Raw genomic sequence first — 115343 nt, forward strand, 5'->3', positions numbered from 1 at the left:
GACGACGAGCCGATCTTCACGGCAGCCGATTTCGCCGGTTGGGAGGACTCGGGTCCCATCGAGCCGGGTGATCTCGAGCCCGGTGATCTCGGGCCAGGGGACATCGAGCCCGACCGGATGGACCTCGCGTCGCTGCTGAGAGACGACGAGGAGACCGCGACCGATGCGCGGGACCGGGCTCCGCTGACCGCCGGCGACAGCGCGGCGGATCTGGCCGAACTCGCCGAGGTCGAGGCCGAACTCGACACCCGATGGCCCGAGACGAAGATCGAACCATCACTGACCCGGATCTCGGCGCTGATGGATCTGCTCGGGTCCCCGCAGCACGCCTATCCGGCGATTCATGTCGCAGGCACCAACGGCAAGACGTCGGTGACCCGGATGATCGACGCGCTGCTCATCGCCCTGCACCGGCGTACCGGGCGTATCACCAGCCCGCACCTGCAGCGCGTCACCGAGCGTATTGCGGTTGACGGACAACCGATCTCGGCTCGCACCTACATCGAGACCTACCGTGATCTGGAGCCGTACATCACGATGGTCGACGATTCGTCGACAGCCGTGGAGGGGCCACGGATGAGCAAGTTCGAGGTGCTCACCGCGATCGCGTATGCGCATTTCGCCGAGGCGCCCATCGATGTGGCCGTCGTCGAGACCGGAATGGGCGGCCGCTGGGATGCCACCAATGTCGTCGACGGCGTGGTCGCGGTGATCACGCCCATCGCCATGGATCACGCGGACTTCCTCGGTGATTCGCTGGCTGCGATCGCCGGGGAGAAGGCCGGAATCATCAAGCGTGCCGCAGAGGACCTGGTTCAGACCGACCCGGTCACCGTCATCGCCCCGCAGCAGCCCGAGGTGCTGGAGGTGCTGCTTCGCGAGACCGTCGAGAAGGGCACGATCGTGGCCCGGCAGAACTCGGAGTTCGCGGTACTCGAGGCAGCCACCGCCGTCGGGGGACAGATGCTGCGGATCCAAGGTCTCGGCGGGGTGTACGAGGAGGTGTTCCTGCCGCTCCACGGCGAACATCAGGCCGCCAACGCCGCGTTGGCGCTGGCGGCGGTCGAGGCGTTCTTCGGTGCCGGACCCGACCGGCAACTCGACATCGACGCCGTCCGTGCGGGTTTCGCGGCGGCGTCGAGCCCGGGACGGCTCGAGCGGGTGCGTAGCGCGCCGAGCGTGTTCGTCGACGCCGCGCACAATCCGCACGGTGCTCATGCTCTTGCCCATGCGCTGGCCGATCAGTTCGATTTCCGGCGTCTGGTCGGGGTGGTCGGTGTCCTCGGCGACAAGGACGCCGAGGGGGTACTCGCCGCGCTCGAGCCGATTCTCGATCAGATCGTGGTCACCAACAACGGGTCTCCGCGCGCACTCGATACCGAGGACCTCGCCGAGATCGCGCGGGAGGTGTTCGGGGAGGACCGGGTTCTGGTCGAACCGTTCTTGCCCGACGCGGTCGCCGCAGCGATCGGGCTCGCCGAGGAATCCGACGGCGAGCCGGTGTCCGGCGCGGGCGTGATCATCACCGGATCGGTGGTCACCGCCGGTGCCGGCCGAACCCTCTTCGGCAAGGAGCCCGCATGAGCGAACACCCTGGGTTCACCGCCCCGGCCACCGACCCGTGGCGCGGTCTGCGTGGAGTGATGGCCGGCACGCTGATCCTCGAGGTCATCGTCATGGTGCTGACCTTTCCGGTGGTGGCGAAGATCGGTCCGGGTCTGACCTGGGTGTCGGGCATCTATCTCGCGGTGGTGACCGTCTTGCTCATCCTGGCGAGCGGAATGCAGCGCCGGGCGCGTGCGCTCGAGCTCGACATCGGGTTGCAGGTGCTCGTGATCATCGGCGGGCTGTTCCACTGGTCGATCGCGATCGTCGGCCTGTTGTTCTTGTTCGTATGGCTCTACATCCGTTACGTCCGCAACGATGTCGCGCGCCGCATCCGCGAGGGACGCCTGGCCGGCCAGGAACCGATCGATCCGTCATAGTTCGCGCCGATTTGGCCGTAATGCCGGAATCGGTTGCTGTGCAGAGGCTTTCGCCCTTTGAATTGGGTATCGTCGGTGGCTTGTGTCAGTGATGAGAGGAAGAGTCGCCGGTGAGTGAGTTGACCTATCCGCAAGCCATCGTGATGGGTTTGCTGCAGGGCGTGACCGAATTGTTTCCGGTGTCGAGCCTGGGGCATTCGATCCTGGTTCCGGCGTGGCTTGGCGGCAGCTGGGAACAACTGGTAACCGAGTCCGACAGCGCCGGGCACACACCGTTTCTCGCCTTCGTCGTGGCGCTGCACGTGGCCACCGCTGTCGCGCTGGTCCTGTTCTACTGGCGGGACTGGGTCCACATCGTCGGCGGGTTCGTCTCGTCGGTGCGTCGACGGCGCATCGATGATGATTCCGCTCGGCTCGCATGGCTCATCATCGCGGCGACCATCCCGGTCGGGGTCGTCGGCCTCCTCGCCGAGAAACCGTTGCGTGTGGTGTTCGCCAATCCGCTCGCCGCGTCGATCTTCCTGTTCCTGAACGGGCTGGTGCTGGCCACCGCCGAGCTCTTGCGCCGCCGATCGGCCACCGGGCGGCACGCGCGGCGACGTCCCGACACAGACCGTCCGATGGCGGCGTTGGGAGTGGGGGAGGCGGTCGGCATCGGTGCGTGCCAGATCCTTGCGTTGCTGCCGGGGATCTCTCGATCGGGCGTCACGATCTCGGGTGGCCTGCTACGCCGATTGGCCCACGAGGACGCCGCGAAGTTCGCGTTCCTGCTCGCCACCCCGGTGATCCTCGCGGCCGGGTTGCTCAAGATTCCCGAGTTGTTCGGGCCGGCGGGACAGGGGATCGGTGGTCAGGTACTCGTCGGCTCGGTATGCGCTTTTGCCGCAGCATTCGCCGCCGTCGCGTTTCTGGCGCGCTGGTTTCACACCCGCACGCTGTATCCGTTCGTCGCGTACTGCGTCGTCGCCGGAGCGATCAGCATCGTCCACTTCGCCTGAACCATCGGTCTCGAGACCCACGTCGTCGTTCCCGTTCTGCCCGGGCTGTGCCGGTGTGGTCCGTTCAGCCGACGATCGGTGCGCAATCGTGACCTGAGCAGGTTGTTGTCGGCGGTGCCGGTCTTGCAGAATTACGCGAAGTCGCGCCGGGGCCGCGACGACGAATATGCCGGGGGCGAATGCGCGCTGTCGTCACACGTCGGTCGGGCCGGTGCGCTGACCGTACGGCGACCAACCGTCGCCGCTCCCACCGCACCACACCTGAAGGAGCCGCGTGATCATCGCCCGCGCCCGCGCCCGTGACCGCACCACCACCCCGACCCGGGCAGGGTTCATGGCCAGACGCGGGGCGCTTGCGCTCGTGGCGGCCGCGGCGGTCGGCACCGGCACCGTGGTGGGTGCGGCGCAATCGGCCGCGGTTGGAACGACTCCGCCGCCGCCCGACGCCCAGGCCGTCGTCGATCTGCCGGAGACCGGGTCGCCGATGCCGGTACCGACCGGTTCCTACGGCTACCTCGCCACCCACGATCTGACCAAACGCATGTCGACGATGAAGGTCGCCGACTCGATCGCGGCCTTGCCCGTGCCCGCCCAGTACCGCCCCGCCAACCTCGGACTCGCCAAGACGCTGGACCGGGCGGTGCAGGGAGCGCTCGCCGATCCGAAGGGCTGCGTGCAGATCATCGTGAACCCTCGATCGAGTTCTGGCGGACTGTTCGACTACGGGGTCTATGCGGTTTCGGGCCAGTACTGCTCATGAGTCCGGTGTCAGCGGTGGCCGCTACGCCGATAAGGTGTCCACGTGACTGAACGGACATTGGTACTGATCAAGCCCGATGGTGTCGCCCGAGCCCTGGTCGGCGACATCCTTGCCCGCATCGAACGCAAGGGTCTGACCCTGGTGGCACTGGAACTCAAGTCGGTGACCGACGAGCTGGCCCGGCTCCACTACGCCGAGCACGAGGGCAAACCCTTCTTCCCGGCATTGCTGGAATTCATCACCTCCGGCTCGCTCGTCGCGGCTGTCGTCGAGGGACCGCGCGCCGTCGCGGCGTGGCGGCAGATAGCCGGCGGCACCGACCCGGTGGAAAAGGCGGTACCCGGCACCATCCGCGGCGACTTCGCCTTGACCACGCAGAACAACCTCGTCCACGGCTCGGATTCTCCGGAATCGGCCGAACGCGAGATCGCCATCTGGTTCCCCGACATCGATTCCTGACATCCCGTCACCCGGCGGGTCGGCGCGCGTGGATGCACATGTGTGCCGGCGTCGACCCGCAGTGTGGGATACTTGGGGAGTTGTCGCGGACACACTTTGCCCGCGACGACACCGATGACGTTCGGAAATGGGTCGGACCAGCACGAAGTGCACCGGAATGCAGTACGCCCGGCATGAAGCACCTCGTGCCCGCCCGCCCAGCCGCTCTCCCCATCGCGGTGGTTCGCCGACGGTGACCCGCCGGCCACAGCCTCCGAGCCGATGGCGTGGAGGGTGGGCCGTAACCCATCACCCAGCAAGAGCGCCCTGCAGCTCCGATCGAGCCGAGGGGGCGCGCAGACCACACAACACCGGCCGAGGCCGGGACACACAGCAGAGACCCTCGCGTGGCCGCGTCGCAAGGACGCGCCCGGGGGTTCAAGGAGACACGAGTGACCGACAACGGGTCGCCGGATGACGCGAACGCAGCGTCTGATCCGGTGGAAGAATTTCCCAGCAAACTTCGTGTGCACGCACTCGCCCGAGTGCTCGGCCTGACCAGTCGTCAGGTACTCGCACACCTGGCCGAGTTGGGGTCGCACATGCGTAGCGCCCAATCGAGTGTTGAGCGCGAGTTGGCGCAGGCGGTGGCGCAGCGGGTTCGAGAGCATGGAAGCGAGTCGCTCGCTCCGCAGACGGCGAGCCCGGTAACCGATGTCCCGGTACCGGAAGCTTCCGTATCGAATAGCGCCGAGCAGCCCCGGGCCGGAGAGTCGGCACCGGTGGCCGCTGCCGCGCCCGAGGGCACGGACCGCCCGCGCGAGATCCAGGCCCCGGCCGAAGACGAGAAGGCCGGTGATCGGGGCCCCGACGAATCGGCGGCCGGAACCGCCGTGTTGTTCTCGGCGGCCGACGCCAGCAGCCATGCACCCGTTTCGGCAGTCGACGAGGTGGGGGCGGGACCGTTGTTCCTGCAGCCGAGTGCGCCGGCTTCCGCGCCGCAGCGCAGTGCGACCGGCTCCGGTGCCGCCGCGGACACCGCCGATGACGGGTCCAGCCGCGCCGCGGCAACGAGAGCCGGGTCGCATTCGAGTGCGCCCGCCGCCGGCAAGGATCGTCGGGCGGATATCGGCCGCGGTGACACCGACCCCGATGACACCGACTCCGATCACACCGACTCCGATCACACCGACTCGGATGACACCGATTTCGATGACACCGACTCCTCGGGTGAGGGTGGACGCAACCGACGCCGCCGGCGTGGACGTCGTGGACGGGGACGTGGGCGGGGCGACCGGCCCGAGTCCGACGACAACACCGACGATTCCGGGTCTGATTCATCTGGATCCAACTCTTCCGGGAACCGCACGAGCGATGTGGACTCGGACACCGGCACGACCTCCACGAGTGCGGACCCGACGGCATCGGTGCACACCGACGAAGCCGGCCCCGGCCCGAACTCCGAGAAGAAGTCGGGAAACCGGGCGGGTAAGAAGAACGCTGCCAAGAACAACGCAGGCAAAGACAACGCAGGCAAAGACAACGCAGGTAAAGACAACGCCGGTAAAGACAACGCCGGCAAGAACAAAGGAGCCGCCGACAAGGGCGGCGCGGCCAAGAGCGGCGACGACTCGGATGACGTCGCCGAGGATGCCGACCTCGAGACCACCGACGACGCCGACGACGCCGACATGCCCACGTCCAAGCGCCGCCGTCGACGTCGTCGTCGCAAGGGTGGTGGCGAGTCCGACGAGACATCGGTCGACGATCCGCCGAACACCGTCGTTCACGAACGCGAGCCCCGGAGCAAGCGGGTTCGCGACGAAGTCCAGGGGATCTCCGGATCGACCCGGCTCGAAGCCAAGCGGCAGCGCAGACGTGATGGCCGTGACGCCGGTCGTCGCCGGCCGCCGATCCTGAGCGAGTCGGAGTTCCTGGCCCGGCGCGAAGCGGTCGAGCGGGTCATGGTGGTGCGCGAGCGCAGTGCCAACAGTTCACTGCACAGCACCGACCACGCCGACGCCGCAGCGATCGAGGATTACACGCAGGTCGCGGTGCTCGAAGACGGTGTGCTCGTCGAACACTTCGTCACCACCGAGACCTCGTCGTCGATGGTGGGCAACATCTACCTCGGACGTGTGCAGAACGTGCTTCCGGGGATGGAGGCCGCCTTCGTCGACATCGGGCGTGGGCGCAATGGAGTCCTCTACGCCGGCGAGGTCAATTGGGACGCGGCAGGCCTCGACGGTGGCTCCCGCAAGATCGAGCAGGCCTTGTCGCCCGGCGACAACGTCGTCGTGCAGGTGAGCAAGGACCCGGTCGGGCACAAGGGAGCGCGCCTGACGACGCAGATCTCGCTCGCGGGCCGGTACCTGGTGTACGTACCGGGCGGGTCGTCGACGGGTATCAGCCGCAAACTGCCCGACGTGGAGCGCAAGCGACTCAAGCAGATCCTCGGCAAGCTCGTCCCCGATGACGCGGGCGTGATCATTCGGACCGCGTCGGAGGGTGTCAGCGCCGAGGAGCTGGCCGCCGACGTCGAGCGCCTCGAATCGAAATGGAAGTCGATCGAGTCGTCGGTAGCGGGCGCCCAGAAGAGCAATGGCTCACAGAAGGGTGGCGGATCGCAGAAGGGTGGCGGATCGCAGAAGGGCAGCGGATCGCAGAGCCCGCGGGCGTTGTATGAGGAGCCCGATCTGCTGGTGCGCGTGGTCCGCGACCTGTTCAACGAGGACTTCCGCAAACTCGTCATCGAGGGTGCCAAGTCGTGGAATCTGATCGAGGGATACGTCCGCTCGGTGGCCCCGGATCTGCTCGGGCGCGTGGAGAAGTTCGAGAGGGCACACGCCGATGCGCCGGATTCGTTCACGGTGTACCGGATCGACGAGCAGCTGGCCAAGGCTCTCGACCGGAAGGTGTGGTTGCCCTCGGGTGGCACCCTGATCATCGAGCACACCGAGGCGATGACGGTCGTCGACGTCAACACCGGCAAGTTCACCGGCGCCGGCGGCAATCTCGAGGAGACCGTCACCCGCAATAATCTCGAGGCGGCGGAGGAGATCGTGCGGCAGATGCGGCTGCGCGACATCGGCGGCATGATCATCGTCGACTTCATCGATATGGTTCTCGAGTCCAACCGCGACCTCGTCCTACGACGACTGACGGAGTCCCTGGCACGCGACCGCACCCGCCATCAGGTGTCCGAGGTGACGTCGCTCGGTCTGGTCCAGATGACTCGTAAGCGTTTGGGAACCGGTCTGCTGGAAGCGTTTTCGACGACGTGCACCGCCTGTGCGGGGCGCGGGGTGATCGTCCATTCGAGTCCGGTGGAAGTGCGTTCCGACGATGCCGCCCGCTCGGAGAACTCCGGCTCGAAGAAGGCGCGCCGCGGTAAGCGAAAGAACGAGCAGTCCGTCGAGCACCAGCAGGCCGCGCACAGTCCGGCCGAGCACCCGATGTTCCGGGCGATGGCTGCCCACGTCCACGAGGGCGATGAGCATCACGACCCCGCTCATCACGACCCCGCTCATCACGACGCAGCTCATCACGACGCCGCTCATCACGACGACCACGAGCGCGGCACCGCCGACCGCCCGGCCACTGATCGTGACACCACTGATCGTGACACCACTGATCGTGACACCACCGATCGTGACACCACCGATGTGGGCACCGCCGGACCGGCGACCGGGTCCGTGGACACCGCCGCGTCCACCGGAGTCGACGGGATCCCCGAGGCGGGAGACGCCGGCGCAGCAGAGGTCGGGACCGGGCTCGCGGGCACCGGAAACGGCGGGTCGGGCCCGGCTCCTCGTCGGGCGCGGCGCCGGGTGGCACGGCCTGCGGCGGCACCGGCCACGGCGTCCGCGGCTCCTGCCGTCCATGTCGCTCCCGAGTCCCCGCGCACACCGCTGACGACCTTCGGTCCGACGAGTGTCGAGTCGAGCGAGTCGGCGGTCGCGGTCCGTCGACGTCCGCGTCGGCGCGCTGCGGGCCGGCCGGCGGGACCGCCGGTAGACGAGTAGTCAGCGGCGCCATCCGGCGACCGCGACACGGCCCGGAACCGACGGTCGAGTCGAGTTTGACCTGACCGGACCGGCTCCCGTAACCTTGTTTGGTCGCCTCTGGCGGAGGGTTCGAGCTGTGCGGGGTCCCGATGGGATCCACGGCCGAGAGCTTCTCTGCGGCAGGTCTTCGGAGTGTTCCATGCAATCCCGGCGCGAGCAGGGTTTCGCACGGCCACACCGAATGCACACACCCACACACCCCGTGGACGCACATGCGTGGCACGGCCCGAGATGATGAACAAGAGGACAGCTTCGATGGCAACGTACGCGATCGTCAAGACCGGCGGTAAGCAGTACAAGGTCGCACAGGGCGACATTGTGAAGGTCGAGAAGATCGACAGCGCGCCGGGCACCACCGTGAATCTGCCGGTGGCGCTGGTCGTCGACGGTTCGAACCTCACCACCGACGCGGACAAGCTGGCGGGGATCTCGGTCACCGGCGAGGTGGTCGAGCATGTCAAGGGCCCGAAGATCCGCATCCACAAGTTCAAGAACAAGACCGGCTACCACAAGCGTCAGGGCCATCGTCAGAAGCTGACGCTCCTCAAGGTCACCGGCATCAAGTAAACGCAGTGGGGGCCGAGCCCCCATGAACCCCACACACTTTCAGGTAGCCAGGAGGATTGAGATGGCACACAAGAAGGGCGCGTCCAGCTCGCGCAACGGTCGCGATTCCAACGCCCAACGCCTCGGCGTCAAGCGTTTCGGTGGTCAGCAGGTGAGCGCCGGTGAGATCCTGATCCGCCAGCGCGGCACCAAATTCCATCCCGGCGTCAACGTCGGGCGCGGCGGCGACGACACCCTGTTCGCCCTCGCGGCGGGTGCCGTCGAGTTCGGTAGCAAGCGTGGTCGCAAGACCGTCAACATCGTTCCGGAGACCGCTCAGGCCTGACCGAGCGGTTCACGAGAACCACCAGAACACTGCGACAGGGCGGGCAGGGGCAGCAGGCACCCGGCCCGCCCTGTTGGTGTTCTACCTCCTTTCTTTCGGCGCCAGAGTCCGGCAGCGCCCGACTGGAAGGCCCTACACGAAGGACGTTGTCATGTCGCGGTTCGTCGACCGGGTGACCATTCACGTCGCCGCCGGTAACGGCGGCCACGGCTGTTCATCGGTTCACCGGGAGAAATTCAAGCCACTCGGCGGTCCCGACGGTGGCGATGGGGGCAACGGCGGTTCGGTACGTCTCGTCGTCGATCCGCAGGTGCACACCCTGCTCGACTTCCACTTCCGCCCGCACGCCAAGGCGGGCAACGGCAACCCGGGTCAGGGTGACAACCGCGACGGGGCGAATGGTCAGGATCTGGTGCTCGCCGTTCCCGATGGCACCGTGGTCCTCGACGGCGACGGCAGCATCCTCGCCGACCTCGTCGGCGAGGGCACGGCCTTCGAGGCCGCACAGGGTGGCCGCGGAGGATTGGGCAACGCCGCCCTGGCGTCACGTGCACGTAAGGCACCCGGTTTCGCGCTGCTCGGTGAAGAGGGCAGGCAGCGAGATCTGGTCCTGGAGCTGAAGTCGGTTGCCGACGTCGGCCTGGTGGGGTTCCCGTCGGCGGGCAAATCGTCGCTGGTGTCGGTGCTCTCGGCGGCCAAGCCCAAGATCGCCGACTATCCCTTCACCACGCTGCAGCCCAATCTGGGTGTGGTGCAGGCTCCCGGTGGCGTCTTCACGATTGCCGACGTACCCGGACTCATACCGGGCGCCTCGAGCGGACGTGGCCTGGGTCTGGAATTCCTGCGCCATCTCGAACGCTGCGCGGTGCTCGCGCACGTCGTCGATTGCGCCACTCTCGAACCCGGGCGTGACCCGGTGTCAGACATCGACGCGCTGGAGGCCGAACTCGCTGCCTACCGGCCCGCGCTGGCCGCCGACCACGGGCTCGGTGATCTCGCGGAGCGCCCGCGGGTGGTCATTCTCAACAAGATCGACGTCCCCGATGCAGCCGATCTCGCCGATCTCGTGGAACCTGAACTGGCGCAGCGTGGTTGGCCGGTGTTCCGGATCTCCGCCGTCACCCACGAGGGGCTGCGTGAGCTGACCAATGCGCTGCGGCGCATGGTCGACGACTATCACGAGGCTCATCCGAAGCCGAAGGCACGCCGAGCCGTCATCCGGCCCAAGGCCGTCGACGAGGCGCAGTTCGCGGTGTCACCCGATCCGGCCACGCCCGGCGGATTCATCGTCACCGGAACCCGTCCCGAGCGGTGGATCGCGCAGACCCAGTTCGACAATGATGAGGCGGTGGGCTACCTCGCCGACCGGCTCAACCGTCTCGGTGTCGAGGATGCGCTGGTGCGTCTCGGCGCCGAGCCCGGCGCCCCGGTGACCATCGGTGAGGTGAGCTTCGACTGGGAGCCGACCACGCCGATGGGTGATGACGTACCGATCACCGAGCGGGGCACCGACATCCGTCTGGAGCGGTCCGACCGGATGGGGGCTGCCGAGCGCAAGCAGGCGCGCCGGATGCGTCGTGGTCTGCCCGACGACGAGGCCGACCGGCAATGAGCGTTGTGCGCGAACGGATCGCACGTGCGCGCAGCATCGTCGTCAAGATCGGGTCGTCGGCGCTGACCGATCTCGGGACCGGCCTGGACATGGCGCGGCTCGATCGGCTCACCGATGTACTCGAAGCGCGGATGCGTGCCGGCTCCGACGTGACGGTGGTGTCCTCCGGTGCGATCGGCGCGGGTATCGCGCCGCTGGGCCTCAAGAAGCGCCCCACCGATCTGGCGACCAAGCAGGCCGCCGCCAGCGTCGGTCAATTGACGTTGGCCTACGCGTGGGGGACCAGCTTCGCCCGATACGGGCGCACCGTCGGCCAGGTGCTGCTCACCGCCGATGACATCTCCAACCGCGCCCACCACGCGAACGCGCAACGGACCCTGGATCGACTGCGATCCCTCGGCGCGGTCGGGATCGTGAACGAGAACGACACCGTCGCCACCAACGAGATCCGATTCGGCGACAACGACCGGCTCGCGGCCCTCGTCGCGCATCTCTCCGGCGCCGACGCGCTCGTGCTCCTGTCGGATGTGAACGGCCTTTACGACGGTGATCCGCGCAAGCCCGGCCCCGGCGGTCGGGTCGCGCAACTGATCTCTGAGGTCAACGGGCCCGAGGACCTCGATGGTGTGATCGCCGGTTCGGGTGGTGCGCTCGGCACCGGCGGGATGGCGTCCAAGCTGGCCGCGGCGCGGCTGGCGGCCGACGGCGGGGTTCCGGTACTGCTGGCCGCCGCCGCCGACGCCGCCCAGGCACTCGGGACCGCCTCGGTGGGAACGGTTTTCGCTCCCCGGCCCGACCGATTGTCGGCGCGGCGATTCTGGGTGCGCCATGCTGCCGACGCGCGCGGACAGATCGTCCTCGATGATGGGGCGGTGAATGCGGTCGGCGCCCGGCGGCGCTCGCTACTGGCCGCCGGAGTGATCGGGGTGCACGGCGGGTTCTCCGACGGTGACGTCGTCGAACTCGTCGATTCCACCGGCACGGTCCGCGCACGTGGCGTGTCGTCTTACGCCGCCGACGACGTGGCGCGGATGGTCGGGCGATCGACCTCGCAGCTGCCAGAACAGTTGCGGCGCCCGGTGATTCACGCCGACGATCTGGTGACCGTCTGAGCCAAGCGATCGGTGTCGCGCTCGCCGACCCCGGCCAGCGCGGGCAGTACGATGCCGCAGTAGTGATCGATCTTGAGGTCGGCAATCGCGTCGGCCCGGGTGGCGCCCCGGTTGAGCACCACCAGGGTCTTGCCGGTGCGTTGGGCGTGGCGCGCGAAGCGCAGACCGCTCATCACGGTCAGCGACGATCCCGCGACGAGTAGCGCGTCGCAGTCGTCGATGAGCGAGAATGCCTGCGCGACAAGCTCCTTGGGTGCGTTCTCGCCGAAGTACACGATGTCGGGTTTGAGGATCCCGCCGCATCGCGGGCAATCGGCGACCACGAAATCGTCGGTGTCGTCGAGCATCATGTCGGCGTCCGGGGCCACCTCGATCGCCCCGCGGCCCCGGACCCGTTGTGCGAAACCGGGGTTGAGCTCTTCCAGAGTCTCCGCGAGCCGGTGCCGCGACAGGGTGAAGCCGCACGCCACACAGCGCACCCGCCCGTAACAGCCGTGCAGTTCGATGACCCGCCGGCTACCCGCCTTGGTGTGCAGCATGTCGACGTTCTGGGTGATGATCCCCGCCAGACGTCCCTGTGCCTGCATCGTGGTGAGCGCGTGATGGGCGAGGTTGGGACGCGCGGCGTCCATGTGGCGCCAGCCGAGGTGATTTCGGGCCCAGTAGTGCCTGCGGAACTCTGGTGTGGACGCGAACATCTGGGCGGTCATCGGAGTGCGGACCGGCGCGCCGGGGCTCCGATAGTCGGGGATGCCGGAGTCGGTGGAGATGCCCGCCCCGGTGAGTGCGGTGATCCGCGCCCCGTCCAGAAGTGCCGAAAGCCGCTCGAGGAGGATGTCGAGATCCTCGTCGAGCGGCGTCGGTTCGGCCGGGACCCAGCCGATCTGTAAGCGGGTGCGCACCTGATCGAGGATATCGATTCGCGTGCGCGGGTGCGCCGCCTCAGGCGTTGGCGGTATCCGCGTGCTTGCCGCCTTGTTGCTCGGGCACGGTCACCAGTGGATACACCCCGTGCTCGTCGTGTACCTCGGTGCCCACGACCGGCGGGTTGAAGACACACAGCATCCGCATCTGCGTATCTGCGGTGACGGTGTGCCGCTCGTGACCGTTGAGCAGATACATGGTGCCGGGGGCCAAGGGATAGGTCTCGCCGGTTTCCCGGTCGAGAAGGGTGCCGGTGCCCTCCACGAGCCAGACGGCCTCGATGTGGTTGGCGTAATGGAACTCGTTGACGCTGCCGGCGTCGATCGTGGTCTCGTGGAAGGAGAACCCGACCCGGTCGCCGCCGAGCACGATTCGCTTGGACACCCAATTGCCCTTGGGGTCGGCGACGTCGCGGTCGGTTCCGGTGATCTCGTCTGTGGTGCGCACGATCATGCGAGCACCTCCTCGGTGGCGTCGGCGAGAATTCCCAGACCGCGGTCGAGATCCTCGGTGGAAATGGTCAGTGGCGGAAGCAGTTTGACGACCTCGTCGGAAGGCCCCGAGGTCTCGGCGAGCAATCCGGCGCCGAAGGCGGCGGCGCACACCTTGCCTGCGTCGGCGGCCTCGCCGAACACCAGTCCGCGGGCCATACCGCGTCCGCGGGTCGAGACACCGTCGTGCCGGGCGGCTAGCGTGCTGAGCACCTCGTCGATCTGACGGCCCTTCATGTGGACGTCGCGGGTGAGCGTGTCGTCGGACCAATAGTGCTCGATCGCCTTGGTGGCGGTCACGAAGGCGGGATTGTTGCCGCGGAAGGTGCCGTTGTGCTCGCCCGGTGACCACACGTCGAGGTCGCGACGGATGAGTACCAGGGCCAGCGGCAGTCCGTAGCCACTGATCGACTTCGAGAGGGTCACGATGTCGGGCTTGATGCCGGCTTCCTCGAAGGAGAAGAACTCGCCGGTGCGGCCGCATCCCATCTGCACGTCGTCGACGATGAGAAGGATGTCGCGGCGGCGGCACAGCTCCGATAGTGCGCGCAGCCACTCGGCCCGGGCGACATTCACCCCACCCTCGCCCTGCACGGTTTCCACGATCACCGCGGCGGGCAGATTCAGACCACTGCCGGAATCGTCGAGGACGCGCTCGAACCAGCTGAAGTCCTCGACGGAACCACCGAGGTAGTTGTCGAAGGGCATCGGCGTGGCATGCACGAGCGGGATGCCGGCACCGGCGCGCTTCATCGAGTTGCCGGTCACCGACAGCGAACCCAACGTCATGCCGTGAAAGGCGTTGGTGAAGCTCACGATCGATTCGCGACCGGTCACCTTGCGGGCCAGCTTCAGTGCCGACTCGACCGCGTTGGTGCCGGTGGGGCCGGGGAACTGGATCTTGTAGTCCAGGCCGCGCGGGGCCAGGATCTTCGAGGCGAATGCCTGGATGAATTCACCCTTGGCCACAGTGGACATGTCAAGACCATGGGTGATGCCGTCGGACTCGATGTAATCGAGCAGGGCGGACTTGAGCACCGGGTTGTTGTGCCCGTAGTTCAGGGCGCCGGCGCCGGCGAAGAAGTCGAGGTAGCGGGCACCGTCGGTGTTGGTCAGCCACGAACCGCGCGCCTGTCCGAACACCGTCGGCCACGTGCGGCAATAGCTGCGCACCTCGGACTCGTATTGCGTGAAGACCGAATCATCGATCGTGGTATCGAGCTTATTCATGGGCATTCCTCCAATATGGGAAATCGTCGGGTCGGCGATGACCGGTGCGAGTGTGTATCGCAGGTGACCGGCCGCATCATCCGACCGAGAGGGCGCCGCTGCCGGAAGACACCCCGGACAAGTCCTCCGGCGACACACGATGCGGTGCTCCGGTTGGGGCAACAATTGCACCCTGAGTGCGCCACGGCGCAGTCAGTGAACACCAAAAACGTTGCGCCCCTATGGTTCTGGAACTTCTGGCTCGAGGAGGTAGAGATCCTCGGGCTCGTGGGCGTCCGGGAAGTCGTCGGCCGCAAACAGGTCGCGGCGTTCGAACCCCAGTCCGCGCGCTGCGGCGACTGAGGCAAAAAGTCGTTGCGAGGCAACGTTGTCCGGGCTGATGGTGGTGTGCATCGCCACGGCACCGCGTCCGCTGACGCGATCGAAGAGACGATGAAGCATCGTCCCGGCGATCCGGTGGCCGCGATAGGTGTCGTCGACGGCCACCTGCCAGACCATCAGCGTCGACGGATCTGACGGGCGGCGGTAGCCCGTGACGAAGCCTACTGGCAGACCGTCGACTTCGGCGACGATCGAGGTGTCGGCGAAGTCGCGGCACCACAGCACGTACGCGTAACTCGAGTTGACGTCGAGAACTTGCGAGTCCCTGGCGATTTCCCAGAGGCGGGTACCGTCGGCGACCTTCGGCGCGCGGTAGTCGAGAACTAGTTGGGTTGATGTGGCCGAACTTGTGTGGGACGGGCTCATAACGCACTCGACGTTAACAACGTGTGTCGGCGAATTCACCCGCCTGCACAAATCGGACCTCGAATCTCCCACTTAACCCCAGTTCACCCGGCAGATGTGATGCGGGACACAAACGGTTGCGCACGGGCCTACGGCGTGCGGATCGCGGTGACGGGGAGGGCAGTATGGAGCGGTGACGCGGATCATCGCAGGTCGCTTCGGCGGTCGCAGACTCACAGTTCCCGACGAGGGCACCAGACCCACCTCCGACCGTGTGCGTGAGTCGGTCTTCAGCATGCTCGACGCGCGCATCGATCTGACGAGTACCCACGTGCTCGATCTTTATGCCGGGTCCGGCGCGCTCGGCCTCGAAGCGCTCTCGCGCGGGGCGTCGTCGGCGGTCTTCGTCGACAGCCGGGGGCGCGCGGCTCGCACGATCTCCGCGAATCTGACGGCCGTCGGGGCGGCCGCCTCGGGGCGTGTGATCACCTCGCCGGTGTCGGCATTCCTTGCCGGTGCCGCGCCCGGCCGATTCGACGTGGTGTTCTCCGACCCTCCGTATGCGCTCGCCGATGATGAGGTGGCCGCCGATCTGTCAGCGTTGGCCACCGGTGGTTGGCTCACCGACGACGGGCTGGTGGTCCTCGAGCGCGGACGCCGAGCCGTCCTCTCGTGGCCCCCGGGCTGGGAACTGGTCGTCGACAAATCCTATGGCGACACCACGGTGAAGGTCGCACGCCCCGGTGTCGCCGCGGACGAGTAGGTTCTGCAGAGCATGACCAGTGCGGTGATACCCGGTTCCTTCGATCCCTTCACACGCGGACACCGTTACGTCGTGGAGCGCGCGGCCCGGTGCTTCGACGAGTTGGTGGTCACCGTCGTGGTCAACCCCAACAAGCGTGGTCTCTTCTCCGTCGAGGAGCGACTCGAGCTCATCGCCGAGGACTGCGCCGATCTGCCCAACGTCCGCGTCGACCGGTGGCAGGGACTGCTCGTCGACTATCTGCGGAACAACTCGATCCATTCGATCGTCAAGGGGCTGCGTTCGGCGGTCGATTTCGACTACGAGTTGCCGATGGCGCAGATGAACCGGGAACTGGCCGACGTCGAGACCGTCTTCCTGTTGACCGATCCGCGATACGCGCACGTATCGAGTTCACTGGTCAAGGAGGTCGCCAAACTCGGCGGTGACGTGGCGCCGTTCCTTGCGCCCCACATCCTCCGGCGACTGGAGGCCAACCTTGCGGGCGAACGCACCATCTGAGCCGGCAGGTCACCGGCCGCGCGGTGACGCCTGCAGCGGACGAATCCGAGGCGCCTGCGCCGGGAAAAAATCTCCGAGAATGTGAACGCTGACCGGCGAGGGCCGCCTCACTATCGTGAGCTCGACGGTCATGAGCGTCAGCGACAAGCCCTGGCTTGCTGACCGGCAACCCTCGCATCGCGGTGGGGTGCCCCAGGTGACGACCGGATCGGGTTTCCCCCGATAAGCGCGATGGATTCGACGTGCCGGTTCCGCATCGAACCGCCGGTCGCCGTGGTCTCTCGACGCCTGATGCTATTGCGCGGGTGTCGGTGTGGTCTGCAGCGTCATCGTGCTGCCCCCGTTCCCGTACAGGAGAGTTCACACATGTCAGCCGCCCCATCGCCGTCGACGAAGGCCCGCGGTCATGCGCCGCCCGATCCGTCACCACCGTCGGCAGCCACCGAGGTGCCCGACGTCGCCAGGCCGGAACGTGTGGTGCCACTGTGGCATCCGGGCCGCTGGGTGCTGGCGGCGATCGTGCTTGTCGTCGTGGCACAGATCATCCATGGAGTGGCCACGAACTCCTTCTTTCAGTGGGATCGTTTCGGCTACTGGATCTTTCGTCCCGTGGTGATCGAGGGACTCGGCGTGACTCTCGAAGTCGCCGCCTACAGTGCGGTTCTGGGCCTCGGCGTCGGTATCGTGCTCGCGCTCATGCGACTGTCGAAGAACCCGGTCCTGGCGGCGGTGAGCTGGGCCTATGTCTGGTTCTTCCGATCGATTCCGCTGATCGTCCTGCTGCTCATCCTGTTCAACTTCGGGGCCCTTTATCAGAGCCTGAGTCTCGGAATCCCCTTCGGTCCAGGACTTTTCCACATATCCGAAGCCGACCTGGCCACACCTTTCATCATCGCGGTCGTCGGTATCACCGTGCACGAGGCGGCATTCGCCGCGGAGATCGTGCGGGGTGGGATCCTGTCGGTCGATCAGGGGCAACACGAGGCGGCCGCCGCGCTGGGCATCCCGCGCGGCTACCAATTCCTGCGGATCACGCTGCCCCAGGCGCTGCGCACGATCGTGCCGTCCTATGTGAATCTGCTGATCGGACTGATCAAGTCGACCTCGCTGGTCTACTACGTCTCGTTGCTCGATCTGTTCGGCGTGGTCTCGACCCAGAGCAGCACATACTCCGGTGACATCATTCCCCTGCTCATGGTGGCGACGGTCTGGTACGTCATCTTGACCAGCGTGGTATCGGTCGTCCAGTTCTACGTCGAACGCCACTTCGCGCGGGGGGCGGTGCGAACGTTGCCGCCGACTCCGCTGCAACGTGCCCGCACGGCCGTGGTGACAGTTCGCCGTGGCATCGCATTGCGGCCCTGGATGCGTGCGGTATGAGTGTGAAATCGAATACAGCTCAGGCTGTTTCCCCCTCCGACCGGGCTCGCGGCGCCGGTGTCGACATCGTCGACGCGCACCGTTGGTACGGGGACAATCACGTTCTCCAGGGCATCGACCTGAGTGTTCGTCCCGGCGAGGTGACGGTGGTCCTGGGCCCGTCGGGTTCCGGAAAGTCGACGCTGCTGCGGGCGATCAACCATCTCGACCGACTCGATGCCGGCCATGTCAGCGTCGGGGGAGAGCTGATCGGCGTGCGCCGGCTCAACGGGCACCTCAAGGAGCTGCCCGAACGGGCGATCCTGCGTCAACGGCGCAACATCGGCTACGTCTTCCAGTCGTTCAATTTGTTCTCCAATCTCACTGCCGCGGAGAACATCACCGCGGCGCTGGTGTCGACGCGCCGCGCCCGGCGTGCAGAAGCCGGCGACATCGCGCGTAAACTCCTTGAGCGAGTCGGACTTTCGGACAAGTTCGACGCATACCCGCGCCAGCTCTCCGGCGGACAACAGCAGCGAGTGGCGATTGCTCGGGCGCTCGCGCTCGATCCGCGGGTCCTGCTTTTCGACGAACCGACCTCGGCGCTCGATCCCGAACTCGTCGGTGAGGTGCTCGCGGTGATCGCCGACCTCACTGCCACCGGCACCACGATGATCATCGTCACCCACGAGATCGGATTTGCCCGTGAGGTCGCCGACACCGTCGTCTTCCTCGATGACGGCCTGATCGTCGAGCAGGGCACGCCGGAACAGGTACTCGACAGCCCATCGCACGCCCGGACAAAGGATTTCCTGACGCGGGTCCTCTGAATTCCGCGTCCGTCACACCTATGCCGACGGGTGCGGAGGACACAGTGTCCGCCCGGCCTCGTCGATCATCCCCTGCAGAAATGGAGTTACACCATGTCATCTTCTCGATCCCTCGTCGCCCGGCTCGGCGCCGTGGCCATCGGCGGAGTACTCACCGCAACACTGGTCACCGCCTGCTCGGGCGGGTCCAGTGATGCCGCCGACTCGTCGGGCACGCCGGGCAGCGTCGTCATCGGCGCTGTCTCCAACGGGGCGGCGCAGGAGACCACGCTCTCTGTGCCGCAGGTGGATTCGATTCGCAAGGCGCTGCCGGCGAAGGTGCGTGATTCCGGTCAGCTCACGATCGGCATCGGCGCCCTGCCCTCGGGGAATCCGCCGCTGGCGTTCATCGGTTCCGATCAGCACACGCTGACCGGCGTCGAACCCGATCTCGGGCGCGCCGTCGCGGCGGTACTCGGCCTCAAGCCGGTGGTCGGCAACTCCACGTGGGAAAATCTCTTCGTCGGCATCAGCAGCGGCCGCTCGGATGTGGGCTTCTCCAACATCACGGTGACCGAGGAGCGCAAGGACAAATACGACTTCGCCACGTACCGCAAGGACGAACTGGCCTTCGAGGTGCTCAAGTCGAACGCGTGGAACTTCGACGGAAACTACGAGAATCTTGCGGGTAAGACCGTGGCCGTCGGGTCGGGCACCAATCAGGAACGGATCCTGCTGAAGTGGCGCGACAAACTCGCTGCCGAGGGCAAGACGTTGAACGTGGTGTACTTCCCGGACGGCAACTCGTTCAATTTGGCGCTCGCCTCGGGCAAGATCGACGCGTATCTGGCGCCCAATCCGACCATCTCGTACCACGTCGTACAGACCGCCAACACCCCGAAGGCCACGCGGGTGGCCGGAACCTACTCGGGTGCCGGCTCCACCTTGCAGGGTCTCATCGCCGCGACGACCAAGAAGGGTAACGGACTGGTCGGGCCGCTGGCCGATGCGATCAATCACCTGATCTCCACCGGTGCCTACGCCAAATTGCTCGCGGCGTGGCATCTGTCGGCCGAGGCGTTGCCGGCCTCGCAGATCAACCCGCCCGGGCTGCCCCGCAACGACAGCTGAGGGGCTCATGTGCAGGTGGTGGCCGGCTCCGGCTCGCCAACTGGCGACCTGAGAAACAGGAGGATTCGCCGATGGGACATCATCACCTCATGGATATCGACCGGGATGGTGGGACAGGCACGGACACAAGCGTTCTCGACGACCCGATCCGATCGTCGCTGACCGGGCACCACCGGCACCTGGCGCAGCGACACGGCCGCATCCTGCGTTATCGGGACGACGTGTCGATATTCGCGGCATTCCCGCACGATCCCGGACCTGCGGACTGGGCCGACGCCGCCGAGTTCTTCGGTCCGGGTGGCACCGTGCCGATCTCGGGAGTCATGCCCACCCCGCCGCCCGGCTGGGAGATCACGATGAGTCTGCCCGGAGTGCAGATGATCGCGCGATCGGTCGCTGCAATGGCCGATCGCTCTGCGGTGGTGCTGACCGACGACGATGTCCCGGCGATGATGGATCTGGTGGCGCGCACCCGTCCCGGGCCCTTTCTCCCGCGGACCATCGAGATGGGTACCTACCGGGGGATCATCGCTGATGGCGCACTGATCGCGATGGCCGGCGAGCGTCTGCATCCCGTGGGCGCGACCGAGATCAGCGCGGTGTGCACCGATCCGGCGTACCGCGGGCAAGGGCTGGCCGCGCGGCTGGTGCTCGCCGTTGCCGACGGCATCGTGCGACGCGGTGAGACCCCGTTCTTGCATGCGGCAGCCGACAACCGAGGCGCCATCCGGCTCTACGAATCGTTGGGGTTCGAGCTGCGCAAGGAGCTGACATTCGGGTCGATCCGCGTCCCTGAGTGATCCCTCGGGTATCACGTGACACGCCGACCACTCTGACCTCCATAACCACAGCGATCCCATTCGGCACAATAGTCACAGAAGTTTCACCAGATGACCAATGGCGTGAGCCGGATTGGGGTGGCTGTGTACCGCGTATTCGAAGCACTCGACGAACTCGTCGCAATCGTCGAGGAGGCACGTAGCGTTCCGATGACCGCGGGATGTGTGGTTCCACGCGGCGACGTGCTGGAACTGCTCGATGACATCAAGGACTCGATCCCGGGCGAGCTCGACGACGCGCAGGACGTACTCGACAGCCGTGACTCGATGCTCGAAGACGCCCGATCGCATGCCGACACCGTGACCGGCAACGCCGATTCGGAGTCCGAGGCGGTCCTCGCACACGCTCGTGCCGAGGCCGATCGCATCCTCGCCGACGCCAAGGCGCATGCCGACCGGATGGTCGACGAGGCGAACAACCACGGAAAGTCGCTGGTCGACGAGGCCGCCGACGAGGCTCGGCGGCTCTCGACCAGCGCGGCGCGCGAGTTCGAAGCGGTGACGGGGCGAGCCCGTGCCGAGGCGCAGCGGAGCATCGACGCCGCCAACAACACCTACGACAAGTCGGTCGCCGACGGGATCGCCGAGCAACAGCGGCTGGTGTCGGAGGCCGAGGTCGTGGCGGCGGCGAAGTCCGAGGCCGAACGCATCATCGACGCGGCGCACGCCGAGGTCGATCGTCTGCGCGGAGACTGCGATGTCTACGTCGACGAGAAGTTGGCGCAGTTCGAAGAGGTGCTCACCAACACGATGCGGTCGGTGAACCGCGGACGCCATCAGCTGCGCACCGGCGCCGGGATGCACGACTACGTCGAATACCCCCGCAGCGTCGACCACGATCACCCGCGTGGCCGGTCGCGCGATGATGCCGACGACTCGGTGTCGCCGCTGGCCGTGTAGGCCATCTACGGAGGCTCTCGCGTGCGTCGACACGGGGGTTCGCGCTCATTCGATGATTCGCTGACCTTGGCGTATGGTGCATTTGTGGCCGAAAATGCAGTGACTCCAGGTTCCCGTTCGGGTGCGGCTCCCGCGCATGCGCGTGGTCCCTTCGTACTCGACATCCGTTCGCTCGGCCGCCGTCCGGGCACGATGACCGAGGTGCACCAGACCGTTCGCACACCGGAGCGGCTGGGCGTGGAGATGATCGGCATCCCCGCTGATTCCGAGGTCGATCTCGATCTCCGACTCGAGTCGGTCAGTGAGGGCGTCCTGATCACCGGAACGGTCTGTGGGGAGACGCAGGGTCAGTGTGCGCGCTGCCTCGAACCCGTCGACGGCACCGTCACGGTCTTTTTGACCGAGCTCTACGCGTACCCGAACAGCGAGACCGAACAGACGTCCGATGACGACGAGGTACATCGCATAGTCGACGACCGGGTCGACCTGGAACAGGCCATCATCGACGCGGTCGCCCTCGAACTGCCGATGTCGCCGTTGTGTCGCGAGGATTGTCCCGGGTTGTGCAGTGTCTGCGGGGTGCCGCTGGATGGCGCCGAATCGGGTCACGGACACGAGCTCATCGATCCGCGGTGGGCCGGGCTCGTCGACAAGTTCGGTGATCTCGGCGACGGCACGACCACGACATCGAGCGATCAGGGAGGTTCCGACGATCGTGGCCGGACACGAGGCGTGCAGTGAGTGATGGCAAGCGCCGGGGCAAGCGGCCCCCGTCGTGCGGTCCGCTGTTGGCGGCGCTCGGTACCGAGATCTCCGACGAATTGTTGACCCTGGCGCTGACGCATCGTTCCTACGCTTACGAACATGGCGGATTACCCACCAACGAACGCTTGGAGTTCCTGGGGGATTCGGTACTCGGTGTCGTCATCACCGAGCGGCTCTATCTGCGATTTCCCGAGCGGCCCGAGGGTGAACTGGCCAAGATCCGGGCCAGTGTGGTGAACATGCATGCCCTCGCCGAGGTGGCGCGCGGCCTGGGAGAGGACGGGCTGGGAGCTTACCTGTATCTCGGTCGGGGAGAAGAGCTCACCGGCGGCCGCGACAAGGATTCGATCCTTGCTGATGGCCTCGAATCACTATTGGGCGCAGTCTATCTCGATCATGGGCTCGCCACCTCGCAGCAGGTCGTCTTGGGTTTGTTCGATGAGATGATCGAGCGCGCAGGCGATCTCGGCGCCGGACTCGACTGGAAGACGTCCCTGCAGGAACTTGCTGCCGAGCGCGGGTTCGGCCCGCCGCAGTACCAGGTCTCCTCGACGGGGCCCGACCACAGCAAAGAGTTCACCGCGATGGCGGTGATCGCCGGCGAGCACGTCGGTCAGGGTATCGGCCGGACCAAGAAGGAGGCCGAGCAGAAGGCGGCGGCCCTGGCCTGGCAGACGCTGACCGATCGCGCCGGCGCCTCGTGACCGTGCCCGATCGACACACATGAACCGCGCGGCGAAGCACTATGTGCCGGACATGGGTACCGACAGGGGTGGAGCAAAGATCCTATGGCACAGCGTGTCCGGATGAGTGACCGACCGACGAGGCCGGTACCGTCGATCAAATACTTCGCGACGAGCTGGTACGACCGTGGATTCGCGTACTGGCGTCGGCGCTGCTGGTTGACAGCTTTTGCGCTCTTGCTTGCCCTTGCCGTCTCGGTAGGAATCTCGGCGTTGATCGTTGCGCTCGTTGACCTCATCGCATCGCCCGTCGGTCGCGTCGGCGCTATTGCTGTTGCTGCCATTCCGGTGGTGTGGAGTTGCTATAGCGCATACCTCACGCCTCGGCGCCCGCCAGAAGATCGTGCCGCGCACCACCCGATGAGCTTTGCCCCCCAGAACCCGGCCCATGTCCGGGTGGGCGGAGCGGCAGGAGTGACCACCGGACTCACGGCCACTGCGGGTTCATCGCTGGCGGGCGGACTGCTCGCGGTCGGTAGCCTCTTCCTGGTCGGCCAGGCGCTCGGTCTCCTGGCTATCACTCTCGGAAAGTACGTCAGCGAGGACGAATGGCGGCTCGCGCGACAATACGGCTCGGAAGAACTCGGACATCTGAGCCGCGGCGATGCCTGAACTTCCCGAGGTGGAGACCGTTCGCTCCGGTCTCGCCGAGCATGTCGTCGGGCGACGCATCACCGGCGTGGACGTCTTGCATCCCCGGGCCACGCGCCGTCACGTGGGGGGCGGCGCCGACCTCGAAACCCGTTTGCGCGGAAAGGCTCTCACCGCGGTCCGGCGCCGCGGAAAGTACCTGTGGCTCGACGTCGCCGACGACGACGATGACGCCGCGCTGGTCGTCCACCTCGGGATGAGTGGGCAGATGCTGATCGCGCGGGCCGGCGCTCCCGACCACACCCATCTGCGCGTGCGGGCCCACCTCGACGGCGGCGACGAACTGCGTTTCGTCGACCAGCGCACTTTCGGCGGCTGGCACCTCGACGAGCATGTGCCCGACCCGTATTCCAGCGCTTCTGGGGTGGCCGATCCGGAACCGACGCCGCTCGTGCCCGCGTCGATCGCCCACATCGCGCCGGATCCGTTCGACCCGGTCTTCGACCGCGCGGCCGTCGTCGCGAAATTGCGTGCGCGCCACACCGAGATCAAACGTGCACTGCTCGACCAGACCATCATCTCCGGGATCGGCAACATCTACGCCGACGAAGCGCTGTGGCAAGCGCGGCTGCATGGCACCCGAATGACCGATACTTTGGCGCCCAAGCGATTACGTGAGCTCGTCGACGCCGCTGGGGACGTGATGGCGCAGGCATTGAAGGTTGGCGGTACGTCCTTCGATGCGCTCTATGTCAACGTCAACGGTGAGTCGGGATACTTCGAGCGTTCGCTCAACGCCTATGGACGCGAGGGGCAGCCGTGCCGGCGCTGCGGCGCCATGATGCGTCGCGAGCAGTTCATGAATCGCTCGAGCTATTCTTGTCCGTCCTGCCAGCGGAAACGCTAACTGCCCCTTGGCCGATGCCGGGCTGTAGCGACGCGCCGAGCTTCTGCTGGACAGGTCTCGATTCGACGCCCTGCACGTGCAATGACGAAGATCTGGTGTCTTCCAGAGCGGCTCGTGCCGTGCAGGCCTGCGTTGCGTTGAACGAGGCAGACGGACAGTGGAGTACCAATTTTTGGTATTGTCTCGATGTGGCTCAGAATACTTCGATCAGCCTTGACGCCCACTTCTCGGACTTCCTTTCGCGAGAGGTCGCGTCGGGCCGCTACCGGTCCGCAAGCGAGGTCGTCCGCGCTGGTCTGCGGCTTCTGGAGGATCGGGAGACGCAGCTGGCAGCGCTCCACTCCGCCCTCGTCGCAGGCGAGGAGAGCGGCGCGCCGGAGGACTTCGACTTCGATGCCTTCATCGCAGCCAAGAAGTCGTGACGGGATACCGCCTCACCCCGGCGGCGCAGCGTGATCTCTCGGCGATCTGGGACTTCACCGAGGAGCGCTGGGACGTCGGCCAGGCCGAGACGTACGTGACGGAGATCGGGGCGGCGATCGAGCGCATCGCGGCCGACCCCCGTCGCGGTCTTGCGTGCGATGAGATCCGCCATGGGTACCGTCGGTACGGCATCGGCAGCCACCTGCTCTTCTACGTGGAGCGTTCCGACGGCGTGGACGTGATCCGGATCCTGCACCAGCACATGGACCCGGGCCGTCACCTTTGATGCGGACGTAGGATCCCCCGTGGGTGTGTGGCGCCTCTCGCGCTGATGTCTCGCGGCTCGAAAGCGCTCGGCGAACAGGGAAGGCGAGCGACACCGTCGGCGTTGTCGACACCGAAGCCACCGTCGGCGTTGTCGACACCGAAGCCACCGTCGGCGTTGCCGACACCGAAGCCACCGACCCGGTCCGGCCAGTACCCGAAGGAGCCCCGTCACGATGACCGTCGAGCAACACGCCGAGAGTTCGCAGCCCGGAGGTCATTCCGGGAAGCCGCACACCGAGCTGTGGGTGCAGCGCAGCGGAACCCGGCGCTACACCGGTCACAGTTCGCGGGGCGCCGAGGTTCTCATCGGCTCCGAGGACGTCGAGGGTGTCTTCACGCCGGGTGAGCTGCTGAAGATCGCGCTGGCCGCGTGCACCGGGATGTCGTCGGACCGGCCGCTGTCGCGGCGCCTGGGTGACGACTACGACGCGACCATCCGTGTCGATGGGGCCGCCGACCGCGAGAACGAGGTGTATCCGCGGCTCGAGGAAGTGCTGGAGGTGGATCTCTCCGAACTCGATCCGGAGGCGGCGCAGCGGCTCCTGGTGGTCGTCGAGCGTGCGATCGGTGCGGTCTGCACGGTGGGCCGCACCATCAAGGCGGGCGCCGAGGTCGATCTGCGTATCGACACCGAGTGACGGCAGGGGAGCAGGCTGCATGAGCGACGACGACGCCGGTGACGTGCGGCTCACCGCCTACGTACACGGACATGTCCAGGGGGTGGGGTTCCGCTGGTGGACACGCTCGCGGGCATTGGAACTCGGGCTCGTCGGCTATGCCGCGAACCAGCCGGACGGCCGGGTGCTCGTGGTCGCGCAGGGGCCGCAGGCGGCGGTGGACGTCCTCGTCGACGCGTTGCGGTCGGATGCGACGCCGGGGCGCGTCGACCTGGTCGTCGACAGCTACGACGCGCCGCGTGGGGATCTGACCGGGTTCGTGGAGAAGTAGGAGTCGACCGGCGCCGGCCCGTCTCGAGGTCCGTCGGAGGTGGGTAGGCTGTACGGTCGTGCACCTCAAGTCGCTTACTCTCAAGGGCTTCAAGTCCTTCGCGTCGGCGACCACCTTGCGGTTCGAGCCCGGGATCACGTGTGTCGTCGGGCCCAACGGGTCCGGCAAGTCGAATGTCGTCGACGCTCTGACCTGGGTGATGGGGGAGCAGGGCGCCAAGGCATTACGCGGCGGGAAGATGGAGGACGTCATCTTTGCGGGCACCTCGGGTCGCCCGCCCCTGGGCCGCGCCGAGGTCACGCTCACCATCGACAACTCCGACGGCGCGTTGCCCATCGAGTACTCGGAGGTGTCGGTCACCCGCCGCATGTTTCGTGACGGCGCCGGCGAATACGAGATCAACGGCAACTCGTGCCGGCTGATGGATGTGCAGGAGTTGCTGTCGGACTCGGGCATCGGGCGCGAGATGCATGTCATCGTCGGTCAGGGTCGGCTCGCCGCGATCCTGGAGTCCCGGCCGGAGGACCGGCGTGCCTTCATCGAAGAGGCCGCCGGGGTTCTCAAACATCGCAAGCGCAAAGAAAAGGCCGTCCGCAAACTCCAGTCGATGCAGGCGAATCTGGATCGACTGGGCGATCTGACCGCCGAATTGCGCCGCCAGCTCAAACCGTTGGGCCGACAAGCCGAGGTCGCCCGGCGCGCGCAGACGATCCAGGCCGATCTGCGCGACGCCCGGCTGCGCCTCGCCGCCGACGACCTGGTGACCCGGCGCGGTGAGATGGCCCAGCACACCCAGGTCGAGGACGGTATCCGCCGCGAGCAGGACGAGGTGTCGGCCGAACTCGACGCCGTGACCGGTGAACTCGCCGATCACGAGGAGCACCTCGCGCAGATCGTGCCCGCCGCCGAGGCGGCCGGACAGGCCTGGTTCACCCTGTCGGCGTTGGCCGAACGAGTCGACGCCACCGCGCGCGTCGCGGCCGAACGCACCCGCTATCTCGACGAACCGGTGTCCGGTACGACCGGCCCCGACCCTGAGGAACTGGACCGACAGGCCGACGACGCCGCCGAGAACGAGGCGCAGATGCAGGCGGCTCTCGAGAGCTCAGCAGAGTTCCTGGAAGGAACCCAGGACGAGCTCGCCGAGCGAGAACGTGCCGGCGCGGCCGCCGAGCAGGCCCATATGGCCGCGGTCCGCGCGATCGCCGACCGCCGCGAAGGTCTGGCCCGCCTCGAGGGGCAGGTCGACAGTCTGCGGACCAAGGCGGATTCCATCGACGCCGAGACCGCACGACTGACCGCAGCAATCGCCGCTGCGGCGCAGCGGGCGCAGGCCGCGCAGACGCAGCAAGATGTGGTGGCACAATCGCTCGGCGAACTCGAGGCCTCGGAGAAGAGCCTTGACGACCATCACGAACGGTGCGTCACCGCCCTCAACCTGTCCAACGAGCGGGCCGCGACCTTGCAGGCGGAGGATCGCGAGACCGAACAGCGGATCGCGTCACTGACAGCCCGCATCGAGGCGTTGTCGGTGGGTCTGGAGCGCGGTGACGGTGGTGCCTGGCTGCTGGAGAACTCCGCGGACGGTCTGCTCGGGCCGATATCGGAACTGATCACCGTCGAACCCGGCTACGAGGCCGCCATTGCCGCCGCCCTCGGCGGTGCGGTCGACGCGATCGCTGCGGCCGACCCGGCATCGGCATTGCGGGCGCTCGAGGCCTTGAAGGCCGGGGACGGCGGCCGGGCATCGATGATCCTCGGCGGGCTCGCCGAGGACGCGTCCGCGCCGGCAGGCCGTCTGCCCGAAGGTGTGGCATGGGCATCGTCGGTGGTGAGCTGCGCGCCGTCGATCCGCGGTGCGGTGGAAGCGATCCTGGCCGACACCGTCGTGGTGGACACCGCGGCGTCGGCGGTCGGCGTGACCGTCGAACTCGGTGTGCGTGCGGTGACACGCGATGGCGACCGGGTGTCGCGTGCGACGGTCGAGGGTGGTTCGGCGCATCGGCCGTCAACGCTCGAGGTGCAGTCGGCGATCGATACGGCCACCGGCGATCTTGCTGCCACCCGGCGTCGCCTCGAAGAACTCGGCGCCGCGTTGCAGGGTGCGCTGGCCGAACAGCAGGAGCGCCGGGAGGCCGCCGAGGAGGCACTGGCGGGCCTACACGAATCCGACAGCGCGGTCGGCGGCGCCTACGAACAGCTCGCCCGGTTGGGCCAGGAGATCCGGGCGGCGCAGGACGAAGGCGACCGGCTGACCCGGCAACGCACCTTCGTCGAGACCGGTCGTGCCGAGACGACCGCGAAGCTCGACGAGCTCGAACAACGTCTGGCGCTCGCGCGGGATGAGGGGGCCGAGCAACCCACAGACGACGCCGACTCCGGCGACCGGACGATGGCCGCAGAGGCGGTGGCTGCCGCACGGGCCGCCGAAATGGAGGCGCGTCTGGCGATGCGCACCGCCGAGGAACGGCTTTCGTCGGTCCGCGGGCGCGCCGACTCGCTGCGCCGGGCAGCGCAGCGCGAGCGCGATGCGCGTGAGAGTGCGCGCCGCCAACAGGAAGCGCGCAGACAGGCGGCGACAGTCGCCGCGGCGGTTGCCGTATCGGCGGCCGAGGTGACCGAACGGGTGGCGGCTGCGGTCGCGACGGCGCAGGCCGGACGTGACGAGCTCGAACGGGTCCGGGCCCACCGCACGGCGGCCGTCGACGAACTCAAGAGTCGTGTCAATGTGCTGTCGCAGCGCCTGAGTACACTCAAAGACGCCGTGCACCGCGATGAGGTCGCGCGCGCGCAGGCCAGTTTGCGGATCGAACAGCTCGAGGAGCACGTCCTCGAGCAGTTCGCGATGGCCCCCGACGACCTCATCGCCGAGTACGGGCCGGATGTCCCGATGCCGCCGTCCGCGTTGGAGGTGGCAGAGTACGAGGCCGCCAAGGCCAGGGGTGATCAGGTGGTCGCGCCGGCCCCGATGCCCTACGAGCGGGCCGCCCAGGAGGCACGTGCCAAGAAGTCGCAGAAGGACCTCAACACACTGGGCAAGGTGAATCCGCTCGCACTGGAGGAGTTCGCCGCGCTCGAGGAGCGGTATACCTTTCTCTCGGCACAGCTCGAGGATGTCAAGGCCGCGCGCAAGGACCTGATGTCGGTGATCGAGGACGTCGACGGGCGCATCCTCCAGGTGTTCACCGAGGCCTACGCCGATGTCGAGCGCGAATTCGCCCAGGTGTTCTCCACGCTGTTCCCCGGTGGTGAAGGACGTCTGGTGCTGACCGAACCAGACAACATGCTGACCACCGGTGTGGAGGTCGAGGCCCGGCCGCCGGGTAAAAAGGTCAAACGTCTGTCGCTGCTGTCCGGCGGTGAGAAGTCGCTGACCGCGGTGGCGATGCTGGTGGCCATCTTCCGGGCGCGGCCCTCGCCGTTCTATGTCATGGACGAGGTCGAGGCGGCTCTCGACGACACCAACCTGCGGCGCCTGATCAGCTTGTTCGAGCAACTGCGCGAACGATCACAGCTGATCGTCATCACCCACCAGAAGCCGACGATGCAGGTCGCCGACGCGCTCTACGGCGTGAGCATGCGCGGCGACGGGATCACCACGGTGATCTCGCAGCGGCTGCGCGGGATGGACATCCCGGTCACCGCGACCGCCCCCGCCGAACCCGGCTCCGATTGAGAACAGGACCAATGCAGCAGTGAACACCGAAATCATCATCGGCATCGTCGTAGCGGTGGTCGTGATCCTCGCGATCATCGTGGCGGGCATCGTGCTCGCGCGGCGCCGCCGGGTCTCGCTGACCGACCAGTCCGACACCCAGGTGATCGACGGGAGCAAGCCGCAGGTCGACAGATCCGGCGGCTACCAGGCCGGATCGGGGTTCACGTTCACTCAGGGCGGTGCCGGGACGACGGCGGTCCCACCGGCCGAGCCGGTCACGCCTTCGGTAGAGCGCACGGATGCCGAACGTACCGAGGCCGAACGTACCGAGGCCGAACGTACCGAGACCGACGGTCAGCCGGGCGTCGGTGACGACGCGTCGATCCCGCGCGACTCCACGCAGCGTGGCATGACCGACGTCACCCTTCCGGATGTCGTCGACGGCGCCCCCGACGTCGTCGCTACCGCTCCGGATGCCGTCGACAGTGCTCCGGCCACCGCCGATAGTGCTCCGGCTACCGCCGACAGTGCTCCGGCTACCGCCGACAGTGCTCCGGCCACCGCCGACAGTGCTCCGGCCACCGCCGACAGTGCTCCGGCCACCGCCGACAGTGCTCCGGCTACCGCCCCGACCGACGCGGCGGATGCGACGGTGGTCCCGCCGCGCGAGGAGATCGAACCCACCGCCGGACGTCTCGGACGTCTGCGGGGCCGGCTGTCCCGCTCGCAGGGCGCCATCGGCAAGAGCATGCTCGGGCTGCTCGGGGCCGGCGACCTCGACGAGGACAGCTGGGAGGAGATCGAGGACACCCTGGTGATGGCCGACCTCGGAGCCGCGTCGACGAGCGCGGTCGTAGAACGATTGCGCACCGAGCTCGCCACCCATCCGGTCCGCACCGCCGAGGAGGCCCGGGCGCTGCTGCGGCGAGTGCTCGTCGCCCAGTTGCATCCGGAGATGGACCGCTCGGTGCGGGCGCTTCCGCACGCCGGGACGCCGGCCGTTGTCCTGGTCGTCGGTGTCAACGGCACCGGGAAGACCACCACCACCGGCAAACTCGCTCGCGTGCTCGTCGCCGACGGCCGACGCGTCCTGCTCGGCGCTGCCGACACCTTCCGGGCGGCGGCGGCAGATCAGTTACAGACCTGGGGCGAGCGTGTCGGTGCCGAGATCGTGCGTGGGCGCGAACAGGCCGATCCGGCATCGGTCGCCTTCGACGCGGTCGCCAAAGGTATCGAGTCGGGCGTCGACGTCGTCATGATCGACACCGCCGGACGGTTGCACACCAAGACCGGCCTGATGGACGAGCTCGGCAAGGTCAAGCGCGTCGTGGAGAAGAAGGCGCCGGTCGACGAGGTCCTGCTCGTCCTCGATGCCACCGTCGGCCAGAACGGCCTGACCCAGGCCCGGGTCTTCGCCGACGTCGTCGACATCACCGGTGTGGTCCTGACCAAGCTCGACGGTACGGCCAAGGGCGGCATCGTTTTCCACGTGCAGGAAGAGCTCGGTGTCCCGGTCAAGTTGGTCGGGCTGGGGGAGGGCGCCGACGATCTGGCGCCCTTCGAGCCGGGCGCGTTCGTCGACGCGCTTCTCTGAACCACGCACGCCGCTGACGTCACCCACCTCTTGTCCTCCGACTCCCGGGTGCCGGCGTTGACGGCTTCATCGATGCGTGAACGTGTGATTGTCTGCTGCACAATCATGCGCACCGCTGCATACCGACCAGGGAGTTAACATCTACGAAATATAAACTGCCCGCTGGTTCACACATCGGAAACGACGAATAGCTCTCGCCGAAACAAACACCAAGCAATCTTCTCTCCAGGTCAAAACCGCGGCCTGTGAGCGGTGGGATGAGGAGGAGACTAGTGGCTTTCCCCACTATGGGTGTGCCGGATTCGGGCGACACAGCCTGGATGTTGGCCAGTTCGGCGCTCGTCTTATGTATGACGTTGCCCGGTCTGGCGTTCTTCTACGGCGGCATGGTCCGCGCGAAGAACGTCCTGAACATCATGATGATGAGTGCGTTGTCGGCGGGAATCGTCACCGTGCTCTGGACGATATACGGGTTCTCGATGGCGTTCGGCAACGACATCCTGGGAACGAATAACGGCGGACTGCTCGGCGATCCGGGTGAATACTTCGGGCTGAAGAACCTGCTCGCGGGCGTCAACGGTACCGCAGCGGTGGCCGCCGATCCCGCAACGCAGACCGCGGCGTCGCCGGCGGTCGAAATTCCGATCTTCGGCACGATTCCGGCGATGGTCTTCGTGGCGTTCCAGTTGATGTTCGCCATCATCACGGTCGCCCTGGTCTCCGGTGCGGTGGCCGACCGGATGAAGTTCGGTGCATGGACAGCATTCACCGTCCTCTGGTCGACCATCGTATACTTCCCGGTGGCCCACTGGGTCTTCGCCTTCAACGGCATCACCGCAGAGAAGGGTGGCTGGATCGCCAACAACCTCAAGGCGATCGACTTCGCCGGTGGTACGGCCGTCCACATCAACGCCGGCGTCGCCGGTCTGGTTCTGGTGCTGTTCCTCGGAAAGCGCAAGGGCTGGCCGAAGACCCCGATGCGGCCGCACAACCTGCCCTTCACCATGCTCGGTGCCGGATTGCTGTGGTTCGGCTGGTACGGCTTCAACGCCGGCTCGGCGACCTCGGCCAACGGCGTCGCCGGCTCGACCTTCATCACCACGACGGTCGCGACCGCGGCAGCGATGCTCGGCTGGCTGATCACCGAGCGCATCCGTGACGGCCATGCGACCAGCCTGGGTGCCGCGTCGGGCATCGTCGCGGGACTCGTGGCCATCACGCCGTCATGTTCTTCGGTGGACATCTGGGGTGCACTGATCATCGGCGTGCTCGCCGGCATCATCTGCGCACTGGCCGTGGGTCTGAAGTACAAACTCGGATATGACGACTCGCTCGATGTCGTCGGTGTTCACATGGTCGGCGGTATCCTCGGTACCGTGCTGATCGGCTTCCTGGCCACCAAGAAGGCCCCGGCCGCCGTTGACGGTCTCTTCTACGGTGGTGGTTGGGATCAGCTGTGGCGTCAGGTGCTCGGCGCAGGTGCCGTATTGGCCTATTCGGCCATCGCCACTGCAATAATCGCAGCCGTGATCAAGTTCACCATCGGTCTCCGTACGGACGACGCCGATGAGGCTCAGGGTCTCGACGAATCGCAGCACGCAGAATCCGCATATGACTTCGCGCCGATCAGCGGGGGCTCGCCCTTCGCTCAGGCAGGCGTCATTGGTGCCGGCAAGGAGGCATGATCCACAGTGAAGCTGATCACCGCAATCGTGAAGCCGTTCACGCTCGAAGATGTCAAGGCAGGGCTCGAGCAGGCCGGAATCCTGGGCATGACCGTCAGTGAGGTCCAGGGTTACGGCCGTCAGAAGGGCCACACCGAGGTCTATCGTGGCGCCGAATACTCGGTGGACTTCGTCCCGAAGGTTCGGGTGGAGGTCGTCGTCGATGATGCTGCCGTGGACAAAGTCGTCGACGTGATCGTCGAGGCCGCCCGCACCGGCAAGATCGGCGATGGGAAGGTCTGGGTATCGCCGGTGGAGTCGGTCGTTCGCGTCCGCACCGGCGAACGCGGCGCCGACGCACTGTAGCGCAGGGTCGATGCCCTTCGTGAACACCGGTCACGGCCCCGCGCCCGACGATGAATCGGGCGCGGGGCCGCGTCCTTCCCAGACACCGGTTGCGGCAACCGATCTCGCCGCCACCCGACGCCAGCTGACCGCGGCGTCGGGACCCAATCGACTTGATGCCGCAGGACTGCGGCAGGTGCTGGTCGACCTGCACGAATTCTGGCTCACCAGCAAGGGTGCCGAACTCGGGATCAAACCCGGCAGCGGACTGGCCATCGTGGCCGTCGGTGGACTCGGCCGTGGCGAGTTGCTCCCGTACTCCGACCTCGACCTGATCCTGCTGTACGAGGACCAGTCGCCCGAACGGGTGTCGGAGGTCGCCGACGGACTCTGGTATCCGTTGTGGGACGCCAACATTGCGCTCGATCACAGTGTGCGGACGGTGCCGCAGGCGCTGCAGGTCGCCTCCGACGACATCACAGCGGCGCTCGGGCTGCTCGAGGCCCGCCACATCGCGGGCGACGAGGATCTGTCCGCGTTGCTCATCGGTGGGGTCCGGCAGCAGTGGCGCTCGGAGATCCGCACCAGGTTCCCGGCGGTCGTCGAACATGCGCGGGAGCGGTGGCGGCGCAGTGGCGACATCGCCCACCGCGCCGAGCCGGATCTCAAGAACGGCCGCGGAGGTCTGCGCGACGTGCAGCTACTCGGCGCCTTGTCGATCGCCCAACTGACCGATGGGATGGCGAGCTTGCGCCCGGACTCGCCCGGGGCGGGACCGCAGTTGGCTTATCACCGGCTCCTCGACATCCGTACCGAGCTGCATCGGATTGCCGGGCGCGCCCGCGAGCAGGTCCGCGCACAGGACGCCGACGAGATCGGTGCCGCATTGCGCATCGGGGATCGGTTCGAGCTTGCGAGGCTCATCAGTGACGCGGCGCGCACCATCGGATACTCCACCGACGTCGGGTTGCGCACGGCAGGCAACGCATTGCCCCGACGTGGGCTCGCCAAGCTCCGCCGCTCGCCGATCCGGCGACCCCTCGACGAGGGGGTCGTTGAACACAATGGCGAGATCGTGTTGGCGCGCAATGCGATTCCGAGTAAGGACCCGGGGCTGATCCTGCGTGTCGCGGCGTCGTCGGCACGGACGGGTCTACCGATCAGCGCGTCCACGCTGGCCAGGCTGGCCGACTATGCACCGGAGTTGCGTGAGCCATGGCCCAGCGACGCGCTCGGCGATCTGCTCTTGTTGCTCGGTGCGGGGTCGCACATGGTCGCGCCGATCGAGGCGCTCGATCGCACCGGGCTGTGGGGACGGTTGTTGCCGGAGTGGGGTGCGGTCCGGGATCTGCCGCCGCGCGACGCCATCCACACGTGGACGGTTGATCGCCACCTCGTCGAGACCGCGGTCCATGCCAGTGCGATGACCACCCGCGTCACCCGGCCGGATCTGCTGCTACTCGGATCACTGATCCATGATCTCGGAAAGGGCCGTGGCGCAGACCATTCGGTCGTCGGCGCGGAACTCGCCATCCAGGTCGGCAGTCGGATCGGGCTCTGGCCGCAGGATGTGATGCTGCTGTCGCAGATGGTTCGCCACCATCTGCTCCTGCCGACCGTCGCGACCCGACGGGACCTCGACGATCCGGCGACGGCCGAAGAGGTCGTCGAGAAGCTCGGGCACAACCGGATGCTGCTGGAGCTGCTCGCAGCGCTGGCCGAGGCGGATTCGCTCGCGACCGGCCCGGGCGTGTGGGGTGACTGGAAAGCCTCGCTGATCAACGAATTGGTGCGTCGGGCAACGCGTCTGCTCGATGGCGGTGAACTACCCGTGCCCGAACCGTTGACCGACGAGATGGTCGCGCTGGCGCAGAGCGGCGAGTTCGCCGTCAGACTCGTCCCCTCCGACGGTCTGCACACGTACTCGGTACTGATGGTCGCACCGGACCGGCCGGGCACGTTGTCGAAGATGGCCGGGGTACTGGCGCTGAACGGACTGCGGTCGTTGTCGGCGGCGGTGCAGAGTCATCAGGGCCGGGCCGTCAACAGCTTTCAGGTGGTTCCGGTGTTCGGTACGCCGCCCGAGGCGGGGCTGCTGCGACAACAGTTGATGGCGACCGTCGAGGGCAAGTTCAGTGTGCTCGAGCGCCTCGACAAGCGCGAACTCGAGTCGCCGACACCGACTATCGGCACGGTCGCCGCATCTCCGGGATCGGTGGCCGGCACGGGCCACGCGTCCGACGACCCGGCCACGGTGGCCACCAATGCGGTGCCCGCACTGTTCGCGATGGCGCCGTCGCGGGTGTTGTGGGCGGAGTCGACGGTCGACGGCGGGGTACTGATGGAATTGCGCACCGACGACCGTCTCGGATTGCTGAGCCGGGTGAGCGACGTCATCGAACATGCCGGAGTGAGTGTGCGGTGGGCCAAGGTCGCCACTCTGGGCAACACCGTCGTCGACACGTTCTGCCTGGTGTTGGGGCGCGACACCCCGCAGCGGCGGTCCGAGCTCGCCGACGCGGTGCTGGCCGTGTGCCCGCCACCGCGGCCGCGGACCGAATCCGACGACGGGGGTCCGGACAGCTACGGCGGCACAGGTAGATCCGGCGTGCCCATCAGCTGAGCGCACTTCGGCCCGCCGGGCGTCGCATATCCGCACCCGCATCGGGCATGCGGTGCGGCGGTCATGGAAAGATGGTGGAATGTTCGACTCCCTCTCCGATCGGTTGACCGGTGCGTTACAGGACCTGCGCGGCAAGGGCCGGCTCTCCGACGCCGACATCGACCGCACCTGCCGCGAGATCCGGCTCGCACTGCTCGAGGCCGACGTCTCGTTGCCGGTCGTCCGTGCCTTCATCGCACGCATCAAGGAACGCGCCAAGGGTGCCGAGGTCGCGGCGGCGCTGAATCCCGCGCAGCAGGTCGTCAAGATCGTCAACGAGGAACTCGTCGGCATCCTCGGCGGCGAGACGCGGCGCGTACGGTTCGCCAAGACCCCGCCCACTGTCATCATGCTGGCCGGTCTGCAGGGCGCCGGTAAGACGACGCTCGCCGGGAAGCTGGGCGCCTGGCTCAAGAAGCAGGGACATACCCCGCTGCTCGTGGCCTGTGACCTGCAGCGTCCCGGTGCGGTATCGCAGCTGCAGATCGTCGGTGAGCGCGCCGGGGTGCCGGTGTTCGCGCCGCATCCGGGCACGAGCATCGCCGGCGAGACCGCACCCGCCGACGGGAACTCGCTTGGGGTCACCGCCGGCGACCCGGTAGCGGTCGCGCGGGGTGGTGTCGCCGAGGCGCGGACCAGACACCACGACGTCGTCATCGTCGACACCGCCGGCCGCCTGGGCATCGACGCCGATCTGATGAAGCAGGCCTCCGACATCCGGGACGCCACCGCGCCAGACGAGGTGCTGTTCGTCGTCGACGCGATGATCGGTCAGGACGCGGTCACCACGGCCGAGGCCTTTGCCGAAGGGGTCGGGATCACCGGTGTCGTGCTGACCAAGCTCGACGGTGACGCCCGCGGCGGTGCGGCGCTGTCGGTACGAGAGGTCACCGGCCGCCCGATCATGTTCGCCTCCTCCGGCGAGAAGCTCGAGGACTTCGATGTCTTCCATCCCGACCGGATGGCGAGCCGCATCCTCGGCATGGGCGATGTGCTCTCGCTCATCGAGCAGGCCGAAGAACACTGGGACGCGCAGCAGGCCGAGGAGGCCGCCGCCAAGATCAGCCAGGGCGAGCTGACCCTCGAGGACTTCCTCGAACAGATGCAGATGATTCGCCGGATGGGCCCGATCGGCAACATTCTCGGAATGCTGCCCGGCGCGGGGCAGATGAAAGAGGCGCTGTCTCAGGTCGACGACAAGCAGCTCGATCGGGTGCAGGCGATCATCCGGGGCATGACGCCCGCCGAGCGCGACAACCCGAAGATGATCAACGCCTCGCGGCGCCTGCGGATCGCCAACGGTTCGGGTGTGACGGTCACCGAGGTCAATCAGCTGGTCGATCGATTCTTCGAGGCACGCAAGATGATGGCGCAGATGTCGGGCCGGATGATGGGTCCGGGCCGCAAGACGAACCGGAAGAAGGGCAAGGGAAAGAAGGGCAAGGGCAAGGGCCGCGGACCCACCCCACCGAAGGTGCGCGGCGGGTTCCCGGGCATGCCGGGTGGATTCCCGGATCTGTCGAATATGCCCGCCGGTCTGGACCAGCTCCCGCCGGGTCTCGAGGGCATCGACGTGTCGCAATTCCAGCAGCCGAAGAAGAAGTAGTTCAGGCGGTGCCCGGCGAGGACGTCGCGGCCCGGCACTACCGGGGGCGCGACCCGATCACCGACGAACCTGTCGAACTGTGGGTTGTCGACGGCCGCATCTCGCTGGCGAAGGTGCCCGGCGCGCTCACCGTCGCCGACGGTTCGTGGATCCTTCCGGGACTCGTCGATGCCCACAACCACGTGGGGATCGCGCCCGGACTGGGCGTCACGATCGAGCAGGCGCGGAACTTCGCACGCCAGGACGTCGCCGCGGGCACCTTGCTGATCCGTGAGGTCGGATCACCGGTGGACACCCATCCACTCGACGATGACCCGCGCTGCCCGCGCTTCATCCGAGCGGGAAAACACATCGCCCGGCCCAAGCGATACCTTCGCGACTACGGTGTCGATCTGGCCGATCCGAACGATCTTGCCGACGAGGTCGCCCGGCAGGCCGCCAACGGCGACGGCTGGGTCAAGATCGTCGGTGATTGGATCGACCGCGAGGCCGGCGATCTTGCGCCGTTGTGGGAGCGCGGGCAGCTCGAGGCGGCGGTGCGCGTGGCACACGATCACGGGGCGCGGATCACCGCGCATGTCTTCGGCACCGACGCACTCGATGATCTGATCGCGGCCGGGGTCGACTGCATCGAACATGGCACCGGGCTGCGGACCGACCATCTCGATTTGTTGGTTGATCGGTCGATTGCCTTGGTTCCCACCATGATTCAAGTCGACAACTTTCCGGGGATCGCCGACGGCGCAGATCGGTTCCCGACCTACGCCGCCCACATGCGCGCTCTGCACGCCAACGCCATCGACGTCTTCGCCGCGGCGCGGGAGGCCGGCGTGACCATGTTCGCCGGCACCGACGCCGGGGGTTTCGTCGAACATGGCCGCATCGTCGACGAGGTCGAACGGTTGGCCGGCATCGGGCTCGGCGCGCGGGGCGCGCTGGCCGCGGCGAGCACCGAACCGCGGCGCTGGCTGAGGGCCGGACTCCTCGCGCACGGCGACCGTGCCGACTTCCTCGTCTTCGATGCCAACCCGGCGACCGACCTCGGTATCCTGCGCCATCCGCAGGCGATCGTGTGCTCCGGGCTTCACCTCTGAAGGGTGCGTCACGGATCTATTCCGTCCCGGTTCAAATGTGATTCAAATCACCAGCTGTCCGTTGATACCCATACTTACTCTTCGGTAGGGTCACAGATGCATTGCAGGCGTGACCAGCCTGCAACAGCATCCGGGTCATCTGGGCGGCCCGGTCAAGGGGTGGGTCCGACCGCCGCGGACGCGAGGCGGGTCGAGAGAAAGTCGGACATGCGGTTACCTTTCGCGGGGTGGGTAACCGCATGTCTGCACCCCGGACCTGGCGGGTGGCGCGCGTTACTCGATTTCTTTCCCTCGGGTCGGTTTCTTTCCCTCGGGTCGGTCTGGCAGAATGAACCGCTGGTTCGTCGGACCCGGTTACGTACCGCCCGACGGTCACACCGATACAGATCGCAAAACCGGGCCCCACAACCGGTGGGGTCGCTGAATTGCGCAGTGGCCACGAAAGAAGAAGACATGGCTGTCAAGATCAAGCTCACGCGGCTCGGCAAGATCCGTAACCCGCAGTACCGCATCATCGTGTCCGACGCGCGCACCCGCCGCAACGGCCGCGCCATCGAGACCATCGGCAAGTACCACCCGAAGGAAGACCCGAGCTTCATCGAGGTCGATTCCGAGCGCGCCCAGTACTGGCTGAGTGTCGGCGCCCAGCCGACCGAGCCCGTCGCCGCCATCCTGAAGATCACCGGTGACTGGCAGAAGTTCAAGGGACTGCCGGGTGCCGAGGGCACCCTGAAGGTCGCCGAGCCCAAGACCTCGAAGCTCGACCTGTTCAACGCGGCGCTGGCCGCGGCCGACAGTGCGCCCGCCGCCGAGGCCACCACCCCCAAGAAGAAGCCCGCCAAGAAGGCCGATGCGCCGGCCGACGCCGCTGACGAGACCGCCGCCAAGGACCAGGCGTGAGCGCTGTGGCCGCCGACGCCGTGGAACATCTCGTCCGCGGCATCGTGTCCAACCCCGATGACGTACGCGTCGATCTGATCACCGGACGACGGGGCCGACTCGTCGAGGTCCACGTCAATCCCGAGGATCTGGGCAAGGTGATCGGCCGCAACGGCCGGACCGCCACCGCGCTGCGCACCCTGGTTGCCGGGATCGGTGGCCGCGGGATGCGTGTCGATATCGTCGACACCGACCGCTGATCAGTCGCGCAATGGAGCTCGTGGTGGGCCGGGTGGTCAAATCCCACGGCGTTCGCGGCGAACTCGTCGTCGATATCCGCACCGACGAACCGCAGGAGCGATTCGCGCCGGGTGCGACCCTGCATGGCCGGTTGCCGCGTGGCGCCGGCGAGCGCACCTTCACGGTGACAGCCGCCCGGGAACATTCCGGGCGGCTGTTGCTGTCGCTGGCCGAGGCCACCGACCGTTCGACCGCCGACGCCCTGCGGGGCACCCTGTTCCTCGTCGACAGTTCGCAGGTCGATTCCGGGGACGATCCCGATTCCTTCTACGATCACGAACTCGAGGGTGTGGCGGTGACCACGATCGACGGCGCCGACGTGGGGATCGTCGACTCCGTGCTGCATCTGCCGGCCAACGACATCCTGCTCGTCCGAACCCCTGATCAACGAGAGATCCTCGTACCGTTCGTGCGCGAGATCGTGCCGACGGTCGGTCTCGACGGGATCGTGATCGACCCACCGGAGGGGCTCATCGACGAACTAGGTGATCACGACGAACTAGGTGATGACTCCGATATCCCGACTGCCGGTACCCCGGCGCCCGACGGCGAGGCGCGCTGACGGTGCGGATCGACATCGTCACGATCTTTCCCGAGTATCTGCAGCCTCTGCGAGTGGCGTTGCTGGGCAAAGCCATTGAGCGTGAACTTCTCGACGTCGAGGTGCACGACCTGCGTGAGTGGACTCATGACGTCCACCGCAGCGTCGACGATTCGCCCTACGGCGGCGGCCCGGGCATGGTGATGAAGCCGGATGTGTGGGGCCCCTGCCTCGACGCGGTGTGCCCCGACGACGCCGTGCTTGTGGTCCCCACCCCGGCCGGCGTCCCGTTCCGGCAGGCCACCGCTGCGCGTTGGAGCGAGCAGACACATCTGGTATTCGCCTGCGGCCGCTATGAAGGCATCGATCAGCGGGTCTTCGACGATGCCGCACGCCGGGTCCGGGTCGAGGAGGTCTCGCTCGGCGATTTCGTTCTCATCGGTGGTGAGGTCGCCGCGATGGCGATGATCGAGGCCACCGTCCGGTTGATGCCGGGCGTCCTCGGCAATCCCCGCTCCCATCAGGAGGATTCCTTTTCCGACGGACTGCTCGAGGGGCCCAGCTACACCCGGCCCGAGGTGTGGCGCGACCTGCCGGTCCCGCCGGTGCTGCTCTCGGGTGATCATGCGAAGGTCGCCCGCTGGCGCCACGATCAGTCGCTGCAGCGCACCCGCGCACGCCGCCCGGATCTGCTGCCCGATTGCGACCCCGGAGAGCGCGGCGCGGGCCCCGACCTGTGAATCGATCTCCGGCGAACACCGCGTTCTGGGGATAAACTCGGGCAATTCGCGCACGCCGCCGACTCGCGGGGCGACGCGACCGGGGGAGGCGGCAGTGGGGGAATTCGATGGTGTTCGTTGGGCCGACATGCTCGACGAGGTCGACCGGCAGCGTGCCGAGATCCGGCGGGCGGCCGACGCGCTTGCCGGCCTCACCGCCCGGGCGACGAGCGCGGACCGATCGGTGACGGTCACCGTGAACGCCCGGGGCATGCTCATCGGGCTCGAGATGGCTCCGGTGGCAATGCGCCGGTACCGAAGTGAGCAACTGTCGGAGATGATCACCGGACTTGTCGCCGCCGCCGATCGCAGCCTGCGGGATCGTCGTGAGGTGCTCCTCAGCGCAGCCGCCGGCGCCGAACCCGGCCTCGCCGACGTGGAAGTCACCGCCCGATGAGCACTGAACTCGGCGGCGTCGATGTCGACGCCCATGCTCTGGACGTGCTCGCTCACCGGCTCCGGGGCCTCGCGCATCGGCTGAGTGATGCCCGTGCCGATCTCGAAGTGCTGCTGGCACAGCTGGATTCGGCGTTGGGGGACGATGTCGGTGCCCAACGGTTCCGCGGCGGTGTCATCGCCACCACCACGGCTCTGGCGGCGTCGGTGACCGCCGCTGCCGAACGTGTCGGCGACCATGCGGTCCTCGTCGGCGATGGTGCGCGTCGCCTCGACGACACCGATGCCCGGGCGGCCCGGCACCTATCGGGTCCCGGCGCAGGCGTCGATGCGTCCGGCACGAGCTGATCGACCCATGGCCGAGCAGAGCCCGAGGGCGCCCGGTGGTGAGGTGTCGGCGTCTCCCGATGCGCGAACGCTCGTCGAGCAATCGGTACCCGGCTGCTGGCCCACCAGCGACGACGAGGCCCTGCGCGCGGTCGCGGCCGGACTGGATGGGCTGGGCCGGCGGGTGCAGGAGATCGCACGCGACATCGAGGCGATGCACCGGGACGTCGAGTGTTCCGTGGGCCGATTCCCGCGGGCAGTCCTCGACGGCCGCGATCGCCTCCTCGGGGCCGGTGCCGAGGGGCTGAGCGGGCTGGTCGACGAGCTGACCGCCATGGCCGCGGGGACCGTCGCCTTCGCCGATCTGACCGTCACCGCCCGGCACCGGGTCGAACTCATCGCCGCCATCGTCGATCGAGACCGACTGCTCGGCGAGATCGGGGCCGCCCTCGGCGACGACACCCTTGCCGTTCGGGCGGCGAGCGCCGGACGACTCGCCTTGACCGCGGCCGGAGACGACTACGCCGAGCAATCCGCCGACACGGCGGCCGCCCACCAGAGCGCGGGCGATCACGACGGGCAGGTCGGCGCGCCGGCGGGGGCCGCGACGAGCGCCATGATGCCGATGGCCGGCTTCGCGGGGATGGGTGCGGCCGCGGCGGGCGCAGGCGCGGCAGGTGGCCGGGCGATCCGCGCCGCGTCTGCGGAGCGGACGCAGATGGGCATCGACGACGACGAACCGCCCGAGCTCACCCGCGCCGAGTGCGATGCGATCATGAGACGCGCCGCCGCGGTGCAGGCGTCGTTGCCCGATGACGTCGCTTCGTGGGTGCAGACCGCCGTCGGCGTCGGAGACGATCGGCAGAACGGGCGGATCGTGGTTGTTGCCACCAGTGATCCGGTGCCGTACCTGCGGGTCGGGATGGTGTTGCGGGCAGCAGAAGAACTCGTCGGTGACGGTCGTGACCCACAGGTCGCGGTCCTGGACCACATGATGCGCGCCGGACTGGTGCCGCTGGCCGTCGCGTCGACGCAGCCGCCGACCCCGGCGGCACGTGCCGCACTTGCCGATGCGGGAATTCGCCCGCTGCTCGCGCCGCGGCAGCGCAATGCCCCGGAGAGGTGATCGGTCGTGGTCCACCGACCGGCGATTTCGTCGCCCAGGGGTGCATCTGGCACAATAGTCGGGTTGCCTGGTGGCGGTCCGTACGGACGCGCCGTCAGTACACGCCATGACTCGGAGCACGAACCGGTCGAACCCCAACCCTGCCTGGGTCAGGCACCGGGTGGGGCCGCCAGGTTCCTCTGTTCACGCCAAGCAAGAACAAGGACCACGACACATGAACATCCTGGACTCTCTCGACAAGCAGTCGTTGCGCGACGATATCCCCGAATTCGGTCCCGGTGACACCCTTGACGTCCACGTCAAGGTCATCGAGGGTGCCAAGGAGCGCGTGCAGATATTCAAGGGCGTCGTGATCCGCCGCCAGGGCGGCGGCATCCGCGAGACCTTCACCGTCCGCAAGGTGTCCTTCGGTGTCGGCGTGGAGCGCACGTTCCCGATCCACAGCCCCAATATCGCCAAGATCGACGTCCTCACCCGTGGTGACGTGCGGCGCGCCAAGCTCTACTACCTGCGTGATCTGCGCGGTAAGGCCGCCAAGATCAAGGAAAAGCGCTGACGCGTCTACCCTGACGACGTGGCTGACACCAATCACGCCGACGCCGGCGACGAGCGTGCCCGCGCGGCCGCCGATGAGTCCGACGAGCCCTCGACGGCGCGACGGCCCTGGCGTACCAAGAGCGACAAACCCGAGAAGAAGAAGGGTTCGCTGCTGCGCGAGACGATCATCATCGTCGTCTGCGTCCTGCTGATCAGCTGGATTCTGCAGACCTTCATCGGTCGGCAGTACGTGATACCGTCGGAGTCGATGGAATCGACGCTCATCGGCTGCTCCGGATGCACCAATGATCGGATCTTCGTCGACAAGCTGTCGTACACCTTCGGCGATCCCGAACCCGGTGACGTCGTCGTGTTCAAGGTGCCCGACGAGTGGGGTGAGAGCGGGTGGGCGTCACCACGTTCGTCGAATGTGGTGGTGCACCGTCTCCAGGACGCGTTGTCGTGGTTCGGCTTCGCGCCACCCAACGAGAACGACTACGTCAAGCGTGTGATCGCCGTGGGCGGGCAGACCATCGAATGCCGCAACGACGAGGGCGTCGGGGTGAAGGTCGACGGCAAGGCACTGCACGAGTCGTACATCAACATGGATCTACAGCGGCAGAACCTGGCCAACGGCTTCGTCCGGCCGGAGGCGATCACCTCGAGCGGCTCCCTCAACAGTTGTCTCGGAGCCGACTTCGGGCCGATCAAGGTGCCCGCAAATCAGGTCTTCGTGATGGGCGACAACCGTACGCGCTCCTCCGATTCGCGCTATCACATCCAAGATGCCAACGGCGCGAACTACGGTGGCACCGTCCCCGTCGACGACATCCGCGGCAAGACGCAATTCATCATCTATCCGTTCTCACGGATGGGCGGTGTGGACTCGGTCGATCCGCAGCCGTGACCGCCAGTCCGATGAACACCAGCGCCATGTGTATCGCCACCGGGTCGTCGCGATGAGTCGGTGGCCCCCACGCGTGCAGGTTCGCCGCGCCGCCGGCTTGCGGACCTTCGAGTTCACCCTGCACCGCGGCGGATTGGGTCCGGTCGCGGGAGTCGACGAGGCCGGCCGTGGAGCCTGCGCCGGACCGTTGGTTGTCGCCGCATGTGTGCTCCGGCCGACGCAGCCGAGTTCCCTCGCCGATCTCGACGACTCCAAGAAGCTCACCGAGATCACCCGGGAGAGGCTCTATCGGGCAGTCACCCGCCACGCGCAGGCATGGTCGGTGGTCGTCGTCGAAGCCGAAGAGATCGATCGCATCGGAATCCACGTCGCCAATATCGAGGGCATGCGACGCGCAGTCGCCGGCCTGGAGGTGGCGCCGGGTTACGTGTTGTCCGACGGATTCGCGGTGCCCGGCCTGACCGTGCCCTCGCTGCCGGTGATCGGCGGCGACGGTGCGGCCGCGTGTATCGCCGCGGCCAGCATCCTCGCCAAGGTGACCCGCGATCGCATGATGGTCACGATGGACGGCGAGTTGCCCGGCTACTCCTTCGGCGTACACAAGGGGTACAGCACCGCGCTGCACATGTCCCGCCTCGACGAGCTGGGACCGTCACCGCAACACCGGATGTCCTACCGGAATGTCGCATCGAGGCGGCTGCGCGCCCCGGCCGAGCCACAAATATCCGTGGGCGGACCCGCCGCTCCCGACACCGACGAGCAGGTGTCCCGCGATAGGCTTACAGGATGAGCGCTGAGGATCTCGAGAAGTACGAAACCGAGATGGAGTTGTCCCTGTATCGCGAATACAAGGACATCGTCGGCCAGTTCACCTATGTGGTCGAGACCGAGCGCCGCTTCTACCTTGCCAACGCCGTCGAACTGGTGCCCCGCAACGCCGAGGGCGAGGTCTACTTCGAACTGCGCATGAACGATGCCTGGGTATGGGACATGTACCGGCCGGCGCGCTTCGTCAAGCAGGTGCGGGTGCTCACCTTCAAGGACGTCAACATCGAAGAACTCGAAAAGCCCGAGCTGCGACTGCCCGACGAACCCTGAGTTGTGCACAGTGTTCCTTGTGTCCACAGCATAGGTCTCCGCGCGGTCTGATCCCGGGTGGCGAGTCGGGGTGACAAGCGATTCTTGTCCCCATGACAGCGGAATCTGTGGGGGACGGGCGTACTCGCTCGCGGCGGGCGGATGTGGGTCGGTTGGGCGAGGATCTCGCGGCCGAGTTCGTCAGTGGTCTGGGTTGGTCGGTCCTGGAGCGCAATTGGCGTAATCGGTACGGAGAGCTCGATCTGATCGCTTTCGACGGTCGGCGGCTGGTCGTGATCGAGGTGAAGACCCGCGCGTCGCGGGTATTCGCCGATCCGGTGGCCGCGGTGACCCACGACAAGTTGATGCGGATGCGTCGATTGACCCGGATGTGGTTGGCGCAGCAGCAGATGCGGTGGCCGGAGATCCGGTTCGACATCATCTCCGTCCAGCTCGACCCAGGGCGTCCGTCGGCGGTGGACCGGGCGGAGGTGCGCCACCATGTCGGTATCGTCGAGTGAGGAACTCGTGCCGGCGCGGATGTCGTTGGGACGTACGTACTCGGTGGGCCTGAACGCCTTCGAGGCACACGTGGTCGAAGTCCAGGCAAATGTGGGGCAGGGCCTTCCCGGCGTGACGATCGGTGGCAACGTCGACACGTCCCTGCGGGAGGCGAAGGAACGTCTGCGCGCGGCGATCACCAACTCCGGCTTCGCGTTTCCCGACATGAAGGTGACCGTGAGTCTGTCACCGGCGGATCTGCCCAAACGTGGCTCGTCGCACGACCTCGCGATGTCCGTGGCGATCCTCGCCGCGCGCGAATTGGTGTCACCGGCGAAGCTGCCGTCGACGGTATTGCTCGGTGAGCTCGCACTCGACGGTGGGATCAGACCGGTACACGGGGTGTTGCCCGCGGTGATCGCGGCGCGTAAGGCGGGTTTCACCCGGGCGGTGGTGCCGTTGGCCACGGTCGCCGAGGCGGCCTTGGTGACGGGTATGGAGGTCGGCGGAGCACGTAATCTGGCCGAGGTGGTCCGCTGGCTGGCCGGAGCGACCGTACTCGACACAGTCGACGACTCCGCGACGGGGCCACTGATTGTCGAGGTGCCCGACATGGCCGACGTGGTCGGTCAGAGTCAGGCGCGCCACGCCCTCGAAATCGCCGCTGCCGGAGGCCATCACTTACTGATGACAGGTCCGCCGGGCATCGGGAAGACGATGTTGGCGCGGCGGTTGCCGGGCATTCTGCCGCCCTTGGACAGCGAAGAATCGCTCGAGGTCACCGCCATCCATTCCATCGCGGGTGTACTCGCCCCTGGTGCGCCGCTGGTCACCGACCCGCCGTTCATCGATCCGCACCACACGACCTCGACCACCGCGCTCCTCGGCGGCGGAACCGGGATGGCACGGCCGGGTGCGGTGTCGCTGGCACACCGTGGGGTGCTGTTCCTCGACGAATGTGCCGAGATGGGTGCCAAGGTTCTCGACTCGCTGCGCCAGCCACTCGAGGAGGGCGAGGTGCGAGTCACGCGGCGCGACGGAGTCGCGAAATATCCTGCTCGGTTTCAACTGATCCTCGCCGCCAACCCGTGCCCGTGTGCCCCGGTCCGTGACGTGCAGTGCGTCTGCAGTGCGGTGGTGCGTCGCCGCTACCTGGGCAAGTTGTCGGGCCCGCTGATGGATCGGGTCGACATCCGGGTGCGGATGGATCCGCCAGGCAATGCCGCATTGGCCACCGAGACCGGCGAATCGAGTGTGACCGTTCGCGAACGGGTCACCGAGGCACGGGGTGCGGCGGCCGAACGATGGCGGGAGTACGGGTGGCGCACCAATTCCGAAGTGCCGGGTCCGGTGTTGCGCAGGCGCTTCCGGTTGCCCCCGCACGTCGTGGCGCCGGTGGAGGCGAGCCTGCGAGAAGGCCGGCTCACGGCGCGCGGCGCCGACCGCGCACTTCGGCTCGCGTGGACGCTGACCGACCTGGCCGGGGGCGTGGCACCCACCGAAACCGAAGTGGCCCAAGCACTTCTCTACCGCGACCGGGGGACCTATCGATGATGACCGACACCGAACGACGTGCGTGGGCATATCTCGCCCGCGTTGCCGAGCCACCGTGCGTTTCGCTGACCGCACTGATCGCCGAGATCGGGGCCGTCGATGCCGCCGCAGCCATCGCCCGGCAACAGGTGCCGCGTGGCCACGAGTCGGTGTTGCGGGCGACGCGGGCACGTGCCGCCGAGGACCGGTCGGCGTCGGATCTCGAGGTCGCGCACCGATGTGGAGCGCGTCTGATCACTCCCGACGACGACGAATGGCCGGGCTTTTCGCTGCTCGCACTGGCACAGGCCGACACCGGTGAGCGAGGCGGCGTGCCGCTGGCGTTGTGGGCTCGGGGCCCCGCGCGCGTCGATGATCTCGCGGCCGCCTCGATCGCACTCGTCGGCTCGCGGGCCGCCTCCTCGTACGGCGAACACGTGACCGGACTGCTCGCCGGAGAACTCGTCGACCACGGCTGGGGCATCGTCTCCGGTGCCGCGTTCGGCGTCGACGGCATCGCCCACCGCTCAGCTCTGGCGAGCGGCGGACCGACGATGGCGGTGCTGGCCTGCGGAATCGACCGGGACTACCCGGCCGCACACTCGCGCCTGCTTGCCGAGATCGCCGACCGTGGGGTCATCGTCTCGGAGTACCCACCGCACACCACCGCGGCCCGCCACCGGTTCCTGACACGCAATCGGCTCGTCGCGGCGCTGTCGAACGCGGTTGTCGTGGTCGAGGCAGGGGCCAGGTCCGGGGCGGTGAGCACCGCAGCCTGGGCGGTCAAGCTCGGTCGGCCGCTGGGTGCGGTGCCCGGACCGGTCACGACAGTTATCTGGGGCTTGTCAAGCGTAAGCCGAGGTGAACGCGGAATCTAAGTGTCATCGATGTCAGTGACTGAAGTAAATCGCCTCAGGTGCAGGATTGCTAACTGACCCGAGGCGTCGGCGGCGGCAGCGTCGTTGCGGGCGTCTTGCTCGACGACAGAGGGCATGGCGGGCGCGATTCTCGGCTCTGCGAGCGACACTCGAGGTTGCTCGGTCGGGCTGTTCACGCTCGGCCTACCAGATTCTCCGAGGTCTCTGCGCGCGACGAGTCGGTCAGTGAACACAGGCTGCAATTCGGACCTGCACCGGCAGTCACGAGGCGAAGTTGGCGGGATGGGAGATTTCGCGAACTCGCTGGCAGCGGGTTGAATCCCACTAGTAGTCTGCCCTACTAGTGGTGCAGACTAGTCGTCGAAGAGGGTCCCACATGGATGAACTGACTCGGAAATGTCGACAGTGGTTGTTGGCGGTCGGAGGCGACACACCCAACCATCTTGAGTTACTGCGGCTCTCGGCCGGTCCCGTCGACGATGAGGCGCTCGAACTACCCGCTGTGACAAGCGAGTCCGCGCGGGCCATACTGTCGGCGCTCGACGAAGGTGTCGCGCCTGAACCCGGGCAGGTTGCGCATTGGGTTAAAGACCACCGAAAGCGGCGCAGGCAGGTGAGGCGCTCCCTCGGGTTGAGTGCGTTGGAATGCGACGAACTTGGCTTCGCGATCGCTCAAGCTGTGCATGGCTTCTGGGATGAACAACGGCGTGGACCGACTTGGAGCGAGGCGCTGTCAAGTATTGCAGACGCTCATCTCGCGCAGATCAAGCTGTCGAGTAGGTTGCGTCGCCCGCTGATGTGGTTGCTGACCGAGCGCGGATGGGTGGTGACGGCACACCGGCCGCGGTCCGTATGCGCAGGCCCGAGCTACTACGCGTCGAGCGATACGAACGTCATTGTCCACGAGCCCACCTCGATCGGAAGACGGGTCAGGATGGCTGTCATACTCGACCGCACCGAAATCGGCGAATGGCCAACGACACGGAGGGTTCGGCGTGGCATTGAGGGTCCTGACTTTGGTGATGTGATTTCTCCTGGGACTGCGCGACACCAACTGCGCTGGCTGTCGACTCAGGGATGGATCCGTATCAGGAACGGAAAGGTCACGGCGCACATGCCAAGTGCTAGCCGGCGGGAGGGTGCCACGATCACGCCGGAACGGCCGCCGCGAACGGTGTGTCTTTCTCCCGGTGGGTCAACCGCCCGGCCATCCGGCGGCGTTTGCACGCCTTGACGCCGGCGTCGACCATCGCGGGCGGCCCGCAGAGGTAGGCGGAGTATCCGCGAAGGGAGTCGAAGTCCTCGACCAGGACGTCGCCTACGTACCCGCGCCGCCCGAAACCGTCCTCGCGGCTCAGACACGGCGTGTATCGCACTGAGGGATGCCGGGCGGCGAGCGATTCCCAGAAGTCGACGTCGTAGAGGTCGCCGCGGGTGCGGACGCCGTGATAGAGGTGGACCTCGCGTGCGGAGTCGACCTCACAACACCTCTAGATTGCTGGCGTTCTCGTTGGGATACTCAAACCATGATCGCTGAGACCATGTACCCGCCCGAACTGGCCGAGGCGGTTGGTTACGTCGTGCTGGAGGCCGCAGAGGCCGAGGATCTGATCGGCGAACTGATCGTCCTGCGGACGAGTCTGACCGAGCCTGATCCGACCTGGTGGGCCAGTGGCGAAACGCTGGCCAAGGCCGTCGAGAAGATCGGCGATCCAGCCCTACAACCCATAGTCAACGAGATGCGTGAGTTGCTGCAGCACCGCAACTCGGTGGTGCACGGGCTGTTCCTCGGCGGTGGGCGTTTGCGGATGACCATGAAGCGCGGCAAGTCCAAGCGGGGTGAAGCGCCGTCTTACCAGTTGGTGCGGGACTGGACCGATAACGTGCTGGACGACCTGGCCCGCCGGTTCCGCGTACTGCATGGGATGGTCGACGACGCTATCAGCGACGCGATGGTGATCACCCGATCGTCGTAGTCGTTGTGGCTTAGAAGATCTCGATACGATCCTGCTATCGAGGTGCGGTATCGCCGCAGTTGGGGACGGGGCAAGCTTCCACCCCGCCACGTGAGGGCGCGGGTCCGTGTCCAGGGTCGCCATCGCCTCGCGAAGACTGGAGCCCCCGGCCACCGCCTCGATCAGGGGTACGACGACTTCGAGGTAGTTCTTCCCGTAGATGATGCTGGTCGGGCCGACCACGTCGATCTCGGGATTGCACTGTCTTGTCTCAGTGATCCGGCTTCTACCCGATGACGCCCGAACGGATGCGGACCCATAGGCTTCTCCGGTAACTGTTGTGGCGGGAGAGGTGAGGTGGATGGCCGACGAATCGAACGTCCTGGATCAGCTGATCTCGCGCATCGAAGATGAAATCCTGCGTGCTCGCTTGGCAGAGGAGGTCGACCTGCTGCGCGGCTCGCGTCGCTTCGGACTCGTGTTCGACCGGCATCTCCCGGAGTCGGTCCGCTTGCCCGATCATCCGATCCGCAAGGGCATCCGCGTGGCGCTACGCGACGAGTCCTCGGCCGAGACATGGGTCGTCGACCACTTCACCGACCGCACCCGTGAGGTTGCCGTACTGCGTGGCGATGGCGGCGAGCGTCACGTCTCGGAACTGATCGTCGTCCGCGAGTTCGGCGAGCCGATCTATCCTGGGCTGCGTTCTGCGGAACGCATCGAGAACGGACCCGCCGACGCGCCATGGCACGTGGTGATCAACGGCGAGAACTTCCACGCGCTCCAGGCGTTGCGGTCGACCCACCGGGGCAAGGTCGACGTGATCTACATCGATCCGCCGTATAACACCGGCAACGACGGTTGGATCTACAACGACCGCTATGTCGACCAGAACGATCGGGCGAAGTCCTCGAAGTGGTTGTCTTTCATGGAAAGACGGCTGCTTATCGCGCGTGATCTGCTCAAGCCGACGGGCGTGATGATCGTGGCCATCGGTGACGAGGAGCACCATCGACTCCGGATGCTCTTGGATCAGGTGTTCGGGGACTCCAACTTCCTGTCGGACATCGTTTGGCAGGGAGGTCGGAAGAATGACTCTCGCTACGTCTCCAATGGGGCTGACTATATGTTGGTCTACGCGCGCGATGAGTCGGCGCTGGCGGCTCGTGAGATTCGTTGGCGGGAGGAGAAACCTGGTGTCGATGAAGTACTGGCTCAGGGCGCTGCAGCTTGGAGTGAGTACGGCCCCGACGAATCTGCTGCAACCGCCGCGATGCGTGCCTGGTTCAAGGCTCAACCCAAGGACTCAGCTGTTCAGGCTCTCTCGCGCAACGTGTGGTTTCTTCCTGACGGAACCCTGTGTAGGGATGCAGATACCAGGAGCCCAAGTCCACGCCCAAATCTGCGATATGACCTCCCACATCCGGTGACAGGGGAGCCCTGTCGCATGCACCCCAACGGTTGGGTCTACTCAAAGGCGACGATGCAGAAGATGATCGAGGACGGACGCATCATCTTCCGCAACTCACATACAGATGTGGTCAGTATGAAGCGGCCATTAGAGCAAACATCAGGGAACGTGGTCCAATCAGTTTTCGAGCGATTGCGGACGCACTCCGGAAGGCACCTGCGTGATGTATTCGGGGACAAGCGGTTCCCGTTTCCCAAAGACCACGAAGTGTTGATGCGGTGGTTTCGTCTCGCCGCGCCTCAGGATGCTGTGATCGTCGACTTCTTTGGCGGGTCCGGCACGACCACCGAAGCCGTGATGCAACTCAACGCGGAGGATCGGGGGACCCGCCAGTCAATCCTCGTGACCAACAACGAAGTCGGCGCGACCGAGGCTAAGAAGCTGAGGAAATCCGGACTGCATCCTGGTGACCCGGAATGGGAAGAGCGCGGCGTGTTCCAGTACGTCTGCCGCCCGCGGATCTCGACCGTTGTCACCGGCGAGCGCCTCGACGGCTCCACCTACTCCGATGGACTGTCGGCCAACGTCGAGATGTTCGACCTGACCTACCTCGACCCTGGGATGGTCCGACGCGGCCACGAGTTCGAGTCGGTCGCACCGCTGTTGTGGCTCGAAGGAGGTGCCCGCGGTCCATGCATCGACGAAGAACCCGACGACGGTTGGGCGCTGACCGACGCCTACGGCGTGCTGCTCGACGTTGACGCACTCACCGCGTTCGCGGCCGCCGTCACCGACGCCGCGACCAGCGGCACACCGCCAGCGGCGCTGTTCATCATCACCGACTCGGAGGCTGAGTACCAGCAGGCCGTCGAACGTCTGCCGGTCGGCATCGAGACAGTCCAGCTCTACGAGGACTACCTGTCCAACTACACCATCAACGTCACCGGTGGTGCGCGGTGAAGTTCACGCTGGAGCCGTACCAGAGCGATGCGGTCGACTCGGTGCTCACCAATCTCGCCAAAGCCCGCGCCGGCTACCTCGAAGACGGCGAGCGCACAGCCGTCGGGCTGACGGCCCCCACAGGTGCCGGCAAGACCGTCATCGCCACCGCCGTGCTCGAAGGCATCTACAAGGGCACCGGGACACGTCCGCCGAATCCGAGCACCACCGTCCTGTGGATCACCGACGATCGCGCGCTCAACGCGCAGACGATCTCCAAGATCACCCAGGCCGCGGGCGGTTCGATCGACATCAACCGAATCCGCTTCATCGGTGAGGTCGACCATCGGACGCTGGAACCGGGCGTGATCTACTTCGTGCACATCCAGGCGATGCAGAAGAACTCGACGCTGCACGCTGTGCGCCCCGACGGCACCAAGAACGACAAACGCACGCATGGCGTCTGGGACATGATCGCCAACACCATTCGGGACCGGGGCGAGGACTTCCTGGTGATCTGGGATGAGGCGCACCGCGGCTCGGGCACCAAGAACACCGACCGCAAGTCGATTGCAGGGACGATCGTCGACGGCGGCACCACCAACATCGGCACAATTCAACCTCCGGCTCCGGTCGTCCTGGGTATTTCGGCTACTCCCGACCGCTTCCTTGCGGCGATGAACGCCGCGAACCGCACGCCACGACTGGTCGAGGTCAAGGCCGGTGACGTTCGCGAGTCGGGTCTGCTCAAAGACCGCATCCTGCTGCGCAGTCTCGGCGAATCGCAGTCAGCTCCCAACACGATGCTCGCGCTGGCCGTGGAGGATCTGAAGTCCTCCGACGAGGCATGGCGCACCCACCACGAGACCACCGGAGACCGGCTCGTCGAGCCGCTGCTCGTCGTCCAGGTCGAGCAGGGCATGACGCCGGCCAAGGAGGAAGTGCGACTCGCCGAGATCCTGTCGGTGATGGAGTCGACCTGGCCTGCCCTGTCGGATTACGCCGTCGCACATGCCTTCGGCGACCCGCACGGCCCGAAGAAGGTGGGGGACAAGACGATTCGTTACCTGCCACCGGAGGCTATCTCCGGCGACGACCAGGTACGCGCGGTGCTGTTCAAGTCGGCATTGACCACCGGCTGGGACTGTCCCCGGGCCGAGGTCATGATCTCGTTCCAGAGCAAGGACAGCTACACCGAGATTGCCCAACTGATCGGCCGGCTCGTCCGTACCCCGCTGGCCAAGCGGGTCGACGGCGGCTACGACCGCCTCGACGAGGTCGCCGCATACCTACCCGGCTTCCGCTCCGAGCATGTGGCTCGCGTCGTGACCGCGCTGACCGAGGACGAGACCGTCGAGGTCGAGGTAGTGGTGGCGCCGGAGGTGTGTGAGAAGTCCACCGACGTACCGGCGGAACTGTTCGACCTGCTCGACACGCTGCATTCCTACACGCGGCAGAAAGCGACGTTCGCCTCGCGTACCGCACAGCTGTTGAGCCTGGCCACCGCGCTCACCGAGTACGGGATCATCAAGAAGGGCTCGGCGACCGCCAAGCGCTGGATAATCGACCAGATGCGCGCCGCTGATGGCCAGCACAGCAACGAGATCGACGCCAAGGTCGTCGACATTCTTTCGCTGACGGTCAGCACCACGATGGTCGCCTACGGCGAAATGGTGATGCAGAGCGTCGGTAGGTCCGACACCGCGACCAACGAGCGCGACATCGAGGGCTACTTCCAGAAGGCCAAGCGGCTGTTACCCGATGCCTCGGCGACTTGGTACTTCGCCGACCTGTGCGATCGAGGTGAAGAGGACGTCGACGCCTATGCGCGCCTGGCAGCGATGGCCGAGCTCGGTTTCAAGGACATTGTCGAGCAACAGGCCGCCTCGCTCATCGGCGACTGGCGCCAGCAGCACGCCGCCAAGGTGTCGGCCAAACCGCGACATGTCCGTGAGCAGATCGAGCCCCTGTGGCACCTGGGGAAGACGCCGATGCTGCCCACCACGGTCGAGGTTCGCGATGTCTATCCAGCCGCCACGGAGAAGCTCAAGAACAAGACCACCGTGCCCATCGACACCTACCCTAGGCACCTCTACGTCATTCCCGAGGGCAAGCCCAACGCCGGCAGGTTTCCCGTCGATACCTCGCGGTCGTCGTGGGAGGCCGAGGTGCTGGCCGCCGAACTCGACTCCAACACCCTCGTCGGTTGGTACCGCAACCCCTCGTCGGGCCGTCATGCACTCGCCGTGCCGTACGTGTTCGGCGACAAGCACCAGCTCATGCACCCGGACTTCCTGTTCTGGCACGAGGACGGTGACGGCGAGTACGTCATGGACATCGTCGATCCACACCGCTTCGACCTCGCCGACACCTCGGCCAAATGGTCGGCGCTCTCGCGCTACGCACAGGACCACACCGAGAGCATCCGCCGCTGCCTGGCGGTTGCAGTAGTCGGCGGTTCACTCAAGGCGCTCGACCTCACTATCCCCGGCATCGACCAGCGCGTTGCCGAGGCAACCAACCAGAACCTGATTGCGGCAATCTTCGACGCCGAGGGCATGTCGTATCCGTGAGACGCACGCCATATGTCTGTGGCGACTGACAGAATGTCCGAGTGAAGACGTACTCACTCGAAGCTGGCGACGACCACGTCCAGAAGCTGGCTCATGAGAACGACCCCGTTAGGGCAGTGATCGAACTGGTCTGGAACAGCCTCGATGCCAACGCGCACCGCGTCGATGTAGTCCTGCATCGAAGTCAGACAGATGTTGTCGTCGGCGTCGAAGTCAACGACGACGGGCACGGCATGGCTCCCGAAGAGATTTCGACAGCGTTCAGATTCGTCGGTAACTCGTGGAAGCGGACAGCGCTGCGCAGCCGGGATGAGGGGCGACCCCTCCACGGGAAGTTCGGCCAGGGTCGACTGCGAGCCTTCGCGCTCGGCACGAAGATCACCTGGGACACCGTCGGCGACAGCACCGACGGCAAGCGTCTGCGATCGATCGTCACTGCCCGCTCGGGTGATCGGAACCACATCGAGGTTTCCGACGCGGTCGAGACCAATGCAGACACCGGCACCAAGTTCGCCGCAGAGGGCAAGGAATCGATCGACCCGCTCGACAAGGACGCCGCTGCGGAGCGGCTCGGCACGACCCTGGCGCCATACCTGATCGCCCACGACAGTGTCGAGGTCGCCTACGACGGCCAGCGAATCCTGCCTGCTGAGAACATCGCGCGGGATACGGAGCTGCCGGTGGAATGGGAGTACGACGGCACGGTTCGCCACGCCAAGCTGCGCGTGATCGAGTGGAAGAAGCCGGCCGGTCGCGAGATTCACCTCTGCGATGCCAGTTCAGTCGTGGTCGACACGCTCGACTCGGCCCCCGGACCGGACTTCTCGTACTCGGCCTACCTGCTTTGGGCCGAGATGCCCGAGCACCAAGGGCAGTGGCCTCTTGCCAAGATGGAAAGCACGCCCACCGTGCTGGGCACCGCGCTTGCAGAACTCGACCAGGTGCTGGCCGATTACCTGGACGCGCGGCGTGACGAACGGCGTCGCGAACAGGTCCAGGTGTGGAAGTCCAACAACGTCTACCCGTACCACGGTGAGCCGGAGTCAGTCGAGGAAGAGGTCGAACGTGCGGCGTTCGATGTTATAGCGACCTCCGTCGGCCGGCACATCCCGAAGGACAAGCGTAAGCAGCGGCTCACCCTCGGGCTGCTCAAGGACTCGCTCCAGCAGCGGCCAGGCGACGTGACGGCGTTGCTCGACGAGTACGTGGGTCTCAACGCGGACGAGCGGGATCAGCTCGATCAGCTCCTGCGGACCACTGGTCTGTCCAGGGTCATACAGGCTTCGACCGATGTCACGAACCGTCTTGCCTTTCTCGCAGCGCTCGAACACATGGTGTTCGACCCGGAGAAGAACAAGTTGGTCGGCGAGCGGGACCACCTGCACAAGATCCTTGAGCGCGAGCTCTGGGTGTTCGGCGAGCAGTACAACTTCATGGTCAGCGAACGAGGTCTAACCGCGGCGCTGGACCGTCACCGCGAACTGCTCGGCATGGATCGAACCGATAAGACGCCGGTGAAACGGCTCGATGGCACCGTCGGCCGACTGGACCTGCTGCTGTCGGCCGCAGCGACCGACCACGACCGCAACAGACATCTTGTCGTCGAGCTGAAGGCACCGAGGGTTGTGGTCGGTGAGACCGAACTGCGCCAGATCAAGTCGTATGCCAAGGCCGTGGCCATGGATCCGCGCTTCTCAAGCAGCACAACGCATTGGGACTTCTGGTTGGTGACTGGCGAGTTCGACGATGACGTCCGGCAGGAAGCTAACCAGGTCGGCCGCGAACAAGGCGTCGTGTTCGAGCCCCAACTGCCTGACGCTCCGGGCGCCACGGTGCGAGTCTGGGTTCGAGACTGGGGCCAGATCATCAACGCCGCCAAGCACCGGCTCGACTACTTCCAGAAGAGCCTGCAGCACGACCCTTCGCTCGACGAAGCAAAGGACTACCTGCGGCGGGAACACGCAGACGTCATCCCAGACGGGCTACTTTCGAACAATGACGAAGGCTACCGGTCTTTGCATGAGTTCGAGAGCGACGAGACCGCTGTCGGGTAATGCGCTGGATACCATGATCCGATGCGCTGCTCCAGATTTCACAGCAAGCGAGTCACCCCTATTCGCCCGCGTATCCGTGCTAGTCGACAGAATCGGTGCCACCGAGTTCTCTGAGCAGTGACTCGATTTCTGAGGAAGCCACTGGCGGATACGTGGCCGGAAAGGCCGGAGCTGCGTCGATTCACTCAGCGTCACCTTTGGTTCTGGTAGCGGTCTTTTCGTCGACACAGCGTTCGACCCGGACGCGCCCTACGGGCTCGCCGCCGAACAGATCCTCGGCATGCTCATGCGCGACCGTTCGCTCGCGGCCGGCCGTCTGCTGACTCGGTGTCGAGGCGGCACTCAAGGATCACGCCCCTGGCACCTGAGGGTCGGACTCGATCACGCAACCGCACCGCACGCGGACCTCAGGTGCCGAACGTGCGGTCATCCCGACAAAGGGCCCAACGTGTCGCTCACGATGTCGGTGATGTCCACGCCGAGTGCGTCGGCTAGATCGAATAGGCGCTCGAACATCAGCCCACGCACGCCGTGCTCCACCTGGATCAGCACATTGCGACTGACGCCCGATTCCAATGAGAGTGACTCCTGGGTAAGCCCTCGCTGTATGCGGAGCCGACGGATGCGTGCCCCTACTTCGCGCCGCCTTTGATGCCAGTCTTCTTCGCGCTCGGGGTCGCGTTGACTGGGGCGGGTGGGCACCCTTCGAGTACGCACTAGCAGAACTCGAAAGTCTGCCCTACTAGTGATGCTTTTTGGCTAGTGTGTGGTCACGCTCAGTGGCGTTGTGCTCATGGCATCCGAGCTGAACCTCGTCTGCCGAAATCAACTTGCGCGCTACGTTGCGCCGTCTGATCGGAACCCGAAGGTGATTGGAGACTGCAAATGGCTGCGCCTGTTCAGAAATGTAAACACTGCGGAAGCCGCGTCGTGTGGCTAACCATGACCAGCGGACGTAGACGTCAATTTGAAGCCGCAGAACGCGCAGCCGCCGATGTTGTCGGTGGCCAGTGGTACGCGATCCGCCGCTCGACCCTGACCGTCGACCAACTCGAGATCCCCCCAAGAAACGGGCGCAGCCTCCAGCCCCACCGGTTTCTATGCCCCGGAGCTATGGACGATTTCCTTGCATCTTCCGACCTCGGTGGAATGGATTCACCCCTGTACTGACTGTGCGGGTTCGGTATGTCGGCGCGGCTCGTACAACCTTGCTGTGATGGACAGGACTTCCTTGGAATGTATTCGCTGCAATTACCATGCTGCTGCGCGCCAAATATGGCTCTTCCGGATTCAGAGTGGCCCTCAGCGAGCCGAACTGTCGACGGTCACGTAATTGCCCAGGGGTTTCTCTCACGTGCTTCCCATGTTCAGGTGTGCTGTGGCCGGGGCGGGTGGTCAGCTGGTTTTGGCGGTGCGTTCGGGCCGTTTGCGTGGCCGGTAGGACGGTCCGTCCATCAGGATTTGGTGGCTGGTGTGATGAGCCGGTCGAGCAAGGATTCGGCGACGACGGGGTTGGGAAACAGCGGGTACCAGTCCTTGCGGGCGCGGTTGCTGGTCAGGATCAACGGTTTGCTGGCCCCGATCGTGACGATTCTCCGGGCTGTGGAAGGTGTTGGCGCCGACGCCTCGGCGATCGCGATCCGATCGCACACTCGCGACACGTTGCGACTACACCGATCCGTGGCTCGGTCGGGAAATGTTAGCGACTTCCCGCGATCTCGGGGAGCGCTCTTGTCTATCCCCAAGCAATCCAGCGTTCTCCTGGTGGTCGCCGATCGTCGGTATCGGCGAAGCGAAACTTCTGGTCGCTAATCGCCGATGGCGTTGGTCTTATCCGGATGAAGTGGCCTGACCGTCGTGCTTAAGGAGACCAATTCACGTAGCGCCGATCGTTCGACCGTGAGGTCGTCCTCAAGGGTTCGGATTCGCTCTTGCAGCGCAGACACTGTCTGCTTGAGAGAAAAGTTTTCGGTGAGCACTCGGTTGAGGTCATCGCCGCGCTGGTCATAGCTTTGACGTAAACGCCGCTCGTCGCGGAGCTCGAGCTGTGCGGCGAGGCCGGCGTCGAGTTGTGAGTTCAGTTCTGCTACTTGCTTCTGTAGCCGTTTGATGACAGCGTGTGCATTGGCGAGATCAGCCAGCTTCGTGTCCGCGAGTGTCGTGTTTCCTTGCAATGGATAACGTTCTTGATGCGCACGAAGCTGCCGAATCAGTTCGGGGTGGCTATACAAAAATTGACGACTTACGCCTGCTGCGGATGCGAGCGTGGATACGGTAAGCGGCATCGCTCGGTCTGAGGCCTGTTGAAGAGCAACTACAACGTCTCTTAGCTTCCTCGCCGCTGCTTCGGACCGTGCGCGTTTGAGCGCGCTGGTGTTCCCTTTGTTCCGCCGTGGCTGGTCCTGGCTCATAGTTCCCTCAACTCGACCTTCTTGCCCGCGAGCGCAGCGCTGCGAGCTCTTCGTGCTATCTCGGCCATCGCCTCAATCTCTGTACGTTCCGCGGCTGGCAACTGATCAAGTCGGTCCTTCATTGTTGTCAAGACCTTTGTGTAATCTGCGATCAATCCACGTTGGGCGTCAAGAAGGTAGTCCGCAGTGTCTGACGCCTCAGCTATTCGCAGTTGGGATCGGAGTTTGACTATCTCCTTTTCAATCGCTGGAATGTGTGAGGGGTTCGGCCGAAAGAATCCACAGCCTGCGCACTGATATCTGAGCTGGCAGGCGGTTCCGCCGGCGGCGACATTTGTGGGTTCTGCACAATCGCCGTACGGCACCGGTGTGATCTTGAGTTGAATCCGGCCCTGTGAGATCCCAATTTCGTTGCCGTGGCGGTCATGGGCAAGTGGTGCGAGTTTGCTGACGGCTTCGCGTCGTCGTTTCGAGTTGACTTGGTAGTAAACCATGGTCGTGGTCATAGTGGAGTGGTCCATGAGCTGGCGGAGGACATCTGGTTCTGTCCCGTTATCTGCGTGACGTTGGGCGTATGCGCGGCGAAGGTCGTAGGCCGTTATCGTTGCGAGGTCAAAGTTCACCTCGTCTCCGTCGGCATCGACTACGGGCCCAGGTACCGGGGGGATGGTGGCACAGAACTTCTGCAGGATCTTGTTGATATAGATCGAACTAACCGGTGGGGCGTTGGGATTCGAGCGTTGCCGCAAGCGGCCAGTGGGGAACAGGCAATGAGTTGAAATCTCTTTTGCTTCGCGCTCGGCCTTCCATCGTCGGATTGATTCGGCTACCTCCTTACCGACTGGCAGTTCCCGTTCGGCGCCGTCTGTCTTGTGCGCGGTGTATCGGAGTAGCCACCCGCCGTGTCGATCTTGGATCAGGCAATCGTGTTGTAAGGTGGCGATCTCTGCAGGTCGACGGCCCGTGTCAAACAAGAGTTCGAGAATGCATCGGTACATTGCCGAATGGCGCCCGACACTTAACTGCCCGATGTGGTTGCGAAGATGGGCGATCACTATCGGCGGTATCGTCCGATCGCTTTCTACCTTTCGGTCTTTACGGAAACCCCGCTTGATTCGCTTCCGGTCCAAGTAGTCTGCGGAGAAGCTTGCAGGAACGTCGTCCCAGATTCCCAATTTTCGGGCGGTCAGGCACAAATCCCACCAGCCTGCGAATCGTATCTTGCTCGTCGAATACGTCCAGCTGGCAACAAACTTGGAGGATATTGCAGCCATGTCCTCGTGAGCTAAACGGGTCGGATCGACGCCAGCATCGCTTCGCTTACAACGAAGCACTTCAGATGCTAAAGCGCACGCGGCAAAGCAATGTTGAACCATGCCACGCGTTTCGAGGGTGGCGCCAAGCCACGCGCGGAACCCTGCTTCAAGCCAGGGTTGTGTGAGTTCCGAGGTGTCGATTGGAGTGCCTGCGAGGTCTGGGTTCTGCTGCGACTGCGTCGTGCGCAGGGGGAGGTCTTGAAGATAGATCGGGTTCTGGCGAAGCGAGTCGTATCCCTCGAATCTTCGGTGTGCCTTTTCGAGTATGAGAATTCCGACTGTGCGAACCCCTCGCAACCCCACAGCGTGCTTATGGCTGCGAAAACACTCCAGCAAGTCTGAGCATTGTTGCTCACTCGCGGCGTAAAGAAACCGACCGATATGGTCAGCCATTACCCTGCCGTAGCCGCGGCTGGCGTACTGCTGAATCACAAGCAATAGTTCTGCAGATGCACGCGGGTGGAGTAAGTGCACTGGAAGTTGATTCGGTTCGAGAGCGCGGCCAGAGTTGACAAAATCCTCGACTGTGCTTCCTGGCTGCGCACGTCGAAATTTCGCGAACAGAGTCCTGTGGTAATCGCATACCCCGTCTCCGGCTTTGTGTGACTGCAACCTTTTGCAGGATGGAACCGAACAAGGAGATAGTGGAAATGCATCAATTTGTGGTTCGGCGAGATAGTCTCTGATCACGTCGTCTGTGAGTGATATCCCACGGTGCCGACATCGATCGCGGATTCTTCCGTAGTGCGTGTAGCACAAGCCACGAGTTTGTACGGCTTGGCCGCATTGAGTACCTGTCGAATCATGGGCTGAACATCGTACGAAGCCGATATCGGACCGGGTTCCACGCCTGTCTTTCTTGGGGTTAGCGGTGACGTACTCCTCGGGTGACAAACCAGCCGCGGTCGCTTGACGACAGCATTTTTCGCAATACGGATTATCGCGCGGACCTAAGCTCGTTGGATTTACACATCCGTCCCGTTTGCATAGCTTGAAGTTGTTATGTGGACTAAATGGGTCAAGCGTCAATATTCTCGTTTCCGCGTCCCAGCTGCCTATGTTCCAGTCCTCGGAAAGCAGACTGGAAAGGTAGTTCCGCCAATTATCTTCCCAGGATGCATCTTTGTATCTTGATGCCGTGCCACCAAGACTTGTCATTGCAATTCCCTTCTTGAGACGGTTGAGTTTAGAACTGCTTTTCGGAGCGCTTCGTCGTCGGCGTGCGTGTATTTCGACGTAGTCTCTATCGACCGGTGGCCAAGAAGCACTCGAACGACATCGAGATCGATTGCGTCACCTTCGAGACCTCTGAGCCAGATCGTGGCCCTGGTATGGCGAAGTTGGTGAGGGCGGATGTCGAAACCCAACAGATCGGACCAGCGTTTGAACATGTCGTAAACCGCGGCGTAAGTGAGGGCCCTTCCGATTGTGGGGCCGTGGAGTGACACGAACACGTTTGGAGACCGGTCGTCGTGCACGACCTGCATGCGCTCGTCTTGAGATGCGTGGTACGTGAGCGCGAACTCTGGGGGCAGGGGTAAGTCACGGTACGACTTGGCCAATGCGCCGTTCTGGGAATCGTTGTGCTTGATGTGCAGATGGGGTCCTCGGACGCGACAGTTGTGCGCGGCGTTGTCGGGCAGCAAGTGCATGTCTTCCTTGAACAATGAGAGTGCCTCGCCAATTCGCATTCCCGTGAAGTAGAGGAGGTGGAGGAGAAGTCGATCACGGGGACGGAGTGCAAGTGCGAGTAGCGCTCGCCGATCATCTTCGGAGGAAAGCCACTTGGGAGGGCGTGGATTCGTCCTCGATTGCACGCGAAGACGTGCGGCGGCAACGCGTCTCGTGTACCCGTGTTCGTTCCCATAGGCACCTGGACGCACTGTTCTTTCTTCGGTCAGGCGTGCAACGACCTCAGGTTGCACTCGACCCTCAGCTTCCGCCCAAATGTAGAACTCGATCACTGCGGTTAGCCAGGCGCTGACAGTCTGTGGGCGCCGAGGTCTGGATGGCCGATTGCCTCTGGCGATGGGCGTGACCGCTAGATGGTTCCTCCATCGAGCGATCGCTGAAGGCTTGGTTGTGTCCCAGGAGATCGACTCGCAGGAAAGCCAGCTCAGATAGCCAGCGACTCGTACTCCGTACGTTCTTACCGTGTTTGGAGACGCCCCGGAGTCGGCCAGGGCCCGGAGCCATTCGCACGCATCGTCATGGATGACGCCAGATTCCCGCTCAAATATGACACCTCTGCGTACCCCCGGTGAGATCGGGATCGAGCGGAAGTGGTAAGTAGTGCCGGTCATGTTTGAGGATCGTAAGGACCGTGTCTGACACTGATGGACACTCTTCAGTCCACGACTGTCGAACATGCCCGTCGCGCACAATCGCTGACACTTGTACACGGCCCCAGATAACCTCGGCGACTTCGGTCGGCTGCCACGAGCTGATCACCGACGGGCGCGCCGCACTCGTCGCCGATGCCTCGGCCATCATGACGCTGGCCCGTCCAGACGGCGTGGCGGGCCCTGACCACGGCCCGGCGCGGGGCACCGATGGCCTCACCCCGGTGCAGCAACGCGTCCACGACGCTCTTCCCGGCCGCGGGGCGGTGACCATCGAGGAGATCGTGTTCTCCGCCGGTGTCGAGATCGGCGAGGTGCGCGCTGCGCTGGCGCTGATGGAGCTGGGCGGAATGGTCGCAATGGAGGGCAGCGGCTGGCGGCTGCCCTGAGCACCAGTGCCGCCCCGGTGGCCATCGAGCTCGCTAGATTAGGCTCACCTAATCCGGCGTACAGTGGTCGGGCGAAGGAGGTTCCATGGCCAAGCAAGTGAACACGATGACGGTCCTGCGACGTGAGCAGATCAGCCCACATATGGTGCGGCTGTACCTCGGTGGCGAAGGATTCGACGACTTCGTCCCCGCGGTCGGCAAGGACGGACGAGCCGAGACGGACATGTACGTCAAGCTCATCTTCATGCCCGAGGGTGTGGATTTTCCGGAAGACTTCGATCCGCGGACGTCGAGAACGCTTCCGCCCGAGCAACAACCGACTCTGCGGACCTACACCGTGCGCAGCCTCGATTCGCAGCGCCGCGAGCTGCTCGTCGACTTCGTCGTGCACGGCGACGAAGGCCTGGCCGGTCCGTGGGCTGCGAGCGTCGAGCCGGGCGCCACCGTCCGTTTCCTCGGTCCGGGCAGTGGTTACCACCCGAACCCTGATGCGCCCTGGCACCTGCTCGCCTGCGACGAGGCGGGGTTGCCCGCGGTCGCCGCTGCACTCGAGTCGATGCCCGCCGATGCAGTCGCCAAGGTATTCATCGAGGTCGCCGGGCCCGCCGACGAGATCGAGCTCCGGGCTCCCGCGGGCGCCGAGATCACCTGGGTGCACCGCGGCGGTGGGGCCGGGGAGGTCGGCGACGATCGCGCCGGTGACAACGCGCCGCTCGTCGCGGCGGTCCGCGACGCGTCGTGGCTCGACGGCGAGCCGCATGTCTTCATCCATGGTGAGGCCCAGGCCGTCATGCACAACCTGCGCCGCTATATCCGCAAGGAACGTGGTGTCGGCGCGGCCAATGCGTCGATCTCCGGGTACTGGCGCCGTGGGCGCACCGAGGAGGGCTTCCGGAAATGGAAGGCCGAACTTCGGGAGGCCGAGGATGGTGCCGATAAGCCCCGCGACGGCCGGCGGGTCGGCGACCTCGTCCGCTGACTCCTGGTCCTGCGTCCAGGGGCCTGCGAGGTACCGATCCGGCAACGCCGACGCGTGTGCGGTTGCGCGCAGAGAAGCGCTCGGGTGTGCTCAGGGGCATGGCTGACACCGAGAGCGATCTCCACAGCGGGGACACCGCACGGGGATCGTCGTCGGTGGCCGACTTCGCCGAGTTTCTTCGGTTCGAGAAGGGGAACAGCGAACACACCATCCGCGCATACGTCGGTGATGTTCGCGGACTGGTCGGCTTTGCCGGTGCACGCGGCACGCCGGTGCAGGCGATCGATCTCGGCCTGCTGCGTTCGTGGCTCGCCGAGCACACTCGCCGGGGAGCGGCTCGCAGGAGTGTCGCCCGCCGGGTCTCGTCGGCAAAGACGTTCTGCGCGTGGGCGGTTCGTGAAGGCATCCTCGCGACCGATCCGTCGACCCGGCTGCAGGCCCCCAAAGCCCATCGCGTGTTGCCTGCGGTTCTCACCGCCGAGCAGGCGGCCGCAGCGGTCGCCACCGGTGCGCGCGGCGGCGTGGGCGGTGGAGACGGCGCTCATGGCGACGAGGCGGATCGTGCGGGCACCGACGCCGGCCCCAGCGCGGTTGCCCTGCGGGACCGGGTGATTCTCGAAGTCCTCTACGGCAGTGGTATCCGGGTGGGTGAACTGTGCGGCCTCGACCTCGACGACGTCGACGCCGGCAGGCGGGTGCTGCGGGTGATCGGCAAAGGCGACAAGCAGCGGGCCGTTCCCTACGGCGTCCCTGCTGCGCAGGCGCTCGACGCGTGGCTCGCGCACGGACGTCCACAGCTGGTGACCGGCGATTCGGGCCGGGCGTTGTTGCTCGGGGCGCGTGGTGGCCGGCTGAACCAGCGGATGGCCAGGACCGTGGTGGGTGCGGCTGTTGCCGCCGTCGGCGGGCCCGCGATGGGCCCGCACGGGCTGCGGCACAGCGCCGCCACCCATCTGCTCGAGGGCGGTGCCGACCTACGGGTGGTGCAGGAGCTCTTAGGGCACTCGTCGCTTGCGACCACCCAGCTCTACACCCATGTCAGCGTCGAACGGCTCCGTGCGGCGCATCGGCAGGCACACCCCCGCGCATAGCCTTCGCCAATGGGCGCGAGGCCGTCGCACCCCAGCATGCACGCGCACAGCGGCCGGGTCTCAGCCGGGCGCAGACGGATCGCCGACGGGTTTGAGCCGGACGCGTACGGCGCCGAGCAGCCCGAGCGGATTCAGATATTCGGCGTCGTGGCCAGTGCCACGACGGGCGCCCCAATGCAGGCATGCCGGCGCCCGGCAACCGGGATGCCCCGGCTCGAGGGTGCCGATCCGTTCGCCGCGGCGCACCCGTGCACCTCGGGAGACGCCGGCCCGCACAGGCTCATACGTGGTGATCAGGCCGTCGCCGTGCGCGACCGACACCGTAGGTTTGCCTGCGACGACGCCGGCGAAGCGCACCACGCCGTCTGCAGTGGCGACCACCGCGGCCCCCGGTTCCGCGGCGAGATCCACGCCGCGGTGCCCGGGCTGCCAGCGCTGTGGCGGGTCGTCGTAGCCACGGACGACCGTCGGCCGGGGTGGCAGCGGCACGGTGTAGCCGGCTCCTGCGGGGCCGGGGTGCGCGCCCACCAATACGGGAACGAATATCAACAACGAGGTGAGGAGAAGGAACTCGACGATGGCGAGCGCAAGTGCGCGTCGCAGAGGTCGTCGTGAACGGGCAGGACCCTCGATAGGGGACCGGATGGCGGTGATCATGTCAGATCAGACGCAGCCGGACGGCGATCGGCTCCACGGCACGCGTACTGATATCGACAGACCGGCGCGGCGCCCCGGTGCGTCGGGCGGCCGCGGGGTCAACGCACCACCGGGTTTTTGGATTACCGCAGGACACACGCGTAGACTGGCCGAGCACCTCGCCCTCGGTGAGGTGACTTCGCGCGCTCGCACACCGATCGTCACCAACGGTGACGATCGATCTTCATCCGCGTGGGCGGTCCCGGTCGATCCGGGTTCCGCGCGGACGCGGCGCCAGGGTTCGGACCGACCGGTTCCGAACGTCAACTGCGACAAAAGGAATGAGACCTCATGGCTGTTGTGACCATGAAGCAGCTGCTCGACAGCGGCGCACACTTCGGGCATCAGACCCGCCGTTGGAACCCGAAGATGAAGCGTTTCATCTTCACCGACCGTAACGGCATCTACATCATCGATTTGCAGCAGACGCTGACCTACATCGACAAGGCCTACGAATTCGTCAAGGAGACCGTTGCCCACGGTGGCACGATCCTGTTCGTCGGTACCAAGAAGCAGGCTCAGGAGTCGGTTGCCGCAGAAGCAACCCGCGTCGGCATGCCGTATGTCAATCAGCGCTGGCTCGGTGGCATGCTCACGAACTTCCAGACCGTCCACAAGCGCCTTCAGCGAATGAAGGAGCTCGAGGCCATGGAGCAGACCGGCGGGTTCGAGGGTCGCACCAAGAAGGAAATCCTGATGCTGACCCGCGAGAAGAACAAGCTCGAGCGGACACTCGGCGGTATCCGGGACATGGCGAAGGTGCCGTCGGCCATCTGGGTGGTGGACACCAACAAGGAGCACATTGCCGTCGGTGAGGCGCGCAAGCTCAACATCCCCGTCATCGCGATCCTGGACACCAACTGCGATCCCGACGTCGTCGACTACCCGATTCCGGGCAACGACGACGCGATCCGCAGCGCCGCCCTGCTCACCCGCGTGATCGCCTCCGCGGTTGCCGAGGGTGTTCAGGCCCGTGCCGGTCAGGCTTCCGGGGATACCAAGCCGGCCGCCGGTGGCGGCGAGCCCCTCGCCGAGTGGGAGCAGGAATTGCTGACGCAGGCCACTGCGCCCGCCGAGGGTTCCGCCACGGCGCCTGCCGAGGCCGACTCCGCCGCGGCGCCCGCCGAGGCCGGCTCCGCCACGGTGCCCGCCGACGGTGGCTCCGCCACCGCATCCTGACGAAACCGACACTCTCTCTAAGGAGGCTCGCCAACGATGGCGAACTACACCGCAGCCGATGTGAAGCGTCTCCGCGAACTCACCGGCTCTGGAATGCTCGATTGCAAGAAGGCACTGGAGAACAACGACGGTGACCTCGACAAGGCTGTCGAAGAATTGCGCATCAAGGGTGCCAAGGATGTCGGCAAGCGTGCTGAGCGTTCAACTGCCGAAGGCCTCGTCGCCGCCCGTGACGGCGTGATGGTCGAGATCAACTCCGAGACCGACTTCGTCGCGAAGAACGCCGAATTCCAGGCGTTGGCCGATCAGGTCGTCGATGCCGCGCTGGTCGCCAAGACCAGCGACGTCGAGGAGCTCAATGCCGCCAAGCTCGGTGACGGAACCGTCGCCGATGCCGTGGCCGCGCTGTCGGCGAAGATCGGCGAGAAGCTCGAACTGCGCCGCGTCGTCTACTACGACGGTCCGGTGGCGATCTACCTGCACAAGCGTGCATCGGATCTGCCGCCGGCCGTCGGGGTGCTGGTCTCCTACACCGGTGAGGGCGAGGCTGCGGCTGCGGCCGCACGCGGCGCGGCCATGCAGGTCGCGGCTCTCAAGGCGCGCTACGCCACTCGCGAGGAGGTGCCTGCCGACGTCGTCGACAACGAGCGACGCATTGCCGAGGAGACCGCCAAGGCCGAGGGCAAGCCGGAGAAGGCGCTGCCCAAGATCGTCGAAGGCCGCGTCAACGGCTTCTACAAGGATGTCGTGCTCATCGACCAGCCGTCGGTGCAGGACTCCAAGAAGACCGTCAAAGCGCTTCTCGACGAAGCCGGAGTGGCAGTCAAGGGCTTCACGCGCTTCGAGGTCGGCCAGGCCTGAGCGCCCGTCCCACCCGATATCTGACACCCACGACCCCGTTCCACCCGCAATCGGGTGGGACGGGGTCGTGGTGTGTGTGCCGGGCGCGTCCCGGGCGTCGGGGCAGCACCCTCGCATGGGTATCGGCGGACACGCCCTAAGATGTTGCGAGAAGGCAGGCAGGCGCCCCGATCGGTTCCCGGTGGCGCCGGCTCACCACCGTCGGCAAGAGCGAGGAAATAGATGAGCGAATCCTCTGACCCCACCAGGTCCGAACGAACCGGTTTCCATCGTGTGCTGCTCAAACTCGGTGGCGAGATGTTCGGCGGGGGAGAGGTCGGTCTCGATCCGGATGTGGTCGCCACGGTCGCCGACCAGATCGCCGAGGTCGTCGAATCCGGTGCGCAGGTCGCCGTCGTCATCGGCGGCGGAAACTTCTTCCGCGGGGCCGAGTTACAGCAGCGCGGCCTCGACCGGGCCCGGTCAGACTATATGGGCATGCTTGGCACCGTGATGAATTGTCTTGCGCTACAAGACTTCCTCGAAAAGCGTGGGATCTCCACACGAGTCCAGACCGCAATCACCATGGGGCAGGTCGCCGAGCCGTATCTGCCGTTACGCGCGCAGCGTCACCTCGAGAAGGGTCGGGTCGTCATCTTCGGTGCGGGCATGGGGATGCCGTACTTCTCCACTGACACGACCGCGGCGCAACGTGCGCTGGAGATCAAGGCGGAAGTGGTGCTGATGGCCAAGGCCGTCGACGGCGTCTACAGCGCCGACCCCCGAGTCGATCCCGACGCCACCCTGTTCCGGGAGATCACGCACCGTGAGGTGCTCGACCAGGAACTCAAGGTCGCCGACGCGACGGCTTTCAGTCTGTGCATGGACAACAAGATGCCGATGCTGGTGTTCAATCTGCTCGAGCGCGGCAACATCGCGCGTGCCATCGCGGGAGAACCCATCGGGACGTTGGTGAAGACCTGATCGGCCGTGCCCGCGCGTCCCGCCCGATCCGACGACCCGGCGAGCAGCACCCCGTCTCGCCACGACGAAACAGGAACCCAGAATGATCGATGACACGTTGCTCGATGCCGAGGAGAAGATGGAGAAGGCGGTGAGCGTCGCCCGTGAGGACATGGGCTCGATCCGGACCGGCCGGGCCAACCCCGCGATGTTCAGCAAGATCACCATCGACTATTACGGGGCGACCACACCGATCACCCAGGTCGCCGGCATCAACACCCCCGAACCACGACTGGTGGTGATCAAGCCCTATGAGGCCGCGATTCTCCGCGACATCGAAACCGCCATCCGTAACTCAGATCTCGGTGTCAATCCGACCAATGACGGCACCCTGATCCGGATCGCGGTGCCGCAGCTGACCGAGGAGCGCCGCAAGGACCTGGCCAAGCAGGCCAGGGGCAAGGGAGAGGACGCCAAGGTCTCGATCCGCAACATCCGGCGCAAGGCGGTCGAGGAACTCAAACGCATCCAGAAGGACGGCGAGGCCGGCGAGGACGAGGTCGTGCGTGCGGAGAAGGACCTCGACAAGGTGACCGCCACCTATGTGGCGCAGATCGACGACCTCGTCAAACACAAGGAGTCCGAGCTCCTCGAAGTGTGAGAAACCAGCACCACGGGCCGACGCGACGGAGACGACAGGCGGAAACGACAACGATGCCACACGAATCGTCGGCGCAGCCCTCGGGGAGCGAGGGAGGACACCCGAACCCCGATCCAGCCCAGACCGATCCCGCCCAGACCGATCCCGCCCAGACCGACTCGCCGCCACGGAAATCTCGGGCCGGACGGGACCTCCCGGCCGCCATCGGGGTGGGCGTCACACTCGGCGTCGGCATCATCGCGATCCTGCTGTTCGCGCCACGGGTGTGGTACATCGTCGTGGCGGTTGCTTTTGCGATCGCGACGTGGGAGGTCACCAAACGGCTGCGCGATCGCGAGTACGACGTGGCGTTCTGGCCGCTGCTGATCGGTGGACAGGCGATGATCTGGTGCAGTTGGCCGTGGGGCACCACCGGCATTCTCGTCGCGTTTGCCGCAACCGTGCTGGTGACGATGGTCTGGAAGCTGTTGGCGCAGGGCTTCGCCCACGCCCCGCAGAACTATCTGCGCAACCTCTCGGCATCGGTGTTCGTGCTGGCGTGGCTACCACTACCGGCGTCGTTCGGGGCGCTCATCGTCACCCAGGACAACGGCGCGGCCCGGGTGGCGACCCTGATGATCGTCGTCGTGTGCTCCGACGTCGGCGGTTATGCGGCCGGAGTGCTGTTCGGCAAACATCCCATGGCACCGGCCATCAGTCCGAAGAAGTCGTGGGAAGGACTGGTCGGCTCGCTGGTGGTGGGCACCGCGGGGGCGGTGGGTACCGTCACGTTCCTGCTCGACACCCAGTGGTGGATCGGAATGGTCCTGGGCCCTGTCCTGGTGGTCTGTGCAACGCTCGGCGACCTCGTCGAATCCCAGGTCAAACGCGATCTCGAGATCAAGGACATGGGTACGCTGCTGCCCGGGCACGGCGGCATCATGGACCGGCTCGACTCGCTGCTGCCGTCGGCGTTCATCGTGTGGGCGGTGCTGACGGCCTTGCTGTGACCTGGCAACGGCCAGTCGGGGCGGCCGGCTAGCGGTTCTTCTGCGTTCTCTTGAGTGCGCGGCTCAGCTGTAGGCTCCGCGCTCCGCCGATCAGTGCGGTGACCAGGGCACCGGCGACCGCGGCGATGAGCAAACTGACTCCGACCGGCAGGTTGACCGTCCAGAACACCAGGTTGATCTGCTGCGAGTTGAGGTTGAGCAGGATGAAGATCAGCAGCAGGATCAGGATGATCGCGCCGATCACCAGCCCGACGAAGGCGGCGCGGGTGCGGGTGTGCTTGACGTCACCGGCTGCCCGCTGCGGGTCACCGCGGCCCTCGTCCATCGGCGCGGGGTTGCGTGCCGGCGTGGACGAGCCGGCGACGGGATGCTCCGAGGGTGAATCCGGTGTGCTCATCCACCCATCATGACATGCGACAATCGAGAGATGACGTCATTGCCGCTCGTGTTCGACGCGCCCAAACGTGGGCGACCGCCGACACATTTCGCCGATCTTGATCCGGTGGCACGCGTCGCGGCGGTCGGTGAACTCGGCCTTCCGCGCTTTCGCGCCGACCAGCTCGCCCGTCAGTACTACGGCCGTCTGTCCGCCGATGTCGAGGAGATGACCGACCTGCCCGCCGGGGCTCGCGACAAGGTGGGTGCGGCATTGTTCCCGCAACTCCTCACGCCGGTGCGCCATATCGCCTGCGACGACGGCAGCACCCGCAAGACGCTGTGGCGGTTGCATGACGGCACTCTGCTCGAGAGTGTGCTGATGCGCTATCCCGATCGCAACACGCTGTGCATCTCCAGTCAGGCGGGATGCGGGATGGCATGTCCGTTCTGTGCGACCGGGCAGGGCGGTCTGGACCGCAACCTGTCCACGGGTGAGATCGTCGACCAGGTCCGGGCGGCCGCGCGAGCACTGCGCGATGGTGAGTTCGGAGACGCGGGCCGCCTTTCGAATGTCGTGTTCATGGGCATGGGGGAGCCGCTGGCCAACTACAAACGAGTCGTTTCGGCAGTTCGGCAGATCACCGCGCCCGCTCCCGGCGGATTGGGCATCTCGGCGCGCTCGGTGACGGTCTCGACGGTCGGGCTGGCGCCCGCGATCCGCCGGCTCGCCGACGAGAATCTCTCGGTCACCTTGGCTGTGTCGCTTCACACCCCTGACGACGAGTTGCGCGACACGCTGGTGCCGGTGAACAACCGGTGGTCGGTCACCGAGGTTCTCGACGCGGCCCGCTACTACGCCGACTCGACGGGGCGCCGGGTGTCCATCGAGTATGCGCTGATCCGTGATGTCAACGATCAGCCCTGGCGTGCCGACATGCTCGCGCAGAAGCTGCGCCGGGCGCTCGGTTCGTTGGTGCACGTGAATCTGATTCCGCTGAATCCGACGCCCGGATCGGAATGGGACGCAAGTCCCAAGGACGTCGAGCGCGAATTCGTGCGGCGGGTCCGCGCGCAAGGCGTGTCGTGCACGGTGCGCGACACCCGCGGTCAGGAGATCGCCGCGGCGTGCGGTCAACTCGCCGCAGAGGAGACGGGCGCAGGGGAGACGGGCGCAGAAGAGACGCGCGCAGGGGAGACGCGCGCAGAAGAGACGGGCGCAGGGGAGACCGGCGCAGAGCGCTGAACCGCGGGGTCGTCCTACGAGCGAGCCCCGGCGTGAACGAATCGCGCCGGGGCTCTCGAGGCAAAATGCCTGTCGAGGTCAGTACCTGTCGAGGTCGGTGGGTTGTGCGTTCAACTCCACTTTTTCTTCGTGAGCATGCCGCGCAGCAGGATCACGGCGACGAAGATTGCGGCCGCGATGAGCCAGATGTCTTCGACGTGGCCCTTCTGGTTGCCGTACATCATCGCGAGCAGCAGGAGGACGCAGACCCATCCGGCGATGTAGAACGTGCGGCTCGCCACACCGTGCCAGCCGAAGCGCGCCGAGGGCGCGTCGGCGGGTTCGTGCACCCATCCGGTGTCGACTTCGTCGCTGTGCTCCACGTCGGTGCTTGCCACGCTGACTCCTCGCTGCGGACGCCAGAAAGTCTCTGACGGTCGGTAGTAGTTCTTTGGAGAGCATAGCGGGCGCCTGGTGGTGCTGTCTCACTCCCCATGGTGTGTGCCGCCGGGCGGCCGCTGCACATCGGTGCGATACTGCGGCAATGCATGTGCCGACTCGGTCGCTTGCCGACTATCGAACTGAATTCTATCCGCGCGACATGGTGGGATATGGTGCGGCGCCGCCGGATCCGCGGTGGCCGTCGGGTGCGAAGATCGCCGTGCAGTTCGTCCTCAACTACGAGGAGGGCAGCGAGAACAACGTCCTGGAGAACGACCGCGGGAGCGAGACGTTCCTCTCCGAGATGATCGGTGCCCAGTCGTTCCCCAACCGGCACATGAGCATGGAGTCGCTCTACGAATACGGTTCGCGGGCCGGGGTCTGGCGGATCCTGCGGGCCTTCGAACGCAGAGGTCTGCCGTTGACCATTTTCGCGGTCGCCCAGGCCATGGCCCGCAATCCGGAGGTCGCCGCGGCTTTCGTCGAACGCGGTGACGAGATCGCCTGCCACGGGTATCGGTGGCTGAGCTATCAGATGGTCGACGAGCACGTGGAACGCGAACACATGCGAGCAGGTATCGATCTGCTCACCGAGATCACCGGTACGCGCCCACTGGGCTGGTACACGGGGCGCGATTCACCGAACACGCGGTCGCTGGTCGTCGAGCAGGGCGGCTTCGTCTATGACTCCGACAGCTACGCCGACGATCTGCCGTACTGGGTGAAGGTGCCGCGGTCGGTCGATGGTGCGGCCTCCGAGGTCGACCACCTGGTGGTGCCCTACACCCTGGACACCAACGACATGCGGTTTGCCTCTCCTGGCGGATTCCCTTCTGGTGAACAGTTTTTCGCGCATCTGCGAGACGCGTTCGACGTTCTGTACCGGGAGGGTGTCGAGGGCGCTCCGAAGATGTTGTCGGTCGGGCTGCACTGCCGGCTGACGGGCCGGCCGGCTCGCTTGGCGAGCCTGGAACGGTTTCTCGATCACATCGGCAAGCACGACGACGTGTGGGTTGCGCGGCGTATCGACATCGCCGAGCACTGGCGCAGGGTTCACCCGGCGCCGGGAGCGTAGCGAGCGGGCCGAATGGGGCCGGCGCCGGGAGCGTAGCGAGCGGGCCGAATGGGGCCGGCGCCGGGAGCGTAGCGAGCGGGTTGCGCTTCTTGGCTGCGGCGATGGGCGACAATGGTCGGCGTGACGACGCGTGTGCTGATTCTCGGTTCGACCGGCTCGATCGGGGTACAGGCCCTTGAGGTGATCTCGGAGCATCCGGAGCTGTTCTCGGTGGTCGGGTTGGGCGCTGGCGGCGGCAATCCGGGGTTGCTGGTCCGCCAGGCTCGTGAGTTCGATGTTCCGGCAGCTCGGGTGGCCGTCGCCGACGCGTCGGCGGCCGACAAGGTCGCAGGCGAACTCGACGACGGGGTGCTGGGCGGACCGGAGGCGATGTGCCGGCTGGTCGAGTCCGTCGAGTCCGATGTGGTGCTGAACGCGGTCGTCGGTTCGATCGGCCTGCGCCCGAGCCTGGCCGCGCTTGCGTCCGGCGCACGTTTGGCGCTGGCGAACAAGGAGTCCCTGGTGGCCGGGGGTGCGTTGGTGCTGCGCGCGGCGGCGCCCGGGCAGCTCGTGCCGGTCGATTCGGAGCATTCGGCGATTGCTCAGTGCCTGCGGGGTGGCAGTGCCGACGAGGTCGACCGGCTGGTGCTGACCGCGTCGGGCGGACCGTTTCGGGGGTGGAGTGCGGCGCAGCTCGAAGCGGTGACCCCCGAGCAGGCGGGTCACCATCCGACGTGGTCGATGGGTCCGGTGATCACGTTGAATTCGGCGACTTTGGTGAACAAGGCGCTCGAGGTGATCGAGGCACATCTGCTGTTCGACGTGCCCTACGACCGCATCGACGTGACGGTGCATCCGCAGTCGATCGTGCACTCGATGGTCACCTTCGTCGACGGCGCCACCATCGCGAAGGCGTCACCGCCGTCGATGAAGTTGCCGATCGCCTTGGCGCTCGGCTGGCCGCATCGGGTGCCGGGCGCGTCGCGGGCGTGCGATTTCTCCACCGCGTCGTCGTGGACATTCGAGCCGGTCGACCACACGGTCTTTCCGGCGATCGAACTCGCGCGCCGTGCAGGCGTGGCCGGCGGCAGCCTGACCGCGGTGTACAACGCCGCAAACGAGGCCGCCGCCGAGGGATTCTTCGGCGGTGCGATCGCGTTCCCACGGATCGTCGAGATCATCGGTCGTGTGCTCGACGACGCAGATCAGTGGCATGGGCGCCCGGGTACTGTGGAGGAGATCCTCGCCGCGGACGCGTGGGCGCGTGCGCGTGCCACCGAGCTGGTGGGCGCGCTGCAGCGATGACCTACGCTGCGGTCCCGCGGGGATGAGCACGTGGGTGCGGTGAGTGTGATCCGCGCAGCGGTGAGGGAAACGGAGAATCGGAGAAGTGGTTTTCGCGATCGGCGTCGTGCTGTTCGCCCTGTCACTGTTGGCGTCGATCGCCTGGCACGAGTGCGGGCACATGTGGGCGGCGCAGGCGACCGGCATGAAGGTGCGTCGCTATTTCGTCGGCTTCGGACCGACATTGTGGTCGACTCGTCGGGGTGAGACCGAATACGGGGTGAAGCTGCTGCCGTTCGGTGGATTCTGCGACATCGCGGGGATGACGCCGCATGAGGAGCTCGCCGCCGACGAGCTGGATCGGGCGATGTACCGGCAGAAGGCGTGGAAAAGGCTGGTGGTGCTGTTCGCCGGTCCGGCCCAGAACTTCATCCTGGGCTTCCTGCTGATCGTCGTCGCCGGCCTGGTCTGGGGTCTGCCCGATCTGTCGCCGCCGGCCGCCGGCACCACCGTCGCCGAGATCTCCTGCGTGAATCCGTCGATCGCGGTGGCCGCCGACGACACGGCGAAGCCGGCCCCGTGCTCGGGAGCCGGTCCGGCGCAGGCCGCCGGGCTGCGCGATGGTGACCAGATCGTCGCGGTCGACGGGGTGGCTGTCACGACGGCGTCGGATCTGACACCGCGAGTCCAGAAGAGCACCGGCCCGGTCGAGCTGACGGTGCGGCGTGACGGCCACGAGTTCAACGCGACCATGACGCCGCAGCCGGTGACCATCACCACCACCGACCAGTCCGGCGTCAAGAAGTCCGAGACCATCAATCGGGTCGGGATCACGTTCGAGCAGCCGCCGCTGTGGAAGCACTACAACGCGTTGACGGTGCTGCCCGGGTCGGCGGTCTTCACTGGCGAACTGGCACATCAGACGTGGAACGCCCTGGTCTCGATGCCCACCAAGGTGCACAACCTGTGGATTGCGGTCACCGGTGGTGAACGCTCGGCCGACACGCCCGTCAGCGTCTACGGGGCCAGCGTGCTCGGCGGGCAGGCCGCCGAACGTGGGCTCTGGGACACTTTCCTGTTGCTGCTGATCAGCATCAACTTCTTTCTCGGCCTGTTCAATCTCGTTCCGCTATTACCCTTGGATGGTGGGCATATGGCCATCGTCGGGTACGAGAAGGGACGCGACACCGTGCGTCGATGGTTCGGCCGGGCCGCCGGCGGGCCGATCGACTACTACAAACTGCTACCCGTCACGTACGCGGTGGTGATCGTCATGGCCGGGTTCATGGTGCTGACGTTGACTGCCGACATCGTCAACCCGATCAAGATCCCGAATTGATGGCCATGCCCGACGCCGCCCAACTGTGGCGCACAACCGCTTACGAGCTACAACTCGACACCCGAAATTCCGCAGGAGAACGAGATGTCCGCACCTGACCCGACGCTGATCGGCCTCGGCATGCCCGCGGCCCCACTTCCGGTGCTCGCACCGCGCCGCACCACCCGACAGATCCAGGTCGGCTCGGTCGGTGTGGGCAGCGACCACCCGATCTCGGTCCAGTCGATGACGACCACGAAGACCCATGACATCAATGCGACGCTCCAGCAGATCGCGGAGCTCACCGCATCGGGGTGTGACATCGTCCGTGTCGCCTGCCCCCGGCAGGAGGACGCCGACGCGCTGCCGATCATCGCCAAGAAATCGAAGATCCCGGTGATCGCCGACATCCACTTCCAGCCCAAGTACATTTTCGCCGCGATCGACGCCGGGTGTGCCGCGGTGCGCGTCAACCCCGGCAACATCAAGGAATTCGACGGCCGCGTCAAGGAGGTCGCCAAGGCCGCCGGCGACGCCGGCATCCCCATCCGCATCGGTGTCAACGCCGGTTCCCTGGACAGGCGGCTGCTGGAGAAGTACGGCAAGGCCACCCCCGAGGCGCTGGTGGAGTCGGCGCTGTGGGAGGCCGGCTTGTTCGAGGAGCACGGCTTCGGCGACATCAAGATCTCGGTCAAACACAATGATCCGGTCATCATGGTCGAGGCGTATCGGCAACTCGCCGCGCAGTGTGACTACCCGTTGCATCTCGGTGTCACCGAGGCCGGACCGGCTTTCCAGGGCACCATCAAATCGGCGGTGGCATTCGGCGCACTGCTCTCGGAAGGTATCGGCGACACCATCCGGGTGTCGTTGTCGGCGCCACCGGCCGAGGAGATCAAGGTCGGCGATCAGATCCTGCAGTCGCTGAATCTGCGACCCCGCAAGCTCGAGATCGTGTCGTGCCCGTCATGTGGCCGCGCCCAGGTCGACGTCTACAAGCTGGCCGACGCGGTCACAGCCGGCCTCGAGGGCATGGAGGTCCCGTTGCGCGTGGCCGTCATGGGCTGTGTGGTCAATGGGCCAGGGGAGGCCCGCGAGGCCGACCTCGGCGTCGCCTCGGGCAACGGCAGAGGCCAGATCTTCGTCAAGGGCGAAGTCATCAAGACGGTACCGGAGGCCGAGATCGTGGAGACCTTGATCGAGGAAGCGCTGCGGATTGCCGGGGAATCGGGAGACACTGGAGAGGGCGCGACTGCGGGTCCGCCCATCGTGACCGTCTCCTGAGGTCACACGGCCCGAGCACACGGACGAAGGAGCATCGCGGTGCTGAAGCTGCTGGGCGAGAAGCCGCTCGGGGCGCGGGATGCACCCGCGGTGGGTCGGGTCCTGGGTTCCGACCCGGTGCCCATGTGCATGGTCGCCGCCCGTTTCGAGTCCCACGGGATCGAACCGCGCATGCTCGGCGGGGAGATGTGGAGTGCGGGCAGCCCGGAGACGTCGCTGTGTTTCTCCGGTGCCAACCTGATCCCGTTGCGGGGGTCGGTCGCCGACATGGAGTACTTCGCCGACCGGGCCACCGCCGGGGCGCGGGTGTGCTCGTCGGTTGTCGGTGACGCCGACCTGACGATGGCGCTGTGGGACCGGATCAACCCCGTCTGGGGGCCGGCGCGTGAGGTCCGCCCGGTGCAGCCGCTGATGGTTCTGCAGGGGCCGCCGGCCGTCGATCCCGACCCGCAGGTGCGTCTGGTGACCCCGGACGACCTCGACGCGTATCTGCCCGCGGCCGTCGACATGTTCATCGGTGAGGTCGGTGTGGATCCGTGCGCCGGCGACGGCGGTCGTTCGTATCGCCGACGGCTGGCGTCGCTGGTCGCGGCACGGCGGGTGTTCGCCCGATTCGAGCACGGCGAGGTGGTGTTCAAGGCCGAGATCGGATCGATGTCGCGCGCCGTCGGCCAGATACAGGGTGTCTGGGTCGACCCGCGGGTGCGCGGGCGCGGGTACGGCGCGGCCGGAACCGCCGCGGTGGCTGCGGCGGTCACCTCGCTCGGCCGCATCCCGAGCTTGTATGTCAACAGTTTCAACTTGGCGGCGCAGGCCGCTTATCGTCGGATCGGTTTCACCCAGGTCGGCACATTCGCCACCATCCTGATCGATTGACGCGCCCGATACCGGCGTCGTGCCGAGATCCTCGGCGATCATGCCGCGTGGCAACCGTATTCGGCGTCCTGGCCGTCCTAGGATCGGCAGTCGATGAACGTCTCGATGCGCCGCGCCGCCGGCCTGGTGGCCGTGTTGGTCAGCGCTACCCTCGCACTGGGGGCGGTGAGTGGGTGCGCGTCGGGCGACGACGGCCCACGTCAGGCGGTACAGGCATTCCTGGACGCATATGGGCACGGTGACGCAGCCAAGGCCGCAGAAATGACCGACAATCCGCAAACCGCGGAGAAGGTGCTGCGCTCGGCGTGGAACGGCCTGTCCGCCGAGTCGGTGTCGGCACGGACCGGCAAGGCGTCGATCGATCAGGACACCGCCGACATCGACGTCACCTACTCGTGGCGCTTGCCGGGGGCGCGGCAGTGGGGCTATGACGGCACCGTCAAGGCTGTCCGCTCTGATTCCCGCGGCTGGCAGGTGCGCTGGACCAGCACCGATATTCATCCCAAACTCGGTGTCGATCAACGTCTCTCGATGCGGACCACCGAGGCGCCGCGGGCAACGGTCAATGAGGCCGACGGCTCGGAGGTGATGGTCAACGGCACCGTGATCGGCATCAACTTCGATGCCAAGGCGGCCGCCGCACAGGGGTCGGTGGGCGATTCGGTGACGCGGATGGTCGATGTTCTGCGGCCACTGCACCCCGATCTCGATCCACAACGCATCGCCGAAGAATCGACGTCATCCGGGCGGCCCTATCCGATCGCCCGTCTCTCCGAAGCCGACTTCAACCGGCTGCGCGACCAATTGGCGATTCCCGGTGTCGTGCACAACGAACAGTCCGAACTCGTTCCCACGGACGCAGGATTTGCGCCGGTTCTGCTGAACGGGGTGCGTCCGGTGGTCGAGGACGAGGTGGCCGGCCGTGCGGGCTGGCGGGTGGTGACGCTCAACCCGAATGGACTCGACGCCGACGTGCTCGCCGATCACGCCTCGTCGCCCGCCGCTGCGGTCCCGCTGAGCCTGTCGCGTCAGGTCCAGGATGCCGCACAGCGAGCGGTCAACGCCGGCAATACTTTTCAGGTCGCAATGGTGGTGATCCAGCCATCCTCCGGTCGCATCCTGGCGGTGGCGCAGAATCCCGCCGCCGATGCGCATGGGCCGATTGCGACCACCGGTCTCTATCCGCCGGGTTCGACATTCAAGATGGTGACGGCGGCAGCGGCGTTCAATGCGGCGATGGTGCACCCGGATTCGACCGTCGGGTGTCCTGGTGAGGTCACGATCGGGCCGCGCACCATTCCGAACTACGACAGCTTTTCGCTCGGATCGGTGAGCTTGCAGCGGGCGTTCGCGCAGTCGTGCAACACCACCTTCGCCAAGCTGGCGAGCGAGATGGGGCCGTCGGATCTCGCCCATGCGGCGGCCGCCATGGGGATCGGCCGCACCTTCGACATCCCGGGCCTGCAGACCATGACCGGTTCGGTACCGATCGAAAGCGATCTCGTCGCCCGCACCGAGGACGGCTTCGGCCAGGGTAAGGATCTGGTGAGTCCGTTCGGCATGGCGCTGGTTGCCGCCACGGTCGCCAACAACGGCAAGATGCCGGTGCCGCAACTATTGCTGGACCGACCGACCACGGTGACCGGGCCGTCGGCGACCCTGAATCCCGACGTCGTCGGCCAACTGCGTCCGATGATGCGCGAGGTGGTGACCACCGGTACCGGCACTGCGATCGCCGCGCAGGGCGAGGTGTTCGGCAAGACCGGCGAGGCGGAATTCGACGGCGGTTCGCATGCCTGGTTCGCGGGGTACCGGGGCGATCTGGCGTTCGCGACGCTGGTGGTGAGCGGCGGGGATTCCAACAATGCCGTCGGTGTGACCCGCGACTTCTTCTCGTTCCTGCCCGCAGGTTTCGGGGTCTGAGTCGGTTTGGGGCCAAGAGCCGCCGGCATCGTCGGGCCGGCCGGGGCAGTGCACCTGCTATTTCCGGACGGGCATCACTATCAGCCGGCCATCGCGTTCGAAGATGTCCACGGGATGGTCGTAGGTCTGCGAGAGCAATTCGCTCGTCAGCACCTCGCGCGTCGGCCCGAAGGCGAGCAGCCGCCCGTCCGTCATCAGCGCGACCCGATCGGCATACGCCGCGGCCAAGCTCAGATCATGGACCACGAGCAGTATCGCGGAGCCGGAATCACGGAGTTCGCACAGGATCTGCAGAACCTGCTCCTGATGGCGGATGTCGAGCGCGGCGGTCGGTTCGTCGAGCATCATCACCGGCGTGTGTTGCGCCAGCGCCCGGGCCAGTGACACCCGCGCCTGCTGTCCGCCGGATAGTTGTGAAAACGGCTGGTGCACAACGGCATCGAGATCGCAGCGGGCGATGGCGTCGGCGATCAGGGCCGGCGACCGGGCCGCCTGCGGGGAGCGCAGCCACGGATAGCGGCCCATCTCGACGACCTCGCCGACGGTGAACGGGGTGTCCACCCGATTGTGCTGGGTCACCACCGAACGTCGTCGCGCCAGCTCCCGATGCGAGATGCGGGCGACGTCTCGCCCGTCGACGACGACCGCTCCGCTCTGTGGCGCCCGAGCACCCGACAATGCCGACAAGAGCGTGGACTTGCCACATCCGTTGGGGCCGACGAGCGCGACGAGCTCGCCGGGTGCCACGTCGAGCGATACGTGGTCGACGACGTCGCGGCCGCCGAGGTTCACGACGACGTCGTGCGCGTGGATACCCGTGCGGGTACCGGAATCCGGTTCGGTCATCGTCACCACCCGGCACCGGCGTGCCGACTGCGGCGGAGCAGCACGAAGAAGGCGGGCCCGCCGACCAGTGAGGTGAACACGCCCAGCGGGAGGTCGGCGCCGCCGAGGACGGTGCGTGCGGCGAGGTCGGCCACCCCCAACACCAGCGCGCCGCCGATTACGCTCGCCGGCAACAGGATCGCATGGCGTGGTCCCACGATCAGCCGCATCACGTGCGGCACGACCAATCCGACGAACATCACGATGCCGGCGAAGGCAACGGCAGCCGCGGTGAGGATCGCCACCAGCACGATCACCTGCCGGCGCACGGTCTCGACGTCGACACCCAGAGAAGCGGCCTGGACCTCACCCAGGGCCAATAGATCGAGCTTGTGTACCAACAACATCGCCGCGGCCACCCCGGCCACCACCAGCGGCAGCGTCACCCACACCGCATTCCAGTTCGCCCCCGCCAGGGAACCCAATTGCCAGAACACGATCTGTTCGCGCGCAGCAGTGGTGGCGGTGAAGGTCAGGTACGCGATGATGCCGAGGGCGAACGCATTGACCGCGATTCCGGTGAGTACCAACATGATCGCCGACGACGAACCGTCGCGCAGTGACAGCACATAGACGGCGGCGGTCGTGATCAGGGCGGCGACGAACGCCGCGCCGGCCAGCGCCCAGCCGTTGACGCCGACCCCGCCGATCACGATCATCAGGCACGCACCGACTGCCGAGCCCGACGAGACGCCGATCACGCCGGGCTCGGCCAGTGGGTTGGCGAGCATGCCCTGCAGCAGACATCCGCCGGCGCCGAGTGCGGCACCGACGATCAGGCCCAACACGATTCGCGGGAACCGCACCACCCAGAGTGCGTGTTCACCCTGCGGGTGCGTCGGCAGCGAGCCGATGTTCAGCCCGAAGTGGTGGGCAAGGCTACCGAGCACCTGGGCCGGCGGGACCGGGATCTGGCCGATGGCCGCCGATGCGATCGCCACGACGGCGGTCGCGATCAGCAGGGTGACGATCACGACGGGTGCCGAGATCCGCCCGGATGCCGGTGTTCTGGCGCGCTGGGTGGTGGGGGAGCCGGACGCGCTCATGTGTAGATCGCGTGGCCGAGGGCGCCGAGAACCCTGCCGACATCGGGCCCGAAGGCCAGCACCTCGGACTCGTCCATCGCCACGACGCGCCGGTTGCGCCCGGCAGTGGTGTCGGCGACACCGGGTAGCGCGAGCACCCCGCCGAGCCCGCCCACCGAGTCGGCACCCTGCGTCATCACCAGGATCACGTCGGGGTTCGCACGCAACAGCGCCTCGGCGGTGACGGCGGTGAACTGTGCGCTGAATCCGGCTGCGCTGCCCGCGTCGGTGCCGCCGAGCGCGCTGATGAGGTCATCGGCCCCCGACTTCGGGCCCGCGAGCAGCACCAGTCGGGGCCCACGGATGTAGAGGAACGCGATCTTCGGATCTCCCGACGGGTCCGGGACCGCAGATCTCGCGGTGGCGATGTCGGCCTCGGTGCGGGCGACGAGCTGCTCACCTGCGGGTGTGACACCGAGGGATGCGGCGACGGCGCGGATCAGCGCTGGTGTGGCCGCGACAGTTCGCGTGGAATCGAAGCCGACCACCGCGATCCCTGACGCACGGATCGCATCCACCGCCTGCGGCGGCGTGGTGCCCGCATCGATGAGCACGACGCTCGGATCGAGCGCGAGGACCGATTCGGCATTGAGCTGGTGGCCGTTTCCGGTCACCAACGGCAACTTCGCCGCCGAGGGAAAGGTGGTCGATTGATCCCGTCCCACCACCTGGGTCCCGAGGCCGAGGGAGAACACGATGTTGCCGAGGGTGCCGTTGCGGTCGACGGCGATGATCCGGCCGGCGTCGGTGACCGTGACCTTGCCACCCGCCGCCGAGTCGACGGTCGTCGGCAGCGTGACCGCCGGATTCGAGGTGATCGGCACCACGTCGGGGTCGGGCAGGGTCGCGGTCTGCGGACCATCGCGCAGGTGTGCGGCGGAGTCCGACGCCGGGGACTGCGCGATCGGCGCGGTGCTGCATGCGGTGACCGCGGCCAGAAGCGCCAACGTGGATAGCGCCAATGCGACGAGGCGCCGATGGTTGCGCCGTGGTGGTCGGTCGACCTGTCGCCGTCGTTGCACCGATACCTCCGTCTCGACTCGCATTGCCAAGCCTCACCTTAGTCATGTCGAGATGGTGCGGATGTCCGCGGTGGCCCCGGTCCGGGCACGCCTTATGGTGGATGACATGACTGTGCGTGCCCCACTGCGTCCCGGAAAGCTCTCGCCGATCCGGGAGGTCCCCCCGTCCATCGAGCGGCCGGAGTACGTGTGGAAGCCGACGGTCGACGAGGGCCACGAGCCGTGGGTGCAGACCCCGGAGGTCATCGAGAAGGTCCGAGTTGCGAGCAAGATCGCCGCCAATGCGCTGGCCGAGGCGGGCAAGGCGGTCGCGCCGGGCGTGACGACCGATGAACTCGATCGCATCGCGCACGAGTACATGATCGATCACGGTGCCTACCCGTCGACGTTGGGCTACAAGGACTTTCCCAAGTCGTGCTGCACCTCGCTGAATGAGGTGATCTGTCATGGCATCCCCGATTCCACGGTCATCGCCGACGGCGACATCGTGAACATCGACGTCACCGCCTACATCGACGGCGCACACGGCGACACCAACGCGACCTTTCTGGCCGGTGAGGTGTCACAGGAGGCGCGGGACCTCGTCGAACGCACCCGCATCGCCACCGAGCGCGCCATCAAGGCCGTCAAACCCGGCCGTGAACTCAACGTGATCGGTCGCGTCATCGAGTCCTATGCGAACCGTTTCGGGTACACGGTGGTGCGCGACTTCACCGGACACGGCATCGGCGAGACCTTTCACAACGGTCTGGTCGTGCTGCACTACGACCAGCCGAATGTGGACACCATCATCGAACCGGGGATGGTGTTCACGATCGAGCCGATGATCAATCTCGGCGGGCTGCCGTGGGAGATGTGGGACGACGGCTGGACGGTGGTCACCGTCGACAAGAGGTGGACCGCCCAGTTCGAGCACACGCTGGTGGTGACGGCCGACGGCGCGGAGATCCTCACCATCCCCGACATCTGAGGCGACTACGCGCTGCGGGCCCCGCCCTCGACGTGGATCGTCTCGCCGGAGACGAAGCCTGCGGTGAGCAGCCACTGCACGGCGTCGACGATGTCGTCCACCGCGCCGACGCGACCGGCCGGAATGCCGTCGGCGACCCCGGCGAAGAAGGCGTCACGGTCTGCGGCGGACATCTCGTCCCAGGTCCCCGAGTCGATGATGCCGGGGGAGACCGCGTTCACGCGCAGCGGTGCGAGTTCGCGCGCGAGGTGACTGACGGCAAAGGCGACCGCACCGTTGGTGATGCCCATGATCGCGAAGCCCGGTGCCGGCTTCCACGCGGCGACGCCGGAGAACAGCACGATCGACCCACCCGGCGGCATCGACGGCGCGAAATGCTTCGCGAGCAGCAACGGTCCGATCACCTTGGCCTCGAATGCCGTGACGGTCGCGTCGTGGTCGAGGTCGGTCACCGCCACGTTGTGATGAGCGGCGGCCGTCGACACGATGTGGTCGACGGCGCCGGTCGCCGCCGCGGCCGTGGCGATCGACTTCTCGTCGGTGACGTCGATCGTGATCGCCCGGCCGTTGCGCAGTTGCGCCGCGGCTCGCTCGGCTGCCTGCCGATCGCGTGCGCCGACGATCACCGATGCGCCGTTCGCGTCCGCGCGGCGGGCAATGGCCAGGCCGAGGTTCTTGGCACCACCGACCACCAGGACGGTCTTGCCCGACAACGATTCACTCATGAGATGTTCCTTTGCGTTCGCGGTCGATCAGGTACCGGCCGACGTTCTGCCTGCCGGGCGTTGTCCAGAGTATTGCCGCGACATCGGAGTTCCGGCCCGACCGGTCGGGCCACCGGCCGCAGGCGCCGATAGGGTGGCCAGGTGAGTGGGGTGCGCGGTGCTGTGTTGATCGGCGGCACCAGCTCGGATGCAGGTAAGAGCCTCGTGGTGGCGGGTCTGTGCCGGGCGCTGGTGCGTGCGGGTGTGCGCGTGGCGCCGTTCAAGGCGCAGAACATGTCCAACAACTCGGTGGTCACCCTCGACGGTGGGGAGATCGGGCGCGCGCAGGCACTGCAGGCCTATGCGTGCGGGCTGGAACCGTCGACCCGATTCAATCCGGTCTTGTTGAAACCGGGCGGCGACCGGCGTTCGCACGTGATCGTGCGGGGCCGCCCCGCCGGGGATGTCGGAGCCGCCGACTACATCCGTCGCCGGGCCCGGTTGCTCGAGGTCGTCACCGACGAATTACGTTCGCTGCGCGAAGATTTCGACGTCGTCATCTGTGAGGGCGCCGGGTCGGTGGCCGAGGTCAACCTGCGTGACACCGACATCGCCAACATGGGTCTCGCGCAGGCCGCCGATCTGCCGGTGCTCCTGGTCACCGACATCGATCGTGGGGGATCGCTGGCACATCTCTTCGGGACCACTGCGATTCTCGCTGCTGCCGACCAGGCGCGGATCGCCGGCTACGTCGTCAACAAGTTCCGCGGCGACCCCTCGATCCTCGCGCCCGGGCTCGATCAGCTGTACGCCATCAGCGGGCGACCGACCCTCGGCGTGGTGCCGTTCGACGGGGACCTGTGGATCGACGCGGAGGATTCGCTCGCGAGTCCGGTCGGACGGCGGGTCGGGCCCCCGGCAGCAGGCCGGAACGCCGATGACGGGACCGGTGCCATACGGCTGCGGGTCGCGGCGATCCGGCTGCCCCGACTGTCCAACTCGACCGACGTCGAGGCGCTGGCCTGCGAACCGGGCGTGGAGGTGACCTGGGTCGACGACCCGGCCTCGGTCGTCGCCGCCGACCTGGCGGTGTTGCCAGGTACACGTGCCACGGTGGCCGACCTGGCCTGGCTGCGAACGGCCGGCCTCGACGCCGCCCTGCGCACCCGCGCCGCCGAGGACCGTCCGACCCTGGCCATCTGCGGCGGATTCCAGATGTTCGGACGACGCATTCGTGATGGCGTCGAGTCCACCACGGGCCCAGCACAAGTCGACGGACTCGGAATCTTCGACCTCGACGTCGAATTCCGGGCGGACAAGGTCGTTCGGCGAGTCGCCGGACTCGCCGACGGGCATCGGGTCGGTGGGTATGAGATACATCACGGGACGGTAGTTCGGTCCGGCGAAGAATCCTGGCTCGTCGACGACGAGCGCGGCGGCGAGGGTGCGCGCCGCGGTGCCCTGTTCGGCACGCACTGGCACGGATTGCTGGCCTCCGACGCATTCCGCCGGGACTTCTTGCGGGAGATCGCCCGTCGATCCGGCAAACCCGAATTCGAGCCCGCCTCCGACACCCGTGTGGACGACGTGCGCGCCGCGCAGGTCGATCGCATCGCCGACCTGCTCGCCGCCCACGTGGACCTCGACGCGGTCGTCGCCATCCTCACGTCCGGGGGGACCGCTGGGTTGCCGACGATCACCCACTCTCTTGAACAGAGGACCTCTTGAGCCGCGCGACGTCTCGACGATCACCTAGTCTGGGCGCGTGGAGATTGAACAGCGCGCGGTGGAAGTCGGCGATCTGACCTTCGATGTCACCGTCGGGGGGCCGGACAACGGGCCGTGGGTGTTGCTGCTGCACGGCTTCCCGGTGAACGGAAGTTGTTACGACGCGGTGGTGCCCCGGCTGCACGAGGCGGGATTGCGGACGATCGTGCCCAATCAGCGCGGCTACAGTCCGGGGGCCCGGCCGGCGAATGTCGAGGACTATCGGATCGATCACCTCGTCGCCGACGCCATCGGCATCCTCGACGGCCTGGGAGTGCACTACGCACTGCTCGTCGGACACGATTGGGGCGGTCTGGTGGCGTGGCGCCTGGCGGCCGAACATCCGGACCGGTTCACCGGATTCGTCGCCGTCTCGACCGGCCATCCGTCGGCGACGCGGGACTCCCTCGATTCGAGTGACCAGCGTGAACGGTCTTCCTACATCAAGGATTTCATCGCCGAAGGTGCCGAGGAGAAGCTCTTGGCCCGCGATGGGGTGCTGCTGCGCCGGGCGGGGGTGAGCGCCGAGGAACTCGCCCCGCTGAAGCAGCCGGGCGCGCTGACGGCCGGGCTCAACTGGTACCGCGCGAACCTCACGGGCGACATCGCCACGACGATGGCATGTGGTCCGGTGGAGATCCCGACCACGATGGTCTGGAGCGACGGCGATTCGGCGCTCGGGCGTGAGCAGGCCGAGCGCAGTGGGCGATACGCCTACTCCGACTTCAGGTTCTGTGAGCTCTCGGGTATCGACCACTGGGTTCCGCAGAAGGCGGCCGCCGCATTGGCCAGCGAGATCAGTCTCCGCTCCGCGTTGTTCTGAGCGGTGACGATGCGTTAGGAGTCGATGTCGAGGCCGAGTAGGGCGTTCTCGAGCACCTCGGGCATCGCCGGGTGGATCCAGTATTGCCCGCGGGCCATCTGACCCGCGGACAACCCGAACGACATCGCCTGGATCACGGGCTGGATGACGGTCGGGGCCTGTGGGCCGATGATGTGGGCGCCCAACAGTTTTCCGGTGCCGCGTTCGGCGACCAGTTTGCAGAACCCGGTGGCATCCTCCATCGCCCAGCCGTAGGCGACGTCGGCATAGGTCTGCACTTTGACGGTGACGTCCCATCCGGCCTCGCGGGCCGCCGCCTCGCTGAGCCCGACGGCCGCGATCTGCGGATGGGTGAACACTGCGGCCGGGACGTATCGATGGTCGAACGACGCCAGATCGCCGGCCTGCCAGCCCTTCAGCAGATTCGCCTGGACGATTCGTTCTTCGTGATTGGCGACGTGCTTGAGCTGATACGGCGAGCTGACATCGCCGAGCGCCCACACCCGGGGCGCCTGCGTCCGGCCGTGTTCGTCGACGACGACCCGTCCGTCGGTCGCCAGTTCCAACCCGATTGTCTTGAGCCCCAGACGGTCTCCGTTGGGGGCGCGGCCGACGGCGACGAGCAGGACGTCGGTGTCGAGGGTTCGGCCGTCGGCGAGGTGTACACGCACACTCCCGTCCGGCAGGGTTTCGGCATCGGTGACGGTGGTGTTCAGGTGAACGTCCCAGCGTTCCTGTGCGATCGTGGTGAAGCGTTCGGAGACGTCGTCGTCGAGTTTGCGCAACAGCCGGGGCCCGCGGGCGACGATGGACACATCGGTGCCCAGGGCGCCGAAGACGTGGGCGAATTCGGCTGCGATGTAACCGCTGCCGAGGATGAGCATGCGACGCGGCAATTCCTCGAGCCGCATCACATCGTTGTTGGTGTAGTACCGCACCCCGCTGTCGGCGATCACATCGGGCACCACCGCGCGCGAACCGGCCGCGAGCACGACCTCATCGGCCAGCACCACCGCGTCACCGGTGACCAGGCGATAACGTCCGTCGTCATCGCGCCCATCGAATTCGACATGCGCATCGTAGACGGTGATGTTGTCGCAATCCTCGACGCGATAACGCTTTCCGCCCGCCGAGATGGGATCGATGCGGCCGAAGACCCGTGAAACGATCGCGGGCCAGTCGACCCCGTCGACCCGCGAATCGATCCCGAATCTGCGGCCGTGCGCCGCGATCTCGGCCACCTCGGAGGCGTAGACGAACATTTTGGTCGGGATACAGCCGACGTTCAGGCACGTACCGCCGTAGACGCCCTCTTCGAAGATCGCGATACTGCGGTCGGCAAACCTGTCGTCCGGCAACGAGTTTCCGCTTCCGGAACCGACGATCGCCAGGTCGACGCGGGTGGTGGGGGGCGTGGGCACGATGGTCAGGGCCTTTCGGTGGAGGGGACGTCCGCGCTGGGACGATCAGCGCTGGGAGTATCGCGGTCGGGAGTATCGGGGACGGAAACGCCCAGGACGGACGAGAGCCAGGCGTCGACCTCGCGGTAGGCCTGCTCCCGGGCATGGGGAACCGAGAGGAACACGTCGTGGCGCGCGTCGCCGATGGGAACGGTGGTCACGCGATTGCCGAGACAACCACTCCACCGGGCGATCTGTGCGACGTCGAGGACCGCATCGGCGGCATCTGCGGCAGCGGAATAGTGGCGGCTGAAATGTGTTTTGTCCGAACGCAATACGAGTGAGGGGACGCCGACGTCGATACCATGATGGAGATGTCGTTGGGCGGTGCGTACCGCGTTGAGGAAGCCGAAGGTGACCGGAAATCCGCCGAGCGGTTTCTTGTCGAGGTCGTAGCTCCACTCGCCGTTGGCGCTCTCGTGAATACTCTCGCCGTAGGCGGCCGAGAGCTCCTGCGGAATCACCGTCATCGGCCGCGCGGCGGCGACGGCCGCGATCAGCAGGGTCACCGGGAAGGTACGCAGCAGCGCCTCTCCCTGTAGATCCAGCCACGGGCTGTTCAGCAGCAATCCGACGACGCGGCGGTGGCGGTCGGGATCGTCGCGGCGCAGTCGATCCAGCCACAACGCGGTGATCAGACCACCGGTGGAATGCGCGCTGATGATGACCGGGGTCTGCGGGCCGAGGTCGTCGATGATGATGTCGAGGGCCGCGCCGAGCTCCTCGTCGTAGACCCTCAGATCGGTCGCGTAGTGCGGGGTGTGCTGCGGTTCGAGCGACCGGCCGCACTTGCGCAGGTCGATCGCGTAGAACGCATAGCCCAGATCGGCGAAGTGGTCGGCGAGCGGCTCGTGGAAGAAGTAGTCGGTGAAGCCGTGCACATAGAGGACGGCGCCGTTTTCCGCGTGATGATCGCCGGCCGGGCGACGGACGAGGGTCGCGGTGATCGGGTCCTGCCGATCGGGGTCGGGGCGGAGTCCGATCGTGGCGACCTCGTAGCGATCGAGGAATTTGTCGGGTTGCCAGCGCACGGCCGACTCGTCGGTGCCGCGCTCGGCCGGGCCCTGAGAAGACGTCACGATCACCACTGTAGTTCTGCCACGAGCTGCCCCTCGGCGCCGCTGTCGGTGTCGCCCAGCCCACAGTTGCCCGGAGTGCTTGCGGTGGGGCGCGGCGGATGGGGGACAATGGGTTATCGAAAAAGGGGCGAGGGTCGTCCCGGTTGCGTGAATTGGGGTCCAGGTGTCTCAAACGGTGATCAAGACAGATGTGGCGCTGGTGGGCGCGGGCATCATGAGTGCGACGCTCGGAGCGCTGTTGCGCCAACTGGAACCCAGCTGGTCGATCAGCCTGTTCGAGCGGCTCGATGCCGCCGCCGCCGAGAGCAGCGATCCCTGGAACAACGCCGGGACCGGCCACTCGGCTCTGTGTGAGCTGAACTACACCCCCAAGACCGCCGACGGTGACGTCAACATCGACAAGGCGCTCAACATCAACGAGCAGTTCCAGGTGTCACGGCAGTTCTGGTCGCATGCCGTCGACAACGGCATCCTGGGTTCGCCGAACGAGTTCATCAACCCGATCCCGCACGTGAGCTTCACCCACGGTGCAGCCGGCGTCGATTACCTGCGCAAACGCCATGAAAAGCTCGCCGGGCAGGTGCTGTTCGAGGGCATGGAGTTCATCGACGACCCGGCCGAGTTCAGCAAACGCCTGCCGCTGATGTCGACCGGGCGGGACTTCTCCGATCCCATCGCGCTCAACTGGTTCACCGAGGGCACCGACGTCGATTTCGGCGCGCTGACCCAGCAACTGCTGAACTTCGTCAGTCAGGGCGGCGACATCCACTTCGGTCATTCGGTGACCAACCTGAACAAGCAGTCCGACGGGTCCTGGATCGTCAAACTGAAGAATCGCCGCACCGGCGGGAAGTGGGCGGTGCACGCGAAGTTCGTCTTCGTCGGCGCCGGTGGCGGAGCCCTGAACCTGCTGCAGAAGTCCGGGATCGCCGAGGCCAAGGGATTCGGCGGCTTCCCGGTGTCGGGTGAGTTCTTCCGATGCACCAACCCGGACCTGATCGAGCAGCATGCGGCCAAGGTCTACGGGCAGGCGGCGGTCGGTGCGCCGCCGATGTCGGTGCCGCACCTCGACACCCGCGTCATCAATCACAAGAAGGGTCTGCTGTTCGGACCGTACGCGGGGTGGTCGCCGAAGTTCCTCAAGAGCGGCAAGATCACCGATCTGCCCGCCACCATCAAAGCCGGCAACCTCGTGCCGATGATGTCGATCGCGCCGAAGGAATTCGGGCTGCTCAAGTACCTCATCGGGGAACTCGCCGCCAGCCCCGCCGACCGGGTGAAAACCCTTTCGGAGTTCGTGCCGCGAGCCGTCGGTCAGGATTGGGAGCTGATCACCGCAGGTCAGCGTGTACAGGTCATCCGCAAGACGGGCGTCGGCGGAACACTCGAGTTCGGAACGGCGGTGGTGGCCGCGGGTGACGGCACCATCGCGGGCCTGCTCGGCGCGTCGCCGGGTGCCTCGACGGCCGTCCCGGCGATGCTCAATGTGCTCGAACAGTGCTTCCCGGAGCAGTACCGGTCCTGGACCTCCAAGCTGACCGAGATGATCCCGTCGTTCGGGCAGAAGCTCTCGGGCAACCGCGACCTGTTCCGGCAGGTGTGGGACTGGACGAGCGCGAGCCTGCAACTCACCGGTGATGCGCCGCTGGTCACCGGTGACGATCCGGTGGCGACGACGGCCCGATGAAACCCGGCCTGATGACCGGAGCGGCCGCGGTCTGAGATAGTGACGACATCATGACGTCATCGACCCCACACACCTTTCGCCTGCACCACAGCCGCGCCGCCGATCTCGATGCGGCGACGCTGTACCGGATTCTGCGTCTGCGCGTCGACGTGTTCGTCGTCGAGCAGGCGTGCCCGTACCCCGAACTGGACGGCCGTGATCTGGAGGCGTCGACGCAGCACTTCTGGTGTGTTGCCGACGATGTGGCGGATGGGAACGAGGTGGGCGAGGCGGCTCCGGTCGCGGCGACGCTACGGCTGATGCAGGAGGCCGCCGATGTGGACGGCCGGCCGGAGTTCCGGATCGGCCGCGTGTGCACAGAGCGTTCCCACCGCGGCCAAGGACTGGCGGCCGGACTGCTGTCGGCGGCGCTCGAGCGCATCGGCGACCACGTGTGCCGTATCGAGGCACAGACATATCTGACACAGCTGTATGCCGCCTTCGGGTTTCGCACCGAGAGCGAGGAATACCTCGAGGACGGCATCCCGCACGTGTCGATGATCCGCTCTGCCGGGCAGCGCGCCCGATGAGCGCCGACACCGGAGTCTGGGCGGCCGACGTCTCCCGCCCACCGACCCGCTACCCCTTCACCGCGGTGGTCGGACAGGATCGGCTCAAACTCGCGCTGATCCTCAGTGCGGTGTCCCCTGGGATCGGTGGCGTGCTGATCCGCGGGGAGAAGGGCACCGCCAAGTCGACGATCGTGCGCGGTCTCGGACCGCTGATCGATGGGGGCGCACACGCCGGACGCGTCGTCGAATTGCCGATCGGCGCCACCGAGGACCGCGTGATCGGTTCGCTGGACCTCACGCGGGTCCTACGCGACGGACATGCGGAATTCACCCCGGGCCTGCTCGCACAGGCCGACGGTGGAGTCCTCTACATCGACGAGGTCAATCTGCTTGCCGATCACCTCGTCGACGTCCTGCTCGACGCTGCGGCCAGCGGTCGCGTCACCATCGAGCGGGACGCGGTCTCGCACACCCAGGCGGCCGATTTCGTCCTGGTGGGCACGATGAACCCCGAAGAGGGCGAGTTGCGTCCGCAGTTGCTCGATCGGTTCGGGCTCGCCGTCGACGTGAGTGCCGGTCGCGAGGTCGACGAGCGGGTGGAGATCGTGCGTCGCGCAATGGCTTTCGACGCCGACCCCGAAGCATTCGCCGAACGTTATGCGCAAGCAGAAGCGGCACTCGCACAACAGATCTCCCAAGCGCGGCACACAGTGAAAAGCGTGGTCCTGCCGACCGCGCAACTGCGTCGGATCGCCGGTGTCTGCGCCCACCTTCAGGTCGACGGTCTGCGCGGCGACATCGTGGTTGCCCGCGCCGCGACGGCCCATGCGGCGTTGCGCGGGGCGGCCGAGGTCGAGACCGAGGACGTCCGGGTAGCAGTCGAACTGGCATTGCCACATCGCCGCCGCCGCAACCCGTTCGACGAGTCCGGACTGAGCGAGCAAGAACTCGAAGACGCGATGGCAGCCGGCGACGACGCCGCCGGACCGGATACACCACCCGACGGACCCGAACCGCCGGAACCCGGGCCCGACGGTGACACCGACCGCCCGACCCCGCCGTCGGCAGCGGGTCCGGAGACAGCGGGTCCGCCGACCGATTCGTCAGATCCGACGCCACCACCCACGCGGCCCGGCCCGGCCGAGAACGATTCCGCCGGTGGTCCGGCCGGACCGGCGCCCGGCGGACTCTTCGGTACGGTCGGGAACCCCCAGCGGGCACCGCGACTGCATCGACTGAGCGTCTCCGGTATCGGCGACGGCGACCCGGGGCGCCGGTCGGCGGCCCGTAGTCGACGCGGACACACGGTCGGCGCAACGGAATTCGACGCGAGCACACCCGTTCACCTCTTCGGGACGGTGCTCTCGGCCGCCGGCCGCGGTATCGACGAGCAGGGGCGGGTACGGGTGACCCGGCCGGACCTGCGCGGCGCCGCGCGGATCGGGCAGGAAAGCAACCTGGTGGTGTTCGTCGTCGACCTGAGTGGGTCGATGACCGCGCGCCGACGCCTCACCGCGGTCAGCGAACTGTGCGTCGAACTGTTGCGGGACTCCTATACCCGCCGCGACCGGGTCGCGGTGGTTGTTGCGCGTGGATCGGACGCCGAGGTTGCGGTGCCGCCGACGAAGTCGGTCGACATCGCGGTGCGCCGACTCGCGCAGGTGCGTACCGGCGGCCGTACCCCGCTGGCCGAGGGTTTGATGGCGGCCGACGAGTTGATCACGCGGGCGCGCCGCACCGACCCGCATCGCCGCCCGCTGTTGGTGGTGCTGACCGACGGGCGGGCCACGGCGGGAGCCGACGCCGCCGCCCGGGCCCGGGGCGCGGCGGCGACGATCGGCCGCAAGGGAATCGACGCCGTCGTCGTCGATTGCGAGCAGGGCATGGTGCGATTGGGTCTGGCCGCCGACCTCGCCGAGCACCTGAGCGCCGAATTGCTGTCCATGGCGAACCTCGGCCTCGACGCGATCGGCCGATCCGCTGCGCCACGTGCCGGCCGTGCCCGCGCCCCGTATTCGGCGGCCTGACCGCGACCTGGGTAAGTCAAGTCAAGGAGAAATGCAGTGCCGCAGGGTATTCCGACAGAGATCCCCGACGATGGGCTCACCACCCGGCAGCGCCGGAACATGCCGGTGCTCGCGGTGCACACCGGGGACGGCAAGGGAAAGTCGACCGCGGCCTTCGGCATGGCGATGCGTGCCTGGAACGCGGGGATGAACGTCGCGGTGTTCCAGTTCGTCAAGAGCGCCAAGTGGCGGGTCGGGGAGGAGTCCGCCCTCGCCGCGCTCGACGAGGTACATCGCAGCACCGGCCGGGGCGGTCCGGTCGAGTGGCACAAGATGGGGCAGGGCTGGTCGTGGCTGCGCGCCAACGCCGATGCGGACGAAGACCACGCGGCCGCGGCGCGGTCGGGGTGGTCGGAGATCGCCCGGCGGCTGACCGCCGAGGAGCATGACTTCTACATCCTCGACGAATTCACCTATCCGCTCGACTGGGGATGGATCGACACCGACGAGGTTCTCGAGGTGCTGGCGGCCCGGCCGGGCCGCCAGCACGTGGTGATCACCGGTCGCCGTGCGCCCCAGGCACTGATCGACGCCGCCGATCTGGTGACCGAGATGGGTAAGGTCGCTCACCCGATGGACGCCGGCCGCAAGGGCCAGAAGGGAATCGAGTGGTGAGGCCATGAGCGCTGCGCCGGCCGTGGTCATCGCCGCACCCTCCTCGGGTAGCGGTAAGACCACGGTGACCACCGGATTGATCGGCGCATTACGCGCGGCCGGTCATCGGGTGGCGCCGTTCAAGGTCGGTCCGGATTACATCGATCCGGGCTATCACGCGCTCGCGGCCGGCCGGACCGGCCGCAATCTCGATCCCAATCTCGTTGGCGCCGAACTGATCGCACCATTGTTCGCCTGGGGTGCCGCGGGTGCCGACATCGCCGTGGTCGAGGGGGTGATGGGCCTGTTCGACGGCCGGATCACCGGCATCGGCGCCGGCTTCGCCCAGGATTCCGGCGGCGGTGATCCGGATGGGATCGGTTCGACCGCGCATGTGGCAAAGCTCATCGGTGCACCGATCATCCTGGTGGTCGACGCGGCCGGGCACAGCCAGTCGCTGGCCGCTCTGCTGCACGGGTTCCTCGGGTACTCGCCGTCGGTACGGATCGCGGGCGTCATCCTCAATCGGGTCGGCTCGCCCCGGCACGAGGCCGTGCTGCGGCAGGCCTGCGATCGCGTGGGTCTATCGGTTTTCGGTGTGCTGCAACGAGATCCCGAGCTCATGGTGCCCTCACGCCACCTGGGGCTCATTCCGGCCGCCGAGCGGCGCACCGACGCGGTGGCGGCCGTGGCGGCGATGACGGCCACCGTGTCGGCCGCTCTCGACGTCGAGGCGATCGTCGATGCCGCGCGCGGCGGAACGGCGGCACCTGGCGGAAATACGGCGTCGGGCCGGAGCTGGTCGCCCGACGACGCGATCGCGCAGGCCGCCGGGGCGGGCTCCGCCGGGCAGAATCAACCGGTGGCCGGCCGGCCGGTCGTGGCCGTGGCCGCGGGTGCCGCCTTCACCTTCGGATATGCCGAGCACGCCGAGATGCTCCGCGCCGCGGGCGCCGAGGTTGCCGCCTTCGATCCACTGGGCGAACGCCTGCCCGAAGGGGCGGCCGCAGTTGTGCTGGGCGGGGGTTTTCCCGAGGAACACGCAGCGGAGTTGTCGGCGAACGTGCAGTTGCGCAACGACATCGTCGCCCACGCCCGCGCCGGAGGTCCCATTCACGCCGAGTGTGCCGGACTGCTGTACCTGTGTCGTGAACTCGATGGCCACCCGATGGCCGGGGTCATCGACGGCGTCGGCCGCTTCGGGCCGCGATTGACGCTCGGATACCGTGACGCGGTCGCCGTCGGTGATTCGGGGCTCCATCCGGCGGGCACCCGCGTCACCGGCCACGAATTCCACCGATCGTATGTGGAACTGGCTGCGGCACAACCTGCGTGGGCGTGGCGTGACGGTCGAGGCCGGCCGGTGTCAGACGGCATCGGCGGCGGGGCCGTCCATGCGTCCTATCTGCACGTCCATCCGGTGGCGGTGCCCCGGGCGGTCGTCCGGTTCGTGCAGGCGGCGGCGGGCATCGAAACCCGGGAGGAGAACGCGCATGCCAGGCCGTGAGGTGGCCAAGGCGCTCGCGGCGCTGACCGCGCACGGGGTCGACAACCCCGACACACTGCGTGATCTGCTGGAGGCGGTGCTGCTGGTCGGACAAGGACTCGAGCTCGACCACGCGTTGCAGCGCATCGTCGAGGTGGCCGTCGACGTGCTCGATTCCCGGTACGGCGCGCTCGGCGTCCGCGGACCCGACGGCGGTCTGAGCGCCTTCGTCTATACCGGTATCACACCAGAGCAGCGGGCGCTGATGGGTCCGCTGCCGGTGGGACGCGGGGTGCTCGGCGTCCTGATGGACGATCCGCACGTCTTGCGCGTTCCGGATCTTTCGAAACATCCTGCCTCGGTGGGTTTTCCGCCGAATCATCCGCCGATGACGACGTTCCTGGGCGCGCCGGTGATCATCCGCGGTGCGATATTCGGCCGTATCTATCTGACCGAGAAACGTGGAGGCGCGGAATTCTCCGAACTCGACGAGGCACTCATCTCGGTGCTCGCGGTGGCCGCCGGGATCGCCGTCGACAATGCGCGACTGTTCGAGCGGGCCCGCGCCCGGCATCGCTGGATGCAGATACTCGTGCACCGCGGCTCCGAGCCGCTGGCCGGAATAGCATTGTCCGACACGCTGTCCCGGATGTGTTCCGACGTTCGTGATCTGGTCGGGGCGCTCGAGGTATACCTGGTCACCGGGGAAGCAGGAGACCTGTCGGTGCAGGGTGCCACGAGAGATGGACTCGACGCGCGTGATCTGACGGTGCCGTCGGCGAGTGGGATGTCGGTATTGCCGGCCGAGGAGTTCGGTGGGGCATTCGGGCCACTCGGGGCGCACGGGGCGCAGTGGGTGACCGTCCAGCCGCTGCACCGGGCTTCCGGGGCTTTCGGCTGGGTGCTGATCACCCACCGCGCCAAGCCATTCTGGGAGGAAGAGGAGATCTCCGGGCTGGCCGGTGTCGCCGAGATCATCTCGCTGGCCGTCGTCTACGCCGAACAGCAAGACATGGCACGCGATCTCGAGGTTCTCGAGGATCGGCACCGGATCGCTCGGGATCTGCACGACCATGTCATCCAACGGCTGTTCGCGATCGGCATGTCGGTACAGACGCTGCAGGCCGCGCGCAGCAACGACGGCCACGTCGACGACGCCGCCACGGCGCGACTGGATCAGGTGATGACCGACATCGACCGGACCATCGCCCAGATCCGCACCTCGATCTTCGATCTGCAGACCGTCCCCGGGCACCACGACACGTCCACTCTGCGCCGGCGCGTACTCGACATCGTCTCCGAACTGTCCGCACACGCCCCGATCTCGCCGAGTGTGCGGTTCGTCGGCCCGGTCGACACCATCGTTCCCGACGTCCTCGGCCCGCACATCGACGCCGTGCTGCGCGAGGGACTGTCGAATGCGTTGCGCCACTCCGGCGCCGAGCACATCTCGGTGTCGGTGAGCGCCGACGATGTGCTCAGCGTCGAGATCAGCGACGACGGTGTGGGTATCGACGCCACCGTGACCTACCGAGGGCTCGACAATCTCACCCGCCGGGCTGAGGAGTGCGACGGCGTCTTCGACATCGACACCAGTCCGCGCCACCGTGACGGCCGTGGTGGCGGAACCACTCTCACGTGGTCGGTGCCGCTGCAGGCATAGAAGGCGAAAACCGATCGCGGGTCGCGGGTGACCTCTGCTAGGTTTCACCTCAGCCGTGCCAGACGACGAGGAGGTGGTATCCGTGAGCGCAGTATCGACATGGGTGCTCCCCGTTGGGGCCACGGTCGGGCGATAGGTCGTCCGGAGCGCCTTTCCGCAACGGCACTCCGAAAGGCCGCAGGCATGCATTTCATTTCCGAACAACACATCGGGGACGACATCCTCGAACGACACTTCGTCCTCGGTGACATCCCCGGCATCATCTGGATGCCCCACTCGGCAAGCGGACCGGCGCCGATCGTCCTGCTCGGTCATCCCGGCGGACTGGACATGATGTACCCGCGGCTCGCGGCCCGGGCCGCAAGCGCTGCCGCCGACGGCTTCGCGGCGGTCACCATCGAGCTTCCGGGAAGCGGGAACCGGCCCCGATGGGACACGCTCGAACATGCTCGCGCCCGGCTGCGGCGCGCTCTGGCCGCCGGTGAGCCGGTCGGCGACGAGATCATCGACGCACTCATCGTCCCGCTGGTGGACAAGTCGGTCCCGGAATGGCAGGGCGTCCTCGACGCGCTATTCGCCTTGCCCGAGTTCGGTGGTCCGGTCGGATACTCCGGGGGAGTGATCTCAATCGGGGTGCGGCTGGCGGCGAGCGAGCCGCGGATAGCGGCCGCGGTGCTGTTCGCCGGCAGTTTCGTGCCCCGGGCCATGTACCAGGAGGCCCGGCAGGTCACGATTCCGCTGCACGTCCTGCTGCAGTGGGACGACGAGGGCAACGATCGGCAGGCCGCGCTTGATCTCTTCGATGCGTTCGGTTCCGCGGAGAAGACGTTGAACGCCAACATGGGCGGGCACACCGGGGTGCCACAGTTCGCCGGGGAGGCGGCCGCGAGGTTCCTCGGCCGGCACCTGACCTAGGGTCGGGCCTGACAGCGCTCGCCGCCGGGAGAGTGCTGTCGGCGGTGTCTCGAGCGGTGGCGACGGAATCTCGGGCGCCCTCGGCGCCGGGATCCGGCTATGCCTTGCCGTCGCGGATCCTGGTCGCCATCACCGCCACCTGGGTGCGCCGCTGCATGTCGAGCTTCGCCAGAATCCGGGAGACGTAGTTCTTGATCGTCTTCTCCGCCAGGAACATGTTCTGGGCGATCTGCCGGTTGGTGAGACCGTCGCCGATGAAGTTGAACACCTCACGTTCCTGATGGGTCAGCCCGGCCAGCGGATCGGTCTGCTTTTTGCCGTCGCGCAGCCTGGCCAGCAGGGCCGCGGTGCTGCGGTCGTCCAGCAGTGACCCGCCACGACCGACCGTGCGCACCGCGGCCACCAGGTTGTGGCCGAGGATCTGCTTGAGGACGAAGCCCGACGCGCCGGCCAGGACCGCGGCGAGCAAGGCGTCGTCGTCGGCATAGCTGGTCAGCATCAGGCAGTGCACCGACGGCTCGGCGGACCGCACGTCGCGGCACAACTCGACCCCGTTGCCGTCGGGCAGGCGGACGTCGAGCACTGCCACATCCGGACGTGCGGCGAGGATCGCGGTTCGCGCCTCGGCGACCGTGGCGGCCTCGCCGACGACCTCGATGTCGCCGGCCGTGCCGAGTAGATCACGCAGTCCCCGCCGGACGAGCTCGTGGTCGTCGACCAGGAAAACCCGCACAGGCGTACCAGAATCGGCAGCCGCGAGATCTGAGGGGGCCGGAGTGGCCTCGGGTGCACGCGCATCGGTGGTGGCCATGGGACGAAATTACCCCACCTCCGCCCGCAGATCGCGACGTCGGTCCCGGGCTATTCGGGACCTTCGGCTCACGTGGACGCGGCGCGGTTTCGCGAGAGTGGAGGCGAGCCCCGCAGTAACCCCGGCGGTACGGCCCCGATACCTAGGAGCGACGAGTGACAAGCCTCATCGGACCAGCAATCAACGACACCGGTATGACCGGATCGGATCTCCTGCGCGAACTGCTGCCGGTCTGCGAAACCGAAGTCGAACGTCACATGCAGATGACCAAGGACTGGCATCCACACGACTACGTGCCGTGGGATGACGGGCGGAACTTCGCCGCGCTCGGCGGGGTGGACTGGGATCCCGAACAGTCGCAGCTGTCCGAGGTCGCCAAGGCCGCGATGATCACCAACCTGCTCACCGAGGACAACCTGCCGTCCTATCACCGGGTCATCGCCGAGCACTTCACGCTCGACGATGCCTGGGGATTCTGGGTCGGACGGTGGACCGCCGAGGAGATGCGGCACTCCACGGTGATGCGCGACTACCTCGTGGTCACCCGCGGCGTGGATCCGGTGGAGCTCGAGGAGCTGCGCATGCTGCACATGACCCACGGGTTCGATCCACTGCCCGAGGACGACGGTCAGCGCGACCACGGCTTCGACATGCTCTTCGCGGTCAGCTACGTGAGCTTTCAGGAACTCGCGACCCGGGTGAGTCACCGCAACACCGGCAAGGCGTGCGGCGACCCGATCGCCGACCGCATGCTGCAACGCGTGGCCGCCGACGAGAACCTGCACATGCTCTTCTACCGCAACATCGTCGCCGGGGCCCTCGACCTCGTTCCCGATCAGGCGATGGTCGCCATCCATGCGATCGTGACCAACTTCCAGATGCCCGGCGCGACGATGCCGAACTTCCGGCGCAATGCGGTACTCATCGCCAAGGGTGGGATTTATGATCTGCCACAACATCTTTCGGAAGTCGTGATGCCGGTGCTACGCAAGTGGCGCATCTTCGAGCGCAACGATTTCGGCCCGCTGGGCGAGTTGTATCGCGACAAGCTCGCCGGCTACCTCGAGGAGATGAACGTCAAGGTCGAGAAGTTCGAACAGGCGCGAGCGCGCGCGCTCGAGCGCGCGGCCAAGAAGGCGAGCGCAGGCGCGTGACGATCATCGACCTCGGCGGCGATCTCCGCACCGGTCCGGAGTCCGAAGGCGCTGGATGTACCGAGGCCTGCGAGCGCTGCGAATCGCCGCCCACGCCGGGCGAGAGTGCACTGGTGCCACGTGGCTTCGCGACGGCGATCGCCATGGCCGAAGCAGCCGCCAGCCACAACCGGACGTGGTGGAACGAGATCCGCACGCACGCCGACGATCCCTCGGCCGGCGAATATTGCAGTTCACTGTTACTCGGCACGCTGCTGGAGGCGTCGGCGCATCGCCTGGGCGTCCCGGCCGCCGACGTATGGGCCAATATCCGCCACACCGGTGAGCTGCCCCTCTGATCGGATCACCCCACCGAGCGGGCCGGTAGGCTCCCGAGTCATGTCCGACACCCCCGCCAACACCGGTCGCGATGCTCCATCGACGCGTGGCCACGACAGTCCCGATCCCGGGCACTATCTCGCCGGCCTGGACCTGCGTGGCCGCAAGGTCGTCGTCGTCGGCGGCGGATCGGTGGCCCAGCGGCGCCTGCCCAATCTCGTGGCCGCAGGTGCCGAGGTCCATGTGATCGCCGTGGACCCGACCCCGGCGGTCGAGTCGTTCGCCGGTGTCACCGTGCATTCGCGTGCCTACGCCGACGGCGACCTCGATGGCGCGTGGTATGCGATGGCCTGTACCGACGATCCGCAGGTCAACGCCGCGGTCGTCGAGGAGGCCGAGCGACGGCACACGTTTTGTGTGCGTGCCGATGACGCCCGGTTCGGCACCGCGGTCACCCCGGCATCCGGGCGGCACCGCGACATTCAGTTCGGTGTGCTCGCCGGCGGTGACCACAAGCTCTCGGCGGCGTTGCGCGCGGCGATCAGCCGGGCGCTGGCCGACGGCGAACTGCGCGTCGACGATGCCGCACATCCGCCCGGTGTGGCCCTGGTCGGCGGCGGACCCGGCGACCCCGACCTGATCACCGTGCGTGGTCTACGGCTGCTGATGGCCGCCGACGTCGTGGTAGCCGACCGGCTGGCCCCGCCGGCGCTGCTCGCTGCGCTGGGCCCGCAGGTGGAGATCATCGACGCCGCCAAGGTTCCCTACGGACGGGCGATGAAGCAGGAGGCGATCAACGACGTCCTGATCGCCAAGGCCAAGGAAGGCCGGTTCGTGGTCCGCTTCAAAGGCGGCGACCCCTACGTCTACGGTCGCGGATTCGAAGAACTGCAGGCGTGTGTCGCAGCCGGTGTGCCGGTGACGGTGGTGCCCGGCATCACCAGCCCGATCTCGGTGCCCGAGGTGGCCGGAATCCCGGTCACCCACCGGGGCGTGACCCATGAGGTCGTCATCGTGTCCGGTCACGTGGCCCCCGACCATCCCGATTCCCTGGTCGACTGGTCGGCGCTGGCACGGCTGCGTGGCACGCTGGTGTTGATGATGTCGGTGGAACGGATCGACGTCTTCGCGCAGGCCTTGCTCGACGGCGGCCGCGCCGCCGACACCCCGGTCGCGATGATCGAGAACGGTTCGCTGCCCTCGCAGCGGGTGATCCGCACCGACCTCGCGCACGCCGCGCAGACCGCCGCGACCCAGGGACTGCGCCCCCCGGCCATCGTCGTCGTCGGCGCGGTCGCCGGATTCACCGACGCCGACGACGTCGTCCCGTTCCTCGGCTGACCCCATCACGCACACCAACCGCACGCGCCGATACGCCAACAGGGATTGGCATCGTCGCGACCGTGGGCGGTAGCGTCGACCGGTATGTCGACCTCCTCGGCGTCGAGCCATGCCACGACGGCACCGACGGATCACTACCGCCCGGTGTTCGGTCTGGCGATCCTGGTTCTGTCGGGAATGCAGCTGCTGATGGTGCTCGACGGCACCGTCGCCGCGCTCGCCCTGCCCAGCATCCGCGACTCCCTGTCCCTCAGCGAATCGGCTGCGAACTGGGTGATCACCAGCTATGTGCTGGCCTTCGGCGGACTCATGTTGCTCGGCGGGCGCCTCGGCGACACCTTCGGCCGCAAACGCATGTTCATCTTCGGCGTGGCGGCATTCACCGCGACGTCACTGCTGTGCGGACTGGCCTGGAACGAGCCTTCTCTGGTGATCGGCCGCGCGCTGCAGGGAGCCTCGGCCGCGGTCGCCGCGCCGACGGCGATGGCACTGGTCGCAACCACCTTTGCGCCCGGTAAGCCGCGCAGCCAGGCGTTCGCCATCTACGCGGCGATGTCGGGCGTCGGCTCGGTCGCCGGCCTCATCCTCGGGGGCGTCCTCACCCAGATCTCGTGGCGACTGGTGTTCCTGATCAACGTGCCGATCGGCCTGGCCGTCGTGATCGGCGCACTCTTCGCGCTGCGCGAGTCGCAAGGCGAGCGCATGCCGCTCGACGTGCCCGGCGCGGTGCTGGCAACTCTTGGTTGCACCCTGCTGGTGCTGGCGGTCAGCGACGGACCGAACGGCTGGGGCCGGCCGATCGTCATCGGCTCCTTCGTCCTGGGCGGCCTGGCCCTGGTGGCCTTCGTGCTGTGGGAGCGACACGCCGCCAACCCGATCCTGCCGCTGCGGCTGTTCGACAGTCGCAGCCGCGTCGCCGCCCTCGTGGCGATCCTGCTGGCCAGCATGATCATGATGTGCATGGCGGTGTTCATCTCGCTGTACCTGCAGGGCATCCTGAAATACACGCCGATCCAGAGCGGCCTGGCCGTGGTGCCGTTCGCGGTCGGTCTCGGGGTCGCCGCGGCCATCGCGTCCAAGCTCGCATTGATGATCCAGCCCCGCTGGCTGGTCCTGGCCGGCGGCGCGGTCATCCTCGCCGGCTGCCTGTATGCCGCGTCGATCGCCACCAATATGCCCGACTACTTCCCGAGCATCGCGATACCGGTGGTGGTCATCGGTTTCGGCGTCGGCCTGGCCGTCATCCCGCTGACCCTGTCGGTGGTCGCCGGTGTCGCGCCCACCGAGATCGGGCCGCTGACCGCACTCGCGCAGGTGGCCCAGAACCTCGGTGGCGCAGTCGGACTGGTGGTCGTCGGTGCGATGGTCACCTCACGCGCACTCTCCCAGGGCGGTACCACCGCACCGGTGGAGACGATGAACGCCACACAACTGGCCGCCCAGGCCGACGGCTACGGCCTCGGGTTCGCGTGCTGTGCCGGGATCGCCGTCATCGCGGCGGTCGTGGTGATGTTCATGCGGTTCACCCCCGAGGAGGTCGCCGAAGGGCAGGCCGCCCAGGAGGCGGCCAACGCCACCCTCGACGTCAACGACGTGAGTGCGCGCGACCACGCCTGAGCACATCGGCCGAGTGGCTCAGCCGGTCAGGACGACGATCTCGTCGGCCCGGGTGATCTCCACCCGTTGTCCCGCGTCGGCGAGCACCGAGGCCAGGACGTTGATGTCGCGGATCGTCCGTCGGGTGCGTACGAGTTCACGCGCCATCAGACCCTTGTAGTGCTTGTTGAAGTGGCTCACCACCTTTCGGCTGCCGTCGGCACTTTCGGTCATCACCGTCGCGGTCACCGCACCGGTGACCGGACCCAACTGCTGGTAGATCCCCGAACGCAGGTCCACGACGAAGTCGTCGACCGCGTCGAGTGCGCGCGAGAGCTCGGGCTTCCACACCGACGCCAGCGTCGGCAGGCCGGGCAGCTTGGAGCCGCCGGAGAGTCGGTAGGCGGGGATGGGATCGGTGGCCCGCACGACACCGAACAGCGCCGAGCCGATGGCGAGCCGATCGGCCGCCTTGTTCTTGCCCGCGCGCGTGAGTCCGGAGTGGTCGAGGGCGTCGTAGAGCACGCCGGTGTAGCGCTCGATGGCCGGGCGGGTGGGGGAGAGCCACAGCTCGGCGTTGCGGTCGACCTCACCGAGCTGGGTCCGGCCGAGGCCGAGTGCGCGGCGGCTCGCATCGAGATCGGCGGCGAGTTCGACGAGCACCCCGGCGATGCGGCAGCGGGTCGGACCGAGATCGGGAAACGACAGGGCAGGCAGGCTCAGTGGTGGACCGACGCCACCGTCGGATTTGGTTTCGGAGGGAGGCAGGATCACGAGCACCGCAACACGATACCGAGCGCGGCGGATGCGTCGAGAAACCCGGTGGACCCCCCGACTAGACTCGCCACCTGTGATCACTCGCATGTCGAATCTGTTTCTGCGGACCCTGCGCGACGACCCGGCCGACGCCGAGGTTCCCAGCCACAAACTGCTGGTGCGCGCCGGCTACGTCCGGCGTGCGGCGCCCGGTGTCTACAGCTGGCTGCCACTGGGATTGCGGGTACTCAAGGCTGTCGAACGGGTCGTGCGCGAGGAGATGAACGCGATCGGGGGACAGGAGATCCTGCTGCCCGCGCTGCTGCCGCGCGACCCCTACGAGGAGACCGGCCGGTGGACCGAATACGGCGACGCGCTGTTCCGGCTCAAGGACCGCAAGGGCGCCGACATGCTGCTCGGTCCCACCCACGAGGAGCTGTTCGCCCAGCTGGTCAAGGGCGAGTACTCGTCGTACAAGGATCTGCCGGTGATCCTCTACCAGATCCAGACCAAGTACCGCGACGAGGAACGTCCCCGCGCGGGCATCCTGCGCGGCCGCGAGTTCGTGATGAAGGACTCGTATTCCTTCGATCTCGACGACGACGGCCTCAAGGTCAGCTACCACGCGCACCGCGAGGCCTATCAGAGGATCTTCGAGCGTCTCGGGGTTCGCTACGTCGTCGTTGCCGCCACCTCGGGGGCGATGGGTGGCAGCGCGTCCGAAGAGTTCCTCGCCGAGAGCGAGGTCGGTGAGGACACCTTCGTGCGGTGCCTCGAATCCGGCTATGCGGCGAACGTCGAAGCCGTTGTCACGCCGGCAGCGCAACCGGTTGGGTTCGACGGCCTGCCCGCGGCGACGGTGCACCAGACCCCCGATACCCGCACCATCGACGCCCTGGTCGCCTGGGCCAACGCGAATCTCGACGGAACATTCACCGCCGCAGACACTCTCAAGAACGTGCTGGTGAAAGTTCGGGAGCCCGGCGGCGATTGGGAACTACTGGGAATCGGCCTCCCCGGTGACCGGGAGGTCGACGTCAAGCGGCTCGAGGCGTCGCTGGAACCGGCCGAGTTCGAATTGCTCACCGACGCCGACTTTGCTGCCAACCCCTTCCTCGTCAAGGGATACATCGGTCCGAAAGGGCTGGCCGAGAACGGTGTTCGCTACCTTGTGGATCCGCGCGTCGGTGATGGCTCGTCCTGGATCACCGGTGCAGACGAGCCGGACCGGCACGTCGTCGGGCTGGTGGCCGGGCGCGACTTCACCGCCGACGGCACCATCGAGGCGGCGGAGGTGCGCGATGGCGATCGGTCACCGGACGGCAAGGGGCCGTTGGTCAGCGCCAAGGGTATCGAGATCGGGCACATCTTCCAGTTGGGCCAGAAGTACACCAACGCCTTTGAGGTCGACGTCCTCGGGGAAAGTGGCAAGCCCGTGCGGTTGACCATGGGGTCGTACGGGGTCGGCGTCTCCCGGCTGGTGGCGGTGCTTGCCGAGCAGTGGCACGACGACAAGGGGCTGCGCTGGCCGCAGGCGGTGTCGCCGTTCGATGTTCACCTGGTGATCGCGAACAAGGACCAGGCGGCGATCGACGGTGCCGCCACCCTCGCCGCCGACCTCGACTCGGCAGGCCTCGAGGTGCTGCTCGACGACCGCAAGGCGTCGCCGGGGGTCAAGTTCAAGGACGCTGAATTGCTAGGTGTACCAACAGTTGTCGTCGTCGGTCGGGGGTATGCCGGTGGAGTGGTCGAGGTTCGTGACCGCTTCTCCGGCGACTCGATCGAGGTGCCCGTGGCCGAGGCCGCAGACGCGATCACCGCGAGCGTCCGGGGCTGAGCCGACGCCGGGGAGGATTCAGCGCCGGCCGGGAAAGGGCACAGTGGCGGGCTTGTCGCCCAAGGCGATCCGCCACTGCGCGGCTCGCCGCGCCGACGCGGTCAGCTGGTCGACGCCGAGGATTCGGGCGGATTCGGAGTCTGCCTTCTCGATCACCGACCGGTATGCGACGGCGCAATCGTCCTCGGCGGCCTCCGCGGCCTTGGCCGCGCCGACCGGATCATTCACGGTCAACGGCAGGGTGTAGCCGGCGGCCGGTTCCGGCGGTGTGCCACCGGCTTTCGTGATCGCCTCGTTGACGGCGTCCCGGGCGGTGCGGTGCGCGGCGATGTTGTCGTCGACCATCGGGCGCCGGGACGCCGAGACGAATGCGGTGATCACGCCGTAGGTGAAGATGGCGGCGTTCTCGGCGCCGGCCGCGTTCGCCAGTGCATCGGTGGTGCTGCTCATCCCAGCTGGACCTCCATGAGAGTCGTCGTCGATGCGCTGATCGACCCGGCCAGCCCGGCTGAATATCCCGACAGGCCGATGGCCGCGGCACGGGCCGCCTTCGTCGACGCTGACAGGGCCGAACGCATCTCGTCGACCGAGGTGACCGGACGGGCAGACGTCGGGGCCGTGGTGTCGGGGGCGGGGCTGTTGGGGGCCGGGCTGCTCGAGGGATCGAGCTGGGCGGTCGCGCCCGGGTCGAGCCGGGTGATCTCTTCGCGGAGGGCCTGTGCGTGTTGGCGACGCTGAGCGGCGACCACACCGAGCGCCGCCGAGTATTCGGTCACCTGCGGCGCCAGGGCGCCGGCAGCAGCGGCATCGGCAAGTGCTGAACGCGCCAGCGGCAGGAGTGCCTGCGCCGTCGTCTGGTTGGGATCGGGGCCGCGGTCGCAGCCCGCGGCAGCGGTCACCATGACGACTCCGGCCGCCACTGCCGCACTACCGCGAAGGAGGGTTCGCCGGGAGAAGCCGGCGGGATCGGCGTTCGTCACAACGGGGTGCGGGGCGCTCACCCGACACATGATGCCAGCCTCGTGAACCGCCGGATGCACGGCGGCGCACGAGCCGGTGAGCGAACTTCGCCGAGCGGGCGCGGTCCTCTACGATGGATGGGCATCACAGCCGGTGCGCAACCCGGACCGGTATCCAGGACAACTGAAGACGAGGAGAGCACGGTGGCCATCGACCAGACGAAGGTCCGCGAACTCGTCGAACGGTTCGTCCGCGATCGTGGGCTCGACCTCGAGGATGTGATCATCTCTACCTCCTCCGGTCCCGACAAGTCCGGTGCCGACGAGATTCAGCTGATCGTCGACCGGGACGGCGGTACCGATCTCGATCTTCTCGGCGCGCTGACCCGCGATGTCTCCGATGAACTCGACGCCCATGACGAGTACTCCGACGCCCCGTACACACTCGAGGTCACTTCGCCGGGAATCGGACGCCCGTTGACCCTGCCGCGGCACTGGCGACGCTCGCGCGGGCGCCGGGTGCACGTTCGCTGTGACAGCGGTCCGGACCTCACCGGCCGGATCGGGGCGCTCACCGATGCCGCGGTGGAGATCGTCGTCAACAATCGCGGCCGGATCACCACGGAGACGATTCCCTTCGACACCGTCGAGCGCGCGGTTGTCGAGGTCGACTTCTCCCGGCCGAGTGCCGCCGAACTCCAGCGTTGCGGACTCGACGACGAGGAGATAGCGCAGCGCCGGGATCCCGGTCCCACCGAATTGTGAACACGACAAGTGAATAGGCCCGACAGGCGAATAGGCCGACAAGTGAATAGGAGTCACCGACCATGAACATCGACATCAATGCCCTGCGCATGATCGAGGCAGACAAGGGAATCTCGATCGACACGGTCATCACGGCGATCGAGACCGCACTGCTGACGGCGTACCGCCACACCGACGGATTCGCGCCGCACGCACGCATCGACGTGAACCGCCGCACCGGCGCGGTGCTGGTGATGGCACAGGAACTCGACGAACACGGAGAGGTCGTCCACGAGTACGACGACACTCCCGAGGGATTCGGCCGCATCGCCGCCACCACGGCCCGCCAGGTGATCCTGCAACGGTTGCGCGACGCGGAGAACGAGAAGAGCTTCGGTGACCTCGTCACCCATGAAGGTGAGATCGTCGGTGGCGTCGTCCAGCAGGATGCCCGCGCGAACGCGCGCGGCATGGTCATCGTGCAGATCGGTAACGAGGCCAACGCCACCGAGGGAGTGATCCCGTCGGCCGAACAGGTCCCGGGGGAGACCTACCACCACGGCGACCGCATCAAGTGCTACGTCGTCGGGGTGAGCCGGGGGCAGCGCGGACCGCAGATCACGCTCTCGCGAACCCATCCCACACTCGTGCGCAAGTTGTTCGCGCTCGAGGTGCCGGAGATCGCGGACGGTTCGGTGGAGATCGTCGCGGTCGCCCGAGAGGCCGGGCATCGGTCGAAGATCGCCGTGCACACCGGGGTCAGCGGACTCAACGCGAAGGGTGCGTGTATTGGTCCGATGGGGCAGCGGGTGCGCAATGTGATGAGCGAGCTCGCCGGCGAGAAGATCGACATCATCGACTTCGACACCGACCCGGCGACGTTCGTGGGGAATGCATTGTCCCCGGCGAAAGTTGTCTCTGTCGAGGTGGTCGACCTCGCAGCCAAGGCGGCTCGGGTCGTCGTACCGGACTATCAGCTTTCCCTGGCGATCGGCAAAGAAGGGCAGAACGCGCGGCTCGCCGCTCGTCTGACCGGATGGCGCATCGACATCCGTTCCGATGCCGATGATGCGCAGTCTGCTGATTCGGACACCACCCGCAGCCGATTGTCCTAGTCGCGGCCGCGCGCGCTAGACTGAGCGATGGTTCAGCGAAAGCCGTCGACCTCGCCATCTGGCGATGGTCGCCGGGATCGTCCGGTTCGTACGTGCATCGGGTGTCGGCATCGCGCCGAGGCTCCGGCACTGGTTCGTCTGGTCGCCCGTCAGGGTGCCGACGGGTCCGCGATCGTCGTCGATCTCGCGAAGACCATGCCAGGGCGAGGTGCGTGGTTGCATCCGCGGGCGGACTGCGTGTCCGCCGCGATGCGGCGACGCGCATTCGGACCGGCATTGAGGGCACCGGGCCTGGTAGTGGGCCCGGATGACCTCGCAGATGTGATCGGTGCGGCAGCGCCATCACCGACCACGGACGACAGCAGGCCCGAGAACGGGCCGGAACAGGTAGCAGAAGACATGAGCACAGCGTGAAGTCACCACGATGAGCACGTATCGGACGTAATCCGAGGCCGTAGCGGGCAGCCCGCTCGGCCTCCAAGTGAGGAGAGCAGTGGCAGGCAAGGCCCGCGTGCACGAACTGGCCAAGGATCTGGGCGTGACGAGCAAGCAAGTGCTCGAACGCCTCAAGGAGCAGGGCGAGTTCGTCAAGTCCGCGTCGTCGACGGTCGAGGCCCCCGTGGCCCGTCGACTTCGTGAATCATTTCCCAAGAAAGACGGCGGCTCGCCGGCACCCAAGTCCGGTGCCAACGGCTCCGCCCCCAAACCCGGCGCGGGTCCGCGTCCGGGTCCCAAGCCCGGCGGAAACGGTGCTGCCCCCAGGCCGGCCGCCGAGCCGGCCGCTCCGGCGCAGGCGCGTCCCGCGCAGCCCCGTCCGGAGCGTCCCGCGGCAGCGCCGGCCGCCTCACCGGCAGCGGCGTCCTCGGATGGCCTGAAGCCGGCGGCAGCCGCCCCGGCACCGACGGCTGCTCCGGCACCGGCGGCCGCCGAGAAGGCAGCCTCTCCACAGGCGCCGTCGGCCCCGACCCCGGGACCGCGTCCCGGCGGACCCAAGCCCGGCCCGCGTGCACCACGTGTCGGGAACAACCCGTACTCGTCGGCTCCCGCTCCGCGGCCGCCGGCCGCTCGTCCCGGCCCCGGTCAGGGTGGTCCCCGCCCCGGCGGTGGCCGACCTGGGGCCCAGAACCGGCCCGGTCCGGGCGGAGCGCGTCCCGGTCCCGGTCAGGGCGGTCCTCGTCCCAGCCCCGGTAACATGCCCCCGCGCCCGAATCCGGGTGCGATGCCAAGTCGTGCGGCCCGGCCGGATGCCCGTCCCGGCGGTCGCCCCGGCGGCCCCGGTGGCAACCGCGGCGGTGCCGGTGGCGGCGGTGGCTATCGCGGTGGCGGCGGCGGTGCGCCCGGTGGTGCTCCCGCCGGTGGTGGCTTCCGCGGTCGCCCAGGTGGTGGCGGACGTGGCCGCGGTGGTGCCGCGGGTGCGTTCGGCCGTCCCGGTGGTGCGCCCCGACGGGGCCGCAAGTCCAAGCGGCAGAAGCGTCAGGAATACGACTCGATGCAGGCGCCCGCCGTCGGCGGCGTCCGTCTGCCGCGTGGTGGCGGCGAGACCATTCGCCTCGCGCGCGGAGCATCGTTGTCGGACTTCGCCGACAAGATCGGCGCCAACCCTGCAGCGCTGGTCCAGGCGTTGTTCAACCTCGGCGAGATGGTCACGGCGACCGAATCCGTCAACGACGAGACGCTGGAGCTGCTCGGCGGGGAGATGAACTACACCGTTCAGGTGGTCAGCCCCGAGGACGAGGATCGCGAGCTCCTCGAAAGCTTCGATCTGAGCTACGGCGAGGACGAGGGCGATGAGGAAGATCTCGAGCAGCGTCCGCCGGTGGTGACCGTCATGGGTCACGTCGACCACGGCAAGACCCGCCTGCTGGACACGATCCGTAAGGCCAACGTCCGCGAGGCCGAGGCCGGCGGTATCACCCAGCACATCGGCGCCTACCAGGTCGACACCCACCTCAACGGCGTGGACCGGTTGATCACCTTCATCGATACCCCCGGTCACGAGGCGTTCACCGCCATGCGTGCCCGCGGTGCGAAGGCCACCGACATCGCGATCCTGGTGGTCGCCGCCGACGACGGCGTCATGCCGCAGACGGTGGAGGCGATCAACCACGCGCAAGCGGCCGATGTGCCGATCGTGGTGGCGGTCAACAAGATCGACAAGGAGGGTGCCGACCCGACGAAGATCCGCGGTCAGCTCACCGAGTACGGCTTGATCCCCGAGGAGTACGGCGGCGAGGCAATGTTCGTCGACATCTCGGCCAAGCAGGGTACGAACATCGATGAGCTGCTCGAAGCCGTGTTGCTCACGGCGGACGCGTCGCTGGATCTGCGGGCCAACCCCGACATGGACGCCCAGGGCGTGGCGATCGAGGCACACCTCGACCGCGGTCGCGGTCCGGTGGCCACGGTGCTCGTTCAGCGCGGTACGTTGCGCGTCGGTGACTCGATCGTGGCCGGTGACGCCTACGGACGCGTGCGCCGCATGGTCGACGAGTACGGCGACGATGTCGAGGCGGCGTTGCCGTCGCGACCGGTCCAGGTGATCGGCTTCACGTCGGTGTGCGGTGCGGGTGACAACCTGCTCGTCGTCGAGGAGGACCGCATCGCCCGGCAGATCGCCGACCGCCGCAATGCGCGCAAGCGCAATGCGCTGGCCGCGCGCAGCCGCAAGCGGATCAGCCTGGAAGATCTGGATTCGGCGCTGAAGGAAACCAGTCAGCTGAATCTGATCCTCAAGGGCGACAATGCCGGTACCGTCGAGGCCCTCGAGGAGGCCCTCATCGGTATCGACATCGGCGACGAGGTCTCGTTGCGGGTCATCGACCGTGGTGTCGGTGGCGTCACCGAGACCAACGTCAACCTGGCTTCGGCGTCGGATGCGATCATCATCGGATTCAACGTCCGCGCGGAGGGCAAGGCCACCGAGCTGGCCAACCGTGAGGGCGTCGACATCCGGTACTACTCGGTGATCTACCAGGCGATCGACGAGATCCAGAGTGCGCTCAAGGGCATGCTCAAGCCGATCTACGAAGAAGTGGAGCTCGGCCGCGCCGAGATCCGCGCGATCTTCAAGTCGTCCAAGGTCGGTAACATCGCCGGCTGCCTGGTCCAGTCGGGTATCGTCCGCCGTAACGCCAAGGCACGCCTGCTGCGCGACAATGCGGTCGTCGCGGAGAACCTCACCATCGCCTCGCTCAAGCGGGAGAAGGACGATGCCACCGAGGTCCGGGAAGGTTACGAATGCGGTCTCACGGTGACGTATTCCGACATCAAGGTCGGCGACGTCATCGAATCCTATGAGCTGCAGGAGAAGCCGCGCGACTGACGCGTTTGTTGGCCCCGAGCTCCCCTTCTGCGAGCATGACCGGATGAATATCCGGGCATCTCGCGGAGGGGGAGTATCTCGCTTACCTCTTGGGAAGGACAATCATGGCTGATCCGGCACGAGCGCAACGGCTGGCCAAGCGGATCTCATCGATCGTGGCATCGGCGATCGCGCACGAGATCAAGGATCCACGGCTGGCGTACATCACGATCACCGACGCGCGTGTGACGGGCGATCTGCACGACGCCACTGTCTATTACACGGTGCTGGGCGAGACCCTGGACACCGACCCGGATTACGAAGCCGCTGCTGCCGGACTGGCAAAGGCCACCGGCATTCTGCGGTCCAAGGTCGGCGCGGGTACAGGCGTGCGCTTCACCCCGACCCTGACCTTTGTGCTCGACACGGTGCCCGATACTGCTCGGCACATGGAAGAACTGGTGGCCCGGGCCCGCGCGAACGACGAGCTGGTGGCGCGACAAGCCGCAGATGCGCGGCACGCGGGCGAGGCCGACCCGTACCGCGCGGACGAGCCCGGTGATGGCCCGGAGGACGATCAGGCGTGACCACGGCGTCGAGCGTCGCTGTCGCCGCGGCCATCGGTCGGGTCGCCGACGCCGGTGGCGGGGTGACGATTCTCTGCCACATCCGGCCGGACGCCGACACCATCGGCAGCGGGCTGGCACTCGGGCTGGCCCTCGACCGCCTCGGGATGGAGGTGGAAGTGGCCCATCCCGGCCCCGAGTCGTTGCCGGTCGCGCTCGCGGAGCTGCCCGGGCACAAATTGCTCGTCGACGGAGTCGCCGTGCGCGGCCACGACCTCGTCGTCTCGGTGGATGCCGCGAGTGAGGAGCGTCTGGGAGAGCTGGAACCGCGATTCGCCTCGGCGGACACAACGGTGGTCATCGACCACCACGTGTCGAACTCGGGATTCGGCGATCTCGACTTCATCGACGCGGATGCCGACTGCACCGCGGTGCTCGTGTTGCGGGTACTCGACGATCTCGGTGTGGACCTCGATGAGGACATTGCGACGTGCCTGTATGCCGGTCTGACCACCGACACCGGCTCGTTCCGCTGGGCCCGGCCGGACTCATTCCGGGTGGCGGCGCGGCTGCTCGACGCCGGCGTCGACTCACGCACCTGGAGCCGCCGACTGCTCGATACCCATCCGTTCGGCTGGCTGAGCATGGTCTCGACGATTCTCGGAACCGCACAATTGGACCGATCCGCGTGTGGCGGTGAGGGATTGGTGTACGCGGTGGTGGATCACCAGGCGCTGGCCGGGATGAGCTGGGAGGAATCGGAGAGCGTGATCGACATCGTGCGTACCACGGCAGAGGCCGAGGTGGCCGCGGTGTTCAAGGAGATCACAGCGGGGCGATGGACGGTGTCGTTGCGCTCGAAGAGCACCGTCGAT

The 115343-nt window shown here is 66.7% G+C and carries 105 protein-coding genes, 4 pseudogenes and 1 riboswitch (1 of these 110 cut by a window edge); of the genes and pseudogenes, 86 read left to right on the top strand and 23 right to left on the bottom strand.

From position 1 onward, the window contains the following. Positions 1–117 precede the first annotated feature (117 nt). From folC to proB, 10 genes are all read left to right on the top strand, one after another. Positions 118–1584: a bifunctional tetrahydrofolate synthase/dihydrofolate synthase gene (gene folC / locus ACLQ3C_RS02485; RefSeq protein ID WP_425703523.1), complete on the top strand. Its 1467-nt coding sequence runs from the start codon at positions 118–120 to the stop codon at positions 1582–1584. After that, complete coding sequence (locus ACLQ3C_RS02490; RefSeq protein ID WP_425703117.1) at positions 1581–1985, top strand: DUF4233 domain-containing protein; 405 nt, start codon at positions 1581–1583, stop codon at positions 1983–1985. The genes folC and ACLQ3C_RS02490 overlap by 4 nt, the downstream gene beginning before the upstream one ends. Positions 1986–2095: 110 nt before the next feature. Next, positions 2096–2983, top strand: coding sequence for an undecaprenyl-diphosphate phosphatase (locus ACLQ3C_RS02495; protein WP_425703119.1), 888 nt, complete (start codon positions 2096–2098; stop codon positions 2981–2983). A 274-nt stretch (positions 2984–3257) separates the two neighbouring features. Then, positions 3258–3743, top strand: a complete 486-nt coding sequence (locus tag ACLQ3C_RS02500) for a hypothetical protein (protein ID WP_425703121.1) — start codon at positions 3258–3260, stop codon at positions 3741–3743. A 42-nt stretch (positions 3744–3785) separates the two neighbouring features. Beyond that, positions 3786–4202, top strand: coding sequence for a nucleoside-diphosphate kinase (ndk, locus tag ACLQ3C_RS02505; RefSeq protein WP_425703123.1), 417 nt, complete (start codon positions 3786–3788; stop codon positions 4200–4202). 431 nt (positions 4203–4633) lie between these two features. Then, positions 4634–8206, top strand: coding sequence for a translation initiation factor IF-2 N-terminal domain-containing protein (locus ACLQ3C_RS02510; RefSeq protein ID WP_425703125.1), 3573 nt, complete (start codon positions 4634–4636; stop codon positions 8204–8206). Positions 8207–8503: 297 nt separating this feature from the next. Beyond that, complete coding sequence (gene rplU, locus ACLQ3C_RS02515) at positions 8504–8815, top strand: 50S ribosomal protein L21 (RefSeq protein WP_425703127.1); 312 nt, start codon at positions 8504–8506, stop codon at positions 8813–8815. Between the two features lie 61 nt (positions 8816–8876). Then, the gene (gene rpmA, locus ACLQ3C_RS02520) at positions 8877–9140 is read left to right on the top strand and encodes a 50S ribosomal protein L27 (RefSeq protein WP_425703129.1); all 264 of its coding nucleotides are present in this window, start codon (positions 8877–8879) and stop codon (positions 9138–9140) included. A 151-nt stretch (positions 9141–9291) separates the two neighbouring features. Further along, positions 9292–10752, top strand: a complete 1461-nt coding sequence (gene obgE / locus ACLQ3C_RS02525) for a GTPase ObgE (RefSeq protein WP_425703131.1) — start codon at positions 9292–9294, stop codon at positions 10750–10752. Beyond that, the gene (gene proB / locus ACLQ3C_RS02530; protein WP_425703133.1) at positions 10749–11864 is read left to right on the top strand and encodes a glutamate 5-kinase; all 1116 of its coding nucleotides are present in this window, start codon (positions 10749–10751) and stop codon (positions 11862–11864) included. Before obgE ends, proB begins: the two co-directional genes overlap by 4 nt. Here the strand turns inward: proB and ACLQ3C_RS02535 are convergent. From ACLQ3C_RS02535 to ectA, 4 genes are all read right to left on the bottom strand, one after another. After that, complete coding sequence (locus ACLQ3C_RS02535; RefSeq protein ID WP_425703135.1) at positions 11837–12766, bottom strand: Sir2 family NAD-dependent protein deacetylase; 930 nt, start codon at positions 12764–12766, stop codon at positions 11837–11839. The genes proB and ACLQ3C_RS02535 overlap by 28 nt on opposite strands. Positions 12767–12806: 40 nt before the next feature. Further along, positions 12807–13241 (bottom strand): ectoine synthase, encoded by a 435-nt coding sequence (locus ACLQ3C_RS02540; protein ID WP_425703137.1) that lies wholly within the window; start codon positions 13239–13241, stop codon positions 12807–12809. Further along, a complete protein-coding gene (gene ectB, locus ACLQ3C_RS02545) occupies positions 13238–14509 on the bottom strand; it encodes a diaminobutyrate--2-oxoglutarate transaminase (protein WP_425703139.1) in 1272 nt (423 codons plus the stop codon). The genes ACLQ3C_RS02540 and ectB overlap by 4 nt, the downstream gene beginning before the upstream one ends. A 219-nt stretch (positions 14510–14728) precedes the next feature. After that, on the bottom strand, positions 14729–15256 hold the full coding sequence (ectA, locus tag ACLQ3C_RS02550) for a diaminobutyrate acetyltransferase (RefSeq protein ID WP_425703141.1): 528 nt from the start codon (positions 15254–15256) through the stop codon (positions 14729–14731). 172 nt (positions 15257–15428) lie between these two features. Between ectA and rsmD the strand changes: the two genes are divergently transcribed. From rsmD to dprA, 36 genes and pseudogenes are all read left to right on the top strand, one after another. Then, positions 15429–15998: a 16S rRNA (guanine(966)-N(2))-methyltransferase RsmD gene (gene rsmD / locus ACLQ3C_RS02555; RefSeq protein WP_425703143.1), complete on the top strand. Its 570-nt coding sequence runs from the start codon at positions 15429–15431 to the stop codon at positions 15996–15998. 12 nt (positions 15999–16010) lie between these two features. Next, entirely contained in the window at positions 16011–16499 is a 489-nt protein-coding gene (gene coaD, locus ACLQ3C_RS02560; RefSeq protein WP_425703145.1) for a pantetheine-phosphate adenylyltransferase, read from the top strand. A 126-nt stretch (positions 16500–16625) separates the two neighbouring features. Next, a riboswitch (SAM riboswitch) is annotated at positions 16626–16734 on the top strand. 131 nt (positions 16735–16865) lie between these two features. Next, entirely contained in the window at positions 16866–17879 is a 1014-nt protein-coding gene (locus ACLQ3C_RS02565; RefSeq protein WP_425703147.1) for an amino acid ABC transporter permease, read from the top strand. Next, entirely contained in the window at positions 17876–18688 is an 813-nt protein-coding gene (locus tag ACLQ3C_RS02570) for an amino acid ABC transporter ATP-binding protein (RefSeq protein WP_425703149.1), read from the top strand. The genes ACLQ3C_RS02565 and ACLQ3C_RS02570 overlap by 4 nt, the downstream gene beginning before the upstream one ends. A gap of 93 nt (positions 18689–18781) precedes the next feature. Further along, positions 18782–19798 (top strand): ABC transporter substrate-binding protein, encoded by a 1017-nt coding sequence (locus ACLQ3C_RS02575; RefSeq protein WP_425703151.1) that lies wholly within the window; start codon positions 18782–18784, stop codon positions 19796–19798. A gap of 89 nt (positions 19799–19887) precedes the next feature. Further along, positions 19888–20598 carry a GNAT family N-acetyltransferase gene (locus tag ACLQ3C_RS02580; RefSeq protein WP_425703153.1) on the top strand — a complete coding sequence of 237 codons (711 nt, stop codon included), beginning with the start codon at positions 19888–19890 and terminating at the stop codon, positions 20596–20598. Between the two features lie 123 nt (positions 20599–20721). Next, a complete protein-coding gene (locus ACLQ3C_RS02585; protein ID WP_425703525.1) occupies positions 20722–21537 on the top strand; it encodes a DivIVA domain-containing protein in 816 nt (271 codons plus the stop codon). Positions 21538–21621: 84 nt separating this feature from the next. Then, entirely contained in the window at positions 21622–22278 is a 657-nt protein-coding gene (locus tag ACLQ3C_RS02590) for a YceD family protein (RefSeq protein ID WP_425703155.1), read from the top strand. Further along, positions 22275–23006: a ribonuclease III gene (gene rnc, locus ACLQ3C_RS02595; protein WP_425703157.1), complete on the top strand. Its 732-nt coding sequence runs from the start codon at positions 22275–22277 to the stop codon at positions 23004–23006. The genes ACLQ3C_RS02590 and rnc overlap by 4 nt, the downstream gene beginning before the upstream one ends. 102 nt (positions 23007–23108) lie before the next feature. Beyond that, positions 23109–23657, top strand: coding sequence for a hypothetical protein (locus ACLQ3C_RS02600; protein WP_425703158.1), 549 nt, complete (start codon positions 23109–23111; stop codon positions 23655–23657). Further along, positions 23650–24543 (top strand): bifunctional DNA-formamidopyrimidine glycosylase/DNA-(apurinic or apyrimidinic site) lyase, encoded by an 894-nt coding sequence (mutM, locus tag ACLQ3C_RS02605; RefSeq protein WP_425703159.1) that lies wholly within the window; start codon positions 23650–23652, stop codon positions 24541–24543. The genes ACLQ3C_RS02600 and mutM overlap by 8 nt, the downstream gene beginning before the upstream one ends. A 188-nt stretch (positions 24544–24731) precedes the next feature. Then, positions 24732–24965, top strand: coding sequence for a type II toxin-antitoxin system ParD family antitoxin (locus ACLQ3C_RS02610; RefSeq protein WP_425703161.1), 234 nt, complete (start codon positions 24732–24734; stop codon positions 24963–24965). Next, on the top strand, positions 24962–25252 hold the full coding sequence (locus ACLQ3C_RS02615; protein WP_425703163.1) for a type II toxin-antitoxin system RelE/ParE family toxin: 291 nt from the start codon (positions 24962–24964) through the stop codon (positions 25250–25252). Before ACLQ3C_RS02610 ends, ACLQ3C_RS02615 begins: the two co-directional genes overlap by 4 nt. A gap of 214 nt (positions 25253–25466) precedes the next feature. Beyond that, on the top strand, positions 25467–25931 hold the full coding sequence (locus tag ACLQ3C_RS02620) for an OsmC family protein (RefSeq protein WP_425703165.1): 465 nt from the start codon (positions 25467–25469) through the stop codon (positions 25929–25931). Positions 25932–25950: 19 nt separating this feature from the next. Then, on the top strand, positions 25951–26241 hold the full coding sequence (locus ACLQ3C_RS02625; protein WP_425703166.1) for an acylphosphatase: 291 nt from the start codon (positions 25951–25953) through the stop codon (positions 26239–26241). A 58-nt stretch (positions 26242–26299) separates the two neighbouring features. Then, positions 26300–29917, top strand: a complete 3618-nt coding sequence (gene smc / locus ACLQ3C_RS02630) for a chromosome segregation protein SMC (protein ID WP_425703168.1) — start codon at positions 26300–26302, stop codon at positions 29915–29917. Between the two features lie 19 nt (positions 29918–29936). Next, positions 29937–31493 carry a signal recognition particle-docking protein FtsY gene (ftsY, locus tag ACLQ3C_RS02635; protein ID WP_425703169.1) on the top strand — a complete coding sequence of 519 codons (1557 nt, stop codon included), beginning with the start codon at positions 29937–29939 and terminating at the stop codon, positions 31491–31493. A 287-nt stretch (positions 31494–31780) separates the two neighbouring features. Further along, positions 31781–33178 (top strand): ammonium transporter, encoded by a 1398-nt coding sequence (locus tag ACLQ3C_RS02640; RefSeq protein WP_425703526.1) that lies wholly within the window; start codon positions 31781–31783, stop codon positions 33176–33178. A gap of 6 nt (positions 33179–33184) precedes the next feature. Beyond that, positions 33185–33523, top strand: coding sequence for a P-II family nitrogen regulator (locus ACLQ3C_RS02645; RefSeq protein ID WP_005176661.1), 339 nt, complete (start codon positions 33185–33187; stop codon positions 33521–33523). 10 nt (positions 33524–33533) lie between these two features. Beyond that, positions 33534–36125: a [protein-PII] uridylyltransferase gene (locus ACLQ3C_RS02650; RefSeq protein WP_425703171.1), complete on the top strand. Its 2592-nt coding sequence runs from the start codon at positions 33534–33536 to the stop codon at positions 36123–36125. 79 nt (positions 36126–36204) lie between these two features. Further along, positions 36205–37770 (top strand): signal recognition particle protein, encoded by a 1566-nt coding sequence (gene ffh, locus ACLQ3C_RS02655; RefSeq protein WP_425703173.1) that lies wholly within the window; start codon positions 36205–36207, stop codon positions 37768–37770. Between the two features lie 8 nt (positions 37771–37778). Then, on the top strand, positions 37779–38864 hold the full coding sequence (locus ACLQ3C_RS02660; RefSeq protein WP_425703175.1) for an amidohydrolase family protein: 1086 nt from the start codon (positions 37779–37781) through the stop codon (positions 38862–38864). Between the two features lie 453 nt (positions 38865–39317). Further along, a complete protein-coding gene (rpsP, locus tag ACLQ3C_RS02665) occupies positions 39318–39764 on the top strand; it encodes a 30S ribosomal protein S16 (RefSeq protein ID WP_425703177.1) in 447 nt (148 codons plus the stop codon). Next, complete coding sequence (locus tag ACLQ3C_RS02670; RefSeq protein WP_425703179.1) at positions 39761–40003, top strand: RNA-binding protein; 243 nt, start codon at positions 39761–39763, stop codon at positions 40001–40003. The genes rpsP and ACLQ3C_RS02670 overlap by 4 nt, the downstream gene beginning before the upstream one ends. An 11-nt stretch (positions 40004–40014) precedes the next feature. Continuing rightward, entirely contained in the window at positions 40015–40605 is a 591-nt protein-coding gene (rimM, locus tag ACLQ3C_RS02675) for a ribosome maturation factor RimM (RefSeq protein WP_425703181.1), read from the top strand. 2 nt (positions 40606–40607) lie between these two features. Next, positions 40608–41324 (top strand): tRNA (guanosine(37)-N1)-methyltransferase TrmD, encoded by a 717-nt coding sequence (trmD, locus tag ACLQ3C_RS02680; protein WP_425703183.1) that lies wholly within the window; start codon positions 40608–40610, stop codon positions 41322–41324. Positions 41325–41418: 94 nt separating this feature from the next. Beyond that, a complete protein-coding gene (locus ACLQ3C_RS02685; protein ID WP_425703185.1) occupies positions 41419–41760 on the top strand; it encodes a YbaB/EbfC family nucleoid-associated protein in 342 nt (113 codons plus the stop codon). Continuing rightward, the gene (locus ACLQ3C_RS02690; protein ID WP_425703187.1) at positions 41757–42107 is read left to right on the top strand and encodes a hypothetical protein; all 351 of its coding nucleotides are present in this window, start codon (positions 41757–41759) and stop codon (positions 42105–42107) included. The genes ACLQ3C_RS02685 and ACLQ3C_RS02690 overlap by 4 nt, the downstream gene beginning before the upstream one ends. Before the next feature lie 7 nt (positions 42108–42114). Continuing rightward, positions 42115–43212 carry a hypothetical protein gene (locus tag ACLQ3C_RS02695; RefSeq protein WP_425703189.1) on the top strand — a complete coding sequence of 366 codons (1098 nt, stop codon included), beginning with the start codon at positions 42115–42117 and terminating at the stop codon, positions 43210–43212. Between the two features lie 214 nt (positions 43213–43426). Further along, on the top strand, positions 43427–43768 hold the full coding sequence (rplS, locus tag ACLQ3C_RS02700; RefSeq protein WP_425703191.1) for a 50S ribosomal protein L19: 342 nt from the start codon (positions 43427–43429) through the stop codon (positions 43766–43768). 18 nt (positions 43769–43786) lie between these two features. Next, entirely contained in the window at positions 43787–44656 is an 870-nt protein-coding gene (gene lepB, locus ACLQ3C_RS02705) for a signal peptidase I (protein WP_425703193.1), read from the top strand. Positions 44657–44708: 52 nt separating this feature from the next. Beyond that, positions 44709–45446 (top strand): ribonuclease HII, encoded by a 738-nt coding sequence (locus ACLQ3C_RS02710; RefSeq protein WP_425703195.1) that lies wholly within the window; start codon positions 44709–44711, stop codon positions 45444–45446. Then, the gene (locus ACLQ3C_RS02715) at positions 45443–45754 is read left to right on the top strand and encodes a DUF2469 domain-containing protein (protein WP_425703197.1); all 312 of its coding nucleotides are present in this window, start codon (positions 45443–45445) and stop codon (positions 45752–45754) included. Before ACLQ3C_RS02710 ends, ACLQ3C_RS02715 begins: the two co-directional genes overlap by 4 nt. Before the next feature lie 92 nt (positions 45755–45846). Beyond that, entirely contained in the window at positions 45847–46254 is a 408-nt protein-coding gene (locus tag ACLQ3C_RS02720) for a YraN family protein (protein ID WP_425703199.1), read from the top strand. A gap of 19 nt (positions 46255–46273) precedes the next feature. After that, positions 46274–47788, top strand: coding sequence for a YifB family Mg chelatase-like AAA ATPase (locus tag ACLQ3C_RS02725; RefSeq protein WP_425703528.1), 1515 nt, complete (start codon positions 46274–46276; stop codon positions 47786–47788). After that, a pseudogene (dprA, locus tag ACLQ3C_RS02730) lies at positions 47785–48597 on the top strand (DNA-processing protein DprA); the annotation flags it as partial. The gene ACLQ3C_RS02725 and the pseudogene dprA, both read left to right, overlap by 4 nt. Before the next feature lie 1196 nt (positions 48598–49793). Here dprA and ACLQ3C_RS02735 read toward each other — a convergent pair. Continuing rightward, positions 49794–50120, bottom strand: a pseudogene (locus ACLQ3C_RS02735) (oxidoreductase); the annotation flags it as partial. Positions 50121–50171: 51 nt separating this feature from the next. On the opposite strand from ACLQ3C_RS02735, the gene ACLQ3C_RS02740 reads away from it, so the two are divergent. The 4 genes from ACLQ3C_RS02740 (at position 50172) to ACLQ3C_RS02755 (ending at position 57577) form a co-directional block, all read left to right on the top strand. Beyond that, the gene (locus ACLQ3C_RS02740) at positions 50172–50621 is read left to right on the top strand and encodes a hypothetical protein (protein ID WP_425703201.1); all 450 of its coding nucleotides are present in this window, start codon (positions 50172–50174) and stop codon (positions 50619–50621) included. Positions 50622–50961: 340 nt separating this feature from the next. Continuing rightward, positions 50962–52971, top strand: coding sequence for a site-specific DNA-methyltransferase (locus ACLQ3C_RS02745; RefSeq protein WP_425703203.1), 2010 nt, complete (start codon positions 50962–50964; stop codon positions 52969–52971). Next, positions 52968–55523, top strand: a complete 2556-nt coding sequence (locus ACLQ3C_RS02750; RefSeq protein WP_425703205.1) for a DEAD/DEAH box helicase — start codon at positions 52968–52970, stop codon at positions 55521–55523. Before ACLQ3C_RS02745 ends, ACLQ3C_RS02750 begins: the two co-directional genes overlap by 4 nt. Before the next feature lie 41 nt (positions 55524–55564). Continuing rightward, a complete protein-coding gene (locus ACLQ3C_RS02755; protein WP_425703207.1) occupies positions 55565–57577 on the top strand; it encodes an ATP-binding protein in 2013 nt (670 codons plus the stop codon). Positions 57578–58003: 426 nt separating this feature from the next. Here the strand turns inward: ACLQ3C_RS02755 and ACLQ3C_RS02760 are convergent, their stop codons facing one another. The 5 genes and pseudogenes from ACLQ3C_RS02760 to ACLQ3C_RS02780 form a co-directional block, all read right to left on the bottom strand. Next, complete coding sequence (locus ACLQ3C_RS02760) at positions 58004–58279, bottom strand: helix-turn-helix domain-containing protein (RefSeq protein WP_425703209.1); 276 nt, start codon at positions 58277–58279, stop codon at positions 58004–58006. A 693-nt stretch (positions 58280–58972) separates the two neighbouring features. Continuing rightward, a pseudogene (locus ACLQ3C_RS02765) lies at positions 58973–59151 on the bottom strand (ATP-binding protein); the annotation flags it as partial. A 234-nt stretch (positions 59152–59385) separates the two neighbouring features. Then, the gene (locus ACLQ3C_RS02770; protein WP_425703211.1) at positions 59386–59988 is read right to left on the bottom strand and encodes a DUF6262 family protein; all 603 of its coding nucleotides are present in this window, start codon (positions 59986–59988) and stop codon (positions 59386–59388) included. Next, positions 59985–61697 carry a tyrosine-type recombinase/integrase gene (locus tag ACLQ3C_RS02775; protein ID WP_425703213.1) on the bottom strand — a complete coding sequence of 571 codons (1713 nt, stop codon included), beginning with the start codon at positions 61695–61697 and terminating at the stop codon, positions 59985–59987. Before ACLQ3C_RS02775 ends, ACLQ3C_RS02770 begins: the two co-directional genes overlap by 4 nt. Before the next feature lie 761 nt (positions 61698–62458). Then, positions 62459–63673 carry a tyrosine-type recombinase/integrase gene (locus ACLQ3C_RS02780; RefSeq protein WP_425703215.1) on the bottom strand — a complete coding sequence of 405 codons (1215 nt, stop codon included), beginning with the start codon at positions 63671–63673 and terminating at the stop codon, positions 62459–62461. A 122-nt stretch (positions 63674–63795) separates the two neighbouring features. Here ACLQ3C_RS02780 and ACLQ3C_RS02785 point away from each other — a divergent pair, with 122 nt between their 5' ends. From ACLQ3C_RS02785 to ACLQ3C_RS02795, 3 genes are all read left to right on the top strand, one after another. Then, a complete protein-coding gene (locus tag ACLQ3C_RS02785) occupies positions 63796–64035 on the top strand; it encodes a hypothetical protein (RefSeq protein WP_425703217.1) in 240 nt (79 codons plus the stop codon). A gap of 85 nt (positions 64036–64120) precedes the next feature. Further along, positions 64121–65014: a siderophore-interacting protein gene (locus tag ACLQ3C_RS02790; RefSeq protein WP_425703219.1), complete on the top strand. Its 894-nt coding sequence runs from the start codon at positions 64121–64123 to the stop codon at positions 65012–65014. Between the two features lie 98 nt (positions 65015–65112). Next, positions 65113–66105, top strand: coding sequence for a tyrosine recombinase XerC (locus ACLQ3C_RS02795; RefSeq protein ID WP_425703221.1), 993 nt, complete (start codon positions 65113–65115; stop codon positions 66103–66105). A 60-nt stretch (positions 66106–66165) separates the two neighbouring features. Here ACLQ3C_RS02795 and ACLQ3C_RS02800 read toward each other — a convergent pair whose 3' ends face one another. Further along, positions 66166–66762, bottom strand: a complete 597-nt coding sequence (locus tag ACLQ3C_RS02800; protein WP_425703223.1) for a M23 family metallopeptidase — start codon at positions 66760–66762, stop codon at positions 66166–66168. A gap of 330 nt (positions 66763–67092) precedes the next feature. Between ACLQ3C_RS02800 and rpsB the strand changes: the two genes are divergently transcribed. From rpsB to ACLQ3C_RS02825, 5 genes are all read left to right on the top strand, one after another. Beyond that, positions 67093–67980, top strand: coding sequence for a 30S ribosomal protein S2 (gene rpsB / locus ACLQ3C_RS02805; protein ID WP_425703224.1), 888 nt, complete (start codon positions 67093–67095; stop codon positions 67978–67980). 36 nt (positions 67981–68016) lie between these two features. After that, entirely contained in the window at positions 68017–68841 is an 825-nt protein-coding gene (tsf, locus tag ACLQ3C_RS02810; RefSeq protein ID WP_425703226.1) for a translation elongation factor Ts, read from the top strand. A gap of 222 nt (positions 68842–69063) precedes the next feature. Next, complete coding sequence (gene pyrH, locus ACLQ3C_RS02815) at positions 69064–69804, top strand: UMP kinase (protein WP_425703228.1); 741 nt, start codon at positions 69064–69066, stop codon at positions 69802–69804. Between the two features lie 82 nt (positions 69805–69886). Beyond that, entirely contained in the window at positions 69887–70444 is a 558-nt protein-coding gene (frr, locus tag ACLQ3C_RS02820) for a ribosome recycling factor (RefSeq protein ID WP_425703230.1), read from the top strand. 53 nt (positions 70445–70497) lie between these two features. Further along, complete coding sequence (locus ACLQ3C_RS02825) at positions 70498–71433, top strand: phosphatidate cytidylyltransferase (protein WP_425703232.1); 936 nt, start codon at positions 70498–70500, stop codon at positions 71431–71433. A gap of 28 nt (positions 71434–71461) precedes the next feature. Here the strand turns inward: ACLQ3C_RS02825 and ACLQ3C_RS02830 are convergent, their stop codons facing one another. Further along, positions 71462–71830, bottom strand: coding sequence for a LapA family protein (locus tag ACLQ3C_RS02830; RefSeq protein WP_425703234.1), 369 nt, complete (start codon positions 71828–71830; stop codon positions 71462–71464). A gap of 30 nt (positions 71831–71860) precedes the next feature. On the opposite strand from ACLQ3C_RS02830, the pseudogene rlmN reads away from it, so the two are divergent. Next, a pseudogene (gene rlmN, locus ACLQ3C_RS02835) lies at positions 71861–72961 on the top strand (23S rRNA (adenine(2503)-C(2))-methyltransferase RlmN); the annotation flags it as partial. Positions 72962–73164: 203 nt separating this feature from the next. Here rlmN and ACLQ3C_RS02840 read toward each other — a convergent pair. Beyond that, entirely contained in the window at positions 73165–73431 is a 267-nt protein-coding gene (locus ACLQ3C_RS02840) for a DUF2631 domain-containing protein (protein WP_425703236.1), read from the bottom strand. Positions 73432–73577: 146 nt separating this feature from the next. Between ACLQ3C_RS02840 and puuE the strand changes: the two genes are divergently transcribed. The 6 genes from puuE (at position 73578) to ACLQ3C_RS02870 (ending at position 81213) form a co-directional block, all read left to right on the top strand. Beyond that, positions 73578–74549 (top strand): allantoinase PuuE, encoded by a 972-nt coding sequence (gene puuE, locus ACLQ3C_RS02845; RefSeq protein ID WP_425703238.1) that lies wholly within the window; start codon positions 73578–73580, stop codon positions 74547–74549. A 111-nt stretch (positions 74550–74660) separates the two neighbouring features. After that, positions 74661–75833, top strand: a complete 1173-nt coding sequence (gene dxr / locus ACLQ3C_RS02850; RefSeq protein WP_425703240.1) for a 1-deoxy-D-xylulose-5-phosphate reductoisomerase — start codon at positions 74661–74663, stop codon at positions 75831–75833. 85 nt (positions 75834–75918) lie between these two features. Beyond that, entirely contained in the window at positions 75919–77151 is a 1233-nt protein-coding gene (locus ACLQ3C_RS02855; protein ID WP_425703242.1) for a M50 family metallopeptidase, read from the top strand. 84 nt (positions 77152–77235) lie between these two features. After that, positions 77236–78414, top strand: coding sequence for a flavodoxin-dependent (E)-4-hydroxy-3-methylbut-2-enyl-diphosphate synthase (ispG, locus tag ACLQ3C_RS02860; RefSeq protein ID WP_425703244.1), 1179 nt, complete (start codon positions 77236–77238; stop codon positions 78412–78414). 39 nt (positions 78415–78453) lie between these two features. After that, a complete protein-coding gene (locus ACLQ3C_RS02865; protein ID WP_425703246.1) occupies positions 78454–79290 on the top strand; it encodes a GNAT family N-acetyltransferase in 837 nt (278 codons plus the stop codon). 93 nt (positions 79291–79383) lie between these two features. Continuing rightward, a complete protein-coding gene (locus ACLQ3C_RS02870) occupies positions 79384–81213 on the top strand; it encodes a penicillin-binding transpeptidase domain-containing protein (RefSeq protein ID WP_425703248.1) in 1830 nt (609 codons plus the stop codon). Between the two features lie 57 nt (positions 81214–81270). Here the strand turns inward: ACLQ3C_RS02870 and ACLQ3C_RS02875 are convergent, their stop codons facing one another. From ACLQ3C_RS02875 to ACLQ3C_RS02885, 3 genes are read right to left on the bottom strand one after another with little or no spacing between them, the layout of a single operon-like run. Further along, a complete protein-coding gene (locus tag ACLQ3C_RS02875; RefSeq protein ID WP_425703249.1) occupies positions 81271–82059 on the bottom strand; it encodes a heme ABC transporter ATP-binding protein in 789 nt (262 codons plus the stop codon). Between the two features lie 2 nt (positions 82060–82061). Continuing rightward, complete coding sequence (locus ACLQ3C_RS02880; protein ID WP_425703251.1) at positions 82062–83144, bottom strand: FecCD family ABC transporter permease; 1083 nt, start codon at positions 83142–83144, stop codon at positions 82062–82064. Further along, positions 83141–84229 (bottom strand): heme/hemin ABC transporter substrate-binding protein, encoded by a 1089-nt coding sequence (locus ACLQ3C_RS02885; protein WP_425703253.1) that lies wholly within the window; start codon positions 84227–84229, stop codon positions 83141–83143. The genes ACLQ3C_RS02880 and ACLQ3C_RS02885 overlap by 4 nt, the downstream gene beginning before the upstream one ends. Positions 84230–84311: 82 nt before the next feature. On the opposite strand from ACLQ3C_RS02885, the gene map reads away from it, so the two are divergent. Then, a complete protein-coding gene (map, locus tag ACLQ3C_RS02890; RefSeq protein ID WP_425703255.1) occupies positions 84312–85175 on the top strand; it encodes a type I methionyl aminopeptidase in 864 nt (287 codons plus the stop codon). A gap of 5 nt (positions 85176–85180) precedes the next feature. On the opposite strand, the gene ACLQ3C_RS02895 is transcribed toward map, so the two are convergent. Then, complete coding sequence (locus tag ACLQ3C_RS02895) at positions 85181–85900, bottom strand: SDR family oxidoreductase (protein ID WP_425703257.1); 720 nt, start codon at positions 85898–85900, stop codon at positions 85181–85183. A 141-nt stretch (positions 85901–86041) separates the two neighbouring features. Here ACLQ3C_RS02895 and ACLQ3C_RS02900 point away from each other — a divergent pair, with 141 nt between their 5' ends. Beyond that, entirely contained in the window at positions 86042–87607 is a 1566-nt protein-coding gene (locus tag ACLQ3C_RS02900; RefSeq protein WP_425703259.1) for a cobyric acid synthase, read from the top strand. 58 nt (positions 87608–87665) lie between these two features. Further along, positions 87666–88469 (top strand): alpha/beta fold hydrolase, encoded by an 804-nt coding sequence (locus tag ACLQ3C_RS02905; RefSeq protein ID WP_425703530.1) that lies wholly within the window; start codon positions 87666–87668, stop codon positions 88467–88469. A 14-nt stretch (positions 88470–88483) separates the two neighbouring features. On the opposite strand, the gene ACLQ3C_RS02910 is transcribed toward ACLQ3C_RS02905, so the two are convergent. Continuing rightward, on the bottom strand, positions 88484–89890 hold the full coding sequence (locus tag ACLQ3C_RS02910; RefSeq protein WP_425703261.1) for a mycothione reductase: 1407 nt from the start codon (positions 89888–89890) through the stop codon (positions 88484–88486). Positions 89891–89895: 5 nt separating this feature from the next. Further along, positions 89896–91008 carry an alpha/beta hydrolase gene (locus ACLQ3C_RS02915; RefSeq protein ID WP_425703263.1) on the bottom strand — a complete coding sequence of 371 codons (1113 nt, stop codon included), beginning with the start codon at positions 91006–91008 and terminating at the stop codon, positions 89896–89898. A 163-nt stretch (positions 91009–91171) separates the two neighbouring features. Here ACLQ3C_RS02915 and mqo point away from each other — a divergent pair, with 163 nt between their 5' ends. From mqo to ACLQ3C_RS02950, 7 genes are all read left to right on the top strand, one after another. Further along, on the top strand, positions 91172–92695 hold the full coding sequence (gene mqo / locus ACLQ3C_RS02920) for a malate dehydrogenase (quinone) (protein ID WP_425703265.1): 1524 nt from the start codon (positions 91172–91174) through the stop codon (positions 92693–92695). Between the two features lie 50 nt (positions 92696–92745). Then, positions 92746–93264: a GNAT family N-acetyltransferase gene (locus tag ACLQ3C_RS02925; RefSeq protein WP_425703267.1), complete on the top strand. Its 519-nt coding sequence runs from the start codon at positions 92746–92748 to the stop codon at positions 93262–93264. After that, positions 93261–95273, top strand: coding sequence for a VWA domain-containing protein (locus tag ACLQ3C_RS02930; protein WP_425703269.1), 2013 nt, complete (start codon positions 93261–93263; stop codon positions 95271–95273). Before ACLQ3C_RS02925 ends, ACLQ3C_RS02930 begins: the two co-directional genes overlap by 4 nt. Before the next feature lie 36 nt (positions 95274–95309). Further along, the gene (cobO, locus tag ACLQ3C_RS02935) at positions 95310–95927 is read left to right on the top strand and encodes a cob(I)yrinic acid a,c-diamide adenosyltransferase (RefSeq protein ID WP_425703270.1); all 618 of its coding nucleotides are present in this window, start codon (positions 95310–95312) and stop codon (positions 95925–95927) included. Between the two features lie 4 nt (positions 95928–95931). Beyond that, positions 95932–97413, top strand: coding sequence for a cobyrinate a,c-diamide synthase (locus tag ACLQ3C_RS02940; RefSeq protein ID WP_425703272.1), 1482 nt, complete (start codon positions 95932–95934; stop codon positions 97411–97413). Next, complete coding sequence (locus ACLQ3C_RS02945) at positions 97400–99055, top strand: GAF domain-containing protein (protein ID WP_425703274.1); 1656 nt, start codon at positions 97400–97402, stop codon at positions 99053–99055. The genes ACLQ3C_RS02940 and ACLQ3C_RS02945 overlap by 14 nt, the downstream gene beginning before the upstream one ends. Positions 99056–99238: 183 nt before the next feature. After that, a complete protein-coding gene (locus ACLQ3C_RS02950; RefSeq protein ID WP_425703276.1) occupies positions 99239–99970 on the top strand; it encodes an alpha/beta hydrolase in 732 nt (243 codons plus the stop codon). A 97-nt stretch (positions 99971–100067) separates the two neighbouring features. Here the strand turns inward: ACLQ3C_RS02950 and ACLQ3C_RS02955 are convergent, their stop codons facing one another. Beyond that, positions 100068–100781 carry a response regulator gene (locus tag ACLQ3C_RS02955; protein WP_425703278.1) on the bottom strand — a complete coding sequence of 238 codons (714 nt, stop codon included), beginning with the start codon at positions 100779–100781 and terminating at the stop codon, positions 100068–100070. A gap of 155 nt (positions 100782–100936) precedes the next feature. Here ACLQ3C_RS02955 and ACLQ3C_RS02960 point away from each other — a divergent pair, with 155 nt between their 5' ends. From ACLQ3C_RS02960 to ACLQ3C_RS02975, 4 genes are all read left to right on the top strand, one after another. Further along, positions 100937–101935 carry an acyl-ACP desaturase gene (locus ACLQ3C_RS02960; RefSeq protein ID WP_425703280.1) on the top strand — a complete coding sequence of 333 codons (999 nt, stop codon included), beginning with the start codon at positions 100937–100939 and terminating at the stop codon, positions 101933–101935. Continuing rightward, entirely contained in the window at positions 101932–102273 is a 342-nt protein-coding gene (locus tag ACLQ3C_RS02965; RefSeq protein WP_425703282.1) for a hypothetical protein, read from the top strand. Before ACLQ3C_RS02960 ends, ACLQ3C_RS02965 begins: the two co-directional genes overlap by 4 nt. Before the next feature lie 40 nt (positions 102274–102313). Continuing rightward, positions 102314–103594 (top strand): uroporphyrinogen-III C-methyltransferase, encoded by a 1281-nt coding sequence (gene cobA, locus ACLQ3C_RS02970; protein WP_425703284.1) that lies wholly within the window; start codon positions 102314–102316, stop codon positions 103592–103594. 84 nt (positions 103595–103678) lie between these two features. After that, the gene (locus tag ACLQ3C_RS02975; RefSeq protein WP_425703286.1) at positions 103679–105211 is read left to right on the top strand and encodes a DHA2 family efflux MFS transporter permease subunit; all 1533 of its coding nucleotides are present in this window, start codon (positions 103679–103681) and stop codon (positions 105209–105211) included. Between the two features lie 18 nt (positions 105212–105229). On the opposite strand, the gene yaaA is transcribed toward ACLQ3C_RS02975, so the two are convergent. Beyond that, a complete protein-coding gene (gene yaaA, locus ACLQ3C_RS02980) occupies positions 105230–105970 on the bottom strand; it encodes a peroxide stress protein YaaA (protein WP_425703288.1) in 741 nt (246 codons plus the stop codon). 82 nt (positions 105971–106052) lie between these two features. Here yaaA and ACLQ3C_RS02985 point away from each other — a divergent pair, with 82 nt between their 5' ends. Continuing rightward, the gene (locus ACLQ3C_RS02985) at positions 106053–107783 is read left to right on the top strand and encodes a proline--tRNA ligase (protein WP_425703532.1); all 1731 of its coding nucleotides are present in this window, start codon (positions 106053–106055) and stop codon (positions 107781–107783) included. 18 nt (positions 107784–107801) lie between these two features. Here ACLQ3C_RS02985 and ACLQ3C_RS02990 read toward each other — a convergent pair whose 3' ends face one another. Continuing rightward, complete coding sequence (locus ACLQ3C_RS02990; RefSeq protein ID WP_425703290.1) at positions 107802–108233, bottom strand: ferritin-like domain-containing protein; 432 nt, start codon at positions 108231–108233, stop codon at positions 107802–107804. Further along, positions 108230–108793, bottom strand: coding sequence for a hypothetical protein (locus ACLQ3C_RS02995; protein ID WP_425703292.1), 564 nt, complete (start codon positions 108791–108793; stop codon positions 108230–108232). Before ACLQ3C_RS02995 ends, ACLQ3C_RS02990 begins: the two co-directional genes overlap by 4 nt. Positions 108794–108946: 153 nt before the next feature. Here ACLQ3C_RS02995 and rimP point away from each other — a divergent pair, with 153 nt between their 5' ends. The 6 genes from rimP to ACLQ3C_RS03025 all read left to right on the top strand — a co-directional run. Then, positions 108947–109507: a ribosome maturation factor RimP gene (rimP, locus tag ACLQ3C_RS03000; RefSeq protein WP_425703294.1), complete on the top strand. Its 561-nt coding sequence runs from the start codon at positions 108947–108949 to the stop codon at positions 109505–109507. 62 nt (positions 109508–109569) lie between these two features. Continuing rightward, entirely contained in the window at positions 109570–110601 is a 1032-nt protein-coding gene (gene nusA, locus ACLQ3C_RS03005; protein ID WP_425703296.1) for a transcription termination factor NusA, read from the top strand. A gap of 27 nt (positions 110602–110628) precedes the next feature. Then, positions 110629–111015 (top strand): YlxR family protein, encoded by a 387-nt coding sequence (locus tag ACLQ3C_RS03010; RefSeq protein WP_425703298.1) that lies wholly within the window; start codon positions 110629–110631, stop codon positions 111013–111015. Between the two features lie 79 nt (positions 111016–111094). Continuing rightward, positions 111095–113923, top strand: coding sequence for a translation initiation factor IF-2 (gene infB, locus ACLQ3C_RS03015; RefSeq protein ID WP_425703300.1), 2829 nt, complete (start codon positions 111095–111097; stop codon positions 113921–113923). Between the two features lie 104 nt (positions 113924–114027). After that, a complete protein-coding gene (gene rbfA, locus ACLQ3C_RS03020; protein WP_425703302.1) occupies positions 114028–114489 on the top strand; it encodes a 30S ribosome-binding factor RbfA in 462 nt (153 codons plus the stop codon). After that, positions 114486–115343, top strand: the 5' portion of a protein-coding gene (locus ACLQ3C_RS03025) for a DHH family phosphoesterase (protein WP_425703304.1). The gene runs 111 nt beyond the window's last position; 858 of the gene's 969 nt are visible here — the first part of the coding sequence; it begins with the start codon at positions 114486–114488; its stop codon lies beyond the right edge, outside the window. The genes rbfA and ACLQ3C_RS03025 overlap by 4 nt, the downstream gene beginning before the upstream one ends.

The sequence above is a fragment of the Gordonia sp. DT30 genome, from assembly GCF_049844915.1.
In the GTDB taxonomy this organism is placed as follows: Bacteria; Actinomycetota; Actinomycetes; order Mycobacteriales; family Mycobacteriaceae; genus Gordonia.

Bases quoted from the DNA above. Each gene is read 5' to 3' on its own strand.
- ACLQ3C_RS02785 (WP_425703217.1), top strand. From the start codon at position 63,796: ATGACGCTGGCCCGTCCAGACGGCGTGGCGGGCCCTGACCACGGCCCG.
- ACLQ3C_RS02880 (WP_425703251.1), bottom strand. From the start codon at position 83,144: ATGAGCGCGTCCGGCTCCCCCACCACCCAGCGCGCCAGAACACCGGCA.
- ectA (WP_425703141.1), bottom strand. From the start codon at position 15,256: ATGAGCCCGTCCCACACAAGTTCGGCCACATCAACCCAACTAGTTCTC.
- ACLQ3C_RS02985 (WP_425703532.1), top strand. From the start codon at position 106,053: ATGTCGAATCTGTTTCTGCGGACCCTGCGCGACGACCCGGCCGACGCC.
- ACLQ3C_RS02945 (WP_425703274.1), top strand. From the start codon at position 97,400: ATGCCAGGCCGTGAGGTGGCCAAGGCGCTCGCGGCGCTGACCGCGCAC.
- ACLQ3C_RS02940 (WP_425703272.1), top strand. From the start codon at position 95,932: ATGAGCGCTGCGCCGGCCGTGGTCATCGCCGCACCCTCCTCGGGTAGC.
- ACLQ3C_RS02540 (WP_425703137.1), bottom strand. From the start codon at position 13,241: ATGATCGTGCGCACCACAGACGAGATCACCGGAACCGACCGCGACGTC.
- rpsP (WP_425703177.1), top strand. From the start codon at position 39,318: ATGGCTGTCAAGATCAAGCTCACGCGGCTCGGCAAGATCCGTAACCCG.
- ACLQ3C_RS03010 (WP_425703298.1), top strand. From the start codon at position 110,629: ATGGTTCAGCGAAAGCCGTCGACCTCGCCATCTGGCGATGGTCGCCGG.
- dxr (WP_425703240.1), top strand. From the start codon at position 74,661: ATGGTCGGCGTGACGACGCGTGTGCTGATTCTCGGTTCGACCGGCTCG.
- ectB (WP_425703139.1), bottom strand. From the start codon at position 14,509: ATGAATAAGCTCGATACCACGATCGATGATTCGGTCTTCACGCAATAC.
- ACLQ3C_RS02775 (WP_425703213.1), bottom strand. From the start codon at position 61,697: ATGGCTGACCATATCGGTCGGTTTCTTTACGCCGCGAGTGAGCAACAA.
- ACLQ3C_RS02575 (WP_425703151.1), top strand. From the start codon at position 18,782: ATGTCATCTTCTCGATCCCTCGTCGCCCGGCTCGGCGCCGTGGCCATC.
- cobA (WP_425703284.1), top strand. From the start codon at position 102,314: ATGTCCGACACCCCCGCCAACACCGGTCGCGATGCTCCATCGACGCGT.
- folC (WP_425703523.1), top strand. From the start codon at position 118: ATGGACCTCGCGTCGCTGCTGAGAGACGACGAGGAGACCGCGACCGAT.
- ACLQ3C_RS02925 (WP_425703267.1), top strand. From the start codon at position 92,746: ATGACGTCATCGACCCCACACACCTTTCGCCTGCACCACAGCCGCGCC.
- nusA (WP_425703296.1), top strand. From the start codon at position 109,570: ATGAACATCGACATCAATGCCCTGCGCATGATCGAGGCAGACAAGGGA.
- ACLQ3C_RS02875 (WP_425703249.1), bottom strand. From the start codon at position 82,059: ATGACCGAACCGGATTCCGGTACCCGCACGGGTATCCACGCGCACGAC.
- ACLQ3C_RS02990 (WP_425703290.1), bottom strand. From the start codon at position 108,233: ATGAGCAGCACCACCGATGCACTGGCGAACGCGGCCGGCGCCGAGAAC.
- ACLQ3C_RS02695 (WP_425703189.1), top strand. From the start codon at position 42,115: ATGGCCGAGCAGAGCCCGAGGGCGCCCGGTGGTGAGGTGTCGGCGTCT.
- ACLQ3C_RS02625 (WP_425703166.1), top strand. From the start codon at position 25,951: ATGAGCGACGACGACGCCGGTGACGTGCGGCTCACCGCCTACGTACAC.
- frr (WP_425703230.1), top strand. From the start codon at position 69,887: ATGATCGATGACACGTTGCTCGATGCCGAGGAGAAGATGGAGAAGGCG.
- rplS (WP_425703191.1), top strand. From the start codon at position 43,427: ATGAACATCCTGGACTCTCTCGACAAGCAGTCGTTGCGCGACGATATC.
- ACLQ3C_RS02885 (WP_425703253.1), bottom strand. From the start codon at position 84,229: ATGCGAGTCGAGACGGAGGTATCGGTGCAACGACGGCGACAGGTCGAC.
- ACLQ3C_RS02975 (WP_425703286.1), top strand. From the start codon at position 103,679: ATGTCGACCTCCTCGGCGTCGAGCCATGCCACGACGGCACCGACGGAT.
- ACLQ3C_RS02715 (WP_425703197.1), top strand. From the start codon at position 45,443: ATGAGCGCTGAGGATCTCGAGAAGTACGAAACCGAGATGGAGTTGTCC.
- ffh (WP_425703173.1), top strand. From the start codon at position 36,205: ATGTTCGACTCCCTCTCCGATCGGTTGACCGGTGCGTTACAGGACCTG.
- ACLQ3C_RS02825 (WP_425703232.1), top strand. From the start codon at position 70,498: ATGCCACACGAATCGTCGGCGCAGCCCTCGGGGAGCGAGGGAGGACAC.
- ACLQ3C_RS02795 (WP_425703221.1), top strand. From the start codon at position 65,113: ATGGCTGACACCGAGAGCGATCTCCACAGCGGGGACACCGCACGGGGA.
- rimM (WP_425703181.1), top strand. From the start codon at position 40,015: ATGGAGCTCGTGGTGGGCCGGGTGGTCAAATCCCACGGCGTTCGCGGC.
- ACLQ3C_RS02930 (WP_425703269.1), top strand. From the start codon at position 93,261: ATGAGCGCCGACACCGGAGTCTGGGCGGCCGACGTCTCCCGCCCACCG.
- rpsB (WP_425703224.1), top strand. From the start codon at position 67,093: ATGGCTGTTGTGACCATGAAGCAGCTGCTCGACAGCGGCGCACACTTC.
- ACLQ3C_RS02790 (WP_425703219.1), top strand. From the start codon at position 64,121: ATGGCCAAGCAAGTGAACACGATGACGGTCCTGCGACGTGAGCAGATC.
- ACLQ3C_RS02650 (WP_425703171.1), top strand. From the start codon at position 33,534: ATGCCCTTCGTGAACACCGGTCACGGCCCCGCGCCCGACGATGAATCG.
- ACLQ3C_RS02710 (WP_425703195.1), top strand. From the start codon at position 44,709: ATGAGTCGGTGGCCCCCACGCGTGCAGGTTCGCCGCGCCGCCGGCTTG.
- rpmA (WP_425703129.1), top strand. From the start codon at position 8,877: ATGGCACACAAGAAGGGCGCGTCCAGCTCGCGCAACGGTCGCGATTCC.
- ACLQ3C_RS02580 (WP_425703153.1), top strand. From the start codon at position 19,888: ATGGATATCGACCGGGATGGTGGGACAGGCACGGACACAAGCGTTCTC.
- ACLQ3C_RS02955 (WP_425703278.1), bottom strand. From the start codon at position 100,781: ATGGCCACCACCGATGCGCGTGCACCCGAGGCCACTCCGGCCCCCTCA.
- ACLQ3C_RS02720 (WP_425703199.1), top strand. From the start codon at position 45,847: ATGACAGCGGAATCTGTGGGGGACGGGCGTACTCGCTCGCGGCGGGCG.
- ACLQ3C_RS02895 (WP_425703257.1), bottom strand. From the start codon at position 85,900: ATGAGTGAATCGTTGTCGGGCAAGACCGTCCTGGTGGTCGGTGGTGCC.
- rplU (WP_425703127.1), top strand. From the start codon at position 8,504: ATGGCAACGTACGCGATCGTCAAGACCGGCGGTAAGCAGTACAAGGTC.
- ACLQ3C_RS02830 (WP_425703234.1), bottom strand. From the start codon at position 71,830: ATGAGCACACCGGATTCACCCTCGGAGCATCCCGTCGCCGGCTCGTCC.
- tsf (WP_425703226.1), top strand. From the start codon at position 68,017: ATGGCGAACTACACCGCAGCCGATGTGAAGCGTCTCCGCGAACTCACC.
- ACLQ3C_RS02950 (WP_425703276.1), top strand. From the start codon at position 99,239: ATGCATTTCATTTCCGAACAACACATCGGGGACGACATCCTCGAACGA.
- ACLQ3C_RS02870 (WP_425703248.1), top strand. From the start codon at position 79,384: ATGAACGTCTCGATGCGCCGCGCCGCCGGCCTGGTGGCCGTGTTGGTC.
- ACLQ3C_RS02690 (WP_425703187.1), top strand. From the start codon at position 41,757: ATGAGCACTGAACTCGGCGGCGTCGATGTCGACGCCCATGCTCTGGAC.
- ACLQ3C_RS02565 (WP_425703147.1), top strand. From the start codon at position 16,866: ATGTCAGCCGCCCCATCGCCGTCGACGAAGGCCCGCGGTCATGCGCCG.
- ACLQ3C_RS02490 (WP_425703117.1), top strand. From the start codon at position 1,581: ATGAGCGAACACCCTGGGTTCACCGCCCCGGCCACCGACCCGTGGCGC.
- mutM (WP_425703159.1), top strand. From the start codon at position 23,650: ATGCCTGAACTTCCCGAGGTGGAGACCGTTCGCTCCGGTCTCGCCGAG.
- ACLQ3C_RS02600 (WP_425703158.1), top strand. From the start codon at position 23,109: ATGAGTGACCGACCGACGAGGCCGGTACCGTCGATCAAATACTTCGCG.
- proB (WP_425703133.1), top strand. From the start codon at position 10,749: ATGAGCGTTGTGCGCGAACGGATCGCACGTGCGCGCAGCATCGTCGTC.
- ACLQ3C_RS02770 (WP_425703211.1), bottom strand. From the start codon at position 59,988: ATGAGCCAGGACCAGCCACGGCGGAACAAAGGGAACACCAGCGCGCTC.
- rbfA (WP_425703302.1), top strand. From the start codon at position 114,028: ATGGCTGATCCGGCACGAGCGCAACGGCTGGCCAAGCGGATCTCATCG.
- ACLQ3C_RS02800 (WP_425703223.1), bottom strand. From the start codon at position 66,762: ATGATCACCGCCATCCGGTCCCCTATCGAGGGTCCTGCCCGTTCACGA.
- ACLQ3C_RS02640 (WP_425703526.1), top strand. From the start codon at position 31,781: ATGGGTGTGCCGGATTCGGGCGACACAGCCTGGATGTTGGCCAGTTCG.
- ACLQ3C_RS02620 (WP_425703165.1), top strand. From the start codon at position 25,467: ATGACCGTCGAGCAACACGCCGAGAGTTCGCAGCCCGGAGGTCATTCC.
- map (WP_425703255.1), top strand. From the start codon at position 84,312: ATGACTGTGCGTGCCCCACTGCGTCCCGGAAAGCTCTCGCCGATCCGG.
- puuE (WP_425703238.1), top strand. From the start codon at position 73,578: ATGCATGTGCCGACTCGGTCGCTTGCCGACTATCGAACTGAATTCTAT.
- ACLQ3C_RS02725 (WP_425703528.1), top strand. From the start codon at position 46,274: ATGTCGTTGGGACGTACGTACTCGGTGGGCCTGAACGCCTTCGAGGCA.
- ACLQ3C_RS02780 (WP_425703215.1), bottom strand. From the start codon at position 63,673: ATGTTCGACAGTCGTGGACTGAAGAGTGTCCATCAGTGTCAGACACGG.
- ispG (WP_425703244.1), top strand. From the start codon at position 77,236: ATGTCCGCACCTGACCCGACGCTGATCGGCCTCGGCATGCCCGCGGCC.
- ACLQ3C_RS02995 (WP_425703292.1), bottom strand. From the start codon at position 108,793: ATGTGTCGGGTGAGCGCCCCGCACCCCGTTGTGACGAACGCCGATCCC.
- ACLQ3C_RS02745 (WP_425703203.1), top strand. From the start codon at position 50,962: ATGGCCGACGAATCGAACGTCCTGGATCAGCTGATCTCGCGCATCGAA.
- ACLQ3C_RS02740 (WP_425703201.1), top strand. From the start codon at position 50,172: ATGATCGCTGAGACCATGTACCCGCCCGAACTGGCCGAGGCGGTTGGT.
- coaD (WP_425703145.1), top strand. From the start codon at position 16,011: ATGACCAGTGCGGTGATACCCGGTTCCTTCGATCCCTTCACACGCGGA.
- ACLQ3C_RS02570 (WP_425703149.1), top strand. From the start codon at position 17,876: ATGAGTGTGAAATCGAATACAGCTCAGGCTGTTTCCCCCTCCGACCGG.
- obgE (WP_425703131.1), top strand. From the start codon at position 9,292: ATGTCGCGGTTCGTCGACCGGGTGACCATTCACGTCGCCGCCGGTAAC.
- pyrH (WP_425703228.1), top strand. From the start codon at position 69,064: ATGAGCGAATCCTCTGACCCCACCAGGTCCGAACGAACCGGTTTCCAT.